At 74.2% G+C, this 115,343-nt stretch carries 54 protein-coding genes (1 of these 54 running past the window's edge); 38 read left to right on the top strand and 16 right to left on the bottom strand.

Features of this window, described 5'->3' with window-relative positions:
• From ACIP37_RS23750 to ACIP37_RS23765, 4 genes are all read right to left on the bottom strand, one after another.
• Positions 1 to 8,852 (bottom strand): amino acid adenylation domain-containing protein (locus ACIP37_RS23750; RefSeq protein WP_400810108.1); only part of this gene is annotated, 8,852 nt, incomplete at its 3' end.
• Between the two features lie 164 nt (positions 8,853 to 9,016).
• Positions 9,017 to 9,229, bottom strand: a complete 213-nt coding sequence (locus ACIP37_RS23755) for an MbtH family protein (RefSeq protein ID WP_363585184.1) — start codon at positions 9,227 to 9,229, stop codon at positions 9,017 to 9,019.
• A gap of 61 nt (positions 9,230 to 9,290) precedes the next feature.
• Positions 9,291 to 9,419, bottom strand: a complete 129-nt coding sequence (locus ACIP37_RS23760) for a hypothetical protein (RefSeq protein WP_363585182.1) — start codon at positions 9,417 to 9,419, stop codon at positions 9,291 to 9,293.
• Positions 9,420 to 9,777: 358 nt separating this feature from the next.
• Positions 9,778 to 11,010, bottom strand: a complete 1,233-nt coding sequence (locus tag ACIP37_RS23765) for an IS256 family transposase (protein WP_363585180.1) — start codon at positions 11,008 to 11,010, stop codon at positions 9,778 to 9,780.
• Positions 11,011 to 11,347: 337 nt separating this feature from the next.
• Between ACIP37_RS23765 and ACIP37_RS23770 the strand changes: the two genes are divergently transcribed.
• Positions 11,348 to 12,331: a helix-turn-helix transcriptional regulator gene (locus tag ACIP37_RS23770; RefSeq protein ID WP_363623297.1), complete on the top strand. Its 984-nt coding sequence runs from the start codon at positions 11,348 to 11,350 to the stop codon at positions 12,329 to 12,331.
• A gap of 60 nt (positions 12,332 to 12,391) precedes the next feature.
• Here ACIP37_RS23770 and ACIP37_RS23775 read toward each other — a convergent pair whose 3' ends face one another.
• The 4 genes from ACIP37_RS23775 to ACIP37_RS23790 all read right to left on the bottom strand — a co-directional run bounded on the left by ACIP37_RS23775 (position 12,392) and on the right by ACIP37_RS23790 (position 20,694).
• Complete coding sequence (locus ACIP37_RS23775; protein ID WP_400810105.1) at positions 12,392 to 14,884, bottom strand: ABC transporter permease; 2,493 nt, start codon at positions 14,882 to 14,884, stop codon at positions 12,392 to 12,394.
• Between the two features lie 56 nt (positions 14,885 to 14,940).
• Positions 14,941 to 15,621: an ABC transporter ATP-binding protein gene (locus tag ACIP37_RS23780; protein ID WP_363585174.1), complete on the bottom strand. Its 681-nt coding sequence runs from the start codon at positions 15,619 to 15,621 to the stop codon at positions 14,941 to 14,943.
• Positions 15,622 to 15,623: 2 nt separating this feature from the next.
• Positions 15,624 to 16,157 (bottom strand): PadR family transcriptional regulator, encoded by a 534-nt coding sequence (locus tag ACIP37_RS23785; protein WP_363374032.1) that lies wholly within the window; start codon positions 16,155 to 16,157, stop codon positions 15,624 to 15,626.
• Between the two features lie 157 nt (positions 16,158 to 16,314).
• The gene (locus ACIP37_RS23790; protein ID WP_400810103.1) at positions 16,315 to 20,694 is read right to left on the bottom strand and encodes a LamG-like jellyroll fold domain-containing protein; all 4,380 of its coding nucleotides are present in this window, start codon (positions 20,692 to 20,694) and stop codon (positions 16,315 to 16,317) included.
• A gap of 524 nt (positions 20,695 to 21,218) precedes the next feature.
• On the opposite strand from ACIP37_RS23790, the gene ACIP37_RS23795 reads away from it, so the two are divergent.
• The 5 genes from ACIP37_RS23795 to ACIP37_RS23815 all read left to right on the top strand — a co-directional run bounded on the left by ACIP37_RS23795 (position 21,219) and on the right by ACIP37_RS23815 (position 31,814).
• Positions 21,219 to 28,247, top strand: coding sequence for an RHS repeat-associated core domain-containing protein (locus ACIP37_RS23795; protein ID WP_400810101.1), 7,029 nt, complete (start codon positions 21,219 to 21,221; stop codon positions 28,245 to 28,247).
• Positions 28,248 to 29,238: 991 nt separating this feature from the next.
• Positions 29,239 to 29,436, top strand: coding sequence for a hypothetical protein (locus ACIP37_RS23800; RefSeq protein WP_400810099.1), 198 nt, complete (start codon positions 29,239 to 29,241; stop codon positions 29,434 to 29,436).
• Between the two features lie 149 nt (positions 29,437 to 29,585).
• The gene (locus ACIP37_RS23805) at positions 29,586 to 29,966 is read left to right on the top strand and encodes a hypothetical protein (protein ID WP_400810097.1); all 381 of its coding nucleotides are present in this window, start codon (positions 29,586 to 29,588) and stop codon (positions 29,964 to 29,966) included.
• 145 nt (positions 29,967 to 30,111) lie between these two features.
• Complete coding sequence (locus ACIP37_RS23810; RefSeq protein WP_400810095.1) at positions 30,112 to 30,534, top strand: type VII secretion target; 423 nt, start codon at positions 30,112 to 30,114, stop codon at positions 30,532 to 30,534.
• A complete protein-coding gene (locus ACIP37_RS23815; protein WP_400810093.1) occupies positions 30,534 to 31,814 on the top strand; it encodes a hypothetical protein in 1,281 nt (426 codons plus the stop codon). The genes ACIP37_RS23810 and ACIP37_RS23815 overlap by 1 nt, the downstream gene beginning before the upstream one ends.
• A gap of 53 nt (positions 31,815 to 31,867) precedes the next feature.
• Here the strand turns inward: ACIP37_RS23815 and ACIP37_RS23820 are convergent, their stop codons facing one another.
• Entirely contained in the window at positions 31,868 to 33,310 is a 1,443-nt protein-coding gene (locus ACIP37_RS23820) for a M1 family metallopeptidase (protein ID WP_400810092.1), read from the bottom strand.
• A gap of 23 nt (positions 33,311 to 33,333) precedes the next feature.
• Complete coding sequence (locus ACIP37_RS23825; RefSeq protein WP_400810091.1) at positions 33,334 to 34,314, bottom strand: M20/M25/M40 family metallo-hydrolase; 981 nt, start codon at positions 34,312 to 34,314, stop codon at positions 33,334 to 33,336.
• A 143-nt stretch (positions 34,315 to 34,457) separates the two neighbouring features.
• Between ACIP37_RS23825 and ACIP37_RS23830 the strand changes: the two genes are divergently transcribed.
• The 6 genes from ACIP37_RS23830 (at position 34,458) to ACIP37_RS23855 (ending at position 40,176) form a co-directional block, all read left to right on the top strand.
• Positions 34,458 to 35,219 (top strand): response regulator transcription factor, encoded by a 762-nt coding sequence (locus ACIP37_RS23830; RefSeq protein ID WP_363585162.1) that lies wholly within the window; start codon positions 34,458 to 34,460, stop codon positions 35,217 to 35,219.
• Positions 35,209 to 37,179, top strand: coding sequence for a sensor histidine kinase (locus ACIP37_RS23835; RefSeq protein WP_400810089.1), 1,971 nt, complete (start codon positions 35,209 to 35,211; stop codon positions 37,177 to 37,179). Before ACIP37_RS23830 ends, ACIP37_RS23835 begins: the two co-directional genes overlap by 11 nt.
• 44 nt (positions 37,180 to 37,223) lie before the next feature.
• Positions 37,224 to 37,589: a PadR family transcriptional regulator gene (locus tag ACIP37_RS23840; protein ID WP_400810087.1), complete on the top strand. Its 366-nt coding sequence runs from the start codon at positions 37,224 to 37,226 to the stop codon at positions 37,587 to 37,589.
• The gene (locus ACIP37_RS23845; protein WP_400810086.1) at positions 37,586 to 38,593 is read left to right on the top strand and encodes a hypothetical protein; all 1,008 of its coding nucleotides are present in this window, start codon (positions 37,586 to 37,588) and stop codon (positions 38,591 to 38,593) included. Before ACIP37_RS23840 ends, ACIP37_RS23845 begins: the two co-directional genes overlap by 4 nt.
• Positions 38,594 to 38,764: 171 nt before the next feature.
• Positions 38,765 to 39,418 (top strand): RNA polymerase sigma factor, encoded by a 654-nt coding sequence (locus tag ACIP37_RS23850; RefSeq protein WP_400810084.1) that lies wholly within the window; start codon positions 38,765 to 38,767, stop codon positions 39,416 to 39,418.
• A complete protein-coding gene (locus tag ACIP37_RS23855; RefSeq protein ID WP_400810082.1) occupies positions 39,415 to 40,176 on the top strand; it encodes a hypothetical protein in 762 nt (253 codons plus the stop codon). Before ACIP37_RS23850 ends, ACIP37_RS23855 begins: the two co-directional genes overlap by 4 nt.
• 313 nt (positions 40,177 to 40,489) lie before the next feature.
• On the opposite strand, the gene ACIP37_RS23860 is transcribed toward ACIP37_RS23855, so the two are convergent.
• From ACIP37_RS23860 to ACIP37_RS23875, 4 genes are all read right to left on the bottom strand, one after another.
• The gene (locus ACIP37_RS23860) at positions 40,490 to 41,260 is read right to left on the bottom strand and encodes an ATP-binding cassette domain-containing protein (RefSeq protein ID WP_363630409.1); all 771 of its coding nucleotides are present in this window, start codon (positions 41,258 to 41,260) and stop codon (positions 40,490 to 40,492) included.
• Between the two features lie 166 nt (positions 41,261 to 41,426).
• On the bottom strand, positions 41,427 to 41,990 hold the full coding sequence (locus ACIP37_RS23865; RefSeq protein WP_363585150.1) for a winged helix-turn-helix domain-containing protein: 564 nt from the start codon (positions 41,988 to 41,990) through the stop codon (positions 41,427 to 41,429).
• 359 nt (positions 41,991 to 42,349) lie between these two features.
• A complete protein-coding gene (locus ACIP37_RS23870; protein WP_400810080.1) occupies positions 42,350 to 42,874 on the bottom strand; it encodes a hypothetical protein in 525 nt (174 codons plus the stop codon).
• A gap of 819 nt (positions 42,875 to 43,693) precedes the next feature.
• On the bottom strand, positions 43,694 to 44,113 hold the full coding sequence (locus tag ACIP37_RS23875) for a hypothetical protein (protein WP_363585146.1): 420 nt from the start codon (positions 44,111 to 44,113) through the stop codon (positions 43,694 to 43,696).
• 329 nt (positions 44,114 to 44,442) lie between these two features.
• Between ACIP37_RS23875 and leuC the strand changes: the two genes are divergently transcribed.
• Genes leuC through ACIP37_RS23900 form a run of 5 tightly spaced genes read left to right on the top strand, consistent with a single transcriptional unit; the run spans position 44,443 to position 50,111 of the window.
• Positions 44,443 to 45,843, top strand: coding sequence for a 3-isopropylmalate dehydratase large subunit (gene leuC, locus ACIP37_RS23880; protein ID WP_363623338.1), 1,401 nt, complete (start codon positions 44,443 to 44,445; stop codon positions 45,841 to 45,843).
• Positions 45,844 to 45,878: 35 nt separating this feature from the next.
• Positions 45,879 to 46,562: a 3-isopropylmalate dehydratase small subunit gene (gene leuD, locus ACIP37_RS23885; protein WP_400810077.1), complete on the top strand. Its 684-nt coding sequence runs from the start codon at positions 45,879 to 45,881 to the stop codon at positions 46,560 to 46,562.
• Complete coding sequence (locus ACIP37_RS23890; RefSeq protein WP_363623340.1) at positions 46,559 to 47,758, top strand: pyridoxal phosphate-dependent aminotransferase; 1,200 nt, start codon at positions 46,559 to 46,561, stop codon at positions 47,756 to 47,758. Before leuD ends, ACIP37_RS23890 begins: the two co-directional genes overlap by 4 nt.
• Positions 47,755 to 48,783 carry a TauD/TfdA family dioxygenase gene (locus ACIP37_RS23895; RefSeq protein WP_363623342.1) on the top strand — a complete coding sequence of 343 codons (1,029 nt, stop codon included), beginning with the start codon at positions 47,755 to 47,757 and terminating at the stop codon, positions 48,781 to 48,783. Before ACIP37_RS23890 ends, ACIP37_RS23895 begins: the two co-directional genes overlap by 4 nt.
• Positions 48,784 to 48,812: 29 nt before the next feature.
• The gene (locus tag ACIP37_RS23900; RefSeq protein ID WP_363585136.1) at positions 48,813 to 50,111 is read left to right on the top strand and encodes an MFS transporter; all 1,299 of its coding nucleotides are present in this window, start codon (positions 48,813 to 48,815) and stop codon (positions 50,109 to 50,111) included.
• Between the two features lie 70 nt (positions 50,112 to 50,181).
• Here the strand turns inward: ACIP37_RS23900 and ACIP37_RS23905 are convergent, their stop codons facing one another.
• Entirely contained in the window at positions 50,182 to 50,826 is a 645-nt protein-coding gene (locus ACIP37_RS23905; protein ID WP_350880992.1) for a response regulator transcription factor, read from the bottom strand.
• Positions 50,814 to 52,082: a sensor domain-containing protein gene (locus ACIP37_RS23910; protein ID WP_363585134.1), complete on the bottom strand. Its 1,269-nt coding sequence runs from the start codon at positions 52,080 to 52,082 to the stop codon at positions 50,814 to 50,816. The genes ACIP37_RS23905 and ACIP37_RS23910 overlap by 13 nt, the downstream gene beginning before the upstream one ends.
• A 298-nt stretch (positions 52,083 to 52,380) precedes the next feature.
• Here ACIP37_RS23910 and ACIP37_RS23915 point away from each other — a divergent pair, with 298 nt between their 5' ends.
• The 21 genes from ACIP37_RS23915 to ACIP37_RS24015 all read left to right on the top strand — a co-directional run.
• Complete coding sequence (locus ACIP37_RS23915; protein ID WP_063351478.1) at positions 52,381 to 53,115, top strand: ABC transporter ATP-binding protein; 735 nt, start codon at positions 52,381 to 52,383, stop codon at positions 53,113 to 53,115.
• Between the two features lie 3 nt (positions 53,116 to 53,118).
• A complete protein-coding gene (locus tag ACIP37_RS23920) occupies positions 53,119 to 55,689 on the top strand; it encodes an FtsX-like permease family protein (RefSeq protein WP_363585132.1) in 2,571 nt (856 codons plus the stop codon).
• 298 nt (positions 55,690 to 55,987) lie between these two features.
• On the top strand, positions 55,988 to 57,202 hold the full coding sequence (locus ACIP37_RS23925) for a serine hydrolase domain-containing protein (RefSeq protein WP_400844463.1): 1,215 nt from the start codon (positions 55,988 to 55,990) through the stop codon (positions 57,200 to 57,202).
• Between the two features lie 18 nt (positions 57,203 to 57,220).
• Complete coding sequence (locus tag ACIP37_RS23930; RefSeq protein ID WP_400810072.1) at positions 57,221 to 63,565, top strand: amino acid adenylation domain-containing protein; 6,345 nt, start codon at positions 57,221 to 57,223, stop codon at positions 63,563 to 63,565.
• The gene (locus ACIP37_RS23935) at positions 63,562 to 76,032 is read left to right on the top strand and encodes an amino acid adenylation domain-containing protein (RefSeq protein WP_400810070.1); all 12,471 of its coding nucleotides are present in this window, start codon (positions 63,562 to 63,564) and stop codon (positions 76,030 to 76,032) included. The genes ACIP37_RS23930 and ACIP37_RS23935 overlap by 4 nt, the downstream gene beginning before the upstream one ends.
• An 11-nt stretch (positions 76,033 to 76,043) precedes the next feature.
• Entirely contained in the window at positions 76,044 to 80,654 is a 4,611-nt protein-coding gene (locus ACIP37_RS23940) for an amino acid adenylation domain-containing protein (RefSeq protein ID WP_400810068.1), read from the top strand.
• Positions 80,655 to 80,709: 55 nt separating this feature from the next.
• The gene (locus tag ACIP37_RS23945) at positions 80,710 to 81,483 is read left to right on the top strand and encodes a thioesterase II family protein (RefSeq protein ID WP_400810067.1); all 774 of its coding nucleotides are present in this window, start codon (positions 80,710 to 80,712) and stop codon (positions 81,481 to 81,483) included.
• A gap of 270 nt (positions 81,484 to 81,753) precedes the next feature.
• The gene (locus ACIP37_RS23950; RefSeq protein WP_363585120.1) at positions 81,754 to 83,298 is read left to right on the top strand and encodes a tryptophan halogenase family protein; all 1,545 of its coding nucleotides are present in this window, start codon (positions 81,754 to 81,756) and stop codon (positions 83,296 to 83,298) included.
• A gap of 29 nt (positions 83,299 to 83,327) precedes the next feature.
• Positions 83,328 to 84,590 carry a cation:proton antiporter gene (locus tag ACIP37_RS23955; protein WP_400810066.1) on the top strand — a complete coding sequence of 421 codons (1,263 nt, stop codon included), beginning with the start codon at positions 83,328 to 83,330 and terminating at the stop codon, positions 84,588 to 84,590.
• 47 nt (positions 84,591 to 84,637) lie between these two features.
• Positions 84,638 to 85,090, top strand: a complete 453-nt coding sequence (locus ACIP37_RS23960) for a flavin reductase family protein (protein WP_363585116.1) — start codon at positions 84,638 to 84,640, stop codon at positions 85,088 to 85,090.
• Between the two features lie 54 nt (positions 85,091 to 85,144).
• Positions 85,145 to 86,848 carry a 2-isopropylmalate synthase gene (locus ACIP37_RS23965; RefSeq protein WP_363623362.1) on the top strand — a complete coding sequence of 568 codons (1,704 nt, stop codon included), beginning with the start codon at positions 85,145 to 85,147 and terminating at the stop codon, positions 86,846 to 86,848.
• A gap of 96 nt (positions 86,849 to 86,944) precedes the next feature.
• Positions 86,945 to 88,366 (top strand): PLP-dependent aminotransferase family protein, encoded by a 1,422-nt coding sequence (locus ACIP37_RS23970; RefSeq protein WP_400810064.1) that lies wholly within the window; start codon positions 86,945 to 86,947, stop codon positions 88,364 to 88,366.
• 82 nt (positions 88,367 to 88,448) lie between these two features.
• On the top strand, positions 88,449 to 89,471 hold the full coding sequence (locus tag ACIP37_RS23975) for a 3-oxoacyl-ACP synthase (protein ID WP_400810062.1): 1,023 nt from the start codon (positions 88,449 to 88,451) through the stop codon (positions 89,469 to 89,471).
• Positions 89,468 to 89,749 (top strand): phosphopantetheine-binding protein, encoded by a 282-nt coding sequence (locus tag ACIP37_RS23980; RefSeq protein WP_363585108.1) that lies wholly within the window; start codon positions 89,468 to 89,470, stop codon positions 89,747 to 89,749. Before ACIP37_RS23975 ends, ACIP37_RS23980 begins: the two co-directional genes overlap by 4 nt.
• A complete protein-coding gene (locus tag ACIP37_RS23985) occupies positions 89,733 to 90,896 on the top strand; it encodes an acyl-CoA dehydrogenase family protein (RefSeq protein ID WP_400810060.1) in 1,164 nt (387 codons plus the stop codon). The genes ACIP37_RS23980 and ACIP37_RS23985 overlap by 17 nt, the downstream gene beginning before the upstream one ends.
• A complete protein-coding gene (locus ACIP37_RS23990; RefSeq protein ID WP_400810058.1) occupies positions 90,893 to 92,101 on the top strand; it encodes an HAD-IIIC family phosphatase in 1,209 nt (402 codons plus the stop codon). Before ACIP37_RS23985 ends, ACIP37_RS23990 begins: the two co-directional genes overlap by 4 nt.
• 128 nt (positions 92,102 to 92,229) lie before the next feature.
• Entirely contained in the window at positions 92,230 to 93,090 is an 861-nt protein-coding gene (locus ACIP37_RS23995) for a 3-hydroxyacyl-CoA dehydrogenase family protein (RefSeq protein ID WP_400326650.1), read from the top strand.
• Positions 93,087 to 95,024, top strand: a complete 1,938-nt coding sequence (locus ACIP37_RS24000; protein ID WP_400810056.1) for a non-ribosomal peptide synthetase — start codon at positions 93,087 to 93,089, stop codon at positions 95,022 to 95,024. The genes ACIP37_RS23995 and ACIP37_RS24000 overlap by 4 nt, the downstream gene beginning before the upstream one ends.
• 19 nt (positions 95,025 to 95,043) lie before the next feature.
• Complete coding sequence (locus ACIP37_RS24005; protein ID WP_400844467.1) at positions 95,044 to 99,645, top strand: condensation domain-containing protein; 4,602 nt, start codon at positions 95,044 to 95,046, stop codon at positions 99,643 to 99,645.
• Complete coding sequence (locus ACIP37_RS24010) at positions 99,642 to 105,023, top strand: amino acid adenylation domain-containing protein (RefSeq protein ID WP_400810053.1); 5,382 nt, start codon at positions 99,642 to 99,644, stop codon at positions 105,021 to 105,023. Before ACIP37_RS24005 ends, ACIP37_RS24010 begins: the two co-directional genes overlap by 4 nt.
• 4 nt (positions 105,024 to 105,027) lie before the next feature.
• On the top strand, positions 105,028 to 115,343 hold the 5' portion of the coding sequence (locus tag ACIP37_RS24015; RefSeq protein ID WP_400844470.1) for an amino acid adenylation domain-containing protein. Its footprint extends 688 nt past the window's final position; 10,316 of the gene's 11,004 nt are visible here — the first part of the coding sequence; the start codon lies at positions 105,028 to 105,030; the stop codon falls past the right edge of the window.

Below are 115,343 nucleotides of genomic sequence, written 5' to 3' on the forward strand. Positions count from 1 at the left end.
TCGGCGGTGAGGGAGGGGCGGCCGGTGTAGCCGCGGGCGAGTCCGGCGCCGGCGATGTAGAGCTCGCCTGCCACGCCGGCGGGTACGGGCTGTAGCGCGGTGTCGAGGACGTACGTCCGGGTGTTGGCCAGCGGGCGGCCGATCGGCACGACGTTCGGGACCGCCGAGGCGGTCGGCATCGGGAACTGGGTCGCGCACAGTGTCGTCTCGGTCGGCCCGTACAGTGCCCGCACCGCGATGCCCGGGACGGCCTCCAGCACCCGGCGGACGGCCGGGGCGGAGACGACGTCCCCACCGGTCAGCACCTCGCGCACACCGGTGAAGATGCCCGGGTCCTCCTCCGCGATGACGCGGAACAGCCCGGCGGTGACGTGCACGTGGGTGAGCCCGTGCGCCCGGACCAGCTCGCGGATGGCGGAGGCGTCCAGGTCGCCCTGCGGCGCGACGACCACCTGGCCGCCGGAGAGCAGCGGCGCCCACAGTTCGTAGGTCGAGGCGTCGAAGGCGTGCGGGGCGTGGAAGAGCACCCGCAGCCCGTCGGGGTGGTGCCAGCACGGGTCCGTCGCGAGCTGCACCACGTCCCGGTGGGTGATGGCGATGCCCTTGGGCACCCCGGTGGATCCGGAGGTGAACATCACGTACGCGAGCTGCTCCGGGTGGAGCCCGGCGGGCTGGGCGCGCCGCCTGCGCGGGCCGTCGAACCAGCCCTCGGTGAGTGGCAGGACGGGGCAGGGGGCGTCGGCGGCCAGCGGGTCGCCCTGGTGGGCGGGATCGACCAGGACGAGCGCCGCCCGCGTCTCGGCGGTGATCTGCCGCAGCCGCTCGGCCGGGTGCCGGTCGTCCAGCGGGACGTAGGTGCCGCCGGCCTTGGCCACCGCCAGGATCGCCGTCACCAGGTCGGCGGAGCGGTCCATCAGGAGGACCACCGGGGTGTCGGCGCCGACGCCCGACTCGGCGAGGTGGGCGGCCAAGTGTTCTGCCCGGGAGTCGAGTTCGGCGTAGCTGAGCTGTTCGGTGCCGGTGATCAGGGCGGGGGCGTCGGGGGTGGCGGCGGCCTGGGCCTCGAACAGCTGCGGCAGGGTGGCCTCGGGCACCGGTGTCGTCGGTCCGTTCCAGCCGGTGAGCAGGTGCTCGCGTTCGGCGGGGTCGAGGATCTCGATGCTGCCGATCGGGGCGTCGGGGTCGGCGGCGACGGTGCGCAGGACGCGTAGCAGCCGTTCGGCGAGGGCGGTGGCGGTGGCGTGGTCGAAGAGGTCGGCCGCGTACTCGACCGCCACCGACAGGCCCGCCTGGGAGCCCTGTTCGGTGAAGCGGAAGGACAGGTCGAACTTGGCCACGTCCAGCTCGAAGGGGTGGTCCGCGCAGGCCAGGTCGCCGAAGGCGGCGGGCACCGCCGGGTCGCTCTCCAGGGCGACGAGCGACTGGAAGAGGGGATGGCGGGTGGTGCGCGGGGGGTTGAGGTGTTCGACCAGGCGCTCGAAGGGGATGTCCTGGTGGTCGTAGGCGTCGAGGTCGGTGCGGCGGACGCGGTCCAGCAGTTCCCGGAAGGTGGGGTTGCCGGACGTGTCGGTGCGCAGCAGCAGGGTGTTGACGAAGAAGCCGACCAGGTCGTCGAGGGCTTCGTCGGTGCGGCCGGCGACGGGGGTGCCGAGCGGGAGGTCGGTGCCCGCGCCGAGGCGGGTGTAGAGGGTGGCGACGGCGGCTTGCAGGGCCATGAAGAGGCTGGCGTTCTGCGCGCCGGCCAACTCGGCCAGGGCGGTGTGCAGTTCGGCGCCGACCTCGAACTCGGCGGAGCCGCCCCGGTGGCTGGGCGCGGTCGGGCGTGGCCGGTCGTAGGGGAGCGCCAGCTCCTCCGGGAGGCCGGACAACGCCTGCTGCCAGTAGTCGAGTTGCTCGGTGAGCAGGGTGGTGGGTTGTTGCGGGGTGCCGAGGAGTTCGTGCTGCCAGAGGGCGTAGTCGGCGTACTGCACCGGCAGGGGCTCCCACTGCGGCTCGGCGCCGGCCAGCCGGGCCTGGTACGCGGTGGCGAGGTCGTGCAGGAGCGGGGCGACGGACCAGCCGTCGGTGGCGATGTGGTGCATCAGGACGAGCAGGACGTGTTCGTCGTGCGGGAGGGAGAACAGCGTGGCGCGGACGGGCAGGTCGTGGGCGAGGTCGAAGACCTCCCCGCCGGCCTCGGCCAGGGCGGCCCGGAGCGCCTCCTCGGTGGCCACGGGTATGGTCCGAAGGATCGACTCGGGGGCCTCGGCGACCAGTTGGTGCGGCTGGCCGTCGGTGGTCGGGAAGACGGTGCGCAGCACCTCGTGCCGGGCCACCACGTCCCGCAGCGCGCCTTCCAGCGCGGGGCGGTCGAGGGTGCCGGTCAGCCGGAGGGCGACGGGGGTGTTGTAGAGCGCGCTCGGTCCCTCGAACTGCTCGATGAACCACAGGCGTTGCTGCGCGGAGGACAGCGGGACGCGCTCCGGTCGGGTGGCGGGCCGCAGGGACGGGCGGGCCGCGCCGGAGGCGGGCAGGGCGGCGGCCAGGGCGGCCACCGTCGGGTGGTCGAAGAGCGCGCGGATCGGCAGCTCCGTGCCGAGGGCGGTGCGGACGCGGCTGACCAGCTTGGTGGCGAGCAGCGAGTGGCCGCCCAGGTCGAAGAAGCTGTCGTCGATGCCGACCGAGGCCAATCCGAGGACCTCGGCGAAGAGCGCGCAGAGCGCCTGCTCGGTGCCGGTGCGCGGGGCCCGGCCGGCGGCGGCGCCGCTGTAGTCGGGGGCGGGCAGGGCGCGGCGGTCGACTTTGCCGTTGGGGGTGACGGGCAGCGCGTCGAGGGCGACGATCGCGGCGGGCACCATGTAGCCGGGCAGGCGGTCGGTGGCGAAGGCGCGCAGTTCGTCGGGCCGGACGGGGCCCGTGACGTAGGCGACCAGGCGCTTGTCGCCCGGCTGGTCCTGGCGGACCATGGCGACGGCCTGGCCGACGGCCGGGTGGGCGGTGAACGCGGCCTCCACCTCGCCGAGTTCGATCCGGAAGCCGCGCAGCTTGACCTGGTCGTCGGCGCGGCCGACGAACTCCAGTTCGCCCGTGGTGGTCCAGCGCACCACGTCGCCGGTGCGGTACATCCGGCCGCCGGGCTCGCCGAAGGGGCAGGCCACGAAGCGCTCGGCGGTCAGGCCGGCGCGGCCGACGTAGCCCCGGGCCAGCCCGGCGCCCGCGACGTACAGCTCACCGGCGACGCCGACGGGGACCGGGCGCAGTCCGACGTCCAGCGCGTACACCCGGGTGTTGGGCAGTGGCCGCCCGATCGGTACGGCGGCCGGCACCTCGGCGGCGGCGGCCATCGGGTGGCGGGTCGCGAAGGTGGTCGTCTCCGTCGGCCCGTAGCCGTTCACCACCCGCAGGCCGGGGCAGTGCTCCAGCACCCGCCGGATGGCGGCCGGCGAGACGATGTCCCCGCCCGTCCACACCTCGCGCAGCCCGGCGAAGGTCTCCGGGGCCTCGGCGGCCAGCACGTTGAAGAGCCCGACCGTCATCCAGGCGGCGCCGACCCGCCCCCGGCCGATCGCGGTCGCCAGCTCGGCGACGCCGAGCCGCCCGGCCGGGGCGACCACCACGCGGCCGCCCGAGAGCAGCGGCACCCAGAGCTCGTAGGTGGAGGCGTCGAAGGCGACGGGGGAGTGCAGCAGGACGCGCTCGTGGCCGCCGCCCGCGAACGCCCCGCCGAGCGCGAGGTCGACCACGGACCGGTGGGTGACGCCGATGCCCTTGGGCACGCCGGTCGAGCCGGAGGTGTGCATCACGTACGCCAACTGGTCGGCGCTCAAGGGGAGTCCGAGGTTCCCGGCGGTCTCGTAACCCTCGGGGTCGAGTACGTCCGAGGGGTCGAGTACGTCCGAGGGGTCGAGCACGTCCAGCCCGGCCAGCGCGGGGTGCGCCCGGTGGGCGGTGTCGGCCAGAGCCAGCCGGGCCCCGGAGTCCGCGAGGACGGCCCGCAGGCGCTCGGCCGGCTGCGCGCCGTCCAGCGGCACGAAGGCGCCGCCGGCCTTGAGCACGGCCAGGATCGCCACCACCAGGGCGGCCGAGCGCTCCATCAGCAGTGCGACGGGGGTCTCCGGGCGGACCCCGGCCTCGACCAGTCGCACCGCCAACCCGTTGGCCCGTGCGTTGAGTTCGGCGTAGGTCAGCTCGACGTCGCCGGCCGTGAGTGCGACCGCGTCGGGCGCCGCGGCGGCCCGCGCCTCGAACAGCTCGGGCAGCGCGGCGTCCGGCAGCGGCGCGGTGGCGCCGGTCCCGCCGGTCAGCAGCCGTTCGCGCTCCTCCTCGGTCAACACCTGGACGGTGCCGACGAGTTCGGCCGGGTCGGCGACGATCCGGTCGAGCAGGGCGAGGAAGCGGTCCAGCAGGGTGCGCGCCTCGGCGGGGGTGAAGGCGTCGGGCCGGTGGTCCAGGCGCAGTTGGAGGCCGTCGCCCGGGGTGAGGGCCAGCAGCAGCGGGTAGTGCGCGCTGTCGACGTCCTCGACCAGGGTGACGTGGGTGGCGCCGCTCGGGTCGGCCTCGTCCAGGGCGGACGGGTCCGGGTAGTTGCCGTACACCGTGACGGTGTCGAACAGGCTTCCCATTCCGGCGAGTTGCTGGATCTCGGTGAGGCTGAGGTGCTGGTGGTCCAGCAGCGCGGACTGCTCGTGCTGGAGGCGCAGCAGCAGCTGCCCCCAGCTCTCGGCCGGGTCGAGGGTGACGCGCACCGGCACGGTGTTGATGAGCAGGCCCACCATCCGCTCCACGCCCGGCAGGTCGTGCGGCCGGCCGGAGACGGTGGTGCCGAAGAGCACGTCCTCGCGCCCGGTGAGCCGGGCCAGCAGCACGCCCCAGGCGGCCTGGACGAGGGTGTTGAGGGTGACGCCGTAGCGGCGGGCGGTGCGGGCCAGCGCCTCGGTGGCCGCCGGGGTGAGGCCGGTGTGCAGGCGCAGCGGCAGCTGCGGGGCGGCGGCCGAGCGGCCGGGGGCCAGCAGGGTGGGCTCGTCGGCGCCCGCCAGGGCCTGGGCCCAGGCGGCGCGGGCGGCGGCGCCGTCGCGCCGGGTGAGCCAGCGCAGGTACTCGCGGTAGGGGGCGGCCGGGGGCATCGGCTGCTGGAAGTACAGGCCCCACAGCTCCTCGGCGAACAGCGGGGTGGACCAGCCGTCGAGCAGGATGTGGTGCGCGGCGGCGATCAGCTGGTGGCGCCCGGGGGCGAGGGTGAGCAGGGTGTAGCGCAGCAGCGGCGGCCGGGCGAGGTCGAAGCGGCGGCCGTACTCGGCGGCGGCGATCCGCGCGGCCTCGGCCCGCGGGTCGGCGTGCGCCGTCAGGTCGAGGACGGTGAAGGGCAGTTCGACGCCGTCCGGCACGGCCTGCACGGGCGGGCCGTCGGGGCGCTGGTGGAAGCCCGCCTTGAGGTTCGGGTGGCGCAGCAACAGCGCCTCGGCGGCGGCGCGCAGCCGGTCGGCGTCCACCGGGCCGGTGAGGTCGAAGGTGCAGACGGAGGTGTAGACGTCGGCGCCGTCGGCGTCGTACGCCGCGTGGAAGGCCATGCCCTGCTGGAGCGGCGAGGTGGGCCAGACGTCCACCAGGCGGGCGGGGGCGTGGTGTTCGGCGAGCCGGTCCACCTCGGACTGGCCGAGCGTGACGAGCGGGAAGTCGGAGGGGGTGTGTCCGCCCGCGTCCGGCCGGTCGGCGTGCTCGGCGAGCGCGCGCAGCGCGGTGAACCACGCCTCGGCGAGCGCGGCCACGCGCTCCTCGGCGAGCAGCCCGGTGGCGTAGGACCACTGGGCGACCAGCAGCGGGCCCTGCGGGGTGTCGACGGTGGTGGCGTCCAGGCCGAGCACCCGGCCGAGCGCGAGGCCGGTCGCGGCACCCTCGCTCATCGCCTCGGTGCCGGCGAGCACGTCCTCGGCGGTGACGCCCTCCGGCGCGAAGCGGCCCAGGTAGTTGAACTCGACCTGCGGGTCGGCGTACCCCTCCAGCACGGCGGCGGTGGCCGGGTTGAGGTGGCGCAGCAGGCCGTAGCCGATGCCGTTGTCCGGGACGGCGCGCAGCTGCTCCTTGACCCGGCCGAGGGCCCGGCCGAGCCCGGGGCCGGCCGCGGTGACCTCGGACCAGGGCAGCGCCCCGGGGGCGAGCCGGACGGGGTAGAGGGAGGTGAACCAGCCGGCGGTGCGGTGCAGGTCGACACCGTCGACGATCTCCTCGCGGCCGTGGCCCTCCGCGGTCACCAGTACGGCGCCGTCCGGACCGGTGGTCGCCTCGCCGCGCCAGTGGCCGAGGGCGAGCGCCAGCGCGGTGAGCAGCACGTCGTTGACCTGCGCGTGGTAGGCGGCCGTGACCCGGGTCAGCAGCGCCTGGGTGGTCTCGGCGGGCAGCACGAGCCGCAGGACGCCCTCGGTGGCGTAGGTGTCCCGGGCCGGGTCGAGCGGGCGCGCGCCGAGCAGCGGGTCCGGGGTGGCCAGGGCGGCCTCCCAGAGCGGGAGTTCGGCGGCCCGGCGGTCGGTCCCGGCCTCGGCGGTGAGCCGCTGGGCCCAGCGGCGGAAGGAGGTGGGCACCGGCGCCAGCGCCACGGCCCGGCCCTCGCGGACGGCGGCGAGCGCGGCGAGCAGGTCCTCCTCGACGATGCGCCAGGTGACGCCGTCCACCGCCAGGTGGTGGATCACGAGCAGGAGCTGCGGGGGCAGGCCCGGCCCGGCCTCGAACCGGACGGCCTGGAGCATCCGGCCGTCCTCGGGCGAGAGGCGCTCGCGGGCGGCCTCGGTCTCGGCGCGCAGCGCCTCCTCGGTGGCCGGGCCCGCGACGTGCCGCAGCGCGGCCTCGGCGGGGACGGCGCCGGGGGCGGGGACGTGCAGCGTCCAGGGGCGCTCGGCGAGCGGGGAGGTGCGGGCGCGGAAGACGTCGTGGTGGTCGAGCAGCGCCTGGAGGGCCGTGGCCACGTGCTCGGGCCCGCTCCCGGCGGGGAGGGTGAGCAGGGTGGACTGGTAGAAGCTCTCGACGGCGCCGTGCTGCGCGGCCAGCCAGTGCACGATGGGCGTCGGCGGCACCTCGCCGAGGCCGGCCCCGGCGGGTTCGGCGACGACCGGCCCCTCCAGCGGTCGGGCGATCCGGGCCAGTGCCTCGACGGTCGGCGAGAGGAACACCTCGCGGGGGGTGAGCTGCAGCCCGGCGTGCCGGGCCCGGGAGACGAGCCGGATGGCCACGATGGAGTCCCCGCCGAGCTCGAAGAAGGAGTCCGTGACGCCCACCGCGGGCAGGCCCAGCACCTCGGCGAAGAGGCGGGCGAGGGCGTGCTCCAGCTCCCCGGCGGGGGCCCGGCCGCCCTCCTCGGCGGCGGCGAAGACCGGCGCGGGCAGGGCGCGCTTGTCCACCTTGCCGTTGGGCGTGAGCGGCAGCCGGTCGAGCACCACGACGGTGGGCACCATGTGGTCGGGCAGCCGCTCGGCGCAGTACGCGCGCAGCTCGGCCGGGTCGGCGGCGCCGACGGTGTAGCCGACCAGGCGGCGCTCGCCCGGGCGGTCCTCGCGGACCAGCACCACGGCCTGGCGCACCTCGGGGTGGGCGGAGAGGGCCTGCTCGACCTCGCCGAGCTCCACCCGGAAGCCGCGGATCTTCACCTGGTCGTCGGCCCGGCCGACGAAGTCCAGCTGTCCGTCCGGCCGGTGGCTGCCGAGGTCGCCGGTGCGGTACATCCGGTCGCCGGGCTCGCCGAAGGGGCAGGAGACGAAGCGCTCGGCGGTCAGGCCGGGGCGCCCGAGGTAGCCCCGGGCCAGGTGCGGGCCGGAGACGTACAGCTCGCCCACGGTGCCCGGCTCGACCGGGCGCAGCCGCTCGTCCAGTACGTGGATGCGCACGTCCTGGCAGGGGTGGCCGATCGGGGGCTGCTCCTCGCCGGTGAGCGGCTCGCTCATGGTGACGATGACGGTGGTCTCGGTCGGCCCGTAGCTGTTGAGCATCAGGCGGTCGCGGCCGCAGCGGGCGGCCAGTTCGCGCGGGATGGCCTCGCCGCCGCCGATCAGGGTGCGCAGGGAGGGCAGTGGCACGTCCGGCAGGGTGGCCGCCATCGCGGTGGCGATGTCGGCGTGGGTGACGCCGTACTGCTCGATCAGCGCGGCCAGCGGCTCGCCGACCAGCTGGCTCTGCTCGCGGGGGAGCACCAGGGCGGCGCCGGTGGAGAGCGCCACGGCCAGGTCGGAGACGGAGACGTCGAAGCTGAGCGAGGCGGCCTGGAGCACCCGGCTGCCGGGGCCGACCCCGGTGGCGGCGACCTGCGTGTCGATCATGCTGGGCAGCCCGGTGTGGGTGACGGCCACGCCCTTGGGCACTCCGGTGGAGCCGGAGGTGTAGATCACGTACGCGGTGTTCCCGGCGCTCAGCGGCCGTACCCGCTCGGCGGCGGTGAAGGGGGTGCCGGGCCGGGTGGCCAGCTCGGCGAGGTGCCCGGGGGAGTCGAGCAGCAGCCGGGGGGCGCCGGTCTCGGGCAGCTGGGCGGCGGCCTCGGCGGTGGTGAGCACCAGGGCGGCGCGGGAGTCGGTCAGCATGTGGCGCAGCCGCTCGGCGGGGTAGGCCGGGTCGGCAGGCAGCCAGGCGGCGCCGGTCTTGGCCACGGCGAGGATCGCGGCGACGGCCTCGGGGGACTTCGGCAGGGCGAGCGCGACGATGTCCTCGGTGCCCAGGCCGCGGGCCGTGAGCACCCGGGCCAGCCGGTTGGCGCGGGCGTCCAGCTCGGCGTACGTGAGGGTGGTGCCCTCGGCGTACAGGGCGGGGGCCTGCGGGGTGCGGGACGTCTGGGCGTCGACCAGCGCGGTCAGGGTCGGCCGCCGGTCGGCTCTGTGCGTCTGCTGGACCCCGGACATGTGACTCTCTCCCTCGTGCGGCTGGCCCCCGCGGTGGCGGGAACGGCTTGCTCGGCGACCTTCGGGGCGGTCGGCCCGGGCGGTCGATGGAGCGGCGGTGCGGTGGCGTGGTGGCGCGGTTCTGGTGGTTTTGGTGGTGCGGCTTCAGCGCTGGGCTGTCGCGGTCAGTGGCCGGACTGCTGGGCGAGCAGGCTCTTCGGCCGCAGGTCCTGCCAGTGCTGTTCGACGTAGTCGAGGCAGTCCTGCCGGCCGGCGGCGCCGAAGACCTGCTGCCAGCCGTCGGGCACCGGGCTGAAGACCGGCCACAGCGAGTGCTGGCCCTCGTCGTTCACCAGGACGAGGTAGCTGGCGTCGGGGTCCTCGAACGGGTTCGCCATCGTCGGTTTCCTCTTTGTTCGGAGAAATTTCGGGGAGGGGGGAATTACGCCGGAGCGCGGCTCACGGACCCCAGCCGGAGTCGGCGTTGGGCGCCGAGACGGGGGTGGCGGCGGCCAGGGGTGAGTACGGGTCGGCGCTGCTCTGGACGCCCAGTCCGGCGACCAGCAGAACGGCGAGAATCCCGAGCATATGGTGAATGCGAACGGCAAGATTCTTCATCGTTAATTCCTTTTTCCGAGGGGGCGGTCGGCCCTCTTCGCTCGGAAATTCATCCTGCCGAGGCTCAAACGGGGGTGGAAGCTCTGGCCATGATCGGGAACACGCATTGCGGGAACCGGAAGCTCGAACAGATCATGTCAAAAACAGACAGATCTGATCCAAAGAGTGCCTGGCACTGTCAGATCAGTGGTGGGAACAGGTCACTGGCGAGGGTTTCGGTCAACCGCGCCCCCGGCGCGTCGGCGAGGGCGGCCCCGGCCCCCGGAAGCCGCCGAAGCCGCCGCGGGGGCGGGGGTTACGGAGCGTCAGGACAAGGGTTCACGGAGCGTCAGAAGTGGGAGCCCCGGCGCAGTTCCTCGCGGACGGCGGGCCAGTCACCGGTCCACGTCCGCCCCGCCGAGGCGGGTGACTCCAGGGCGATCGTCGCCAGGTAGGCGCGCTTGAGCGCGGCCCGCTCGTCCTGCACCCGGCCCGAGGCCTGCTCGATCCGGCGCAGCCGGGCGTGCAGCCGCTCCAGCGCGCCCCCGCCCGCGAGCAGGCGCCGCGCCTCGGGGCCGAAGCGGAAGCCGGCGGCGAGCAGCGGCCAGGCCGACCGCCACACCCGGAACACCTCGCGGTGGCCCGGACCCCACTCCCGCTCGGCCCGGGACAGCCGCGCCATCGCCGCCCGCTCGGTGGGCGCGGCACAGATCTCGCGCAGCGTCCGTGCGAGCGCACCCCAGTCCTCGCCGGGCGCGTGCCGCAGCGCGGCGGGCAGCAGGTGGGCCATCGAGCCGTGCACCAGGGTGCGCGGCCACCGCGCCGCCACCGCCTCGGCCAGGCCCCCGCCGGTGTCGCCGACCAGCACCCAGACCTCGCGCACCCCGCGCTCGGTGAGCTCGGCCAGCACCTGCGGCCAGTGCTCCCCGTCCGTGGCCGGCCACAGGCCCAGGACCTCGCGCCCGCCGTCGGCGGAGATCCCGAGCGCCAGGTGCACCAGCGGGCCGCCCGAGCGGCCGCTGCGCACCGCGTCGAGGAAGACCACCGGGTAGACGGGGTCGAGCGGGCACCGGCGCCGCTCGTCGAGTTCGTCGAGCACCTGGTCGGTGATGGCGGAGACGGTCTCCCGGCTGAGCTCCACGCCGTACACCTCGGCCAGGTGCGCCACCAGCTCGCCGGAGCTGAGGCCGCGCGCGGTGAGCGAGATGACCAGCCGGTCGAGGCCGGGCAGCCGGCGGGCCCGGGGGCGGACGGCCCGGGGGGTGAAGCTGCCCTGGCGGTCCCGGGGCACCCGCACCTCGACCGGGCCGACCTCGGTGAGCAGCCGTCTGGCCCGGGCGCCGTTGCGGACGTTGGCGCCGGGTTCGGCCCCACGCAGGTGCTCCTGGAGTTCGAGCTCCAGGGCGTGCTCGATCAGCTGCTTGGCGAGCGTCTGGAACAGCCCGCCGTCGCCCAGCAGCCGGATCGCGCCGGAGCCGACCTGCTCGGCGGCGGCCTCCGCCAACTGCCGTACCAGCCGCTGGTCCACCAGCTCGGCCAGGTCCACGGGCGGGACCGCCGGGCCGGGATCAGCTCGCAACAAGGGGTGCCCTCCGTCTGTCGGCCGTTCGTCCGCCGGCCGTCCGCCCCGGCCGCCCTGACGGGGCGACAGTCACGAGACGGCGGCCGTCCGCCTGTCACCGCGGCCGGGTGCGCTCGGGTCCGCCACTGCCGCGGTCGGCTCCCCCGCCTCCGGGCGCGCTCGGCTTCGCCGTCGACCGCTGATTTCCGCGCCACTTGGGCGTACACTCACGGCAGTCAGAGCCCGGGGGGACGGCTTCCGAACGACAGGTGATTTCCATCCTGCCATTTCAGATGCCTTGCGGTGGCCGGTACGGGCATTCGTGAAACCGCAATGCCGAAGCCGGAAGGATGCCCAGATGTGCCTATCCCAGGACAACAGCGCGGGAATGGGGACACCGCAGCTCTGTGACCGGGGGATCGAGTTCTACCGGGTGGCGCTGGCCGAGGGCTGCGCCACCGGAGACGCCCCCGAGTGCCTGCTCGCGATGGGCCTGCTGCGCTCCGTACCCGGCTCCGGCGAGCGGCTGACCCCCGTCCCGCCCGACATCGCGGCCACCGGCCTGACCCGGCCGATCGAACTCGCCGTGCTGGGCCACCAGGAGCGGCTCGCCGAGCTGCGCACCGCCTTCACCGCCGCCGACCGCGCCTACCAGGACGTCATGCGCCGGGCCCAGCTGCCGGTCCGCCTCCTGACGGGCGAGGAGATCAACCCCGCGCTGGAGAAGGCCGTCGCCGCCTGCACCGAGGAACTGCGCACGGCCCAGCCCGGCGGCGGCCGCAGTCCCGAGCACCTCGCGGACGCCCTCCCGCGCGACCTCGCCCTCGCCGGGCGCGGCGTGCGCCAGCGCACCCTCTACCAGCACACCGTGCGCTCGCACGGCCCGACGCTCGCCTACATCGAGCAGGTCACGGCCCAGGGCGCCCGGATACGCACCCTGAACGAGGTGTTCGACCGGGTGATCATCTGCGACCGCTCCACGGCCTTCGTCCCGGCCGCGGCCGACCGCGAGGCCGCCGCGATGCTCATCCAGTTCCCACCGCTGGTCGAGTACCTGCTCAAGATCTACGAGTTGATGTGGGAACGCGCCGAGCCGGTCACCTACCTGGAGGGCCGGCACCGCCCCCAGCTGCTCACCGACCGCACCCGCCAGAACGTCCTGCGCCTGATGGTCAACGGCTACACCGACGAGGCCATCGCCTCCCGCCTCGGCATGAGCACCCGTACGGTCTCCAGCCACATCCAGAAGGCCAGCGAACTCCTCGGCAGCCGCAGCCGCGGCCACCTCGGCTACATCATCGCCCGGGAGGGCGTCCTGGACGAGCCCCTCGACGACCTGTGACCGGCACCGGCACCGGGGGCCGGCGCCGTCGCTCGGCGGGACGGCCCCCGGCGGCCGGTGCTACTCGTAGCGCAGTTCGGCCGGCCGCATCAGGCGCAGGAGCTGCGGCAGGCCGAGCGCGGTCGTGAGAAGGACGGCACCGGCGGCGATCGCGGACATGGCCAGCATGGAGCCCCAGTCGAGGGCGAAGGGCAGGCCCGCCGTGTACTGGAGGACGGCTCCCATCAGCAGGCCGCCGACGGTGGCCAGCAGCATGCCCAGGGCCATCGGGACGAGGGTCTGCCACAGCACCGACAGGCCCAGGATCCGGCGGCGGGTGCCGACGGCGCTCAGCACGCCGAGGATGCGGCGCTGCTCCCGGAAGCGCTCCAGCTGGCCGACCAGCAGGCTGAGGGCGACCAGCAGCAGGGTGACGGCGGAGCCGGCGGTGAGCAGGCGTTTGACGGCGAGGTAGGTCGGGTCGACGGCGCGGTCGAGCGGGGACCCGGCGAGGCCCTGCGGGTCGATCGCCATGACGTCGGTGGTGAGTTGCTCCTTCGGGTCCGGCAGCCCGGGGGCCATCGCGACCAGGACGGTCGCGGGCTGGCCGCGCAGTGCGGCGGCCGGGGCGGCGCCCGGGGTGAGAAGCAGCAGGCCGGAGCCGAGCCGCCCGTTGGGGTCGGCGCCCTCGACGGGCTCGACGGTGGCCGTCACGGCGGGCAGCGGCCAGGACGGCGGCTCGCCGTCACCGCGGAAGAAGGCGGCGTGGACGGTCGTGCCGGGCTTGGTTGCGGCGGCGGCGTCCGTGCCGGTGTTCGTGCCGGCACTCGCGCCGACGTCCGTGCCGACGTCCGTACCGCCGCTCGTGCCGGTGTTCGTTCCGGCGTCCGGTCGGGTGGTCCGGCCCTGGACGACGAAGGCGTCACCGTCCTTGCAGTCGGGCAGGGTGGCGAAGCCGCGCAGCACGGCGCAGCCGGCGATTCGGACGGCGGGCAGGTCCCAGAGCTTGGCGGTGGGGGTCTCCAGGGCGAACTCGGTGTAGGCGGCGGTGGCCCGCACCCCGGGGGAGTGCGCCAGCGAGTCGGCGAGCCGGTCGGCCTGCGGGCCGCCGCCGGGGAAGGACACCGACTGCTGGTACGGCCCGACCGCGGCGCGGGGGCCGGGGCGGTCCTCGTAGCTCGCGCTGACACCGAGGAAGAGCGTCTGCAGGGCGATCGCCCCGGCGACGGCGACGACCACGCCGCTGACCGCGGCCGAGGCGGGGCCCGAGCTCAACTGGAGCCTTCGGATGGCGAGTTGCCAGGACACGCCGCCGCCGGAGCGCCGGGTGGCGGCCTCCACCAGCCAGGGCAGCAGGGTGCAGACGCCCACCAGCATCAGCAGCACGCCGAACGCGACCAGAAGCGAACCACGGGTGTCCTGAACGGAGTTGAAGACGGCGGTGCGCCCCATCCCGGACGGGTTGTACTGCGTGGGCAGTGCCAGCGCGAGCGCCGTCAGGGCGAGGCCGGCCAGCGGCAGCGCCAGCCGCCATCCGATCCGGCGCCGGCCGGGGCCGGAGCGGCGGACCACGCCGAGCGGGTCGACGGTGACCCGGCGCATCGCGAGCAGGGTCACGCCGACGCCGAGGAGCGGCACGACCACGGCGATCGCGGCGGCGATGGCGGGGTGCGGCGCGATGTCCTCGGGGTAGAAGCTGAAGCCCGCGAGCCGCAGGTGGCCGGTCAGCCGCCGGCCGAGCAGGAACAGCGCCGCGCCCGCGACCAGGCCCAGCACCGCGCCGACCAGGGACTCCCCGGCGGCGAGCCGGGCGGTCATCCGGCGGTCCGCGCCGACCAGGCGCAGCGCGGCGAGCCTGCGGTCGCGCCGTTCGCCGCCGAAGCGGGCGGCGGCGGCGAGGAAGACGCCGACCGGGGCGAGCATCACGGTCAGGCCGACCGCGTTGAGCAGGATCAGCCGGGGGTCCATCGGCTTGGGCGGCGAGAAGTGGCCGTACGAGGTGATGCGGGCGGCTCCGGCGTCCCGCGAGAGCCGGTCGCTGCCGAGCAGGTAGCCGGCCTGGCCGGGGCCGAGCAGGCCGTCCGGGCCGATGCCGCCGACCACCGGGTAGGGGAGGCGGTCGCGCAGCAGCTGGTTGGCCGGGTCCTTCAGGAGCTCGGCCAGGGCGGGCGAGACGACCATCCGCCCCGGCGGCGGGTACGCGGCCACTCCGGGCGGGAGCGCCGCGTCCGGGCCCTCGGGCTGGACGACCCGTCCGCGGATCGCGGTGCCCCGGAAGGTGGTGTCGGCGGTGGCGATGAGGACCGTCCGGTCGCCGGGCGTGGGCAGGTCCTCGTCGCGGAAGGTGTCGTTCTGCACGTACAGGCGCTCGTTGCGGTGCTGGACGATGCCGGGGAAGGAGGCGGTGAACAGCAGCAGTGCCACCCCCAGGCCGACGCCGCAGGCGGTGAGCAGCAGGCGCCCCCAGCCGTCCCGTCCGTTGGTGAGGGCCAGGCGCACGCCGAGGCCGAGCTGGTCCAGGAACGGCGAGCGCACCCGGTCGGCGGCGGGGTCGCTCGTGGCGGGGCTGCTCACGCTGGGGCTACTGGTGTCGGGGCTGCTCACGCCGGGGCCGCTCACGCCGGTGCTGCTCATATCGCGCCCGCCAGGTCGCGGGTGCGGCCGTCGCGGACGACGATCTCGCGGTCGGCGTAGGCGGCGACCCTGACCTCGTGGGTGACCAGGACGACGGCGGCGCCGCTCTCCCGGGCGGCCTGGGTGAGCAGCTTCATCACCCGCTCGCCGTTGAGGGAGTCGAGCGCGCCGGTCGGCTCGTCGGCGAAGACCGCCTTGGGCCCGGTGATCAGGGCCCGGGCGGCGCCGACCCGCTGCCCCTGGCCGCCGGAGACCTCGCCGGGGCGCTTGGCGGCCACGTCGTCGACCTCCAGGCGCTCCAGCCATTCGCGGGCCCGGGCCTCGGCGGCCCGGCGGCGCAGTCCGTTGAGGCGCAGCGGGAGCGCGACGTTCTCCAGGCAGGAGAGTTCCGGGACGAGCTGGCCGAACTGGAACAGGAAGCCGAACTCGGTGCGCCGCAGGGCGCTCAGCTCGGCGTCGGAACAGGCGGTGAGGTCGCGATCCCGGTAGCGGAGGCGGCCGCTGTCGGGTCGGGTGATCCCGGCGAGGCAGTGCAGCAGGGTGGACTTGCCGGAGCCCGACGGGCCCATCACGGCGACGAGTTCGCCGGCCGCGACGGTGAGCGAGGCCCCGCCGAGCGCCGGGGTGAGCCCGAAGTTCTTGTGCAGGTCGTGGGCGGCGAGCAGGGGTTCGGACATGGTCAACGCTGGGACTCCGTGATGCGGGCGGCGAGTTCGTCCAGGCGGGCGGCGGTGAGCTCCAGCCAGCGCAGGTCGGCTTCCAGGTGGAACAGGGCGTGGTCGCAGATCAGCTGGTCGGTGAGGTCGCCGGTGAGCTTGCGGCGGGTCAGCTCCCGCATCTCCTTGAGGTGTTCGGCCCGCTGCGCGTCCAGGACGTCGGCGCCGGAGCGGCCGGTCAGGAGGGCGAGCACGACCTTCTGGTAGAGCGTGCTCTGCAGGTACGGCTGCGGGCTCTCCGGGTGCGCGAGCCAGTTGGCGAGGTCGGTGACCCCGGCGTCGGTGATCGCGTACCGCTTGCGCTCCGGGCCGTCGCCGGCCTCGACGCCGTCGACCACCACCAGCCCGTTCTTCAGCAGCCGGGAGAGCGTCGCGTACACCTGCCCGTAGTGCAGGCCGCGGTCGCGCCCGAAGTGCTCGTCATGGAGGCGTTTGATGTCGTATCCGTGGCGGGGCTGGGTCTCCAGCAGGCCGAGGAACAGCTGTCCGAGTGACATGCTCCGGGACTATACAGGCCATGTATACACACAGGTGTATAGCGGGCCCCCTCGGGTCCGGCCGCCGGCGCCGACACGGCCGCGGCCTCCCCGAGCAGGACTCGGGGAGGCCGGAGCGGTTCGGTGCCCGGGTCAGTTCAGACCGTGGGCCTGGCGGTCAGGACGCCTGGGCGCGCACCAGCCAACGCTGGTTGGCATTGGCGGTGCAGGACCAGACCCCGAGCGCGGTGCCGTTCGCGTCGGCCCAACCGGGCAGTTCGAGGCACTTGTCGGAGATCGGGTTGTAGAGCGTGCCGTCGTAGCGACGGACCCAGGTCTGCGCGTCATCGGCGGCGCAGGTCTGGAAGGACACCTTGGTGCCGTTGCCGGCCGGCTTGTCGTTGGTGGTGATGCACCGGTCGGTGCCGGAGACCTTGAACTTGTTGTCGGTGGTCAGGGTGAAGTGCTGGGCGTTGCCGTTGTAGCAGTTGTAGAAGGCGACCGCCGTGCCGACGGAACCGCCCCAACTGTCGATGCACCTGCCGGGGTTGTAGGCGCTCTGGATCTGGACGCTGGAGCCGGCCGTGGCGAGCGAGTTGGCCTGCTGGTCGGTGAACGCGTACGGGTAGATCCGGACGTCGCTGACCGCGCCGTTCACGCGGCCGTCAGGCCCGGGGTACCGGGCGGTGGTCTCCCCGCCGATGTTCAGACTGCCGTTGGCCTTCCAGCCCGCAGGGACCTTCGCGCTTCCGGCCGCTCGGCCGTTGACGTACAGCGTCGCGGTCTGGGTGTCCGAGTTGAACGTCCCGGCGAGGTGGGTCCAGACGCCGATCTGGGGTTGCTCGGAGTCGACGGCCGCGTAGTACGTGGTGGGGCGGAGCTGGTCCGACGAGGGCAGGTTGAAGGCCCACTTGCCGTACGTCGCCGAGTACTGCAGGTAGAACGGACTGCGCTCGTTGCCGGTCAGGGAGACGGCGGTCTGGTAACCGTTGGTGTTGTTGACCTTGACCCAGGCGGCGACGGTGTAGCTCTGGCCGGTGTCGATGTTGGCCTGGTTGGTGCTGCGGTAGAGGGTGTTGCCGTCGAGGACGGTCGCCTTGCCCGCGGCGCCGTTGTGGTCGGTGGTGCGGGCGAACGTGCTCGGGTAGAGCGCGTTGGCGGCGTTGCTGTCGACGGCGGAGGTGCCGTCGAGTGCCCACCAGAGCGGGTTCACGGAGGTGTCCGCGGCCTGGGTCGGTCCGGCCTGCCAGGTGAAGGCGGCGTTGGGGCTGCCGGGGTTGGTGGGCGCGCCCCACCAGATGTCGATCTGGCCGTTGCCGCGCTTGCCCCAGAGACCGGCCGCGCCGTTGCCGGTGAGGTCCCCGTCCGAGCCGAGCGTCGGCCAGGTGTCCGGGGAGACGGAGCCGATCGTGACCGGGCTGGAGATCTGGGTCAGCGTCGGGACGGTGGCGGTGTTCCCGCTGCTGTCCAGTACGGGCCTGCCGTTGCGGTCGGTGGACACCACTGTCCCGGTGGTGAAGGTGTAGGCGAGCAGAGTGCCCTTGCCGCCGTCTGCGGCTGCCTCCAGGTTCCGGGCCCACAGGCCTGGGTGGCCCTGCTTGGCCCAGTCGCCGGGGGCGATGAGCTCCTTGTCCTTCCACCCGGAGGCGGCGAGCCGGACGGGCTTGCCGAGGGTCTGGAGCCTGGTCGCGGGGTAGTACCAGAGGGCGGCGTCGGCGCCGTTGGCGGTGCTCTCGACGGTGAGCAGGCCGCTCTTGTTCTTGAACTGCAGCTTGTAGTCGAGGTCCGTGTTCGCCGGGTCGCCGAGTGCGGCCACGCGGAGGGTGTTGGACCAGTCGGTGGCGTTGTATCCGGTGGCGGTGAGCCAGGAGCAGTCCTCGCTGGCCGTCGTGACGCACTTCGGCTTCGGGAGGACCGACCTCGCGTCGACCCGGCCGTAGTAGCCGGTGTTGCCCGGATTCCCGTAGAGGTAGAGGTCCTTGTCACCGGGGGCGTGGGCGACGATGTCGTCGATGTTGTTGCCGCCGGTCAGCGTGCCGCGGTGGGCGAACTGGATGTCGGCCCAGCCCCGTCCGGTGGGTGAGTCGTCGCGCTTGGCGACGAGGGAGACGGCAGGGCTCTTGGCGAGCGGGTTGCCGGCCACGGCGTAGGCGCGCAGGTCGCCCGACTGGTCGGGGGTGACGATGTCGGGCGCACCGTCACCGGTGACGTCGCCGAAGACCGGCGGCGGGCCGTCCGGGTTCCACGGGACGTAGAACGCGTACTGGGCCACCGGCGAGACGTTGCGGGCGTTGTCCATCACCTGGAGGTACACGATGTTGGTGCCCCAGCGGCCCGGCAGGACGCTGACGCCGCCCTGCGGGAGGGCGGATCCGCACTGCCACTGGGCGCCGGAGAGCTGCGGGTCCCAGGACCACCGGGCGCACGTGACACCCGACGGCGTGCCGCCGTTGGGGGCGGTGTCGGCGGCGGTGAAGGGGACGATGCCCCACTCCCAGGCCTTCTTCCTGGTCACCTGTCCGTTGCCGGACGGCGGGAAGTGGTCGGCGAGCGAGCTCTCGGGAAGAGCGGTGTAGACGTCGGGGACGGACAGGCTCGGGGGAGTCAGGTCGACCCCGAAGCGGCATGCGGGGGCGTATCCCGACGAGGTGAAGTCGTCGGTGGCGAAGGAGCCCCAGCCGTAGACGTGCCCGTCCTTGATCACGTCGGAGCGCACCTGGAAGGCGGCGTTGCCTCCGTTGCCGACCAGACCCGATTTCCCGGAGTCGACCTCGGGCGCGCCCGGGAGGTTGTAGTCCCAGATCTTCGACCACGAGTAGAGCGAGTTCTGGACCGGGCTGTGCACGGTGGCGTTCAGGGACACCGCGCCGTTGAAGTTGCTGCCCGCGCCGAGCCAGCCGACCGAGGAACCGTCGCAGCCCTGGTTCTCGGCCCACGGCGACGCCGTGCCCGGCGGCGGCCAGACGTAGGTGTTGGTCGGGGTGTCCGGTGCGCGGTCGTACTCGACGACCACCACCGGGTTGTACGTCAGGCGCTTGAAGGCCATCTTGTTGGACTCGTCGCCGGCGAACACGCCGAAGGTCAGGTTGTCGTGGGTGGCGGCGCGTTCCCGGTAGACGGAGGTGACGTCGTACTGGAACTCGCGGTTGTCGTAGCAGCCGCTGCCGCCGGAGCCGGCGACGTCGGCGCGGCCGAGTCGGCCGCCCACCACGGCGGGCGGGTTGTTCCAGGTGGTCTGGTTGTCGATCGGCCCGGTGAAGTAGAGGTCCACCGGATAGGTGTTGGTGCAGGAGAAGTCCGAGGACTCGTACTCCCAGACCGACATGGTGGCCTTGTTGATGACCGTGCCGCCGAATCCGCGGGTGTCGATCTGGAAGTAGGACCGCTCGATTCCCTTGTCGACCTGGTATCCCTGGTACCCGACGCCGGGACGGGCGTACTGGCCGTCGGAGGCGGTGGTCTGCCCGTAGCGGGGCGTCTTCGGGTACGCCTGCTGGGTCCAGGTCCAGGCGTTGCCGCTGCGGGAGTCGTAGATCCACCCGGGATCGATGAACCAGGGGCCCTGACCCTTGCCGAGCACCGAGGCGTCGGTGGTCAGCTCGACGGCGTCGCCGGAGGCCGTGGTGGGCATGGTCGCGACCCTGGCGCCCGTGCCGGGCCCGTCCGCGCTACTGGGCTTGTCCGACTTGGCGGGAACACCGGCCTGGGCCGCGCCGTCGCCGTCGGCCGGGGCGGCCTGCGCGGCCGCGGCGGCCTTGCCGGCAGTGGCTGCGGGGACGGTGCCGGCCGCGCCGCCTGAGCTGTCCCACATCCGAGGGGCTGGGGCGTGCCAGCGGACCTTGCCGTCCTTGCCGGTGGCGGTGAGGTTGTTGGACCCGTCGTCCTTGACGGTGACGCCCTGACCGGTGGTACCGAAGCGGATCTTCTTCAGCTGCGGGTTGTTGGCGGCTTCGGCGGTCTTGACGATCAGGACGGTGCTGAGGCCGCCGAACTTGTCGGCGGTGGCCTTCAGGTCGATGCCGGGGGCGACGTCGGGGTAGACCAGGCCGTCGCCGTCGTCGTCGAGGGCCGGCTTGGTCAGCGGGAACGGCGAGTCGATGACGAGCTTCTCGCCGTCCGGGCTGGTCAGCGTGCCGAGGGGGCCGCTGCCGCCACCGGACAGGTGGACTCCGGAGGAGGCGGTCCGAGGGCGGTAGCCGCCCGCCGGGTCGGCGACGAGCTTGGCGTCCAGCGCGGCCCAGACGCCGTCCTGCCGCCTGACGCGTTGCTGGTCGGCGTGCTGGGAACGGGAGAGGTGGCCCGCGGGAGTGGCGACCGTTTCGCTGTACTCGTCCGTCAGTTCGGGTACGGGGACGGGCTTGCCGGTGGACTTGGCCTGGGCGATCGCCCGGTCGGCGGCCGCAGCCGGAGGCTTCTCCTTGGTCTGCCTGGCGTCTGCGGCGGCCATGGCCGTCAGCACGTCCGGGGGAAGCGTTCCGGGTGTGGTGGTGGGCGTGGTGGGCACCGGGGCGGCGAACGCGACGGGTGCCACCGAGGTCAGGGCCAGGACGAGGCCCACGGCCGCGGCGGATGCGCGCGCGGACGGGGTCCGTGGACGAAGGCGTGTGCAGGAGCGGGCGCCGGGCGGAGCAGCGGGCATGTGGTGAGGTTCCCCCCTCGGTACGACAATCGGGTCCGCCCCCTGGCCGATGGGTAAAGGCGCGGGCAGGGGGCGCCAGCAAGATCGCGCAATGGCAAACTGATGGTCAACTCATTTAGGTGTTCGACTGTCTGGTTTGGGGGTGGGCGAACCGCTTTGGTTCCCCTGTGACATGAATCACCACACGTCTTGATCGGTCGACTCCTCGACCCGGGGCCGCATTACCCCCTACTGTCCGCCACAGTCGTCTGTCCACGCCCTAGCTGAGGCGTGGCTACCTATGGGGGGTAACGGTGTCTGTTCGTCGTGTCCGTTTGCCGTGGTCGGCGGGGAGGGGAGCGCCGCCACCAGGGCGGCGTCGAAGCTCTCGTGTCGCTTTTGTGAGCGCTTTGACCGTGCTGAGTGCTCTTGTGTCACCTGTCGTCCCGGCGTTGGCTGCGCCGGTGGCGGACAAGGACAAGATCTGGTCGCCGCCGGGTACTCCGCTGCCGAAGACGGCTTCCGTACCGGGCTCACCAGAGCAGCCGAAGTCGGTGTCGGCGAAGAAGGGCTCACCGGACTGGGTGCCGCCGAAGGGCGCTCCGAAGAGTGCCTCGGGCTCGGCCGTCGCCCTGCTGGATCCCGCGCCGGCGCCCGGTGCGAAGGCCGTTCGCAAGGGTCCGGACGGCGCCGAGGTGTGGGAGCCGGCGGCCGGCGCCTCGAAGCGGGCCGGTGAACTGCCGGTGTGGCTGGCGCCCGTCGCGCCGGATACCGCGTCGAAGGCCTCGGGTGCTGCGCCGGGCGCGGACGCCGGTCCGGCCAACCCGCCGGTCAAGGTGAGTGTCGCCGACGCGAAGGCCACCGGTGCCGCCGGTGTGCAGGGAGCCCTGGTCACGCTGGAGCGCGCCGAGCAGACGGACGCGACGAAGGTGCGGCTGGGTCTGGACCTGTCCGGTGCCGGATTCGGTGGTGGCTTCGCCGAGCGGGCACAGCTGGTGTCGCTGCCCGCGTGTTCGCTGACCACGCCCGAGGTGGCCGGCTGCCTGGCGCGCACGCCGGTGCCCTCGCACTACGACGCGGAGGCGAAGAAGCTCGTCGCCGACATCGACCTGCCCGCCGTCGAAGCCGCTCTGACGAAGGGACAGCGAGCCGAGTCGAAGTCCGGGGACCAGGCGCCGTCCTCCGGCCCTGTGCCCGCAGCCCCGGCGCGGATGGTGCTGGCGGCCGAGGGTACCCCGTCCAGCGGCCTCGGCACCTACAGCGCGACCTCGCTCTCCCCGAGCCAGGCGTGGACGGCCGGCAGCTCGTCGGGCTCGTTCACGTACAGCTACCCGGTCCAGTCCCCGCCGTCGCTCGGCGGCACGGCGCCCCAGGTGGCACTGGGATACGACTCGGCGGCGGTCGACGGGAGGACCTCGTCGACCAACTCCCAGGCGTCCTGGATCGGTGACGGCTGGGACTTCAGCTCGGGCTTCGTCGAGCGCTCCTACAAGGCGTGCGACAAGGCCGGGATTGCCGGATCCGGCGACCAGTGCTGGGGCGGGGCGAACCTGACCCTGTCGTTGGGCGGCCACTCGGGCGAACTCGTGCCCAACGACCCCTGCGCGTCCGGTGACGCCAAGTCCGAGCAGTCCACGTGCACCTGGCGGTTGAGGAACGACGACGGGACCAAGGTCGAGTTCCTCACCGGCGCCGACAACGGCACCTGGAACGGGTCGTACCTCAAGGTCACCGACAGCTCCGGCACGGTCTACTACTTCGGCCTCAACCACCTGCCCTCCGCGTCCGGTGCGCCGACCAGCACCGGCCCGGAGAGCAAGTCGGCCTGGACGGTGCCGGTGTACTCGCCGAACGCGGGTGACCCGTGCTATGACGCTGCCAAGGGCAAGGGATCGTGGTGCCAGACGGCATGGCGCTGGAACCTCGACTACGTCGTCGACGCCCACAACAACCTGACCACCTACACCTACGCGCCGGAGGCCAACTGGTACGCCCGCGGTGGCGGCCAGAACCGCGGCAGTGGTGTGAACTCCTCGTACACCCGCGGCGGCACGCTCGCCTCGATCGGCTACGGGCAGCTGCTCTCCGACCAGCTCGGTGCGAACGGCGCGCACCAGCCCGCCGCGAAGATCGACTTCGAGACGGACGAGCGCTGCGTCTCGGGCGCGGCGGCCTGCGACCCCGCGCAGCGGACCTCGGCCAACGCGGCCAACTGGCCGGACGTGCCGCTCGACAAGCAGTGCGCCGAGCAGGGCACCTGCTCCAGCTACGGGCCGACCTACTGGTCGACCAGGTGGCTGAACGCCGTCACCACCTCGATCCGCTCCGGCGGCTCGTACCGCCCGGTGGACCGCTACGAGCTCACGCACACGTTCAAGAAACCGGCCAACTCCGATGAGAACACGCAGATCCCGTGGCTCCAGGCGGTCAAGCGGATCGGCAAGGACACCTTCAACGGGCAGACCGACCAGGCCTTGCCGGAGGTCACCTTCGCGGACCTGATGCTGCCCAACCGGGTGGACGGCCTCGTCCCGGCCCGCCCCCGCTACTATCGGCCGCGGATCGAGGTGATCACCCTTGAGACCGGCGGCACGATCGCGGTGGACTACAACCGCGAATCGTGCATGCGCACCACGGGCAAGATGCCGTCCTCGGCGGACGGCAACACCATGAGCTGCTACAACGTGAAGTGGTACGACACGGGTGTGGCCGCGATGGTGGACGACTGGTTCCTGCGCTACCCGGTCGCCTCGGTGACCGTCGACCCGAACTCCAACCTCGTCGCCGGCTCGGTCACCAAGGTCACCGCCTACGAGTACGGGCCGGCCGCCTGGCACCGCAACGACGGCGCCCTGGTGGACGACAAGTCCCGCACCTGGGACCAGTTCCGCGGCTACGCCAAGGTGACCGCCGTGACCGGCTCGGGCAAGGACGGCGCGAAGTCCAAGACGTCGACCAGCTACCACCAGGGAATGGACGGTGACCTGAAGGCGGACGGATCGGCCCGGTCGGCGACGGTGTCCGGGCCGACGAGCGGCGCCCGCCGCGACGACGACTGGCTGTCCGGCCGGGTGCTGGAGAGCGACGTCTACGTCGATGCCGACGCGGCCGCACCCGAGGCGTCCACCGTGAACACCAGCAGTGGCCCGGTGACCACCGCGACCCACAAGCGGCCCGGTCTGCCGGACCTCGTCGCCCGGTACGCGGCCACCACCTCGACCAGCACCTCGACCAGCCGGACCACCACCGGAACCCGGGCCACCTCGACGGTGACCGCCAGTGACCCGGCGAACGGCAACCGGATCAAGACCAGCCTCAGCACCGCCGACGGCACACCCGACGTCTGTGTCCGCAACTCCTACGCCACCGGCGCGAATCCGAGCATGACCGGGCTGGTGTCCGAGGCGCTGACCGTCTCCGGAGCGAACGCCTGCACGGCGACGCCGACCGCAGCGAACACCGTCTCCGGCGCCCGCACCCTGTACGACGGTGCGGCGTTCGGCGCGGCGGGAGCCAAGGGGGAACCGACCGGTGCGCAGGTGCTGGACCGCTACGACGCTTCCGGCGCAGCTCAGTTCGTGACCACCGGCACCTCCGCCTACGACGTCTACGGCCGCGCCACCACCGCCACCGACGTGACGGCCACCGACAGCGCCAATCCGAACGGCGCCACCGTGACCACGACTTACGGCTCGGCGAACCCGGGCGAGCTGCCCAACCGGACCGTGACCGGCACCCCGGCCCCGGCGGGAGCGTCCGACGCCGGAGCCAAGCGCAACACCACCACCACGCTGAACCCGGCCCGCGCGCTGCCGATCACCACCACCGACCCCAACGCCCGTACCGTCACCCAGTCGTACGACTCCCTCGGTCGACTCAAGGCGGTCTGGACCCCGGGCCGGGCGACCAGCGCGAGAGCCAACTTCACCTTCGACTACACGGTGGACGGCACAGCCCGGCCGTCCACCGTCACCAGCCGGACGCTGCGCTCCAACGAGAGCTACGCGGTCTCCACCCAGATCGTGGACGGCCTGGCCCGGACCATCCAGACCCAGACCAACCCGGCCATCTCCGCCTACCACGGCCGACTGCTGACGGACACCTTCTACGACTCGCAGGGCCGCACCAACCGGACCTTCAACACCCACTACGACGACACCGCCGGTCCGAACACGGTCCGATTCAACGCGATCCCCGCCGAGGTCCCCGGCCAGACCTCCACCGCCTTCGACGGCATGGGCCGACCGGTGAGCACACAGTTCATCGCCCTCGGCGTGCTGCAGAACACCACGACCACCGCCTACCCGGGCGCCGACCGGGTCGACGTGTCGCCGCCGGCCGGTGCCACCGCGACCAGCACCCTTTCCGACGCCCGCGGCCGCACCAGCCAGCTGTGGCAGTACAGGACGCCGTCCGCTACCGGCAAGCAGGCCGACGCCGACGTCACCACGTACACCTACACCCCGAGCGGCCAGCCCGCGACGCGAGTCGACGCCGCCGGGAACAGCTGGAGCTACGGCTACGACCAGCGCGGCCGTCAGGTGAAGGCCGACGACCCGGACACCGGCGTCTCGATCCGCACCTACGACAGTGCGGGCCGCCTGGCCACCACCACGGACGCGCGCGGTCAGTCGATGGCGCTCACCTACGACCTGCTCGGCCGCAAGACCGGCACCTACAACGGCACGGTCAACCCGGCCAACCAGCTCACCGGCTACACCTACGACACCGTCGCCAAGGGCCAGGCCGCCAGCTCCACCCGGTACGTCGGGGGCGCCGGCGGAGCGGCCTACACCAAGGCCGTCACAGAGCTGGACCCGGCATACCGGCCGACCAAGTCCACCGTGTCGATCCCCGGCAGCGAGATCGGCAAGACCGGGCAGGCGACCTACGAGTACGAGACCGTCTACGACCCGATCACCGGCGCCGTGACCACCGAGTACCGGGCCGCCGTCGGCAACCTCGCCTACGAGTCGATCGGCTACAACTACGAGATCTACGGCCTGCTGCACGACATGGGCGGGGCCGACGACACCTACCTCCGTCAGTCCGACTGGGACGCCTACGGGCGCAACATCCGCTCCACCGTCAACCCGTTCGGCTGGCAGATCGTCGCCACCAACACCTACGACGTGTCCACCGGGCGTCCGCTGACGCAGTACGTCGACAAGCAGACCTCCACCGACGGCACGGTCCAGAACACGACCTACGCCTACAACCAGGCCGGCCGGATCACGGCGATCCGGAGCATCCCGAACAACACCCCGGCCGCCACCGACCTGCAGTGCTTCTCCTACGACTACCTGGGCCGGCTCACCACCGCGTGGAGCGACACCGGGCGGCTCGACCAGCCCACCCCGTCCCTGGCAGGCCAGGGGGCGTGCGCCAACTCCACTCCCACCAGCGGGGCTTCGGCGCCTTCGAAGACGACGGTGGGCGGCAACGCCGCCTACTGGCAGGACTACACCTACGACCTGACCGGCAACCGCACCAAGCTCGTCGACCACAACCCGGCCGGTGACCAGTCCAAGGACGTGAAGGTCGACCAGACCTTCCCGACCCCCGGCACCCGCAACACGCCGACCACCGCGGCCGGCACGGGCGGCGGCACCGGCGGCCCGCACGCACTCGCCGGCGGCACGTACACCTACGGCTCGGCCACCGCCCCCCAGGGCACCGACGAGTACGACGCGGCCGGCAACACCACGAAGATCAACAACCCCAACGGCATCAAGATCCTCAACGCCGGGTCCGTCCTCAAGTCCGGTGAGAGCGTGCGCTCCAACAGCGTCCGACTCGCCATGCAGGACGACGGCAACCTGGTGCTCAGCTCGCTGCGCACCGGCCAGGTCCTCTGGTCCACCAACACCCAGAACCACCCGGGAGCCTGGGCCACCATGCAGGACGACGGCAACTTCGTCGTCTATGACCCGCAGCGCGTCCCGCTCTGGTCCTCGCAGACCTGGGCGGGTAACGCCAGCGGCTACTTCGCGACCGTCCAGGACGACGGCAAGTTCATCGTCTACGCGCCCGGTTGGAATTCCAAGTGGGGCACCTCCACCTGGAATGCCGCCGACTCGGCCAACGCCTCCACGCTGACCTGGGACGTCGAGGGCAAGCTCGCCTCACTCGCTCAGGGTTCGGCCGTCACGACGTACGTCTACGACGCCGACGGCAACCAGCTGATCCGCCGCAACCCCGGCAAGGTCACCGTCAACCTCGGTGGCGGCGACGAACTCACCTACGACACCGGTACCAAGACCAGCACCGGTACCCGCTACTACAGCATCCCCGGCGGCATCACCCTGGTCCGCGAGAGCCCGACCAAGCTCACCTACCAGTTCGCCGACCACCACGGCACCAACACCCTGTCCATCGGCCGCGACAGCCTCGCCGAGACCCGCCGCCCCACCGACCCCTTCGGCGCCCCGCGCGGCACCACCTCCAGCACCACCGCCTGGGCCGGCGACAAGGGCTACGTGGGAGGCCTCAAGGACGACGCCACCGGCTTCACCAACCTCGGCGCGCGCCAGTACCAGCCCACCACCGGCCGCTTCCTCAGCCCGGACCCGCTGCTCCTGCCCGACGACCCGCAGCAGTGGGACGCCTACGGGTACAGCAACAACGACCCGGTCAACAAGACCGACCCCACCGGCATGGCCCTGGAGGAGTGCGCCAGTGGGATGGCCAAGTGCTCCAACATGGGCACCAAGGTGGAGAGCGAGGGGCCGAACTACCAGAAGATCGTTGAACAGAACAACCGCGACTACTACGACACTGCTCGCGAGGTGGGGTTTGGGCCGACGCCCGCATATTCACAGAGGTTCGCTAAGTCGGGTCCCAGCAATGGCGGTGGTAACGGTATCATCATGGCGAGGTTCTTCATTCATATGAAGAATGCCGCCTTTGGGAGTTTGCTGGGTGATAATCGATCTTGGTCGAATTCGCCAGCCGATAGCGCGCGCATGACCGTTTTCTGGGATACCGATACCGGTGGCGCAACGTTTACCGTGATGCCGTCAACTGTGGCGGGGCATCACGATACGGTAATTGGCGGTACGTCGCGCCATCCGACTACGAGGAATGTCTGGGTGCCGCCGCAGATAGTTCCAGCGAAGGAGATCGAAGAGGGCGACAGTGGCTGGGGCACGTCATGGAGCCACAAGAGTTCAGTTAAGTTCATGCAGCTGGACGATAAGGGCCTTCATGCCAGAATTCATGGCATCAACAGCAAGATGAGGATATTTGGCGCCGACAATTCCCTGGATATAGATCTTGGGCCGTCCGGAGTTTCTGTTACTCGACGAGGTGATCACTATCCCGATCTAGAGGTGGTTCAGTATCGTCGAGGAGAGAGTCCCCACGTGATTGCCAGGGATGAGATGGGCCAATTTCAGGGAGATCCTGGTCTGCTTGCAGTTCCGTTTGCGTCATCCCTCTTCTCACCTTCGGACCGTACCTACCAGAATGGCGGGTGTGTATCAGGGTGCTGATTAACAGATTTAATCGAGTCGGCCGGTGGTTCAGTCGGGCGCTGCTGAGATATCTTGCGGTGTGCGTGGCTCCCGTGTGCGTTTTTATGCTCGTTCTTTCAGCATTTGCGCCCGGAGGGCATGACGCCAATGGATTCTCTCGAGCCGACTCCCTGGATAGCCTCAAGCTGCTGGCGCTTATCTCGCTCACAATAACTGTCCCCACACTGTTCTTTCTCTTCCTGGTCTCTTTTTGGGCGGCCAGGGGGAGGAATGTTCGGGGGGCGGCTGCCGTGTTGTTTGCTCTGCCCCCACTGCTCTATCTCCTTGCAGGTGCTTGGCCCTTCCTGCTGATGAGCGCACTCGGTGTGATCTACGCAATGGTAGTGATGCCCGCGCCTTCGCCTAGATCCTGATTTTGCGACATCTGGGTCCCCGGGCGCGTGATGCGCATCGGGGACCCAGATGTTTATTCTGGGCACTTAAGGTAACTTCCCGTTCAATCCTGGTGGGGCTCATCGAGTAATCGCTCGGCGAGGCAAGTCTGCTCCCCGCCATGTGTCGTGGAGAGAAGTCTCCGACCGTGGTGAAGTTCACCGGCACCTGGAAGTACGGGACGCTTGACGACGCCGGACCTGGCGCAGTCGCCCAGCTGGTATCCGTCGACGGCGATCTGAAGTGCGAGAGGTTCTTCCAGTATTCCAAGCGGCAGGACGGGTGGCTGACGATGGCTGGCGTGGACGCTGGTCAAGAGCCATTCGCCCGGGCAGTAGCCCGTTGGCGTGGATAGCCGGTAGGTCTGTGACATGAGCGCCCCATCCGGTTGCCGGATGGGGTGCTCAGCTGTTGAGGGGGTAGCTTGTGGATTTGTTGCGTGGAGGATGATAAGTGGGCGGGGAGGGCTTTCGCTGCGGGGTAGGAAGGCTAGGGTCCAGGCGAACCGATGGATTGTCAGTTCTGACTGGGCGGTGCTACCATATGCGATCCTTGTCCTGTGAGGTCGGGAGTTTTGATGGTCGTCCTTGGAATGCTGATACCGATTGTCCTGGGATTGGCCTTGGTCACGAATTTTCGTGGAACCCGCGACTTCTTCGTGGAGGGTGCTGAGAAGAAGTCGATCCCGGTGATCGCGCTGATTGTCGGCTGGTTCTTCATCGTGGTTCCTGGGGCGGCTGTCCTGGGTATGGCTGTGAAGGCACTCCTGCACTGACCTGTTCGGACTGCCGCAGACGGTGGCGCACGACTTCTGTGGCGGCGGGGCGGTCTTCGAGACGGCCCCGCCGCCGGTCGTTTCAGAGATCCTTTGATGGAGGGCGCGTGAAGGGGCGGCGAATTGTCCTGTGAAGTGTGCTCGGTGGGTTGCTGGGTGTCCTCGGGGTGGGCTGGGCCGTGTGGATGATGGTCCGACTTCCGGGCCCTGACGTGCCGGATCCGGTCGGACGGTGGAGCGGTGGAACGGCGGCTGTCGAGCTTCTCCCGGAAGGGCGGGTCGGATCGGCGCAAGTGCCGGCCCGCGTGTGCGGCGTTGCCTCGGCGGATCGCGAACGGCCGACGGAGATCGAGGGGCGCTGGAAGAAGGCGATCCTCGATGACGTGGGGCCGGGGGTCTACGTGGACGCGACCCGGAAGGACGGGAGCGGTAGTTGTCGGTTCTGGCTGACGGCTGAGGAGAACGGGAAGGACCTGTGGGTCCTGGTCCGCCAGGGGTTCGTCATGAAGAAGGGCTTCTCCGGGGTGTAGGGGCTCGGAGGGTGCCGGCTTCGGTGCCGGGTGTCAGGGGGGTGTCAGGAGTGGGGCGGTGATCGTTGGGATGTCGTCAAGAGTGGTCGAGGTCCGGGGTGGGATCGGGTGAGGTGGGTGGGTGCCGACTCCTCCGTTGCCTGATGTGCCTGGTCCCACTGGTGGTTACCGCAATGCGCCCACCGGGGTGCCGCCGTACGGCGGGCCGGCGGTGCCGCAGCTGCCGACTCTGGACGGGACGCTGGTGGTCGACTTCGCGTTGGTGGGCAAGGCCGGGGCGGATGCGGGCAAGGCGGCCGAGGGCATGGCTGCCGCCTGGACGGCGCTCAGCTCGGCGGCCCTGTTCGGTGCGGCGCCCTGGGGGGATGATCCGGCGCTCGGGCAGGGCTTCGACCAGGCCTTCGCCCAGCCGCGGGACGATCTGCTGAAGGCGGTGCAGGCGCTGCCGGACACCCTGCGCAAGCTGGCCGACGCCCTCGGTGCCACGCGTAGCACGTTCGAGAGGGCCGACGAGCACGCCACGGAACTCGCCTGGACGTTCCCGGTGCCCGGTAGCGGCGGCGCGTGATGGCGGTCGACGCCCCCAACGCCTCGCTGCCGGACGGGTTGCAGAACCTGCTGATGATCCTGGTGGGCAACAAGTGGCCCACCGGGAACGAGAGCGCGCTGCGGGCCGAGGCGGATGCCTGGACCGAGGCGGCGAAGTCGATCCGTGCCTGCGTCCTGGACCTGGCGGACGCCAAGTCCCAGCTCGACCAGGGTCTGAGCGGTGCCAGCAAGGACGCGTTCGACGCCTATCTGGCCAGGCTCGCCGTCGCCGACGACGCCGCGCTGCCGCTCATCGCCCAGTGCTGCGACGCCGCCGCCGACGCGCTGCACAACCTGGCGAACCAGATCGAGACCCTGCGCATCGAGATCATCGGTGCGCTGGTGGTCCTGGCCGTTCAACTGGCCATCGACGCCGTGTTTTTCCTTTTCGGCGGGGCCGAGGCGGCGCCTGCGGAGATCGCCTTCACCAGGGCCCTGGTGTGGGCCTTCCTGCGCAAGGCGCTGATCAGCGCGGTGACCCGGGTCGCCGAGTCGGTGCTGGCCCAGGTGGGCTTCGACCTGCTGGCCCAGGTGATCGAGCTGGGCCAGGGCCACCGCACGTCGATCGACGGCGGTGAGCTGGGCACGGCCGCCATCAACGGGGCGGTGGGCGGCGCGGTCGGTGTCGGTGCCGGGTGGCTCGGCAAGGGTCTGGGCAAGGGCCTGGGAAAGGGGCTCGGGAAGGGCTTCACCTCGCTGACCGGCAAGGAGGCCGGCGCGTTCGCCAAGGGCGCGGCCGGGTTGGTCTGGAACACCGGCTACGGGGCGCTGACCGGGATGGCCGAAGGCGCGGCGCAGGACGCGGTGTTCGGGCTGTCGGGTGACTACGTCTCCGGCGCGGCCAACGGCGCGTTCGCCGGGGCGTGGGGGTGGCGGCACGGGGCGATGAATCCCGGGAACAAGTTCTCCATCTCGCCGGGCGACCACATCGAGGGCTGGCTGAACGGCAGGCTGGAGGGCCCGCGCCCACCGCGCGGCGGTACGACGGGGGGCGGTACGACGGGGGACGGTACGCCAGGGGGCGGCCCGTCGGAGATCGAGCTCGTCCCGGTGGGGGACCTGCCCCATGAGCTGCCGCCGCTGCCGCCGCAGGACACGGACCTCTCGGGCCTGTTCCACGAGATGGGCCACTTCCCGGCCCCCGTCGGCGACTTCAGATCGACGCACGGCGGCACCCCGGCTCCGCAGCGCCCGCTGCCGCGGACTGTCTCCGACGCCATCCTGGAGGAGCTCAATCCGGGCGTGCACCAGCCCTCCTGATGGAGCGTCAGGAGGGTTGGCGTCGGCGCGGGGGAGGGGGCTGGGGGGGGGTGTTACTGGCTGCCCGCCGGGGCGAGGGGGGCCAGGGTGCCGGGGTAGAGGTACTCCTTCGCGGGGAGTGTGGTGCCGTGGGCCCAGGCGTCGAAGAAGCCCTTGAGGTCCTTGCCCGAGACCTTGGCGGCGAGGGTCTCGAACTGGGGGAAGGAGGCGTTGCCGTAGGCGTGGTCCGCGGTCCAGCGCTTGAGGGTGGCGAAGAACGCGTCGTCGCCGACGGTGCGCCGCAGGGCGTGCATCATCAGGGAGCCCTTGAAGTAGAGGGCTGAGGCCAGTTCCTGGCCCTGCCCGGGGTCGTACAGCTTGGTGGACCAGAACTCCGGCTTGTTCCGGTTCTCCTCGACGGTGGGGGTGTAGAAGCCGGTGTCGAGGTTGCTGCCCTGGTGCTCGTCCCACAGCTGGTTGGCGTACTGGGCGACGCATTCGGCGATGCAGCCGTCGCGCCAGTCGGTGAACGAGACGCTGTCGCCGAACCACTGGTGGGTGATCTCGTGGACGGCCGCGGAGTCCCAGAAGTAGTTGGTGTAGGTGGGCCGGCTCTGGGTCTCCAGGTCCGGCGCGCCGGTGCCCGTCTCCTTGGTCCAGCTGCGGACGATGGCGCCCGCGGAGGAGAACGGGTACGGGCCGAACTTGGAGGCCAGGAAGGCGATGATCTCCGGCTGCTGGGCCTCGGTCGCCTTGGCCATGTCGTCGATCGGCACGTCCGGGCCGTAGGCCGTGATGACCGGCGTCCCGTCGGGCAGCGCCGAGCGGTGGACGGTGAACTTGTCGATGGCGACGGTGCTGAGGTAGGTCGCCATCGGCTTGTCCTCGCGCCAGCGGAAGGTCGTCGAGCCGTCCTTGCTGGTGGTCTGGCCGGGCCGGCCGTTGCCGATGGCGGTCCAGCCGTCGGGGACGGTCGCGGCGAGCGAGAAGGTGGCCTTGTCGGACGGGTGGTCGTTGGACGGGAACCAGGAGGTCGCCGAGTGCGGCTCGCCCATCGCGTTGACGCCGCCGGACACCAGCTGGTGCCAGCCCTCGGGGTCGGGCTTGCCCGCGTACACCACCCGCACCGCGAAGGTGGCGCCGCCGGCCACCCGGCGGGCGGGCACGATGTCCAGCTTGTGCGTGCCGGAGCGGGAGAACGACTTGGCCGGGGTGCCGTTCACGGTGACGGAGGCGACCTGGAAGCCCTTGAGGTCCAGGGAGAGGCGGTCGAGCGACTGCAGGGCCCGGGCGGTGACGGTCGTGTCGCCGTTCAACTGGTCGGGGTGAGCCGGGTCGTAGGCGATCCGGACGTCGTAGTTCGCCACGTCGTAGCCGACGTTGCCGTCCTCGGGGAAGTACGGGTCCCCGATCCCGGTCGCTCCCGCGGGGGCGGCGGTCAGGGCGACTCCGAGGGCGGTGGCGGCGGCCACCAGGGTGACGGCCTTGCGGCGGTGGCGACTCGGCGGTGTGCGCATCTGTGGCTCCTGGGGACGGGCGGTCAGGACCGGGGGGCGGCGGGGACGGTGGCCGGGGCGGTGGTGGCCGGAACGGCGGGGGCGGCGGGCTTGGCGGCTGCGGGCTTGGCGGTGGCGAACTGCCACACCACGCCGATCATGGCGTTGGTGCTGGTCGCCTGCGTCGCGGGGTCGACGTTGGCGAGGTTGTCGCACGCGCTGTGGAGGCAGTCCGAGACGCCGCTGCTGAAGCCGGACGACGGGATGCCCGCGTCCCCGAACGGCTGGCTGTCGGAGCTGTCCAGCGGGATGTCGAAGGTGGCCAGGCCCCGGTCGGTGAACCACTTCTCGAAGGCCTGGAAGGCCGCGGTCTCGTTGTTCTTCGCGTCCTTCACCAGGAGGTACTGCTGGAGGTTCTTGCTGCCCGCCTGGTCGAGGTTGAGGTACAGGTCGATGGCCTTGCGGTCGCCGGCGGACAGGTTCTTGACGTAGTCCGCCGAGCCGACCATCCCCAGCTCCTCCGCCCCCCACCAGGCGAAGCGCAGGTGCCGCTCGGGCTTCAGCTTGGCCTTGGCCACCTGGAGGGCGGTGGTCAGGACGGCCGCCGAGCCGGAGCCGTTGTCATTGATCCCCGGGCCCATCGGGACGCTGTCCAGGTGGGCGCCGGTGAGCAGCACGTGGTCGGGGTCGCCGCCCTGCCAGTCGGCGATCAGGTTGTAGCCGTCCTTGCCGTCGTGGGAGAAGCGGCGCAGCTGCGTCTGGAAGCCGGCCCGGTCCAGCGCGTGCTTCACGTACGCCACCGACTCCGCGTACCCCTTGGTGCCGTGCGCGCGGTTGCCGCCGTTGCGGTCCGCGATCCGCTGCAGGGCCTGGAGGTGCGGCATCACCTCGGCCGCCTCGACGGTGGGCGCGGCCGGGGCGGGCCTGTGCTCGGCGGCCGTGGCCGCGGCGGCGGGGACGGTGGACAGCAGCAGGGCGGTCCCGATGACGTGGGCGGCGAGGGACACCAGGCGGCGGGAGGGCATCACACGGGAGCCTTTCGGAGGCGGGGCCGGGGGGCTTCCCCCGGCGGACTCCGTCCACCCTGGTCCGTCGATGTCAGGAACTTGTCGAGAGGCTGTCGGGAACCGGTAGGGGTGCTTCCGGAGGGCGACTTACGATCATCCTCATGTGCGCACATGTCGTGGTCGCCGAGGACGATCCCAAGCAGGCCGACCTGGCCCGCCTGTACCTGGAGCGGGAAGGGCATCGCGTGGTCGTCGTCCACGACGGCCGGGCCGCGCTGGAGCAGGCCCGGCGCGGCCCGGCGGACCTCCTGGTCCTCGACGTGATGATGCCCGTCATGGACGGGCTCGACGTCTGCCGTGCCCTGCGTGCCGAATCCGCCCTGCCGGTGCTGATGCTGACGGCCCGCACCGCCGAGGAGGACCTGCTGCTCGGACTCGACCTCGGCGCCGACGACTACCTCACCAAGCCGTACAGCCCGCGCGAGCTCGTGGCCCGGGTCCGGGCCCTGCTGCGCCGCGGGTCCCGGCCGCTGACCCCGGGTGCTCCCGCGCCGCCGGCCGCGCCCACCCTGTCGCCGACCGCGCCGCCCGCCGCCGCGCCCCCGGCCGTACTGACCGCCGGGGCCCTCACCGTCGACCCCCTGCGCCACGAGGTCACCGCCGACGGACGGCCCGTCAGCTGCACGCCCGGCGAGTTCCGGCTGCTCCAGGTGCTGGCCGCCCAGCCCGGCCGGGTCTTCACCCGGGCCCAGCTGCTGGAGCACCTGCACGGCATCGACCGGTACATCACCACCCGGACCGTCGACACCCACGTGATGAACCTGCGCCGCAAGATCGAGCCCCAACCGCGCCGCCCCACCCGCCTGCTGACGGTCTACGGCATCGGCTACAAGCTCGCGGAGGGGCCGCGCGGTGCGTCGTGACGCCCCGCCGCGCCGCAGCCTGCTGATCCGGCTGCTCGCCCTCTCCGCCCTGGTCTCGCTCTGTTCGATCGCCGCGACGGCCTGGCTGACCGCCCGCACCACGACGGGCGCGATCAGGCAGGAGCAGCGCCAGGTCCTCGCGGACCAGGCCCGGATCTACCACGAACTGCTCGGCTACGCCGCGACCCACCCCGACTGGACGGGTGCGGAGAGCACCGTGCGGCGGCTCGCCGCCGACACCGGGCAGCGCATCCTGCTGACCACTCCGCGCTTCGAGCCGGTCGTCGACTCCGCGGCCACCGCACCCGGGTCACCGGCCGCCACCTCCGGGACCCCCGCCACCGCCCCCGGGTCACCGCCCCCGGCCGCCACGCCGTCGGCACCGCCCCCGGGCGCCGCCGACCGGACGGTGCTGCCCCGGACGCCCACCACCACGGTCGACCCGCTCTCCGTCGACCTCGCCATGCTGCCCGACGCCCCGGCCGACCGGATCGACGCCCGTGCCGTGGGCCCGTTCCGGCTGACGACCGCCGAGCGCGCGGCCATGGAGGAGGCCGCGCGGAACCGGGCCGGCTGCCTGCGGTCGGAACTGGGCGTCGAGGCGACCGTCACCGACGACGCCGCCGGCCGCCCCGTGGTGAGCGTCCCCGGCGGCCGGCCGCTCGGCGTGCGCTGCGCGCCCCCGCTGGTGCTGGACGCCCCGACCCGCACCGAGAGCGCCGCCCTCGCCGACCTCACCGCGCTCGTCAACGCCTGCCTGGAGCGCCAGCAGATCCGGCCCGTGACGCTGTCCCTGGGGTTGCAGTGGGCCCCGGCCCGCGACCGGGAGCAGGAGCAGGTGATCTCCGCCTGCCTCGCCAACTCCCGCCGGCAGCAGCTCGTCCGGTACGTGGCGCCGCCCGTGCTGCTGTTCGTCGGCGCGCCCGCCGGCGCGGCGGACCAGGCCCCCGTGCTGTCCGCCCCGCACCGCGGGCGGGTCGCCGAGGTCGCCGCGCTGGTGCTGGCGGTCACCGTGGCGATCACCACAATCGTCGGCCTGCGGCTCTCCCGGCCGCTGAACGCGCTCACCCGCGCCGCCCGGCGGATGACCGACGGGGACCTCTCCGCCCGGGTGACCGCGACCGGTCGCGACGAGATCGCCGGACTCGCCGCCGCCTTCAACGCCATGGCGCAGCGCCGCGAACAGCTGGAGGAGATGCGCCGGGCGATGGTCGGCGACATCGCGCACGAGCTGCGCACCCCGCTCAGCAACATCCGCGGCTGGCTGGAGGCCGTCGAGGACGGCGTCGTCACCGCCGACGGCGCCTTGACGAGTTCGCTGCTGGAGGAGGCCCTGCAACTCCAGCACCTGGTCGACGACCTGCGGGACCTCGCCGCCGCCGACGCCGGTGAACTGGCCCTGCACCGCGAGCCCGTGGACGTCGAGGACCTGTTGGCCCAGGTCGCCACCGCGCACGGCGCCCGGGCGCAGGCGTCGGGCGTGGCCCTGGTCGTCGAGGCGGTCGCGGACCGGACGGGGCCCGAGACGGCCGGCGCCCCGGCCGGGTACGAGATGGCCGGGTACGAGATGGCCGGGTGCGAGGTGTTTGCCGACCCGGTGCGCCTGCGCCAGCTGGTGGGCAACCTGGTCGCCAACGCCGTCCGGCACACCCCGGCGGGCGGCACGGTCACCCTGCGGACCCGGACGGAGCCCGACGCCCTGCTCATCGAGGTCGCCGACACCGGCGGCGGCATCGCCGAGGCGGACCTGTCGTTGGTGTTCGAGCGCTTCTGGCGGGCCGACAAGTCCCGCAACCGGCAGAGCGGCGGCAGCGGTCTGGGCCTCGCCATCGTCCGCAAGCTCGCCGAGCTCCACGGCGGCGGCGTCCACGCGGCCAGCAGCCCCGGCGCGGGTTCGGTGTTCACCGTGCGCCTTCCCGCCCCGGCGCCCGCCGGGTACGGAGGTGGAGCGGGCCGATAGCTAAATCATCGACATATGTTTGCCATTGATCTATGCTCACGGCCATGGCTAACCGTCAACTACAGGAGCCGACCCGGCTCGTGCTCACCGCGCTCGCCGATGCCCCGCGGCACGGCTACGCGATCGTCCAGGAAGTCCTGGCCATCTCCGACGGCCGGACCAAGCTGCTCACCGGCACCCTCTACACCGCGCTGGACCGGCTCCTCCAGCAGGGGCTGATCCGGATCGACCACGAGGAGGTCGTCGGTGGCCGGATGCGGCGCACCTTCGCCCTCACCGAGGACGGCCGGGACGTCCTGGGCGCGGAGGCGGAACGGCTGCGGGCCGGAGTCGTCGAGGCCGAGCGCAGGCTCGCGCTCGGGCGGGGGCCGCGCCTCGGGGCGCTCCGGCTGAGCGGCGGTGCGGCATGACCGCGCAGCAGGCCGGGGCGCTGCCTGGCAGGCTCCCGCTGATCGGCATCTACCCCGCCGCCTACCGGGCCTCGCACGGCGAGGAGATCGCCGCCGTCTTCGCCGAGTCCGTCGAGGGCGCCGACCGGCGCACCGTGCTGCGCGAGTGGGTCACCCTGGCCGCGCACGCCGCCCGGCTGCGGACCCGGCTCAGCTCCGGAGACCCCGCGGGCCGGGCGCTCGCCGGCGCCGCGCCGTTCCTGCTGGCCGGAGGGGCGGCGCTGGCCTTCGTCCAGCTGGTGATGACCTTCTTCGTCGCGGACACGCGCTTCGACCTGATGGGCCTGCACACCACGGCCGCGACCGCGGTGGGCGCGGTGCAGGCCGCCCCCTGGGTCCTCGCGCTGCTCGGCGCCGGCCTCGGGCACTGGGGCGCCGCCCGCCTCCTGGTGCTGGTCGGCGTCCTCGCCCGGATCGGCGCCGCGGTCGGCTACGCCGTCCACCCGGCCGGGGTGCTCTTCCTGTCCCTCCACCAGCTGCCCCTCTGGCTCCTGCTCGGGGTGCCGCTGCTCATCGCCCCGCCCGACGGCGTCGACCAGCGCGTCCGCGCCCGGGTCGGGACGGTCGTCGCGGCGGCCGTCATCGCGCTGCCGATGAGCGCGCTCGTCCTCGCCTGGCCCTGGCGCGACCTGGAGGACTACTCCGAGGTCATCTTCCCGCGCAGCACCCAGATGCTGCTCGACGCGTCGTCGGCCTGGCCCGCCGTGGTGATGGCGATCGCCTTCTTCGTCCACTTCGCCGCCCGCCGGCCCGACCGGCCGCGCGCCGCCGGTGTGGCGCTGGCCGCCCTCCCCTGGGCGGTCATGCTCCCCGCGCCCTACTACTGGGCGCTGCCGCGCGACCTCGCCGACCTCGGGCGCAACCTCGCGGTCGTGGTCGGCCTGCTGGCCGTCGCCGCCGTCCTCGCCGCGTTCGGCCGCACCCTGGCCGCCTCCCGGGACCCGGAGCCGGTCGAGCCGGCCTGACCGCGGAGGCGGCGCCCCGAACCGACCGCCGGTGTCGGGCCGGCCGGTCCGAGGATCCCCGAGTCCCTTCTTCCGGAAGGGGCTCGGGGATCCTTCGTCGATGGCGTGGCGGCCCGGCGCGGTGTGGCGTGGATCACGGCAACGGGTGGCGGCGGCGGGACAGGAGCTGGTGTGGAGAATTCGATACGCGCCCGGGTGCGCGCTGGGGACGCGGCGGCGTTCGGGCTGGTCTTCGAGGACCACGCCCAGGCGGTGTACCGGCACGCCGTGCGGATGACCGGGGACTGGGCCGTCGCCGAGGACGTGGTCTCGCTGACGTTCCTGGAGGCGTGGCGGCTGCGCGCGCGGGTCGATCCCGAGGGGGAGAGCCTGCGGCCGTGGCTGCTGGGGATCGCGGGCAACGTCATCCGCAACACCCGTCGGGCCGCGCGGCGCCACCAGCGGGCGCTGGCCAAGCTGCCGCCGCGCGAGGCGATGCCGGACTTCGCCGGGGAGCTGGCGGGTCGGATCGCCGACGCCGAGGAGCTGGCCGCCGCGAAGGCCGCGCTGGAACGGCTGCGGCCGGCGGAGCGCGAGGTGTTCGCGCTGTGCGTGTGGGAGGGCCTGGACCACGCGGCCGTCGCCGAGGCGCTGGGCCGGCCGGTGGGGACGGTCCGCTCGCGGTTGTCGCGGGCCCGGGCCCGGCTGCGGGAGTTGACGGCGAAGGAGCTCGCCGCGTCACGGTCCGTGCGCTCGGGAAGAGGTGGGCAACGCCCGGGCGCCGGCGGACAGGTAGCAGGTGACCGCGACCTCGCGGTCCGGCCGTACAAGGAGACGACCCGATGAACGCCACCCCCCGGGACCGGTCCGAGCAGGCCGAGCGGGAGGAACTGGTCCGGCTGCTGCCGGCCCCGGCGGCCCCGGAGCTCCCCCCGGGCCGCCACCTCCTGCTGAAGGAACACCTGATGGACACCGTCACCGACAACTCCCGGCGCACGGCCCGGCGGCGCAGCCTGGCGCTGCGCCTGGCCCTCCCGACGGGCCTGGCCGCCGCCCTGGTCGGCGCCCTCCTCGCCACGGGCCCCGGCCGCCCCGCCCCGGACACCGGGCACCAGGACGCCCAGCACCAGGACGCCCAGCACCCGGCCGACGGCACCGGCCACGCGCTGGGCCGCGTCGACAACGCCGCGTACACCCTCGAAGGCGGTGACGACCTCGTCAAACTCACCATCCTGGAGCAGTACAAGCCGGTGGACCCGGACCAACTGCAGCGCGACCTGGACCGGTTCGGGATCCCCGCCCGGGTCTACGCCGGCCAGCCCGGCTGCCGCGCCTCCGAGCCGGAGACCCCGGACAACCAGGAGGGCCAGGACAGTTGGGACATGCATACGGAGGGCGCCGGCCCGCTCGTCCTCACCGTCCGCCCCCGCGCCGTCCCGGCCGGTCTCAAGCTCTTCATCTACCTGCCCTTCGCCGGGACCGACCCCGCCCACAGCTCGCGCGAGATGCACACCGGCCTCATGCGGAGCCCGGGCCCGGCCTGCATGCCGTCCAAGGTCTACTTCAACCCCCTGGCGAGCCTGATCCCGACCCCGCCGCACTGAGCGGCTGACGGCTGACGACCGGCGGCTGACGACCGACGGGTGCGCGGCGGCAGCGGTAGCCGGCCGAGGCAGGCGATGGCAGGGGTGTCCGCCCGGGGCCTGCCGGGGGGTGTCGCCGGGCGGGCCGGCGGGTGCGGGGCTGCGGTCCGGGATGCGCCGGCGCGGTGCGCCGGAGGACGCACGGGGCGCGGGGGCCGCGGCTGGGGAAGCGCTGTGCACCGCTTGACCGGGGGGCGCCGGGGAGGGCGAGGGGCGCCGGGGAAGGGGCGCCGGGGGCGCCCTGGGAGAGGGGCGCCGGGGAAGACGGGGCGGATCAGGTGGTCGAGCCTCTTCGGAGGTGCTGGAGGCAGTCGGCGATCTCGGCGGGGGTGGAGGGACCGAGGGCGTCGGCGAGGCGGCCGTGGTGGAGGAAGACGACGCTGTCCGCGTACGCGGCGGCTTCCGGGTCGGTGGTGACGAGGACCGCCGTGAGGTCGAGGGCGCGGACCGCGCGGCGGAGTGAGGCGCCGATGGCGCGGGCGAGTTCGGGCGAGTCGTCGTGGCCGGGGGTGTCGACCAGCAGCAGGCGCGGGGAGCCGGCCAGCAGCCGGGCCAGCATGGCGTTGTGCTGCTGGACCCGGCCCAGCCTCCGGAGCGGCCGCCGCCAGAGCCACAGTCGGGTGATCCGACTGATCTGCCAGGCCTGGCGGCGGCCGAGTGCGGAAACGCCCGGATCGACGAATTCACGAACCGTCACATTCGGGTGGACGGGCTCGTGTTGGCCCCAGAGTGCGCCGACGGAACCCCGTTCACCGTCGGCCCAGTGGACCGTTCCGGTGGACGGGGTGGTGACGCCGGCCATGCACTCCAGGAGTGCCGTGGTGCTGGCGCGTTCGTCTCCCATGACGGCACAGAAGCGGCCTTTTCGTACGCCGAGTGAGAACTCGCGCAGGACCGCTGTGGGACCGTTCGTGCCCGGGTGGATTTTCGACACGTTTTCCAGCGTGACGGCACAGTCTGGAGCGGCTTCCCGCTCAGCTGGTCCACCTCCCATCATGAATCCGCTCCCAGGCTTCCGTAAATGATGCGTGCGGCGACAAGGCATCGTGCTTGCATGCCCAGAACCTACTCGCTCGTAATGGGTTTAGGCCATGCTGCCCGCATCCGTATGTATGGTGCACTTTCCTAGACCATCCGTGTCAGATCGAGATCGCTCCTCGGGGTGTGTTGCGGGTGCGTTACTTCGGGAATCGTCGGTATAGGGCGAATTGTCAGACCAGTGGATCCCCACGAAGAAGAGCCCCGCCCAGGGGGGTCAGGGTGTGGTGCACTTTGTTGAGCGAGCGCAGGGTGGTGATAAGTCCGGCCGCCCGCAGGACGGCGGTGTGCTGGCTCGCGGCGGCGGTGGAGATGCCCACCAGCTCGCCGACCTCGGTGGTGGTGCAGGTGGTCGTCAACACCTGGAGGACGGCCGCCCGGGTGCGCCCCAGCAGGGCCCCCAGGGCCTGGTCGCCGTCGGGCGCCGGGTCCCACAGGTTCTCCCGGTCGCGCGGGACGGGGATCGGGTAGAGCAGCAGCAGGGGCCGGTCGCCCTGCTGTTCGACCAGGATCGGCGATCGGGAGAACAGGAACAGCGACGGCGCTATCTCCAGGCCGGTCGACTCCAGTTTGATGTCGTGCCCCGTCCCGGGGACCTCCAGCACCGGGGGACGCCAGCGGATCGCCGGGTGCAGGGTGCTGAGCAACTGGTCGACGCCGCCGCTCATCATGATCTGGGCCCGGGCGTTCCGGTCGACTTCGAGCAGGGTCGACACCTGGCTCCAGTAGGGCTCCACGGCGATCCGGTGGAATGTCTCCAGATCGCGCAGAACCCGCGGTCGGAATTCGTTCCCGGATCCGGCCGCGGAGGAGTTTTCGAGAATTCGGTAGAGATCCGGGAAAGGTCGTACGGTGCGGGCGAGTTCGGCCAGTGCCCGGCCGTCCCGTTCACCCGCGACCCGTCGTCGCCAGGAATGGAAGACGGGGCCTCCGCCGCCCGTCGCGAAGGTTTCGAGGGCGCACAGCGCCTCTCGCATCGGATCCAGATGAGCGGCCGACGATACTTTGGCCAGGCTCGCCGGACTGAAGAATATGCGTCGCATTGCTGTTTTCCCCCTTGAAGTTCCGATGCTGTCGCGATCGGAGGTCATCGGTCTCAGGCCGGCATCGCTGCCGCTTCGATCACGCCCTCGGTCGCACAGTTCGGTCCGTCGGGGAGAATGGGGTAGAAGAGCGTCGGTCCGTCGGCAATGGTGTGGTCGTCCACCAGGACCGGGGAATCGGGTGCCAGGAAGTAGGACGGCGCAATGGTCAGCCCGACCTCCTCCAGTTGCACGTCCTCGTTCTGTCCGGGTATCTCCAGCGAGCAGGTGGAGAGCCGGACGGTCGGGTGAAGGGTGCTCAGCAGGCTGCGCGCGCCGCAGTCCTGGAGGATTTCCAGTCGCTTCTTCCGGTCGCTCTGGACGGTGAGGGAGATCACGTCCCAGTGCGGGGCGACCATGATGCGGTAGAAGGACTCCAGGTCCCGGAGCAGGCGCAGGTCGGCGCCGTTCCCGGAGTGCCGGGCGCGCCGGACCATGGTGTCCATGTCGGGGAACGGGCGGATGGTCCGGGCGAGTTCGACGAGCCGCTGGGTGGACCCGAGCTGGTGGGTGGGACCCAGCCGGCGGGCCGGCCCCACGGGGCGGGTTTTATGCCATCGGAGCCGGCGTTTCGCCTGGCGGTGCCGGGAAGAGAGCAGGTCCAGGGCGAAGAGTGATTCGCTGACCCAGTCCGGGGTCGGCATGATACGCGTTCTCAACAGGCTTGCCGACGTGAAGTGCAGACGTGGCACGAGTCCCCCATGAATGCCGTTGATGTAGGCGGGTCGGGAGCCGGGATCCACGGTGAGGTGGATGGTCGATCGTGCGTGACCGCATCTTCGACATGGCCATGCCCGTTCCCGTACCGACTACGCTACGTGGCGCTTTAGGGGGGTGACAGTCGAGTCTTCGCCAGTTCGAAGGTGCAGTTCTCTGCACCTGATCCGGATAGCGGACTCGACTCGGTTCGACCGCCCCCTGAGGGGTCATGTGACCCGTGGGGCGGTTGGGGAGAGAGGGGTCTGTGGGGCCGGAGTCGCGCCGGACGTGGGTCCGCGCTCTCGGCCTACCTGCCAAGAGCGCGGAAGTTCCTCAGGCGCGGATTCGATCTGCTCGTCAGATCGTGATAAGCACGTTGATCAGAACGCCAACGGCGACCACCGCGAGGACGACCCAGGGCCACATCGGGCGTTCCTTAGTGGGCTTCCAGCCGGTCGAATCGGGCATGACTGCTCCTGGCTTGTATTGGTACGGGGAGATTTACGGCCGGGCCCCCCGGAAGACGGGGGACCCAACGAGGGGCCCGGCCAAGGGAATCGGCGGGGGAACTGTTAGTGCCCTGTTCACCGATTCCGGTCTGTGGTCACCGTGTGCGCTCTGGGAGGCTCAACGGTGACGCTGGTTCGGAAGCCCAGTCATCACGGGTAGTCGTGGTGGTCGAGGCAGGTCTGGCGCAGTTCCTTGATGCGGTCGTTCTGCTCACCGATGTAACCGACCACGGTGCGCACCGCACCCTTCTCGCGGATGTCGGCGTTGCGCATCTTGTCGGCGGTCGACTGGATCGCATTGCGGAGCTTGTCGTCCCCGGCCTGCTTGGCCAGCCCGTCGAGCTCGTCGGCCCGGTCGCGCATCTTCTTGCGGGCCTCCTCCACGTTGTCCGGGAACGGATCGGTGAAGGTCTTGCCGAAGATCTTCGCGCACAGCTCGATCCGGTCGGCGGCCTTGGTACTGACCTGGCAGGCGGATGTTCCGGCGCCGACCAGGAGGACGGCGGCCAGGGTCAGCACGACCGTCCTGCTCCGCCGGCGTCCGGGTTCGGCCCCGTGGCTCCTGCGCATCGGGTACATGCTTCCTCCCTGGGTCCCGTGGGATCCGATGATCTTCTGCCCGTCGTCCCGGCGTTGGTTCCGCCTTCGATGACTCCATCCTGAACCCGGGCGCCGCCGATTTCATGGGGGCTTACTTCCGATCCGAGGTGCAGTTCTCTGCACCTTTCTTCGTGCACGTGATCGCCTGTGCTGGGCGTTTTCGCACCGGCTTAAAGACGTGGTGGGCGGTGGGTGGCGCCATGGAGGCTGAGGTCCGTACGGCCGGGACGGCATGCGGTGGCCGGGGTTCCGCCCCAGGGCCGTGGCGCACGGACAGCGCAGGGGAGAGAGGGACGACGATGGGCCCAGCACGGACACTCGCGGAGAAGCTGTGGGAGCGCCACGTCGTGGCGTCCCGGCCCGGCGGACCGGACCTCCTCTACATCGACCTCCACCTCACCCACGAGGCCACCTCCCCGCAGGCATTCGACGGGCTGCGGCTGGCCGGCCGCGGCGTCCGGCGGCCGGGGCTGACCCTGGCGCTGGAGGACCACAACGTCGCCACCACGGCGACCGCGGTGCTCGACCCGGTCAGCCTGGTCCAGTTGGACACGCTGCGCCGCAACTGCGCCGAACAGGGCGTCGAGCTCTACTCGGTCGGCCACCGGCGGCAGGGGATCGTGCACGTCGTCGGACCCGAACTCGGCTTGGTGCAGCCCGGCATGACGATCGTCTGCGGGGACAGCCACACCGCCACGCACGGCGCGTTCGGCGCGCTCGCCTTCGGCATCGGCACCAGCGACGTGGAGCACGTCCTGGCCACCCAGTGCCTGGAGATCGGCCGGCCGCGCACCCTGGCCGTCGAGTTCACCGGCCAACTCCCCCCGGAGGTCGGGGCGAAGGAGATGATCCTCGCGCTGATCGCCCGGATCGGGGCCAACGGGGCGCAGGGCCACCTCATCGAGTACCGGGGCGACGCGGTGCGCGGGCTCTCCATGGAGGCCCGGATGACGCTCTGCAACATGAGCATCGAGGCCGGCGCCCGGGCCGGGATCGTCGCACCCGACGAGACCACCCTGGAGTACCTGCGCGGCCGTCCGCACGCCCCCGCCGGGGCGGACTGGGACGCCGCCGTCGCCGACTGGTCCACCCTGGCCACCGACCCCGGCGCCGTGTTCGACCGGACGGTCGTGCTCGACGTGGGCGGGCTCACCCCGCTCGTCACCTGGGGCACCAACCCCGCGCAGACCGTGCCGCTCGCCGCCGCCGTGCCCGACCCGCAGACCTTCACCGACCCGCTCGAACGCGCCTCGGCGCAGAAGGCGCTGGCCTACATGGGCCTGCGGCCCGGGACCTCGATGCGGGACCTCGCGATCGACGTCGTCTTCGTCGGCTCCTGCACCAACGGCCGGATCGAGGACCTCCGCTCCGCGGCCGGGGTGCTGCGCGGGCGCACCGTCGCCGGCGGCACCCGGATGCTGGTCGTCCCCGGCTCGATGCAGGTGCGGGCCGAGGCCGAGGCGGAGGGGCTGCACGAGGTCTTCCTGGCCGCCGGCGCCGAGTGGCGGCTGCCCGGTTGCTCGATGTGTCTGGGGATGAACACCGACCGTCTCGAGGGTGTCGAGCGCTGCGCCTCCACCTCGAACCGTAACTTCGAAGGCCGCCAAGGGGCGCGGGCCCGCACCCACCTGGTGTCGCCCGCGGTCGCCGCCGCGACGGCGGTGGCCGGGCGGCTCGCGGCCCCCGCCGACCTGGCCTGACAGCGCCGGCCCGGCCGGAGAGAGGACAGCTGAGTATGGAACCCTTCGTCGAACACCACGGTCGCGCGGTCGCCCTGCGCCGCGACGACGTCGACACCGACCAGATCCTGCCCGCGGAGTACTGCAAGCGGGTCACCAAGAGCGGCTACGAGGACGCGCTGTTCGCCCGCTGGCGCGCCGAGGACGGCTTCGTCCTGGAGCAGCCGCGCCACGCGGGCGCGACGGTCCTGCTGACCGGCCGGGACTTCGGCATCGGCAGCTCCCGCGAGCACGCCGTCTGGGCGCTGCGCGACTGGGGGTTCCGCGCCGTCGTCGCCACCGGCTTCGGCGACATCTTCCGCCGCAACGCCCTCAACAACGGCCTCGTCCCGGTCGACCTGCCGACCCCCGTGGTCGAGGAGCTGATGGACCTCGCGGAGTCCGCCGAGGGCCTGCGGCTCACCGTGGACCTGCGGGCCGGCCTGCTGCGCCGGCCGGGCGGCGAGCACCCGTTCACGGTCGACGCGCGGGCCCGGGCCCGGCTGCTCGAAGGGCAGGACGTGATCGCGGAGACCCTGCTCAGGAGCGGGGAGATCGAGGCGTACGAGGCGGGCCGCCCGTCCTGGCTGCCCGAGATCCCGCGCGGCGCCTTCGACCGGGCCGAACAGCGGCTCCGGGGCGAAGCGCCGCTCCAGACCGAACAGCGGCTCCGGACCGACGCCGCGGGAGTGAGCCGATGAGCGCCACCACGCACCATGACACCCCGGCCCGCCGCGCCCTGGGCGCCGAGCGGGTGGCCGGGCTGCCCGGCGGGGGGCTGGCCGCGCTGCTGCTGGAGGGGCTGCCGCCGGACACCGTCGACCTGGCGGTCGGCACCCCGGCCTACCCCGACACGCCGCCCGGGCTGGTCGAGGCGGCGGTGGCCGCGCTGCGCGCCGGCGTCCACCAGTACCAGGACCCGGCCGGGTTGGCGCTGCTGCGCGAGCGGATCGCCGCGGCCCTGCCCGGCGCCCCGGACCCGGGCTCCGAGATCACCGTCACCGTCGGCGGCAGCGAGGGGCTGGCCGTCGCCCTGCTCTCGTTCGTCGACCCCGGCGACGAGGTGATCGTGTTCGAGCCCTTCTACGAGAACTTCCTCAGCGCCATCGCCCTCACCGGCGCCCGCCCGCGCCCGGTCCGGCTGCGGGAGCCCGACTGGAGCGTCGACCCGGACGAGCTGGCCGCGGCCTTCGGACCGCGCACCCGCGCCGTCATCGTGAACAGCCCGGCCAACCCGACCGGCGTCGTCCTGGAGCGCGGCACCCTCGACCTGCTCGCCGAGCTGTGCCGGCGCTGGGGCGCCGTGGTGATCTCGGACGAGGTGTACGCCGGGTACGTCTACGAGTCGGCCGGCTACCGCTCGGTCGCCGAGATCGAGGGCTTGGCAGACCGCTCCGTGGTGGTCGGCAGCCTCTCCAAGAGCCATGCGATCAGCGGCTGGCGGCTCGGCTTCCTGCGCGCGGCGCCGGAGCTCACCGCCCTGCTGCGCAAGGTGCACGTGGCCACCACCGGCGGCGCGGCGGCCGCGCTCCAGCACGCCGCGGCCAACGCGGACCTGCTGCTGCCGGAGCGCTGGGACCACGCGGCGGGGATGCGTGAGCGGCGCGACCGGACGGTGACCCTGCTGCGGGACGCCGGATTCGACTTCACGCCCCCGGCCGGCGGCTGCTACGTGCTGGCCCGGATCGACGGGCTGACCGACGAGCCCAGCCCGCGCTTCGTCCGCACGCTGCTCGCCGAGACCGGTGTGCTGGTGGCGCCGGGCACCTCGTTCTTCGTCGATCCGGCCGATGGCGAGCGCTACGTCCGGATCGCCTTCAACCGTCCACTCCAGACCCTCGACACCGCTGCCGAGCGGCTTCGCGCCCGCAGCCCGCAGAAGGGAGTCACTCCGTGACAACCGCCATCAGCATCTCGACCGAAGCGCGGCACGACGGACTGGTCCTCGGGATCACCGCCGAGACCGCGGGCAACCGGCTGGTCGACCTCGGCAAGGAGCAGGGGGAGTTCATCCGCCAGCGGATCACCGAGCACGGCGCGGTCGTGCTCAGCGGCTTCGACTGGCAGGAGTGGCCGGAGCTGGACACCTTCGTCAACGCCGTCGTCGGCCGGCCGCTCGACTACACCGAGCGCTCCTCGCCGCGCACCGAGCTGCACCCCGGGGTGTTCACGGCCACCGACCACCCGGCGACCGAGGAGATCTTCCTCCACACCGAGCAGTCGTACAACCTGAACGTCCCGCGCTACCTGTTCTTCTTCTGCCGCCAGGAGTCGCCCGACGGCGGCGCCAGCCTGCTGGCCGACTGCCGCGCCCTGCACGCCGGGCTGCCCCGGGAGACCGCCGAGCGGTTCGAGCGCGAGGGCTACCTGCTCGTCCGCAACTTCCGCCCCGGCCTGGGCCTCTCCTGGCAGGAGGCGTTCGGCACCAGCGACCCGGACGAGGTCAAGGCCTACTGCGACGCCAACAGCATCGAGCTGGAGTGGCTGGAGCGCAACCACCTGAGGACCCGTCAGCTCCGCTGGGCCGTCTCCACCCACCCGGAGACCGGCGTCCGCTCCTGGTTCAACCACCTGACCTTCTTCCACGCCCGCACCCTGCGCGAGGACGTCGCCGACTTCCTGCTGGAGGAGTACGGCCCGTGGGGGATGCCCACCAACACCTTCTACGCGGACGGCAGCGAGATCCCGGACGAGGTCGTCCGGCAGCTCCAGGCCGCCTACCGGGCGCAGCAGATCGACGTCAACGTGCACACCGGTGAGGTCCTGATCGTGGACAACATCAGCGTGGCGCACGGGCGGGCCCCCTTCGTGCCGCCGCGCGACCTGTTCGTCAGCATGGCCGGGGCGCACGCGTGGTCCGAACTCCGCCCGGTGGAGCGGACGTCGGCGCCCGCGGTGGCGCTGCCGACCCCGCCGCAGTGACCTCGGGCAGTACGACGGCCGATGCCGCCGTGGCAGCCGAGCCGGGCCCGCCGCCGCTGTCCCGCAACCGCGAGTACAACGTGCTGTGGACCGCGAACATGGTCTCCCAGCTGGGGGCGCAGGGCACGCTGATCGCGTACCCGCTGCTGGTGCTCGGGCTCGGCGGCTCCGCCTTCGAGGCCTCGCTGGCCGAGTTCGCGATCGCCGGGTCGCGGGCGCTCTCGGCGCTTCCCTCGGGGGCGCTGGCGGACCGGGTCAGCCGCAAGACGCTGATGCTGGTCTCGGAGTTCGGGCGGGCCGTGGCGCTGGGCCTGCTCGCGCTGCTGGTGGCGATCGGGCACGCGCCGCTGGCGGCCATCGTGGTGGTGGCGGTGGTCGAAGGGGTGTGCACCTCGCTGTTCGGCACCGCCGACCAGGCGCTGCTGCCGAGCGTCGTGCCGTCCTCGCAACTCGCCGACGCCGTCACCCGCAACACCGCCCGCTACTACCTCGCGACCATCGTGGGTCCGGGGATCGGTGGATTCCTGTACGGCGTCCAGCGGTTGCTGCCGTTCGTCGCCCAGGCGGTGACCTCGGCGATCGCCTTCGTCACGCTGCTGTTCCTGCGGCTGCCCGCGCCCGCGCCGGTGCCGGTGCCGGCGCCGGCGCCGTCGCCCGAGGGCAAGGGCGAGGGCGGGGACGCGGAGCGGACCGAGGGGGCGTTGCAGGCGATGGCGTCGGGGCTGCGCTGGCTGCGCGGCAACCCGGCTGTGCGGGCCACCGTGCTGTTCGGCACCGCCTTCAACCTGGTGTTCAGCGGCCTGTTGATCGCCGTGGTGGTGATGGCCCAGCAGGACGGGCGGTCCGGTGCCGAGGTCGGCGCCATCGGCGCCCTGGTCGGCGCGGGCGGCGTGTCGGGTGCGCTGGCGGCCGGGCGGCTGCGCCGCTCGCTCTCGCCGTTCACGGCGCTCATGGTGCTGACCTGGGCCTCCGCGGTGCTGGTGCCGCTGCTCGCGGTGGTGCCGACCGGCTGGCCGGCCGGGCTGGTGCTGGGGGCCACCGCGTTCCTCGCGCCCACCGCCACCGCCCTGGTGGCCGGTCATCAGATGATGGTCACCCCCGATGAGATGCGCGGCCGGCTGGCCGGCCTGATCGGGGTCTCGATGGGCGCGGGCGCGGCGCTCGGCCCGCTGCTGTGCGGGCTGCTGCTGGAGACCGTGCACGCCGTGCCCACCGTCCTGAGCTGTGCGGCGGCGTTCCTGCTGATCGCACTCGGCGTGGCCGTCACCCCCGCGGTCCGTGCCTTCCCCGCCCTGCCCGACAACCGGGAGCACCCGTCCGGGAGTTGAGGAGGGGGACACGCAGGAGGGGCGGCGCCCGACCGGCGCCGCCCCTCTCCGCGTGTCCTCCTTCGGCCGTTCAGGCCCGCAGGTAGGTGAGCACGGCGAGCACCCGGCGGTGGCCGCTGTCCGGCGTGGGCATGTTCAGCTTGGCGAAGATGTTGCCGATGTGCTTGTTCACCGAACTCTCCGCGATGAACAGCATCTCGGCGATGGTGCCGTTGTTGCGCCCCTCCGCCATCAGCGCCAGGACCTCGCGCTCGCGCTGGGTCAGCGAGGACAGCGGGTCGTCGCCGGCCCGGCGGACCATCAGCTGCGAGATGACCTCCGGGTCCATCGCGGTGCCGCCGTCGGCGACCCGCTCCAGCGCGAGCAGGAACTCCTCGGCACGCCCCACCCGGTCCTTCAGCAGGTAGCCGACCCCGGAGGCGCTCTGCGCCAGCAGCTCCGTCGCGTACGCCCGTTCGACGTACTGCGAGAGCACCAGGACGGGCAGGTTGGGCAGTTGCTTGCGCGCCTCGACGACGGCGCGCAGGCCCTCGTCCCGGAACGTCGGCGGCAGCCGGACGTCCACCACGGCGACGTCCGGGCGGTGTGCGAGCAACGCGGGCAGCAGGTCGTCCCCGTTGTCCACGGTGGCGCACACCTCGTGCCCCTCGCTGTTCAGTAACAGGACCAGCCCCTCACGGAGCAGGGCGTTGTCCTCGGCGATCAGGATCCGCATGGAATCTCCACCTTCAGTACGGTCGGGCCCCCGGGCGGGCTGAACAGGTCGGTGGTGCCGTCGAAGGCGGCGACCCGGCGCCGGAGTCCGAGGATCCCGCTCCCCGTGCCCTCGGTGGCGCCGCCCTTGCCGTCGTCCTCGACCCTGATCGAGATGGCGTCCGACGCGATCCGCAGCCACACCAGCGCGCTGCGCGCCCCGCTGTGCTTCGTGATGTTGGTGAGCGCCTCGGAGATCACGAAGTAGGCCGCGGCCTCGGCGGCGGCGGGCGCGCGGGGCGCCGCGCCGGCCGACTCGTCGATGTCTATCCGGGTCGGGACCCCGCACAGCGCGGTGAGCGCCCGGACGGCGTCGGTCAGCCCGCGGTCGGCGAGCACCGGCGGGTAGATGCCGCGGACGAGGTGGCGCAGCGACTCCAACGCCTGCTCGGCGAGGTTCTGGGCCGCGTCCACCATCTCCGGGACCTGCTCGGGCCGTTGGCCGAGCGCGCGCTTGATCATGCCGAGGCGCAGCGAGACGGCGACGATGCCGGCCTGCGCCCCGTCGTGCAGGTCGCGTTCGATCCGGCGCAGTTCGGCGTCGTGCGCGTCGAGCGCCTCGGCGCGGGTCACCGAGAGTTCGCGGACCCGCTGCGCGAGCGCGACCCGGGGGCGGGCGGTCAGCAGCCGGCGGGACATCCGGGCGTGCACGAGGGCCAGCCCGCGCATCGCGGCCATCGCCACCACGGCGTAGCCGATGCCGATGAACACCGCGACGAAGGACTTCAGCCACGAGTCGACGTTCATCAGGATGATCGAGTTGCGCTCGCCCGACGCGAGCTTCCACCACACCGGTGCGGACAGCCAGTTGAAGGCGTTGCCGCAGATGCTCAGGGCGAAGATGCACAGGGCCGAGCCGACGACGCCGTGGGTGATCACCCAGAGCAGGTCCTTGCGGACGGCCGGGTCGCGCAGGGAGGGCTTGCGGGGGCCGGTGCGGCCGGGCTCCAGGTCGCGGTAGGGCGTGCGGACCTCGGTCTCCAGCAGCCGGCCGACCCACCGGCGGTGGACCTCGGCGTACCTGCGCAGCACCCGCAGTGTCCTGGGCAGCAGCAGGAAGCCCGTTCCGACCAGGCAGAGCGCGAAGATGATGGCGATCAGGTAGAACAGCAGCAGCCCGGCGAGTCCGGTCATCAGGCAGAGCAGGACGTAGCCCGCGGCCGGAGGGAAACGGATCACCGTCTGGCGGACCCACTGCTCGGGCTGTAAGCGTCGCAACTCGGCAATGCTGGGGGCGCGCACGGCTCCTAAAACCCTCCGAGTCGTCATCCCGATCACCCTACCACCGTCCCAAATGCGGCGGTGGGTGGCACTTTTCTGCACCATCGACTCTCCAGTTCGTGCCCTGGTTCCGTACCTGCTCCAGGACTTACCTTCGTGAACGTCAAGTAGTGCGTGCGAGTGGTGGAGGCCGGAAGTGAGCAGAAAGGGACGCGGAGCGCGGACGGAGGAGTTCCAGGGCGCGGCCGCGGAGGAGGAGTACGCGGCGCCGCCGCGACCGGACGGCAGTGCCGCGCTGGACGCTCACTGGGTCGTCCGCCTCGACGGGGTCCGGAAGACGTACGGCAAGGGCGCCGGGGCCGTGCACGCGCTGCGCGATCTGTCCCTCGCCTTCGCCCGGGGCACCTTCACCGCGGTGATGGGCCCGTCCGGGGCGGGCAAGAGCACCTTCCTGCACTGCGCCGCCGGGCTGGACCGCCCGGACGCCGGCTCGGTGGTGCTCGGCGGTACCGAACTGGCGCAGCTCAGCGAGGTCGATCTGACCATCATGCGCCGGGAGCGGGTCGGCTTCATCTTCCAGGCGTACAACCTGATGGCGGCGTTGACCGTCGCGGACAACATCACCCTGCCGCTGATGCTGGCCGGCCGCCAGCCGGACCACCAGTGGTTGCAGCAGGTCGTGACGCAGGTGGGTCTCGCCGACCGGATGAGCCACCGGCCCTCGGAGCTGTCCGGCGGCCAGCAGCAGCGGGTGGCCATCGCCCGGGCGCTGGCGGCGCGGCCCGAGGTGGTCTTCGCGGACGAGCCGACCGGCGCGCTGGACACCCGCACCGCCAAGCAGGTGCTGACGCTGCTGCGCGAGGTCGTGGACAGCCTCGGACAGACGGTGATCATGGTGACCCACGACCCGATCGCCGCCTCCTACGCGCACCGCGTGGTGTTCCTCGCGGACGGGAGCTACGCGGAGGAGATGACGCATCCCACGCCGGACCGGGTGGCCGAGCGCATGACCCGGCTGGGGGAGTGGTGAGGCGTGTTCAGGCTCGTCGTACAGACCGTCAAGGAGCGTAAGGCCGGGTTCGTCGGGGCGTTCGTCGCCCTGTTCGGCGCGTCCGTGCTCGTCACGGCCTTCGGAATCATCCTGCAGTCCGGCATCGGCAACGGGGTGCCGGTCCAGCGCTACTCCGGCGCTGCGGTCGTGGTCGGCGGTCAGAAGCACTTCACGGTCCACGAGGCCAAGAAGAGCAAGTCCAAGGACCTCAAGGACGCCGTCGGCGTCCCGATCGACCTGGTCGACAAGGTCGCCAGGACCGAGGGCGTCGACAAGGCCGTCCCGGTGCTCACCTTCCCCGCGCAGGTCGTCTCCAACGACGGCGAGGAGCTGGTCAAGGGCGCCGACGACCGGACGTCCAACGGCACCAACTGGGGCGCGGCCGCGCTCGGCCCGTACGACCGCAACGGCGACGAGCCGAAGCGGGCCGGCGAGGTGGTGCTGGAGAAGTCCGTCGCCGACCACCGCAAGGTGAAGGTGGGCGACAGCGTCAAGATCGCCTCCACCCGGGACGCCAGCTCGTACAAGGTCGTCGGCATCGTCACCTACAAGGGCGGCGGCGGTGCGCTGCGCACCCCGCCGGTGTTCTTCTCCGACGACGAGGCGCGCACCCTGTTCGGCCGCACCGACCAGGTCAGCGCCATCGGCGTGCTGGCGCCCAAGGACACCAACGCCGGCAAGCTCGGCGACCGGATCGACAAGGCGCTCAAGGGCTCCGCGATCGACGTCTACACCGGTGACGGGCGCAGCAGCGTCGAGAACCCGGACGTCGCCTCGGCCCGGGGCAGCCTGAAGGAGCTGGCGGGCTCGCTCGGCGGCACCGTCGTGCTGATCACCATGATGGTGGTGGGCAGCACCCTGGCGCTCAGCGTGCACCAGCGCCGGCGCGAGCTGGCGCTGTTGCGCGCGGTCGGCGCGACGCCCAAGCAGATCCACAAGATGATCTCGGGCGAGGCCCTGGTGATCTCGCTGGTGGCCTCGATCCTGGGCTGCTTCCCCGGCATGCTGGCCGCCGGGGTGCTGCGCGGGGCGCTCGGCGCGATCGGCATCCTGCCGGACGACTTCGAGTTCTCCTACGGCCCGATCCCGGCGATCGCCGCGGTCGGCATCGGCGTGATCGCCGCGCAGGTGGCGGCGTTCGCGGTGGCCCGCCGGGTGGTGTCGATCCGGCCGGTGGAGGCGCTCAGCGAGGCCCAGACCGAGCAGCCGGGCATCGGCGGCGCCCGGGTGGCCATCGGGATCCTGCTGTTCGTCCTCGGCTTCTGCGCGTCGCTGTTGCCGCTGTTCTTCGGCAGCATCTTCGCGGTGGCCGCGGCCGGCAGCGGCGGCCTGATCATGGTGATCGCGATCCTCATGCTGGCCCCGCCGGTGGTGGCGAAGGCGACCAGGCTGATGGCCGCGCCGTTCCAGCGCCGGTTCGGGACCCTCGGGTTCCTGGCCGTGGCCAACACCCGGGCCAACGCCCGGCGGCTGGCGGCCGGCATCGGCCCGCTGATCCTGGCGATCGGCTTCGCCTCGGTGCAGCTGTTCATCCCGACCACCACGTCGGGTGCGGCCGAGGCGCAGGCCCAGGCGGGCGTCGTCGCCGACTACACGGTGACCAGCGAGTCCGGCGGCCTGCCGGTCACCGCGCCGAAGTTCATCGCCGGCCTGGACGGGGTGGACGCCGCGGCCGGGACGGTGCGGGTGGACCTGTTCGCCTCGACGAAGATGCTCGGCTCGCCGGAGATCTTCGACTACAAGGCGCAGGGGCTGACCCCGGGCAACCTGAGCCGGGTCGTCGACCTGGACGTCTCCGAGGGCTCCCTGGACAACCTGTCCACGGACACGGTGGCGATCAGCAGCGGGGCTTCGGCCACGCTCGGCGCCAACGTCGGCGGCCAGATCAAGGTGCACATGCCCGACGGGCAGACGCTGGAGCCGAAGGTGATCGCCGTGTACAAGCGCGGCCTGGGCTTCGGCGACATCACCCTGTCCTACGACACCGTGCTCCAGCACAGTTCGCGCCGGATGTACGACTCGGTGCTGGTGCGGGCCAAGGACGGCGCCGACAAGAAGAAGGTGATCGGGGAGCTCACCGGGCTCAACGACCGCTACCCCGGGGTGCACGTCCAGGACAAGGGCGGCCTGTCCGCCGCCCAGGAGAAGGCCGGCACGGCCAACCTGTTCGGCAGCGCGCTGCCGCTGGTCCTGGTCTTCGGGTACATCGCGGTGGCCGTCGCCAACACCCTGGTGATGACCACGCTGTCCAGAGCACGGGAGTTCGCGCTGCTGCGGCTGGTGGGCGCGACCCCCGAACAGGTCATGCGGATGATGCGCACCGAGACGCTGATGCTGATCCTGATCGCGGTGGTGGTCGGCAGTCTGGTGCCCATCGTGCCGTTGATGACGGTGAGCATGGGCCTGACCGGGTCCCTGGTTCCGCACATTCCTCCGCTGCTCTACCTGGCGATCGTGGCGGCGACCTCGGCCCTGGCCGCGGCGGCCGTTCTGGTGCCGACCAAGCTCGCCCTGCGCGCCCGCCCGGTGGAGGCCATCGGACTGCGCGAGTAGCTCCGTCCGCACCATTGCCACACCGACCCGCCGATGGGGTCCGCGACTGCGGACCCCATCGGCGTTTTCGGGTTTCCGGGCAGGTCGAACGGCGTTTCGCAGTGCGGCAACCAGGGTCATTCGGCTGCCGCTTAACGACCCTGACCGGCCCCGCCGCCCGGTGTTAGCCTGCATTCACCAGAGCGAATTCCCCTTTTGCGTAATCCCCGTACCGACGAGCCGTGGACGGAACACGGCCGAACGGGGCTGTTGTGCTGCGCCTTTTTCGGATTCCGGTGAATGCGGTGGGTGGGTTTTAGTGAATTCACAGTCATGGCGTGAAAAGGCCGGACGGCTCGCGCGCGAACACGGTGTGCGCTCCCTCCGGTGCGCCTTCTACGACGCCGGCGAACTCCACGTCGCCGAGGCGGGTGCGGAGCCCGGGCCGGCGCCCGCCGCGCCGTTCGCCTCGCTCACCAAGCTCTTCACCGCGACGCTGGCCATGCAGCTGGCCTTCGACGGCGACCTCGACCTGGACCTGCCGGTCGGCGAGTACCTGACCGAACCACCCTTCGCCGAGCTGAGACTGACGACTCGTCACTTGCTCAGCCACTCCTCCGGGATGGTCTGCGACGGCCCCGGCGACGGCGGGCTGCGGGCCGCCGTCGCGGCCGGCCCGCTGTTCGCCCCCGGCACCGCGTTCTCGTACTCCAACGCCGGGTTCGCCCTGGCCGGAAAGGTCATCGAGGCCGCCGCCGGGGTGAGTTGGCGCAACGCCGTGACGGACTTCCTGCTCCGGCCGCTGGACATCGAGCCGGCCTTCCTGGCGGTCGGCGAGATCCCCCGCGACCTCGCCCCCGCCGCCGCGATCGCCGGCACCGTCACCGACCTGGTCGCGTTCGCCCGGCTTCACCTGGACGACCGCGACGCCTCGCACGCCGCCCTGCTCGACCAGGAGGCCGTCCGGGAACTGGCCGAACCGCCCTTCGACACCCTGCCGTTCGGCCTGGCCGACGGCTGGGGCCACGGCTGGGCCCGGTACGGCAACGGCGCCGACCGCTGGCTCGGCCTCGACGGCGTGGGCGCGGGCGCCACCTGCCACCTGCGGATCCAGCCGGAACGCGGCACCGTGATCGCCCTCCAGGCCGACTCCGCGGCCGGCCTCGGCGCCTGGCAGGACCTGCTGGCCCAGCTCCGGGCCGAGGGCGTGGACGTCGCCGGCTACGCGCCGGGCCCCGCCGCCGGCGCCGCGCAGGACCTGTCGGACCGCGTCGGGCAGTGGGCCAACGGCGAGACCGTGTACCGGATCCGCCCCGGCGCCGACGCGGCGGACGGCGCGCACCCCGGCGCCACCGTCCTGGTCGACGACGACGGGACGGAGTACGACCTGACCGGCCGAGGCGAGCGCTTCTTCGCCGCCCGGCACCCGCGGCTGCCCGAGGTGGAACACCTCGGCCGCTTCCTGCTCGACCCGGAGACCGGGCGCGCGGACCACATGCAGTTCGGCGGGCGCGTCCTGCGACGCGTCGCCTGAACAGGCTGGAGAGCGAACGTGACGATCACCAACGACAGTGTCCTGTCGCCGGCGCAGCAGCGCCTGTGGTTCCTGAACCGCTTCCAGGAGGGCGCCGCCGGCCACACCCACACGGTGGCGCTGCGGCTGGCCGGCGGCCTGGGTCCGGAGCAGCTGCGCGCCGCGCTGGACGCCCTGGTCCGGCGGCATCCGCTGCTGGGCACCGTGCACCGCGAGGCCGAGGGCCGCTGCCGCCCCGAACCCGCCCCCGACGGCGGGGCGTTCGCCGGGCTGCGGCCCGAGCCGGTCGCCCCCGACGAGCTCGACGAGGCGCTGACCCGGGCGGCCGGCCAGGGCCTGGACCTCACCCGGGAGCCCCCGCTGCGGGCCCGGCTGCTCGCCACCGGGCCGGACGCCCACGTGCTGGTCCTGACGGTGCACGAGATCGCGGCCGACGAGCGCTCGCTCGCCGTGATCGTCGACGACCTGGCCCGGGCGTACGCGGCGGCCACCGCCCCGGCCGCCCCCGGCGCGCCCGAGCCCGCCCCGCAGTACGCCGCGGCCGCCGCCGCCGACCGGGAGCTGAACGGCGCCCCCGAGCGGCCCACCGAGTACGCCGCGGCCGAACTCGCCCACTGGCGCGCCACTTTGGACGGCGCACCGGCGCAGCTCGACCTGCCCGTCGACCGGCCGCGCCCGGCCGTCACCCGCTACGCCGCCGACGAGTACCGCAACGAGCTGGACGGCCCGCTGACCGCGGCCCTCGCCGACCTGGCCGCCGACTGCGGCGCAGGCGTCGAGGCGGTGCTGCACGCCGCCGTCGTGGCGCTGCTCGGCCACTTCGGCGCCGGCGCCGACGTCCCGCTGATCGGCAGCCTGCCCGGCCGCGACGGCGGGCGGCGCGCCGCCGTGGTCGGCCCGCTGGCCAACCCGGTGGTGCTGCGGGTCGTCCGCCGCCCCGGCGCCTCCTTCCGCGAGCTGGTCGGCGACTGCGCGGCGGTCGCCGCCACGGCCCGGCGCCACGGTGGCGTCCCGTTCGAGACCGTGGTCGGCGAGCTGCGGCCCGAGCGCGCGCTCAACCGCCACCCGCTGGCCCAGGTGGCCTTCGACCTCGCCGAGGACCTGCCCGCCCGGCTCGGCTTCGGCCCGCTCGACGCCCAGGTGGCCCAACTGCCGCGCCAGCACTCCCCGTTCGACCTCCAGCTGCGCTTCCGCAGCGCGCCCGACGGCTCCGGGCTGCGGCTGGCCGCGACCTTCAGTACCGAGCTGTTCGACCCGGAGACCGTCCGGCGGCTCACCGACGCGCTGCCGCGCCTGCTGGCCGCCGCCGTCGCCGCGCCGGACGCCGACCCGGACGGTTACGAGGTGCTGGACCCGGCCGAGCGGCACGCCCTGCTGACCGCGTGGAACGCCACCGACCGGCCGGTGCCCGACTCCGACGTCTCCGCGCTGTTCCGGGCCCGGGCCGCCGCCCAGCCCGCGCGGACCGCCCTGATCGCCGGCGACACCGTGCTCAGCTACGCCGAACTCGACGACCGGGCCGAGCGGCTGGCCGGCGAGCTGCGCCGCCACGGCGCCGCCCCGGGCCGGCTCGTCGCCCTGGCGCTGCCGCGCTCCGCCGACCTCGTCGTCGCCCTGCTCGCGGTGGCCCGCACCGGCGCCGCCTACGTGCCGCTCGACCCCGACTACCCGGCCGACCGGATCGGCTACATCCTCGACCACGCCGCCCCCTCGGCGCTGGTCACCGACAGCGCGACGGCCGGGCGGCTGCCCGCCACCGCCGCCCACCGGGTGCTGCTGGACGACGAGCAGGTGCGCGCCAGGCTGGCGACGGAGCCCGCCGGGCCGCAGGGCCCCGCCGCGACCGCCGCCGACCCGGCCTACGTCATCTACACCTCCGGCTCCACCGGCCGGCCCAAGGGCGTCGTCATCAGCCGCCACGCGCTGACCAACTTCCTGGTCTCGATGGCCGACCTCTTCCCGCTCACGGCCGAGGACGTCTGGACCTCCGTCACCACGATCGCCTTCGACATCGCCGCCCTGGAGCTCTACCTGCCGCTGGTCGGCGGCGCCACCGTGGTCCTCGCCGACCGCGCGACCGTCACCGACCCCGCCGGGCTGGGCACCCTGGTCGGCCGCACCGGCACCACGATCATGCAGGCCACCCCCAGCCTCTGGCAGGCCCTGTGCGACGAAGTCCCGCAGGCGCTGCGCGGCCTGCGGATGCTGGTCGGCGGGGAGGCCCTGCCGGCCGCCCTCGCCGAGCGGATGCGCGCGCTCGGCAGCGAGGTCACCAACCTGTACGGGCCCACCGAGACCACCATCTGGTCCACCGCCGCCCGCCTGGACGACCGCCCCGGCGCGCCGACCATCGGCCGGCCGATCGGCAACACCCGGGTCCGGGTCCTCGACGAGGCGCTGCGCCTGGTGCCGATCGGCGCCGCCGGCGAGCTGTACATCGCCGGGGACGGCGTCGGCACCGGCTACCTGCACCGCGAGGACCTCACCCGGGACCGCTTCCTGCCCGACCCGTACGGCGCCGAGGGCGAGCGCATGTACCGCACCGGCGACATCGTCCGCTGGGCCGCCGACGGCAACCTGGAGTACGTCGGCCGCGCCGACTTCCAGCTGAAGGTCCGCGGCTTCCGGATCGAGCCCGGCGAGATCGACGCCGTCCTGGAGCAGCACCCCGCGGTGGCCCGCGCCGTCACCGTCGCCCGCGAGTACGCGGCCGGTGACACCCGGCTGGTCTCCTACGTGGTGCCGGCCGGCGAGGGCGGCGCCGACCCGGCCGAACTGCGCGCGCACGCCGCCGCCACGCTGCCCGGCTACATGGTCCCGGCCGTGGTGGTGCCGATCCCCGGGATCCCGCTGACCCCCAACGGCAAGACCGACCGGGCCGCGCTCCCGGACCCGGGCACCGCAGCGACCGGCAGCGGGCACGGGCCGCGCAGCGCCCGCGAGGAGCAGCTCTGCGACCTGTTCTGCGAGGTGCTCGGCGTCGCCTCGATCGGCGTCGACGACAGCTTCTTCGACCTCGGCGGCCACTCCCTGCTCGCCACCCGGCTGATCGGGCGCATCCGCTCGGTGCTGGACGTCGAGGTGCCGATCCGCACCCTGTTCGAGTCGCCCACCGTCGCCGGGCTGGCCGGCCGGCTGGGCAGCGAGCCCGCCCGCCGGGCCGGGCTGGTGCCGGTCGACCGCGACCGGCCGCTGCCGCTCTCCTACGGCCAGCAGCGGCTCTGGTTCCTGTACGACTACGAGTCCCAGGGCACCGAGTACAACTCGCCGCTCGGCCTGCGGCTGACCGGGCCGCTCGACCGGGACGCCCTCGGGCGCGCCGTCGACGCGCTGGTGGCCCGGCACGAGGCGCTGCGCACCACCTTCGCCACCGAGGGCGGCCAGGGCGTGCAGGTCGTCCACGCCCCCGCCCACCGGCCGGTGCGCTTCACCGACCTCGCGGCCGAGGGGCGCGTCGACGACCTCGACCAGCTGCTGCGCACCGAGCTGAGCCGCTCCTTCGACCTGCGCGGCGGCCCGCTGCTGCGCCCCTGGCTGATCCGGCTGGCCGACGCCGAACACCTGCTCGTCCTCGACATGCACCACGTCGTCACCGACGGCTGGTCCAAGGAGGTGATGGCCCGCGAGCTCGTCGCCCTGCTCGGCCAGGAGGCCACCGGCCGACCCGCCGCGTTGAGCGAACTTCCCCTTCAGTACGCCGACTTCGCCGTGCACCAGCACGGCGAGCGGGGCGCGCGGGAGGCCGCCGACCTCGCCTACTGGAAGCGCCGGCTGGACGGCGTGGTGCCGCTGGAGCTGCCGACCGACCGGCCCCGGCCCGCCACCCGCGCCACCCGGGGCGCCGGCCACTCCTTCGAGCTGAGCCCCGAGCTGGTGGCCGCCCTCACCCGGCTCTGCCGCCGGGAGGGCGTCACCCTGTTCACCGTCCTCACGGCGGGCGTCCAGCTGCTGCTGTCCCGGTACGCGCGCCAGCGCGACGTCGCCGTGGGCACCATCGTCTCCGGCCGCGAGCACAGCGAACTGGAGGACGTGCTCGGCTTCTTCGTCAACACGCTGGTGCTGCGCGCCCGGACCACCCCCGACACGACCGTCGGGGCCTTCCTGGCCGACGTCCGGCAGGGCGTGCTGGAGGCCTTCACCCACCAGCACCTGCCGTACGACCGGCTGATCGACGAGCTCAAGCCGGACCGCGACCCCAGCCGCACCCCGCTGATCCAGGCCGCGCTGATGCTCAAGCGGGCCCAGGACGCGCTGCCCGGCCCGGACGGCCTGCGGGTCGAGGAGAGCGCCCTGCCGCGGATGCACGCGCTGTTCGACATCGGCTTCGAGTTCGAGGAGCGCGACGGGCGGCTCGGCGGCCTGGTCGAGTACAGCACGGCGCTCTTCGACCCGGAGACCGTCGCCCGGATCGCCCGCCACCTCACCGTGCTGCTGGAGGGCATGGCGGCGGCCGACCCGGACCGGCTCGTCGACGAGCTGCCGCTGATGGACGAGCAGGAACGCCGGCTGGTCACCACCGGCTGGAACGCCACCGCGACCGGCGCCCGGTTCCACACGGCGACCATCCACGGGCTGGTCGCCGACCAGGCCCGGCGCACCCCGGACGCCGCGGCCGTCACCACCGAGGACCGCAGCCTGACCTTCGCCGAACTCGACGCGCTGACGGACGCGCTGGCCCACCGGCTGGCCGACCGCGGCGTCGGCCCGGGCACCGTCGTCGGCGTCCGCACCCGGCGCGCCGCCGAGATGACGATCGCCCAGCTCGCCGTGCTCAAGGCCGGCGGCGCCTACCTGCCGCTCGACCCCGAACTGCCCGACGACCGGACGGTCTACGTGCTCCAGGACGCCGGGGTGCCGGTGCTCCTCACCCAGCGCGACCTGCCCGGGCCCGAGGCGCCGGACGGCGTCGAGGTGCTGTACGTCGAGGACACCGGGCCCGGCACGCACGACGGGCCGCCCGAGGTCGCCGTCGGCCCGTCCGACCTCGCGTACGTGATCTACACCTCGGGCTCCACCGGCAAGGCCAAGGGCGTGCTGATCGAGCACCGCGGCGTGGTCAACCTGTGCGACTGGTACCGGGACTTCTTCGACGCCGGGCCCGGCGACCGGGCCACCCAGATGGTGCCGCCCGGCTTCGACCCGACGGTGCTGGAGCAGTGGGGCGCCCTCGCCTGCGGCGTGGAGGTCCGCTTCGCCTCCGACCGCGTCCTGGAGGACCCGCACCTGCTCGCCGGCTGGATCGTCGAGCAGGGGATCACCCTCATCCTTATCCCGGCGCCGCGCCTGGAGGCCCTGCTCGACCAGCCCGCACTGCACCAGGGCCGGGTGCGCCACATCCTCACCGGCGCCGACGTGGTGCGCCGCCGGCTGCCGCGCGGCTCGACGATGGCGCTGTCCAACCTGTACGGCCCGACCGAGACCACCGTGCTCACCACCGGCACGGTGCTGGAGGCGGAGGAGGACGCCCCGGTCGGGCGGCTGCCCTCGATCGGCCGGCCCATCGCCAACACCACCGGCTACGTGCTCGACGAGCACCGCGAGCCCGTCCCGGTGGGCGTGCCCGGCGAACTGTACGTCGGCGGCGCCGGGGTGGCCCGCGGCTACCTGGGCCGCCCGGAGCTCACCGAGGAGCGGTTCGTCCCGGACCACCTCGCCGCCACCGCCGGCGCGAGGCTCTACCGCACCGGCGACCTGGTCCGCTGGCTGCCCGACGGCACGCTCGAATTCCTCGGGCGGATCGACAACCAGGTCAAGGTGCGCGGCTACCGGATCGAGCTGGGCGAGATCGAGACCGCGCTGCTCGACGACGAGGGCGTCGAGCAGACCGCGGTGGTCGCCCGGACCCAGCCGTCCGGGCAGACCGTGCTGACCGGCTACGTGGTGCCCGCGGACGGCACCGCCGACCCGGAGAAGATCCGGGCCCGGCTCGCCGAGCGGCTGCCCGGCTACATGGTCCCGCCGGTCGTCATCGTCCTGGACGCGTTCCCGATGACCACGAGCGGCAAGATCGACCGGCGGGCCCTGCCGGAGCCGGAGGAGCAGCGGCCGGCCGCCGAGCCCACCGCGCCCCGGGACGAGACCGAGGCGGCGCTGGCCGGGATCTGGGCCGAGGTGCTGGGCGTGCCCGTCGTGGGAGCCGAGGACAACGTCTTCGACCACGGCGCCAACTCGGTGCTCACCCTCCAGGTCACCGCCCGGATCCGGGAGGTGTTCGGCGTCGGGGTCTCGGCCCGGCACGTGTTCGCCGCCCGCACCGTGGCGGCCCTCGCGGACCAGGTCCGCAAGCAAGTACTCGAAGACGTGCGCCGGACACCGGCGGACCGGACGACGACGCGCGGTGGCGCGCGGGGGAGCAACCGATGACAGACCAGCGACACAGCGAGGGCCAGGACGCCGACGAGATCCTGCGGCAGCGACTGGCGGCCGGCGGCGGCGGCGACCGCGACGCGATCCGGCCCGGCGGCGACGGCCCGGCCCCGCTCTCCTTCGGCCAGGAACGGCTCTGGTTCCTCCAGGAGTTCGAGACCGACGCGGTCGAGTACACCACCTCCTTCGGCCTCCGGCTGCGCGGCGGCCTCGACCTGGCCGCGCTGCGCACCGCGCTGACCGGCCTGGTCGAGCGGCACGAGCCGCTGCGCACCGTCTTCACCACCGAGGACGGCGTGGCCCGCCAGGAGGTCCGGCCCGCCTACGCCCCGGACACCGAGCCGGTGGACCTGAGCGCGCTGGGCGCCGAGGAGCGGGAGGCCGAGTTCGCCGCGCTGCTGCGCCGCGAACTCGCCACCCCCTTCGACCTCGCCAGCGGCCCGCTGCTGCGCTCCACGGTCGTGCGGCACGGCCCGGACGACCACGCGCTCTTCCTCAACCTGCACCACATCGCCGCCGACGGCTGGTCCAAGGGCCTGCTGACCGGCGAGCTCGGCGAGCTCTACCGGGCCGCCGTCGAGGGCCGACCGCACACCCTCGCCCCGCTGCCGGTCAGCTACCGCGACTACTCCCGCTGGCAGCGCGAGCGCTGCACCGAAGACCGCCTGTCCGGGCAACTGGACTACTGGCGTGACGAGTTGGCGGACATCCAGCCGCTGGAGCTGCCCACCGACCGGCCCCGCCCGGCGGTGCGCACCACCGTCGGCGCCCTGCACGCCTTCCAGGTCGACGCCGAGGTCGCCGCCGGGCTCGACACGCTCGGCGCCGAACGCGGCACCACGCTCTTCGCCGTGCTCGCCGCCGCCACCCAGGTGCTGCTGGCCCGGCACACCGGCCAGCGCACCGTGGGCCTGGGCACCGTGTCGGTCGGCCGCGACCGCACCGAACTGGAGCCGCTGGTCGGCTTCTTCGTCAACACCCTGGTCCTGCACGGCCGGATCGACCTGGACGAGGCCTTCGGCGACCTGCTGGAGCGCACCACCGACCAGCTCTGGGACGCCCTCAGCAACCAGGACGTCCCCTTCCACCGCCTGGTGGACGAGATCCAGCCCGAGCGCGACCCGAGCCGCACCCCGCTGGTGCAGGCCGCCCTCGTGCTCCAGAACGACCCCGGCGCCCTGCCCGACTTCGGCGGCCCGGCCGTCGAGGAGTTCCGCGCGCCCTCGGTGTCCTCCATCTTCGACCTGACGCTGGAGTTCACCCCGGCCGCCGACGGCACGCTGGGCGGGACGGTGGAGTACAACACCGACCTGTTCGACGCCTCGACCATCGACGCGCTCTGCACCCGGCTGCTGCTCCTGCTGGCGGGCGTCGCCGCCGACGCCGACCGCCCGGTCGGCGACCTGCCGCTGCTCACCGCCGCCGAACTCGACACCGTCACCCGCGACTGGGCCGAGAACCGGGTGCCCTACCCGGCCGACCGGACCGTCCACTCGCTGGTCGCCGAGCAGGCCGCGGCCACCCCCGACGCCGTCGCCGTCACCGCCGCCGAAGGTGAGCTGACCTACCGTCAGCTCGACGAGCGGGCCGACCGGTTGGCCCGGCTGCTGCTCGACCACGGCGCCCGCCCCGGCCAGCACGTCGCGGTCTGCCTGCCCCGCGGCACCGGCCTGGTCGTCGCCCTGCTGGCCGTGCTCAAGGCCGGCTGCGCCTACGTGCCGCTGGACCCGGACTACCCGGCCGACCGGCTGGAGTTCATGCTCGCGGACACCGGGGCCGCTCTCTGCGTCACCGACCGGGAGCTGCTCGAACGGCTGCCCGACCTGGCCGTCCCGGCCCTGCTGCCCGCCGAGCGCACCGCCGAGCTGGCCGCCCTCCCGGCCGGTCCGCCGGCCACCGACGCGGGGCCGCGGAGCGCCGCCTACGTCATCTACACCTCCGGCTCCACCGGCCGACCCAAGGGCGTCGTGGTCGAGCACCGCTCCATCGTCCGGCTGGTCCGCGGCGCCGACTACGCCCCGCTGGCGGCCGACGACGTGGTGGCTCAGGTCGCCGACGCCACCTTCGACGCGGCGACCTTCGAGTTCTGGGGCCCGCTGGTGGCCGGGGCGCGGATCGCCGTCATCACCAAGGACGTCCTGCTCGACCCGCCGGCCTTCGCGGCCGCACTGCGCTCGACCGGCGCCACCGCGATGTTCCTCACCGCCGGCGTCTTCAACCAGGTCGTCGGCCTGGAGCCCACCGCCTTCGGCGGCATGCGCCACCTGCTGGTCGGCGGCGAGGCGCTCAACCCGCGCCGGATCGCCGAACTGCTGGCCGGCGGCGCCCCGCCGCAGCGGCTGGTCAACGGCTACGGCCCGACCGAGACCACCACCTTCGCCGTCTCCCACCTGATCCGCGAGACCGACGGCGTGCGCGCCATCCCGATCGGACGCCCGATCTCCAACACGGCGGTGTACGTCCTCGACGAGCGCCGCCGCCCCGTCCCGCCCGGCACGCCCGGCGAGCTCTGGATCGCCGGCCCCGGCGTCGCCCGCGGCTACCTGGGCCGCCCGGAACTGACCGAGGAGCGCTTCCAGCCCTCGCCGTTCGCGGCGGAGCCCGGCGAGCGGATGTACCGCACCGGGGACGTGGTGCGCTGGGCCGACGGCCTGGTCGAGTACCTCGGCCGCGCCGACACCCAGGTCAAGGTCCGCGGCTACCGGATCGAGCCCGGCGAGGTCGAAGCCGTCCTGGAGGCCCACCCCGCGGTGGCCGAGGCCCTGGTGGTCGCCCTCGCGGACGGCGACCACAAGCGGCTGGTCGGCTACCTGCGCGCCGAGCCCGGCGCCGTCATCGCGCCGCAGGACCTGCGGGCCTTCGCCGAGCAGCGGCTGCCCTCCTACAGCGTTCCGACCGCCTTCGCCACCCTCGACACCTTCCCGCTCACGCCCAACGGCAAGGTCGACGTCCGGGCCCTGCCGGCGCCGGACGCCCCCCTGGAGCGGGAGGACTACCGGGCCCCCGAGGACCCGGCCGAGCAGGCGCTCGCCGAGGTCTGGTCGGAGGTGCTCGGCATCGGCAAGGTCGGCGTCGACGACAACTTCTTCGAACTCGGCGGCGACTCCATCCTGAGCATCCAGGTGGTCGCCCGGGCCCGCCGGGCCGGACTCGTCATCACCTCGAAGGACATCTTCTCCCGGCAGTCGCTCGCCGACCTCGCCCGCGCCGCCCGCCCGGTGGAGGAGGCCCCGGTCGTCCAGGCCGACGCCGACGACCACGAGCCGGCCCCGCTCGGCCCCGTCCAGGAGTGGTTCTTCGCCCACCACACCCGCGGCGCCCACCACTTCAACCAGTCCGTGCTGATCACCCTGGACGGCGCGGTCGACGAGCCCGCGCTGGCCCGCGCCCTGGCCGGCCTCGTCCGCCGGCACGAGGCCCTGCGCACCCGCTTCGCCACCGGCCCCGACGGCCGGCGGGTCCAGACCGTCAGCGCGCCGGACGCCGACGCCGTGCCGGCCGAGGCCCGGATCGAGCGGATCACCCTCGACCAGGCCGCCCCCGGGGAGCGCGCCGCCGCCATGCGCACCCTCGCCGAGGCCGCGCAGGCCTCGCTGGACCCGGCCGAAGGGCCGCTGGTGCGCACCCTGCTGTTCGACCACGGCGTCGGCGAGCCCGCGCGGCTGCTGCTCACCGTGCACCACCTGGCCGTGGACGGCGTCTCCTGGCGGATCCTCCTGGAGGACCTGGAGAGCGCCTACCGGCAGGCCGTCCGCGGCGAGGACGTCGACCTCGGCCCGGCCGGCACCTCGTACCGCGGCTGGGCGCGCCGCCTCGCCGCCTTCACCCAGGACGGCGGCCTGGACGACGAGCTGGCGCACTGGGCCCGCCCGGTGCCGGCCGGCTCCGCCGACCTGCCCACCGACCGGGAGGGCCGCAACAGCGTCGGCGACACCCTCGCCGTCAGCGCCGGCCTCGACGCCGAGCGCACCCGGCAACTGCTCCAGGACGTGCCCGCCGTCTACCGCACCCAGGTCAACGACGTCCTGCTGACCGCGCTCGGCCGCGCGCTCGCCCGCTTCACCGGCCGGGCCCGCACCCTGATCACCCTGGAGGGCCACGGCCGCGAGGAGATCCTGGACGGCACCGACGTCTCCCGGACGGTCGGCTGGTTCACCTCGATCTTCCCGGTGCTGCTGGAGTCCCCGGCCGACCGCCCGCTCGGCCGGCTCATCCGCGACACCAAGGAACTGCTGCGCGCCGTGCCCGGCCGCGGCGCCGGCTACGGTCCGCTGCGCTACCTGCGCGGCGACCAGCCGCAGGCCGCCGCCCTGGCCGCGGCGCCGCAGCCCCAGGTCAGCTTCAACTACCTCGGCCAGTGGAGCGACGCCGCGGCCGGGAGCGAGCTGTTCCGCGCCGTCGAACCCGACTACGGCCTGGACCACCACCCGGACGAGGAGCGGCCGCACCTGCTGGACATCGTCGGCGAGGTCCGGCACGGCGTGCTGACCTTCGACTTCCACTACGCGCCGCAGCGCCACGACCAGGCCACCGTGCAGCGGCTCGCCGACGACTTCGCGGCGGCCCTGACCGAACTCGTCGAGCACTGCCTGACCCCCGGCGCCGGCGGCGCCACCCCCGGCGACTTCCCGCTGCTCACCCTCGACCAGGCGACCGTCGACCGGCTGGTGCCGGCCGGCTCCACCGTCGAGGACATCCACCCGCTGACCCCGATGCAGAGCGGGATGCTCTTCCACACCCTCAACCAGGACGGCGTCGGTGCCTACTCCGACCACGTCGCCTTCCGGCTGGAGGGCGTCCGCGACGTCGACGCGCTGGCCGCCGCCTGGCAGCACGTGGTCGACCGCACCCCCGCGCTGCGCACCCGGCTGGTCTGGGACGGCGTCCCCGAGCCCGTCCAGGTGGTCGAGCGCTCCGCCCGGCTGACGGTGCGCCGCCTCGACTGGACCGGCCTGCCCGCCGCCGAACTGGACCGCCGGCTCAAGGCGCTGATCGACGAGGAGCGCGCCACCGGGATCGAGCTGTCCCGGGCGCCGCTGATGCGCCTCGCCCTCGCCCGCGAGGACGAGCGGACCGTCCGCGTCGTGTGGACCTTCCACCACGCCGTCCTGGACGGCTGGAGCACCTCGCACCTGTTCGCCGACCTCTTCGCCGCCTACCAGGCGCTCACCGACGGCAGGGGCAAGGCCCCGGCGCTGCCCGAGCGCCGGCCGTTCCGCGACTACGTCGCCTGGCTGGCCCGGCAGGACAAGGACGCGGCCGCCGCCCACTGGAGCGCCCTGCTGGGCGACCTGGACGCGCCGACCCAGCTGCCCTTCGGCCGCTCGGTGCCCCAGGGCCACGAGTCCCAGTCCGCCGGGCAGGTCCGGGTGGGCCTGTCCGGCGCCGAGACCGACGCGCTGGTCGCGATGGTCCGCCGCCACCGGCTCACCCTCAACACCGCCGTCCAGGGCGCCTGGGCGATCCTGCTGGCCCGCCACTCCGGGCAGCGCGACGTCTGCTTCGGCACCACCGTGGCCGGCCGCCCGACCGAGCTGCCCGGCGCCGACACCATGGTCGGCAACCTGCTCAACACCCTGCCGCTGCGCACCGAGGTCGACCAGGACGCCCCGCTGGTGGAGTGGCTGGCGGCCCTCCAGGCCGAGCAGGCCGAATCCCGGCGCTTCGAGTACTCCTCGATCGCCGAGATCCAGCGCAGCAGCAAGGTCCCGCGCGGCAGCGCGCTGTTCCAGACCCTGGTGGTGTTCGAGAACTACCCGGGCAACGGGGCCGCCGCCGAACGCCACGGACTGCGGCTCAGCGACGTCCGCGCCGTCGACACCACCAGCTTCACGCTGGACCTCACCGCCTACGACGACGACGGCTCGCTGACCCTGCTGCTCTCCTACGACCCGGCGCTCTACGACCGCGCCCAGGCCGAGGTGCTGGCCGACCAGCTCGCCGTCCTGCTCGGCAGCATGCCCACCGCCCCCGGCCAGCGGGTCGGCGACGTCCCGATGCTGTCGCTGCGCGCCCGCGACCGCGTCCTGTACGAGTGGAACGACACCGGCACCCCGGGCGCCGACGCCTGCCTGCACGAGCTGATCGCCGAGCAGGCGCAGCAGACCCCGGACGCCGAGGCGGTGGTCTTCGAGGAGACCGTGCTGACCTACGCGGACCTGGAAGCCCGGGCCAACCGGCTGGCCCAGCACCTCGTCGGCCAGGGCATCGGCCCGGAGACCGTCGTCGCCATCTGCCTGGACCGAGGCCCGGACACCGTCGTCGCCGCCCTCGGCGTCCTCAAGGCCGGCGCCGCCTACCTGCCGCTGGACCCCACCCACCCCGCCGAGCGGCTGAGCCTGGTGCTGGACGACAGCGCCGCCGCGATGCTCGTCACCCAGCGGGACCTCGCCGAGCGGCTCCCGCTGTGCGACGCGACCGTGCTCTGCCTGGACGCCGACCGCGAGGAGATCGACAGCTGGCCCGCCGAGGCGCCCAGCACCGAGGTGACCCCGGACAACCTCGCCTACGTCATCTACACCTCCGGCTCCACCGGCAAGCCCAAGGGCGTCACGGTCGAGCACCGCAGCGTCGCCCGGGCCGCCGCCGCCTGGCGCGAGGCCTACCGGCTCGACCGCGGCCCCGTCCGCCAGATCAACCTCGCCAGCATGGCCTTCGACGTCTTCGTCTCCGACCTGACGCACGCGCTGACCACCGGCGGCGCCCTGGTGCTCTGCCCGAAGGACGCCACCACCGACCCGGTGCGCCTGCTCGACCTGATGGAGCGCCAGCGCGTCACCCACGTCGAGACGGTGCCCTCGCTGGCCAACGCGCTGGCCGACGAGGCCGCCCGCAGCGGCCGGGCCTTCCCGCCGCTGCGCTACCTGGCCGTCGGCTCGGACAACTGGCGCACCGACGACTGCCGGCGGCTGCTGAAGAGCGTCGCCCCCGGCACCGTCGTGCTCAACTCCTACGGCGTCACCGAGGCCACCGTCGAGTCCTCCTACTTCACCGTCACCCCGCAGAGCCTGCCGGACGTCGCGTCCGTGCCGATCGGCCGGCCCATCCCGGGCACCCGGATGTACGTCCTGGACGCGGACCTGGAGCCGCTGCCGGTCGGCGTCGTCGGCGAGCTCTTCCTCGGCGGCACCGGCGTCACCCGGGGCTACCTGGGCCGCCCCGACCTCACCGAGGAGCGCTTCTCCGCCGACCCGTTCACGCCCCACCCCGACGGCCGGCTCTACCGCACCGGCGACCAGGCCCGCTTCCTGCCCACCGGCGACGTCGAGTTCCTCGGCCGCGGCGACGACCAGGTCAAGATCCGCGGGTTCCGGGTGGAACTCGCCGAGATCGAGGCCGTCCTGCGCCGCCACCCCGACGTCCTGGAGGCCGTCGCGGCGCTGCGCTCCGAGCCGGGCGCCGTCCTGACCGGGTACGTCGTGCCCCGGCCCGGCACCGCACCGGAGAGCGCCGAACTGCGCCGCTACCTGGAGGGCTCGCTGCCCCGCCACATGGTGCCGCAGGCCTTCGTCCGGCTCGACCGGCTGCCGCTGAACGCCAACGGCAAGGTGGACCGGCGGGCGCTGCCGGCCGCGGCCGCCGACGACCGCCCGGTCACCACCAGGACGGCCCCCCGCAACCCCGCCGAGCAGGCGCTCGCCGGGCTCTGGGCGGAGGTCTTCCGGGTGCCCGAGGTCGGCGTCGACGACAACTTCTTCGACCTGGGCGGTGACTCGATCCTGAGCATCCAGGTCGTCTCCCGGGCGCGGCAGTTGGGACTGCGCCTCAGCTCGCAGGACATCTTCAGCCACCAGACCATCGCCGGGATCGCCGCGGCGATCTCGACCCACGAACCCGAGGAGCCGGCCGGCGTGAACACCGAACCCGTCACCGGAAGGGCGCCGCTGACCCCGATCCAGCGCGCCTTCTTCCACCACCACACCGAGGCCCCCCAGCACAGCACCATGTCCGTGCTGGCCGAGCTGCGCGAACTCCCCGACGAGGCGCACCTGCGCACCGCGCTCGACGCCCTCCTCACCCACCACGACGCCCTGCGCACCCGCTTCCGCACCGTCTACGGCCGCTGGCAGCAGGAGATCGCCGCCCCCGGCGACGGCTGGCCGCTGGAGCGGCTGGACCTCACCCTGGAGGCCGACCCGGAGGGCGCGCTGCTGGCCGCCGCCACCGCCGCCCAGTCCGGCTTCGACCTGGCCGAGGGCCCGCTGGTGCGGGCCGTGCTGGCCGACCTCGGCGGCACCGCCGGCGCCCGGCTCTTCCTCACCGCCCACCACCTGGTGGTCGACGCGGTCTCCTGGCAGACCCTGCTGGGCGACCTGGAGACGGCCTACCGGCAGGCCGCCGAGGGCCGGCCGGTCGACCTCGGCTCGCGCGGCACCTCCTTCCTCGACTGGTCCCGCCGGCTCTCCGAGCACACCGCGGTCGGCGGCTTCGACGAGGAGCTGGACCACTGGTTCGCGGCCGGCCGCGCCGGCGGCGAGCCGCTGCCCGCCGACCTCACCGGCACCCCGACCGTCGCCACCGCCGCCGCCGTCCGGGTCGGCCTGGACGCGGAGAGCACCGACGCGCTGCTGCGCGAGGTCCCCGCGGTCTACCGCACCCAGGTCAACGACGTCCTGCTGACCGCGCTCGCCCGGGTGCTCGCCGACTGGACCGGCCGCTCCGCCGTCCTGGTGGACCTGGAGGGCCACGGCCGCGAGGAGATCTTCGACGACGTCGACCTGAGCCGCACCACCGGCTGGTTCACCACCTCCTTCCCGGTCGCCCTGGACACCGCCGACGGCGCCGACTGGGGCGCCCGGCTCCGCTCCGTCAAGGAGCAGCTGCGGGCCGTCCCCCAGCGCGGCATCGGCTACGGCGCGCTGCGCCACCTCAGCCCGGCCGGGGCGCCCGGCGAGCTGCTCGCCGAAGGCCCCCGCGCCCAGGTCGGCTTCAACTACCTCGGCCGGGTCGTCGACGGCCACGACGGCGGCCTGCTGCACGACGTGCGGCTCGGCTACGGCACCGAGCAGGCGCCCGGGGAACTGCTGGAGTACCCGCTCGACATCGTGGCGTACGTGCGCGACGGCAAGCTCGGCTTCGAGCTGTTCCACTCCACCGCGACCCACACCACCGAGACCGTCCAGCGGGTCGGCGACCAGCTCGTCGAGGCCCTGCGCGGGATCGTCGCGCACTGCCGCGAGGCCGGCGCCGCCGCCTCCGGGGCCACCCCCTCGGACTTCCCGCTCGCCCGGGTCGACCAGCCGCTGCTGGACGAGCTGACCGCCCTGGGCCGGATCGCCGACCTCTACCCGGCCACGCCGATGCAGCACGGCCTGCTGTTCCACAGCCTCACCGAGGAGGGCGAGGGCGTCTACCTCGGCCAGCTGTCCTTCCTGCTGGAGGGCGGCGTGGACGCGGACGCCTTCGCCGAGGCCTGGCAGCGCCTCGCCGACCGGACCCCGATGCTGCGCACCGCCTTCGCCCGGGTCGACACCGACCAGCCGCTCCAGGTGGTCCGCGAGCACGTCACCGTGCCCGTCGAGCGGCTGGACTGGAGCGCCCTGCCGGCGGCCGAGCGCGAGCAGCGGTTCGCCGCGTACCTCGCCGAGGACCGCACCCGCGGCATCGACCTGGCCGTGGCGCCGCTGATGCGCCTGGCCCTGATCGACGAGCCGGACGGCGCCCTGCGGGTCGTCTGGACCTCGCACCACCTGCTCCTGGACGGCTGGAGCAGCGCCGAACTGGTCTCCGAGGTGGTCGACGACTACCTCCGGCTCACCGGCCACGACCGGCCCGGCCCGGCCGCCCGCCGCCCGTTCCGCGACTACGTCGCCTGGCTCGGCGAGCAGGACCTGGCCGACGCCGAGCGCTACTGGCGCGAACTGCTCGACGGCTTCACCGCCCCGACCGCGCTGCCGGCCGACCGGGCCGGCGAGGAGGCGGCCCGCCAGGGCAGCGAGGCGACCAGCGTCTTCCAGCTGGAGCCCGAGGTCACCGAGCGGCTCGCCGAGGTCGCCCGGCGCCACCGGCTCACCACCAACACGCTCGCCCAGGGCGCCTGGGCGCTGACGCTCTCGCGCTACGCGGGGGAGCGGGAGGTCTGCTTCGGCTCGGCCGTCTCCGGCCGCCCCGCCGACCTGCCCGACGTCGAGTCGATGATCGGCCTGTTCATCAACAACCTGCCGGTGCGGGTCGAGGTCCGCCCCGAGCAGCCCGTCCTCGACTGGCTGGGCGACCTCCAGCGCGACCAGGTCCAGGCCCGCAGCTACGAGTACGTCTCGCTGGCCCAGATCCGCGGCTGGACCGGGCTGCCCGCCGGGGTCGACCTGTTCGACAGCTACGTGGTCGTCGAGAACTACCCCTTCGACGGCGAACTGGGCTCCGACCAGGGCATCCGGATCCGCGACGTGCGCTCCCAGGAGCCCACCAGCTACGCCATGGTGCTCGCGGTCTTCGCCGGCGAGCAGCTCTCCTTCCGGCTCGCCTACGACCCCGGGCTCTTCGACGCCGACACCGCCGACCGGGTCACCGGCGACCTGCGCGCCCTGCTGGAGGAGATCGCGGCCGAGCCCGAGCGCACCCTCGCCGAGCTGCGCGCGCTGGCCCCCGCCCACCGGGAGCGGCTGCTCACCGGCCACAACGAGACCGCCACCGCGCTCACCACCGACGCCCTGGTGCCCGAGCGGTTCGCCCGCCAGGCCGCCGCCACCCCGCAGGCCGTCGCCCTGGTCCACGGCGGCGAGCGGATCACCTTCGCCGAGCTGGACGAGCGGGCCAACCGGCTCGCCCACCACCTCGCCGACCAGGGTGTCGGCCCCGAGGTGCCGGTCGCGGTCTGCCTGCGGCGCGGCCCCGGCCTGATCACCGCGCTGCTCGCGGTGCTCAAGGCGGGCGGCGTCTACACCCCGCTGGACCCGGCCGCCCCGGCCGAGCGCCTGCGGCTGCTGGTCGAGGACGTCAAGCCCCGGGTGGTGATCGCCGACGAGGCCGCGAGCACCACACTGGCGCTGCCCGCCGACGTCGCCCTGGTCGTCCCGGAGCGCGAGCGGGACGCGATCGCGGCCCGGCCCGCCACCGCCCCCGACCCGGACCTCGCCCCGGAGCACGCCGCCTACGTCATCCACACCTCCGGCTCCACCGGCAAGCCCAAGGGCGTGCTGGTCGAGCACGGCAGCCTGGCGAACCTGCTCGACAGCCACCTGCGGACGGTCTTCGAGCCGCTGCGCGAGGCCTGCGGCGACCGCCAGGTCCGGGTCGCCCACCTGGCGCCCGCGTCCTTCGACGCCTCCTGGAACCCGGTGCTGTGGATGGTCGCCGGCCACGAGCTGCACCTGGTCGACGACGAGGTGCGGCGCGACGCGCACGCCCTGGTCGCCTACCGCGCCGAGCAGCGGATCGACTTCCTGCAGACCACCCCGTCCTGGTTCCGCCAGCTCGACGACGCCGGACTGCTCGCCCCCGGCACCCACCCGCTGCGCGGCGCGGCGCTCGGCGGCGAGGCGATCGGCCAGGCCCAGTGGGACCGGCTGCGCGCCCAGTCCGACCTGATCGCCTACAACTTCTACGGGCCCACCGAGGCCACCGTGGACGCGCTGGTCTGCCGGGTCGCCGACAGCCCCCGGCCCGTCCTCGGCCTGCCCGTCCAGAACGTCCGGGCCTACGTCCTGGACCCGGAGCGCAACCTCGCCCCGGTCGGCGCGCCCGGCGAGCTGTACCTGGCCGGCGACGGCCTCGCCCGCGGCTACCTGGGCCGCCCCGACCTGACCGAACAGGCCTTCCTGGCCGCGCCGTTCGACCCCAAGGAGCGGCTGTACCGCACCGGCGACCGGGTCCGCCGGCTGTCCGACGGCCGGCTGGAGTTCCTCGGCCGGCTCGACGACCAGGTCAAGCTGCGCGGCTACCGGATCGAGCCGGGCGAGATCACCGCGGCCCTGGACGCCCACCCGGGCGTCGCCGAGTCCGTCGTCCTGGTCCGCGGCGAGGCCGAGCACGCCCGCCTGGTCGCCTACCTGCGGCCGGCCGCGGGCGGCGTCCCCGGCGCCGCCGAGCTCGCCGGCTACCTCGCCGAGCGGCTCCCGGCCCACCTGGTGCCGGCCGCCTTCGTCGAGGTGGAGTCCTTCCCGCTCACCCGGCACGGCAAGATCGACCGGGCCGCGCTGCCCGACCCCGCCGAGACGGTCGTCGAGGCCGCCGAGGAGTGGGTGGAGCCGCGCGACGAGACCGAGAAGCTGATCGCCGGGATCTGGTCCGAGACCCTGCACGTGGAGCGGGTCGGCGCGCACGACAGCTTCTTCGCCCTCGGCGGGCAGTCCCTGACCAGCGTGCAGGCGATCACCAGGATCAAGCAGACCTTCGGCATCCGGATCGCCTTCCGCAGCCTCCTGGAGAACCCCACCGTGGCGGGGGTGGCGCGACTCGTCGAGGACGCGCTGCTGGAGGAACTGGAGCGAGAGGCCGCGCGCCAGTCGGCGCCGGCGGCGGAGTAGGGGCAACCGACATGAGTGAGACCCAGACGTCCACGTCCCGCGAGGACCGCATCGCGGCCCTGCCCGAGCACCTGCGGGCCCTGCTGCGGGACCGCCTGGCGGGCGCCGAGGCGCCCGCCCCCGAGGCCGCCGCGAGCACCGCGCTGCGCCCCGCCGACCGTTCCCGCCCGCTGCCGATGTCCTTCGCCCAGCAGCGGATGTGGTTCCTGTACGAGTTCGACCCGGAGTCGGTCGGCTACAACTCCTCCTTCGCGCTGCGGCTGCGCGGCGACCTCGACCGCGCGGCGCTGCACGGCGCGCTGGCCGCCGTCGTCGACCGGCACGAGGCGCTGCGCACCACCTACGACCAGGTGGACGGCGTCCCGGTGCAGGTCCCGCACCCGAGCGTGGACATCCCGCTGCCGGTCGTGGAGGCCGGCGGCGGGACGCCCGAGGAGCGGGAGGAGGAACTGCTGCGGCTGGTCCGCGAGGAGGCCGGCCGGCCCTTCGACCTGCGCACCGGCCCGGTGCTGCGGACCCTCCTCGTCCGGCTCTCCGACCGCGAGCACGTGCTCGTCCTGAGCATCCACCACATCGCGCACGACGGCTGGTCGCTGTCGATCGTCACCCGCGAGCTGGGCCAGTACTACGCGGCCGCGCTCCAGGGGCGCGAACCCGACCTGCCCGCGCCGGGGCCGCAGTACGCGGACTACTCGGTGTGGCAGCGCGAGCGGGCCTCCGGCGGGCGGCTCGACGAGCAGCTCGACTACTGGCGCGAGCAGCTCGACGGCGTCCCCGTGCTGGAGCTGCCGACCGACCGGCAGCGCCCCGCCGTGCCCACCGGGGCGGGCGCCTTCCACGAGTTCAGCGTCCCGGCGGAGACCGTCGCCGGGCTGCGCGAGCTCACCGAGTCCGCCGCGGCGACGCTGTTCATGACGCTCACCGCGGCCACCCAGCTGCTGCTGGCCCGGCTCTCCCGGCAGGAGGACGTCGCGATCGGCACCCCGGTGGCCGGCCGCGACGAGCCCGAACTCGCCGACCTGGTCGGCCTGTTCCTCAACACCCTGGTGCTGCGCGCCCGGACCGAGCCGGGCCTGGGCTTCCGGGACTTCCTGGGCCAGGTCCGCGACACCGTGCTGGCCGGCTTCGACCACGCGGAGGTCCCGTTCGAGCGGGTGGTGGACGCCGTCCAGCCCGAGCGCGACCCCAGCCGGATGCCGCTCGCCCAGGTGCTCATCGTCCTGCAGAACGCCCCCGAGGCGGTCCTCGACCTGCCCGGGCTGACCATGGAGCAGCTGGCCCTGCCGCAGGCGAGCACCGGCTTCGACCTCGTGGTGGCCTTCGAGGAGCGCCCCGACGGCAGCCTCTGGTCCGCCCTGGAGTACAGCACCGACCTGTACGACGAGGCCACGGTGCGCCGCTTCGCCGGCCACCTGACCACCCTGCTCGGCTCGATCGCCGCCGACCCCGACCAGGAGCTGGGCCGGCTCGACCTGCTCGACCCGAAGCAGCACAACCGGCTCACCGTGGACTGGGCCCGCAACCCGGTGGCCTTCCCCGAACAGGACCCGGTGCACCTGCTGGTGGCCAAGCGGGCCGCCGAACGCCCCGACGGCCTCGCGGTGGTGCGCGGCGACGAGCGGCTCAGCTACGCCGAACTCGACCGCCGGGCCGGGCTGTTGGCCGAGGTGCTGCGCTCCCGCGGCACCCGCCCCGGTGACGTCGTCGGCGTCTGCTGCGAGCGCGGTCCCGACCAGGTGGCCGCCACCCTCGCGGTGCTCAAGGCCGGCGCCGCCTTCCTGCCGCTGAACCCGCGCTTCCCGGCCGCCCGCCGGGAGCTGATGCTGGCCGAGACCGGCGCCGGGTTCGTCTTCACCGAACGCGCGCTGGCCGCCGACGCGGGCGAGTCCGCCGCCGAGCCGCTGATCCTGGAGGACCTGCGCCCGCAGCTCGACGCGCACACCGGACCGGTGCCCGAGGGCGACCGGGTGGGGCCGGACGCGCTCGCCTACATCGTCTACACCTCCGGCTCCACCGGGACGCCCAAGGGCGTGCTGCTGGGCCACGGCGGCCTGACCAACGTGGTCAACGCCTCCCGGCTGATCGTCGGCACCGGCCCCGAGAACACGGTGACCCAGCTCTCCTCGCCCAGCTTCGACGGCGCGGTCTGGGAGACCTTCCTCGCCCTCGTCTCCGGCGCGGCGCTCGCCCTCCCGGCGAACGAGTCCGAGGCGCTGGGCAGCGAGCAACTGCGCGCCATGGCGGGAGGCCGGCCCACCGTCCTCGCGCTGCCGCCCGCGGCCCTCGCGGCGGTCGAGCCCGAGGCACTGCCCGCCGGCTCGGTGGTGCTCGCCGTCGGCGACCGCTGCCCGGTCGGCCTGGCCCGCAGGTGGTCGCGGGTCCACCGCTTCATCAACGGCTACGGCCCGACCGAGAACACCGTCGGCGCCACCATGTTCGAGGTCCAGGACGAGGAGGCCGGCAGCCGGCTGTCGATCGGCCGGCCGCTGCCCAACACCGAGGTCTACCTGCTGGACCCGCACGGCAACCCGGTGCCGCCCGCCGTCACCGGCGAGATCCACCTCGGCGGCCGCGGCGTCGCCCAGGGCTACCTGGGCCGCCCGGAGCTGACCGAGCAGCGGTTCGTCCCGCACCCCTTCGCGGACGACCCCGGGGCCCGGCTCTACCGCACCGGCGACCTCGGCGCCTGGCTGCCTGACGGGCGGATCGACTTCCGCGGCCGCGCCGACGACCAGGTCAAGATCCGCGGCTTCCGGGTCGAGCCCGGCGAGATCGAGTCGGCGATGCAGCGCCACCCCGCGGTCGACCAGGCCGCCGTGGTGGTCCGCGAGAGCGACCGCGGCAAGCAGCTCGTCGGCTACCTGGTCGCCGCGCCCGGCCGCGACCGGGGCGAGGCGGTCCGCGAGGTCCGCGAGGCCCTGACCGAGGAACTGCCCGCCTTCATGGTGCCGGCCGCGCTGATCCCGATGGACGCGATGCCGCTCACCACCAACGGCAAGGTCGACCGGGACGCCCTGCCGGACGCCCGGGAGGCCCTGACCAGGGTCTCCACCCCGCCGACCGGCCCGGTGGAGACCGCGCTGGCCGAGGTGTTCCGCTCGGTGCTGGGCATCGAGGACGTCGGCGCCGAGGACGACTTCTTCCTGCTCGGCGGCGACTCCATCCTCTCCACCCAGGTGGTCGCCCGGGCTCGCCAGGAGGGCCTGCACTTCACCGCCCGGGACCTCTTCCAGCACAAGACCGTCGCCGCGCTCGCCAAGGCCGCCGGGACGGGGGAGAGCGGGCCGGCCGAGGAGGACCCGTACCGCACCGGGCCCGTGCCGCTGACCGCCGTGCAGCAGTGGTTCTTCGAGCACCACACCGTCAACCCGGGCCACTTCAACCAGTCGCTGCTGTTCGAACTCGTCCCGGGCACCGACGCCGAGGCCCTGCGTGCCGCCCTGGCCGCGCTGGTCGGGCAGCACGACATGCTGCGCGCCCGCTACACCCGCGACGCCGGGGGCGCCTGGTCCCAGGAGGTGGCGGCCGAGGCCGACGGCTGCTGGGACTTCCAGCGGCTCGACCTCGCCGGGGCGCAGGACGCCGAGGAGCGCGCCACCGAGGCGTTCCGGCAGGCCCAGAGCGGCCTGCGGCTGGCCGACGGGCCGTTGCTGTGCGCCGTCCTGGCCGACCTGGGACCGGACCGCCCGGCCCGGCTGTTCCTCACCGCGCACCACCTGGTGGTCGACGGCGTCTCCTGGCGCATCCTGCTCGACGACCTGCGCTCCGCCTACGCCGACCTGGCGGCCGGCCGGCCCGTGCGGCCCGCCCCGCGCTCCACCTCCTTCGGCCAGTGGTCCCGCCGACTGCGCGAGCACGCCCTGACCGGCGGCTTCGACGACGAGCTGGCGCACTGGCGGTCGCTGCCCGAGCCCGCCGGGGAGCACCTGGACACCGGCCGGTTCGGTGACCGCCGCACCGCGCGGCACACCCTGACCGGGGACGAGACGGAGGCGCTGTTGCGCCGGGTGCCCGGCGTGCTGCGCGCGCAGGTCCACGAGGTGCTGCTGACCGCCCTCGCCCAGGCGCTCGCCGCCCAGGGCCACGCCGGCGACGGCGGCACCGTGATCGACCTGGAGGGGCACGGCCGCGAGGAGATCCTGGACGGCGTCGACCTGTCCCGCACCGTCGGCTGGTTCACCACGATCTACCCGGTGCTGCTCGACGTGCCCGCGGACCTGGCGCCGACCGCCGCCGTCCGGGTGGCCAAGCGCCGGCTGCGGGCCGTCCCGCGCCGCGGCATCGGCCACGGCGTCCTGCGGCTGGCGGCGGCCGTCGAGGCCCGGGAGGACCTGCTGGTCCCGGTGCCCAGGGCCCGGATCGGCTTCAACTACCTCGGCCAGTGGGACAACCAGCTGCCCGAGGGGGACCGGCTGATCCTGCGCCACCTGGACCACGGCGGCGGCGACCACGAGCCGGGCGAGACCCGCACCTACGAGCTGGACGTCGCCGCCGCGGTCGAGGGCGGCCGGATGGAGCTGTCCTGCGTGTACGCGGGCGGCCGGTTCGACGAGGCGGCGGCCACCGCCCTGCTCCAGCGCATGCACGAGGCCCTGCGCGAGATCGTCCGGGCCTGCGGATGACCGGCCGGGCCGGTACGGACACGGCCCCGCGGGGCCGACGGAAGGAAGTGACCGTTTGAACGACGACCAACCCTGGCTGGTGATCCCCCGGCCGCGCCCGGAGGCGACCCGTCGGCTGGTCTGCCTGCCGCACGCCGGCGGCAGCGCGGGCTTCTACCGGCCCTGGGCCAACCACCTCTCGGCGGCCGTCGAACTCCAGCTCGTCCAGTACCCGGGGCGGGAGGAGCGGATCGAGGACCCCTTCGTCCAGGACGCCGCGACCCTGGTGGCCCAGCTGACGCGGGCGCTGCTGGAGACCGACCGCCCCGGCGTCGAGACGGTCGTCTTCGGCCACAGCATGGGCGCGCTGCTCGCGTACGAGACCGTGCAGTCGCTGCACGCGCAGGGCCTGCCGGTGGCCCGGCTGGTGCTCTCCGGCTACCCGCCGCCGCAGGCGCCGGCCGGCTCCGGCGACGGACCGGCCGGGCGGGCGCCGGCCCTGCCCCGTGGCGACGACGAGCTCCTCGCCACGGTCGCGGGCCACGGCGGGACCCAGATGTCGATCTTCGACGACCCGGACATCCGGGAGATGGTGCTGCCGATCCTGCGCAACGACTACCTGCTGATCGACTCCTACCGGCCCACCGCGCTGCGCCCGGTGGACTGCGGGGTCGTGGTGCTCACCGGGGACTCCGACGTCACGGTGAGCGTCGAGCGGGCCCGCGGCTGGGAGGCGCTGGCCGGCAAGGAGTTCGCGTTCCACGTGCTGCCCGGCGGGCACTTCTACCTGACCGCGCAGCGGGCCCGGGTCATCTCCTTGCTGCACGACTACCTGCTGGACGGGGACTGAGCCGGCCCGGCCGGGCCGCGAACCCCCGCCGAACGCCCGTCGAACCCCCGCCGAATTCCGGCGAGTTCCGCCGAACAGATGGCACCCCCAACCATCGGGTGCCATCTGTTCGGCATGTCGGAAAACCCCCGGCGAACGCCGGGACGCGCTGGAGTGCGTGTTTCCGCTGAGGCTTAAAAGCCTGTTTTCCGGAGGCTCCGCTGCCGCAGGATTTCGAGCCATGGGACAGCCCGGGGCTCCGGGTTGAACGACCGGCTGAGAGGGTCAGGAATGCTGGGCAACGTCGTCATCGTCGGTGGTGGGACATCCGGTTGGATGGCCGCCTCGTACCTGCGCGCCGCATTCGGCGATCGCATTTCCGTCACGCTGGTGGAATCCAAGCGAATCAAGTCCATCGGGGTCGGCGAGGCGACCTTCAGCACCGTCCGGCATTTCTTCAACTACCTGGGCCTGCCGGAGCACGTCTGGATGCCCAAGTGCAATGCCACCTACAAGCTCGGCATCCGATTCGAGAACTGGCGGCGCAAGGGCCACTACTTCTACCACCCCTTCGAGCGCCTCCGGGTCGTCGACGGCCTGCCGCTCACCGACTGGTGGCTGAACAGCCGCTCCGGCGACCGCTTCGACCAGGACGTGTTCCTGATGGCCGCGATCTGCGACGCCGAGAAGTCCCCGCGCTACCTCGACGGCACCCTCTTCGAGCAGGACTTCAAGGAGGGCGGCAACACGACCGAGCGCGACACCCTCACGGAGCAGGACACCCAGTTCCCGTACGCCTACCAGTTCGACGCCTCGCTGCTGGCCGACTTCCTCTCCGGGTACGCCACCGAGCGCGGCGCCAAGCACATCGAGGACGACGTCGTCGAGGTCGTCCAGGACGAGCGCGGCTGGATCAGCGGCGTGCGCACCAAGGAACACGGCCTGATCGAGGGCGACCTCTTCATCGACTGCACCGGCTTCCGCGGCCTGCTGATCAACCAGACCCTGGAGGAGCCGTTCACCTCCTTCCAGGACACCCTGCCCAACAACCGCGCGGTGGCGCTGCGCGTCCCGGTCGACATGGAGAAGCGCGGCCTGCGCCCCTGCACCACCGCCACCGCCTCGGACGCCGGCTGGATCTGGACCATCCCGCTGTTCGGCCGCATCGGCACCGGCTACGTCTACTCCGACGAGTACGCGACGCCCGAGGAGGCCGAGGCCACGCTGCGGGCCAAGGTCGGCCCGGAGGCGGAGGGCCTGGAGGCCAACCACATCAGGATGCGGATCGGCCGCACCCGCAACGCCTGGGTCAACAACTGTGTCGCCATCGGCCTGTCCAGCGGCTTCGTCGAGCCCCTCGAGTCGACCGGCATCTTCTTCATCCAGCAGGGCATCGAGGAACTGGTCAAGCACTTCCCGGACGCCGACTGGGACCCGGGGCTGCGCCGCTCCTACAACCGCATCGTCGGCAACACCATCGACGGCGTACGGGAGTTCCTCGTCCTGCACTACAAGGCCGCGGCCCGCGAGGACAACGCCTACTGGCGGGACGCCAAGACCCGGGTGATGCCCGACGGCCTGGCCGAGCGGATCGAGCTGTGGAAGGCCAAGCCTCCGACGGAGGCCACCATCTTCCCGCACTTCCACGGGTTCGAGTCCTACTCCTACCTGGCCATGCTGCTCGGCCTCGGCGGCATCGAGCTCAAGGCCCCGCCCGCGCTCGCCCTTCAGGACGGCAGCCGCGCGGAGAAGGAGTTCCAGCTGCTGAGCGACCAGTCCGCCGAGCTCCTGAAGCGCCTGCCCAGCCAGTACGAGTACCTCGCCCAGATGCACTGACCCTTCGGCGCCCCGAGAAAGGAGGCACCATGGACAGTCTTCCGTACGTACCGGCCGCGGTGACGCTCGCTCTGCTCGTCCCCGTGGCACTGCTCGGACGCCGGCTGGCGAAGCTGCTGCGGCAGCCGGAGATCGTCGGCGAGATCATGGCCTGCCTCCTGCTCGGTGCGCTGCTGGCGAGCCAGTGGCACTGGAAGCCGGCCACCATGGACGGCGGGGCCGTCCTGGAGAAGGCGGGCCACCTCGGCCTCGCGCTCTTCCTGGTGGGCGCCGTCCACGAGATCCGGGCCGGCGGCAGCCGGCTGGGCGGGCGCACCATCGCGATGACCGCCACCGGTTCGCTGCTGCTGCCGCTCGGCTGCGGCGTCGCGTTCGCCGCGTGGGTGCTGGCCGACGGCTCCCCGGCCCTGCGCGGCGGCGCCCCGGCCGGGGTGCTGGTCCTGATGCTGGCGATCGCGCTGGCGGTCACCGCCGTACCGGTGCTGGCCGGCATCCTGGACGACCGCGGCATGCTCAACACCGCGATCGGCCGGCTCTGCATGGCGGTCGCGGTCTCCATCGACGCCGTCACCTGGTCGCTGCTGGCGATCGCGGTCGGCCTGGCGCACGGCGGCGGGAAGATCACCCCGTACCTGGTGTTCGTCGTCGGCCTGCTGGGAGCCTGGCTGATCCGTCGGGCCGGAGCCCTGCCCGGGCCCCGGGCCTGGGCCGAGCGGATCCCGGTGGCGGTGCCGATCGGGCTGACCGCCGCCGCGGCCGTGGCCGCCGCCCTGACCACCTCGCGGCTGGGCCTCACCGACGTGCTCGGCGCCGTCCTGGTCGCCCTGGCGCTGCCGGGCGACGACGGCGCCGGCCCCTGGACCAGGGCCGCCCACACCGTCGGCGGCTGGGGCCGGATCGTGCTGCCGCTGCTGTTCACGGTGACCGGCATGGGCCTCGCCTCGGCGCCGCTCAGCGTGTTCTCCTGGCAGGCCGTCGTCCTGTCCGTGGTGCTCGCGATCTTCGGCAAGCTGGTCGGCAGCTACTACGGCGCCCGGGCGGCCGGCCGGCCTCCGGTCGAGTCCATGCGGATCGCGGTGTTCCTCAACGCCCGCGGCCTGACGGAGCTCGCCGTCCTCCAGACGGGTTACCAGGCCGGGATCCTCACCCCGGCGCTCTTCCTCGCCCTCGTCGTGATGGCCCTGTTCACGACGGTGCTCAGCGGTCCGCTGCTGTGGGTCATCGACCGGCGCACGGCGAGCGTGGACGCGCCCCGGACCGCGGAGCCGGTCCCCTACCCAGTCGAGCGGTGAATCACGTGGAACTCGTCACCTCAACCCCCTCCGATTTCCGGACCTTCATGTCCGGCTTCCCGAGCGGCGTCGCCATCGTCACCTCGCTGGACGACGCGGGCCGGCCCTGGGGCATGACCTGCTCCGCCCTGTGCAGTGTCACCGTCGAACCGCCCACCCTGCTGGTCGGCATGCGGGCGGAGAGCCCGACCCTGAAGGCCGTGCTGCGCAGCGGCCAGTTCGCGGTGAACCTGCTGCACGCCGAGGGCCGCGGCACCGCCGAACTGTTCGCCTCCGGCGACCCGGACCGGTTCGACGCGACCACCTGGCGGCTGCCCCCCGGCGCCGGCGGACCCCACCTCGTCCACGACGCCCACGCGGTGGCCGACTGCCGGGTCAGCCAGCTGGTCCCCGTCGGCGGCCAGCGGATGGTCTTCGGCGAGGTCATCCGGATCACCGAGCTCAGCGACGCGTCGCCGCTGCTCTACGGGAGGAGACAGTTCAGCACCTGGCCCGCCTAGCAGAGCTAGCAGAGCGTCCCCACAAGACGCCCAGACCACCGTTGTGGAGGAGAGATGACCGCTCAACCCACCGACGCGGACACGCCGCAGGGCACACCCGCCCGCGACCAGGGCATCCAGCGCCACAGCGCGATGCCGGTCCGGAAGTACCAGCCGTACCAGGCGGTCGGGCTGCCCGACCGCGGCTGGCCGGGCCGCCGCGCGGAGCAGGCCCCGCTGTGGTGCAGCGTCGACCTGAGGGACGGCAACCAGGCCCTGACCGACCCCATGGACATCACCCGCAAGCGGCGGATGTTCGACCTGCTGGTCGCCATGGGGTTCAAGGAGATCGAGGTCGGCTTCCCCACCTCCTCGCAGGACGACCACGCCTTCCTCCGCCACCTCGTCGACACCGGCGCGATCCCGGACGACGTCGTCGTCCAGGTCATGACGCCGATCCGCGGCGACTTCATCGAACGCACCGTCAAGGCCCTGGAGGGCGTGCCGCGCGCCGTCCTCCAGATCTTCAACCCGACCTCGGAGGTCCAGCGCCGCCTGGTCTTCCGCAAGGACCGCCGGCAGACCACCGCCATGGCGCTCGACGGGGCCGAACAGGCCCTCAAACTCCAGGACTCGATCCCCGGCACGGAGATCTACCTCCAGTACGCGCCGGAGTCCTACACCCAGACCGAGCCGGACTACGCGCTCGAACTCTGCAACGCCGTCCTCGACTTCTGGGCCCCGCGGGCCGCGCACACGCTGCGGATCAACCTGCCCTCCACCGTCGAGGTGTTCCCGCCGCAGGAGTTCGCCGACCGGATCGAGTACACCCACCGCAACCTGCTCCACCGCGAGCGCACCATCCTCGGCGTGCACCCGCACAACGACCGCGGCAGCGGCGTCGCCGCCGCCGAACTCGCCGTCCTCGCCGGGGCGGACCGGGTCGAGGGCACCCTGTTCGGCAACGGCGAGCGCTCCGGCAACGTCTGTCTGGTCACCCTGGCCATGAACCTGTTCTCCCAGGGCGTCGACCCGATGCTGGACCTGAGCGACATCGACGGCATCCGCCGCATCGTCGAGAGCTGCAACCAGATGCCCGTCCACGCCCGCCATCCGTGGGCCGGCGACTTCGTCTACACCTCCTTCGCAGGCTCCCACCAGGACGCCATCGCCAAGGGCCTGCGCGCCCGCGAGGAGTCCGGGCAGGAGGTCTGGGACGTGCCGTACCTGCCGATCGACCCGCGCGACATCGGCCGCGACTACCAGGCGCTGATCCGGATCAACACCCAGTCCGGCAAGGGCGGCATCGCCCACCTGCTGCGCACCGAGTACGGCATCGAGCTGCCGCGCCGCCTCCAGATCGACTTCGCCGCCGAGATGCAGGCGGTCTGCGAGGAGATCGGCGGCGAGATCACCGGCGACCAGCTGTGGGAGCACTTCGTCGAGCGGTACGTGGCGCTGGGCACCGAGACCGTGCCCGGCCTGCCGGCGCCGGAGCCGCTCGTGGCGGAGCCCGGCGACACCCGCTGGAGCGGGGCCACCGCCGAGGCGGTGGCCGGCTACGGGCTCGACGCCGTCGTCCAGGGCCTCGTCGTGGAGCGGGCCGGCGCACCGCTGAACGCGGTCACCGCCGCCTTCGAGATCGTCGTGGACTCCCACTCCTACTGGGGAGTCGGCATCGCCGAGGAGGAGGGCGAGGCCGTCGGCCGGGCCGTCCGGGCCGCGTCCCTGCGGGCGCTGCTGGACACCGAGCGGTCCGGTCTGTCCGAGGCCCGCTAGGGCCACCGGGTTGACGGGCAGGGCCGGGCCGACGGGCTGAACAGGTCCGGAGGGCTTAGACAGGGCCGCCGTGGGCGGGGGAGGGAGGAACCAAGCATGCCCTGGAACACCTTGATCGACGTGGCCCGGGAGGACGTGCTCCCGCTGACCGCCCAGATCCGGGACGGCATCAAGCGGGAGATCGCCGAGGGGGCGCTGCACCCCGGCACCCGGCTGCCGTCGAGCCGTCAGCTCGCCGAGGACCTCCGGGTGTCCCGCAGCGTCGTCGTCGAGGCCTACGGGCAACTCGTCGCCGGCGGCTACCTGGAGGCGACCCGGGGGTCGGGCACCCGGGTCGCCACCCACCTGGACCGGGGCACCCGGCTGCCGACCCTGCTCGGCGACGCCCGCCCCGCCCCGGTGATCCGCTGGGACCTGCGGGCCGGCGGCGCCGACGCCTCCGCCTTCCCCCAGCGCGAGTGGCTGGCCGCCTACCAGCGGGCCGCGCGCCGGCTCGGCCCGCGCGACCTCGGGTACCCGCCGGTGTCCGGCGTCCCGGCACTGCGCGCCGAACTCGCCCGCTACCTCGGGCGGGCGCGCGGCGTGCACACCACCCCCGAGCACGTCATGGTGGTGTCCGGGTTCGCCCAGACGCTCGGCCTGGTCTGCGCCACGCTGCCCCGCACCGGCCTCGGCGCGCTCGCCGTCGAGGACCCGTGCCACCCGCAACAGCGCCAGTTCATCGTCGAGTCGGGCCTGGACTGCCCGTCCGTCCCGGTCGACGAGCAGGGCATCGACGTGGCCGCGCTGGCCCGCACCGGCGCCCGCGCGGTGCTGGTCACCCCCGCCCACCAGTTCCCCACCGGCGCCGTGCTCAGCGCCGAGCGGCGGGCCGCCCTGGTCCGCTGGGCGGAGGACGTGGACGGCTGGATCATCGAGGACGACTACGACGGCGACCTCTGGCTGGACCACGGCCGCCGGCCCACCGCGCTGCAACGGCTGTCCCCCTCCCGGGTGCTCTACGCGGGCACCGCGAGCAAGTCGCTGGCCTCCGGGATGCGGCTGGGCTGGCTGGTCGCCCCGCCCCGGCTGCGCCGCCGCCTGGAGGAGGTCCGCTCCCAACGGGACCTCGGCTGCGACGTGTTCACCCAGCACGCGTTCGCCGAACTGCTGGACGGCGGCGAACTCGACCGCCACCTGCGGCGCCAGCGCGAACGGCTGCGGGCCCGCCGCGAGGTCTTCCACGAGGCCGTGCGGCGCCGGCTGCCGGGGGCCCGGATCGTGGGCGCCTTCGCCGGGCTGCACGCCTACGTCCAGCTCCCGCACCGGGTGGACGAGGCCGCGCTGGTCGCCCGGGCGCTGCGCCGCTCGGTGCTGGTGCGCGGCGGCCGCTCGTACCACCACCGGTCCTGGCAGTCCGGGCCGGCCCTGGTGGTGGGGTACGCCGGGGTGCCCCGCAGCGGCGTCGCCGAGGCGGTGCGGGAACTGGGCGAGGCCTACGCCGAGTCGGCGGCGGACGGCTGCCTGCGCAGTGCCTGAGCCGCGCCCCGGCTCGGCCCGGAACGCGACCGTACGACACCGAGAGACGCCCGGACGGACAGTGGAGAGTCGAGGACACGGCATGGTGACGACGAGGACGGGCGGCGCCCCCGCGCCGCTCGCGGTGCGCGAGGCGGCCTGGCATCTGCCGGAGCAGCGGGTGCCGGTCGGCGAACTGCCCGAACTGGCGGGCCTGGACGGCGAGCGCCGAACCACGCTGGCCGGCCTGGGGATCGACACCGTGGCCGTCGACCGCGAACTCGGCCCGACCGGGCTGGCCGAGCGGGCGGCCCGCAGCGCGCTCGCCGGCGCCGGGCTCGCCGCCCAGGACCTGGACGCCCTGATCGTCGTCGACTCCCGGGCCCCCGAGACCCTGCTCAGCTCCGAGGCGACCAGGCTCCAGGCCCGGCTCGGCGCCGACCAGGCCGTCACCTTCGGCGTCGGCGGCCTCGGCTGCGTCTCGCTCGGCCCGGCCCTGCTCGCCGCCCGCGGACTGCTCGCCGCAGACCCGGACGTCCGGCACGTCCTGGTCGCGCACGCCTCCACCCCGGCCACTCCCGGCCGCTACCGGCACCCCGTCACCGTCAACGGGGACGCCGGGCAGGCCCTGCTGCTCGCCCGCACCGGCCCGGTGCGGGTGCTCGACCTGGTCCAGGAGACCAACGGCGCGTACTGGGACCTCTTCCGGGTGGACTACCGGGACCGCCCCTGGGAGCGCTGGCAGGAGGAGTGCCGGGACCTGCCCGGCTACTCCTTCCGGCTCGCGGTGGAGACCAGGAACCGGCTCACCGCGCTCCTGGAGCGGCTGCTCAAGCGGCACGGCCTCGACCGCGCCGACGTCGCCGGCTACGCCAGCCAGAACCTCTCGGCGGGCGGACTGCGCTTCCTGGCGGAGTCGCTGGGTGTCGAACTCCTGCCGGAGTGCCGGGAGAACCTGGCCCGGTACGGCCACCTGGGGCCGAACGACGTCTTCCTCAACCTCTGGACGGCGCTGGCGAACGGGCGGCTGGCCGAGGGCGACCGGGTCGTCCTGGTCAACGTCAGCCCGGTGGCGGCCTGGAACCTGCTGCTGGTGGAAATCGGACCCTGGGAGAGCACCGCGTGACCGACACGGCAATCGAGATACGGGAGTTCCTGACCGTCGCACTGCGCCGGCCGGTGGCGCCGGACGAGGACTACTTCGCACTGGGGCTCGCGGACTCGCTGTTCGCGCTGGAGCTGGTGGTCTTCGTCGAGGAGCGGTTCGACATCCGGATCGAGGTGGACGACCTCGACCTGGACTCCTTCCGCACCGCCGAGCGGATCGCCGCGCTGGTCGAGCGCAAGCGGGCCGGCCTGGGCGCGGGCGGGGAGACGGGGGCCGGCTGTGCCGCCCACGGCTAGCGAGACCCGTCCGTCCGCCCCGTCCGACCTGGGGGCTTCGGTGGTCGACGCCGCCGCCGAGCTGGCCGCCGCCGTCCGCGACGATGCCGCCCGCTGGGACGAGCAGGGCGCGCTGCCCGACGAGGCCGTCCGCGCGGTGGCCGCCGCCGGGCTGCTCGGCCTCGACCTGCCCGCCCGCCACGGCGGCGCCGGCGCCACCCCGGCCCAGCTGGGCGAGGCCGTCGCGCACCTGGGCGGCGTCTGTGGCGCCCTGCGCGCGCTGCTCACCGTCCAGGGCATGACGGCCGCGGCGCTGCTGCGCTGGGGCGGCGAGGAGCAGCGCGCGCGGTGGCTGCCCGCACTGGCCTCCGGCGAACGCCTCGCCGGCTTCGCCGCCACCGAACGGGAGGCCGGCAGCGCGCTCGCCGAGGTCGGGACGCGGATCGAGGACGACGGCGAACGGCTGGTCGTCACCGGCGCCAAGCGCTGGGTGACCTTCGGGCAGAGCGCCGACGTGTTCCTGGTGCTGGGGCGCACCGACGCCGGCCCGACGGCCGTCCTGGTGGAGGCCGACCGGCCCGGGATCGTCCGCGAGCCCGTCAGCGGCCAACTCGGCCTGCGCGCCGCGCGGATCGCCCACCTCACCTTCGACCGGGTGCGGGTGCCCCGGGAGAACCTGGTGGCGCCGCCCGGGCTGGGCCTGACCCACACCGCCGCCGTGGCGCTGGACCACGGCCGGTTCACGGTGGCCTGGGGCTGCGTCGGCATGGCGGAGGCCTGCCTGGCCGACGCCGCCGAGCACGCCGCGCGCCGGGTCCAGGGCGGCGTGCCGCTGGCCGGGCACCAGCTGGTGCGCTCGCTGCTCGCCCGCTCCGCCGTCGACACGGCGGCCGCCCGGGCGCTGGCCGAGCGGGCCGCCGAGGCCCGGGCCGGCTCGCCGCTGGGCGCCGCCACCGAGACCGTGGTCGCCAAGTACGCGGCGGCCGGGGCGGCGAAGGCGGTCGCCGACCGGGCCGTCCAGATCCTCGGCTCGGCGGGCTGCGAGCCCGGTGTCCGGGCCGGCCGGTTCTACCGGGACGCCAAGGTGATGGAGATCATCGAGGGCAGCCCGCAGGTCGCCGAACTGCACATCGCCGACCGCCTGCTGCGCCAGGGGGTGCGCCGATGACCGGGCCGCAGCAGAGCGGGGCGGAGCAGGGCGGGGCGGGGCAGCGCGGGGCGGGGCAGAGCAGGGCGGAGCCGACCGTCAAGGTCCTGGTCTGGGACCTCGACGACACCCTCTGGGACGGCACCGTGCTGGAGGGCGACGATCCGGTGCCGTTCCCCGCCGCGACTGCCGCCCTGCGGGCGCTGGACGAGCGCGGCGTCCTGCACGCCGTCGCCAGCCGGAGCGACCGGGCCGTCGCCACCGCGCACCTGGAACGGCTCGGACTGCACGAGCTGTTCACGGTGCTGGAGATCGGCTGGGGGCCCAAGTCGGGCGCGGTGCGCCGGATCGCCGAGACCATCGGCATCGGGCTGGACACCGTGGCCTTCGTCGACAACGACCCGGTCGAGCGCGCCGAAGTGGCCGCCGCCCACTCGGTGGTGCGCTGCTACCCGGCCGAGCAGGTCGCCGCACTGGCCGAACTGCCGGAGTTCCGGCCCGAGTTCGTCACCTCCGACGCCCGTGAACGCCGGTTGCGTTACCGCGGCGAGGCGCTCCGCACCCAGGCCCGGGAGGATCACCAGGGCACCCCCGAGGAGTTCCTCGCCTCACTGGGGCTCGAACTGGTGATTCGTCAGGCCGGGCCGGACGACCTCGCCCGCGCCCACGAACTCACCGTCCGCACCCACCAGCTCAACACCACCGGCCGGACCTACGGCCTGCCGGAGCTGCGCGCGCTGTGCGACTCGCCCGACCACCGGGTGCTGGTCGCCGAACTGACCGACCGGTTCGGCGACTACGGCACCATCGGCCTCGCGCTGAGCGAGCGGACCGGGCACCGGGAGGGCGACGGCCCGGCCGGGCCGGCCGAGGTGCTGCGGCTGCTCCTGCTGTCCTGCCGGGTGATGTCCCGGGGCATCGGGCCGGCGCTGATCGGGCACGTCGTGCGCGCGGCCCTCGTCGAAGGGCGCCGCCCGCTGGCCGAGTTCGTGCCCACCGACGTCAACCGGGTGATGCTGGTGAACCTCCGGTTCGCCGGGTTCACCGTGGTGGGCCAGGAGGGGGAGGGCCGGCTGCTGCTCGGCTACCCGCCCGCCGCTCCGCCGCCCCCGCCGCCGGGCCACCTGCGGCTGATCACCCCGGAAGCGGCCGAGGCACCCGAGGCCCCCGAGGCGCCCAACGCCCCTGTCGCCCTTGAGGCCCCCGACGCCCGGAACCGGCCGTGACCGGGCCGGAATCCGTCGTGACCAGGAAGGACACCGTGCACCCGCAAGACACCCAGAACCGCGAGGCAGGCGAGGCCCGGGCGGCCCGCACCGACCGGATCCCGGTCGGGATCGTCGGCGCCGGCACGATGGGCACCGCCGTCGCCCAGGTCTTCGCCGCGGCCGGGCACCCCGTGGTGGTGGTCGACCGGCAGCGGGCCGCCCTCGACGCCGGCCCCGGCCGGCTGCGGGACGGCCTGCGCGCCGCGCGGCTGCTCGGCCGCCGCCCGGCCCCCGGGGAGGCTCGTGCCGAGACCCCCGGCGAGGCCCGCCCCTCGGCGGCGGAGACCGTCGAACTGGTCGACTGGACGGACGAGTTCGGACGGCTCGCGGTGGCCGGCTTCGTGGTGGAGTGCGCCTCCGAGCGGCTGGCCGTCAAGGAGCGGGTCCTCCGGGAGCTCGACCGGGTCTGCGCCCCCGCCACGGTGTTCGCCTCCTGCACCTCGGCGATCCCGGTCGAGCGGCTCGCCTCCTACACCGACCGGGCCGACCGGGTGCTCGCCACGCACTTCATGAACCCCGCGTACCTCAAGGAGACGGTCGAGGTGGTGCGCGGCCCGGCCACCACCGCCCGGACGCTGGAGACCACCCTCGCCCTGCTCGCCGGGGTCGGCCGCCGCGCCCACGTCGTCCGCGACTCGCCGGGTTTCGTCTCCAACCGGGTGCTGATGCCGATGGTCAACGACGCGGCCGCCCGGGTGCAGGAGGGCGTGGCCGACGCGGAGACCGTCGACCTGATCTTCCAGGAGTGCTTCGGCCACGCCATGGGCCCGCTGCGCACGGCGGACCTGATCGGGCTCGACACCATCGTCGACACCCTCGACGTCCTGCTGGAGACCACCGGCGACGAGCGGTTCCGGCCCTGCGACCTGCTGCTCGACCTGGTGCGGCGAGGACACTTCGGCCGCAAGACCGGGCTGGGCTTCTACGCCTACGGGACCCGCCCGTGACCGCCGGCCGCCCTGCCCCCGACGTGCTCGACCTGATGCGCGAGCGGTTCCGTACGCTGCCCGACCGGACCGCCGTGACGGTCGGCGAGCAGAGCCTGACGTATCGTCAACTCGATCTCGAAGCAAGCGTGTTGGCCGATCGGCTGGCCGCCGTCGGGGTCGCCCCCGGTCGGCTCGTCCTGATCCACCGCCGCCAGGGCGTGCGCACCGTCGTCGGCATGCTGGCCGCGCTGCGGCTGGGCGCCGCCTGGTGCGTCCTGGAACCCGAGCGCCCCGCCGCGATGGTGCGCGCCCTGCTGCGCGACAGCGGCTGCGCCGTCCTGGTGTACGACGACGGCGACCCGGCCACCCCGCCCGCCGCCGTACGGGAGTTGACGGCCGGCTGCGGGCAGCCCGTCACGGTGGTGGCCGAGAGCGGACCGGCCCCGGCCCCGGCCGTGTCTCCGGACGCAGGCCGGTCGGACGCCGTGGTGCCCCCGACCGCACCGGCCTACGCCGTCACCACCTCCGGGACCACCGGGGAGCCCAAGGCCGTCCTGGTCTCCCGCGGCGCGCTCGCCCACCTGGTCGCCTCCCGCGCCGAGGGCCCCGCCGCGACCACCTTCACCGCCTCCCGGCTCTCCTGGGACGCGCCGCTGCTGATGCTGTTCCACACGCTCTGCGGCGGCGGCACGGCGGTGCTGCCCGACGAACGGGCCCTGCCCGACCCGGAGGCCGCCGCCGCGCTGATCCGCCGCCACCGGGTCGAGGTGGCGGTCAGCCCGCCCTCGTTCCACGTGCTGGTGCTGCCCCACCTGGCCGGCGCCGACGCCCACCTGCGGCAGTGGATCGTCGGCGGGGAGGCGCTGTCGGCCGCGCAGGCCGAGCGGCACCGGGCCGTCCTGCCCGGCACCCGGCTGGTCAACGAGTACGGCGCCACCGAGACCACCGTCACCGTGCTCGCCCAGCCGGTCGCGTCCGCGCCGCTCGACCCCGTCCCGATCGGGCGGTCCACCCCGGGCAACCGGATCCACCTGCTGGACGAACGGCTCGCCCCGGTCGGGCCCGGGCGGACCGGCGAGCTGTACGTGGCCGGGCCGCAGGTCGCCGAGGGCTACGCCGGGCGCCCGGCCGAGACCGCGCTGCGCTTCCTCCCCGACCCCTTCGCCACCACCCCCGGCGCCCGGATGTACCGCACCGGGGACCTCGCCTCCGCCGACCCCACCGGGGCGCTGGTGTTCCGCGGCCGGGCCGACGGGCAGCTCAAGGTGCGCGGCGTCCGGGTCGAACGCGAGGCCGTCGAAGCGGCGCTGGAACGCCACCCCGCCGTCCGGCAGGCCGCCGTCCTCGCCGTGACCGGCCCCGACGGCACCACCGCGCTGGCCGCGTGCTGGCTCCCCGCCGACCCCGCCGCCCCCGCGCCGGACACCGCCGAACTCCTGGCGCACTGCACCGCCCTGCTCGGCGGCCAGGCCCGGCCGGAGCGCTTCGTCCGGGTGGCCGGCTTCCCGCTCGCGCCGTCCGGCAAGACCGACCTCCAGGTGCTGCGCGCCCTACTCGCCGAAGACCACGGCGAGACCGGCGACCCCGGCGAGACCGGCGGGCCGGACGGTCTCGGCGGACGCGACGAGCCCGCCGAGGCGGACGGCGCCCCGCGGCTCGTGACGCGTTACTGGACCGAGGTCCTCGGGCACGGCGACTTCGGACCGGACGACGACTTCTTCGCCGTCGGCGGCAACTCGCACCGGATCGTCGAACTCCACCTGCGCCTCGAAGGCCGCTGGCCCGGCGCCGTCCGCGTCGGCCGGCTCTTCGACCTGCGCACCGTCGCCGAGCAGGCCGCGGCCGTCGCCCCGGAGCCCGTCGCCCCGGAGCCCGCCACCCCGGAGCCCGTCGCCCCGGCGGCCGGAGCGCCCACGGGCGGCGCCCGGCCCGACGCCGCGTACGAAGTCTGACGAACGGGAGAGAGCAGCAGTGACCAGGACCCCAGCGACGGCCCCCGCCGACACCGACATCGCCGTCGTCGGCATCGGCGCCCGCTTCCCCGACGCCGACGACCTGGCGGCCTTCCGGGCCAACCTCGCCGCCGGCCGGGACTCCGTCGGGGACATGCCCGCCGCCCGGGCCGCTGCCACCGGACTCGACCCGGACGCGGGCTACCTGCCGATGGGCCACCTCGCCGACGTCCACACCTTCGACCACGCCTTCTTCGGCCTCTCCCGGCGCGAGGCCGCCCTGATGGACCCCCAGCAGCGGATCGCGCTGGTCCTCGCCCACCAGGCCGTCGAGGACGCCGGCTACGCCGCGAGCGCCCTGCGCGGACGCCAGGTCGCCGTGGTGCTCAGCGCCGCCGCCTCCGGCTACCTCGGCGCCGCCACCGAGCCCGGCCCGCTCAGCGCCCTCGGCAACGTGCCCTTCGCGCTGCCCGCCCGGATCGCCCACGTGCTCGGCTTCGAAGGCCCCTGCTACGCCGTCGACACCGGCTGCAACGGCTCGCTCGTCGCCGTCCACCAGGCCTGCCGCGAACTGCGCGACGGCGAGGCCGAGTACGCGCTCGCCGGCGGCTTCAGCCTGCGCCCCGGCGGCCTGCCCGCCCGGCAGACCGAAGGCATGACCGAACTCGTCTCCCCGAGCGGCCGCTGCCGGGCCTTCGACGCCGACGCCGACGGCACCGCCAGCGGCGAGGGCGGCGCCGTCCTGCTGCTCACCACCCTCGGCCGGGCCCGCGCCGACGGCACGCCCGTCCACGCCGTGATCCGCGGCAGCGCCGTCCGGCACAACGGCCGCGCGGCCGCCACCATCAGCACCCCGAGCGCACCCGCGCACGCGGCGGTGATCGGCGCGGCCTGGCGCGCCGCCGGGCTCGACCCCGCCCTGGCCGGCTACCTGGAGGCGCACGGCTCCGGCACCCGGCTCGGCGACGCCGTCGAACTGGAGGGCCTGGCCCAGGTGTTCGGGCCGCGCGGGTTCGGGGCGCGGGGCCGGCGGCTGCCGATCGGCTCGGTGAAGACCAACGTCGGCCACCTCGACCACGCGGCCGGGATCGCCGGCCTGGTCAAGGCCGTCCTCGCGGTCGGCCACGGCGAGCTGTACCCGTCCCTGCACTTCCGCCGGCCCGTCGACGAGGCCGCCCTCGAACCCGTCGAGGTGGTCACCGCGCTGCGCCCCTGGGAGGGCGAGGAGCGGATCGCCGGCGTCAGCTCGTACAGCCTCGGCGGCATCAACGCCCACTGCGTGGTCCAGCGGCCGCCCGTGCCCCCGCGCGCCGACCGGCCGGGCACCCCCCGGCTCGTCGGTGTCTCCGCGCGCAGCCGCACCGCGCTCGCCCGGCTCTGCGCCGACCTCGGCGCCGCGCTGACCGGCCCGGCCGCCCGCGACACCGACCTCGACGACGTCGCCCTCACCCTCAACTCCGGGCGCACCCACTACGGACACCGGGTGGCGGTGCGGGCCCGCGACACCGCCGAGCTCGGCCGGGCCCTGCTCGAACGGGCGGCCCGGCTCGACGCCTCGGCACCGGCCGGCGGCGCCCCGCGCGGCGGCCGGACCAGGCCGCCCGCCGTCTGCCTGCTGCTCTCCCCGGACGCCGCGCCCGACGCCCCCGGCCCGGCGGAGCTGCCCGACACGCTGCCCGACACGCTGCCCGCCACCGGCCCGGCGGCCCGGCTGCTCGCCGGCCAACTCGCCCTCCACCGCGAGCTGTCGCGCTGCGGCGTGCCCGTGGAGACCGTGCTGAGCAGCGGCGTCTCCCGGTACGCCGCCCGGTACCTGCTCGGCACCCTCACCGCCGAGGACACCCGCGAACTCGCCACCGCCACCGCCACCGGCACCGGTGCCGAGGCCGCGCCGCCCGACCGGGACCGGCTCGTCGCGGCGGCCGAACGGCTCGCCGCCGCCGGACCGGTGGTGTTCCTCGACCCCGGCCCCGGCGGGGTCCTCGGCCGGCTGCTCGCCGAGCGGTTCGGCCCGGAGGGGCAGGACGGCGCCCGGCTGGTCACGGCCGCCGACGACGGGTTCGCCGCGCTGCTCGGCCGGCTGTACGAATGCGGCCTGGACCTGGACTGGACGGCGCTCGGCCCCGAGCCCGGCACCGCCCGCCGGCTGCGCCTGCCCGGACACCCGCTGGCCGCCACCCCCTGCTGGATCCGGCCCGCACCGGCGGCCCCCGCGCTGCCCGCCGTGCCCACCGCGCCCGTCGCGTCCGCGGCACCCGCCGTCGAGCGCACCGGGACCGGCCCCGCCGAGGACCCCGAACGCTGGCTCGCCGAAGTCCTGGGAGAACTCCTGCACAGCGAGCAGCCGCCCGGCCCGGAGGCCGACTACTTCGAACTCGGCGGCAACTCGATCATCGCCCTCCAGCTCGCCGACCGGATCCAGACCCGCTTCGGCTTCCGCCCCCGGCTGCTCGACGTCTACGAACACCCCGCCGTCGGAGCGTTCGCCGACCTCATCCGCCGCCGGGCCGGCGCCCCCGCGGCCCCCGCCCTGCCGCCGATCACCCCGCGCGACACGCCCCCGGTCACCTCCTTCGGCCAGGACCGGATCTGGTTCCACCACCAGCTCGACCCCGGCACCACGCTCTACAACCTCCCGATGGTCAGCCTGATCAGCGGCCCGCTCGACGTCGACGCCGTCCGCGGCATGTGGCACGACCTGATGCTGCGCCACGAGGTGCTGCGCTCCAACTTCGCCGAGGAGGACGACGAGCCGGTGCTGCGCATCCGCCCGGAGCCCGGCGACTTCTTCACCTTCCATGACGTCTCCGCGGATCCGGACCCGCTCGCCGCCGCCCGCGAACTCGTCCGGCAGGCCGCCGAGCACCGCTTCGACCTCGCCCACGACCCCCTGGTGCGGGTGCTCGTGGTCCGGACGGCCCCCGAGCAGCACGTGCTCCAGGTGACCATGCACCACGCCGTCAACGACGGCGCCTCACCGCGGATCTTCGAACGCGAGCTGCCCGAGCTGTACGCCGCCCGCCGCGAGGGCCGCCCGCACCGGCTCGCACCGCTGCCGGTCCAGTTCGCCGACTACGCGGCCTGGCAGCGCGAACTGGTGGCCGGCCCGGCCCTGGACCGCGAACTCGCCTACTGGTGCGAGACCCTGCGGGACGCGCCGGTGCTGCGGCTGCCCACCGACCACCCGCGCCCGGCCCGCAAGGACCACGCCGGCGACCTCGCGGTGTTCACCGTGGACGCCGCCCTGATGCGGGAGCTGCGGCGGCTCGCGGCCGACCGCTCCGTCACCCTCTTCGTGGTCCTGCTCGCCGGCCTCTACCTGCTGCTGGCCCGCCGCAGCGAGCAGGACGACCTGGTCGTCGGCATCCCGACCACCGGGCGCAACCGGCCCGAACTCGAAGGCCTGATCGGCTTCTTCAACAGCACCGTGGCGCTGCGCGCCGACCTGTCCGGCGCCCCGTCGGTGACCGCCTTCCTGCACCGGGTGCGCGCCGTGGTGCTGGAGGCCCTGGAGCACCAGGAGATCCCCTTCGACCGGGTCGTCCAGGCGCTGACGGACGAGCGCGATCCGGGCCGGAGCCCGCTGTTCGACGTGTTCTACGTGCACCAGGAGCTGCCGCCGATCCAGCAGATCGAGGGCACCTCGACCGGGTACTTCGACATCGGCCACAGCGCCGGCAACCTGTTCGGCGGCCTGCCAGCGGGCACCGCCAAGTTCGACCTCACCCTGATCACCTCCGACCGGGTCGGCGACGACGCCATGACCGCCTGCCTGGAGTTCAGCACCCAGTTGTTCACGAGCGAGACGGCGGCCGCGTTCGTCGAGGAGTACACCGAGCTGCTCCGTGAACTCGCCGCCGCCGATGGCGAGTTGCCGATCTCCCGGCTGTGGGCCGGGGCGCCGGCGGCCGTCTCCGCCGCCGCGGTCCCGACCGCCCCCGCCGAGGTGCCGGCGGCCGGCCCGCCCGGGCCCGTCCGGCTCGACGTCCCCACCGACCGCCCCCGCCCGGGCCGCCCCGACTACACCGAGCGCAGCGTCACCGTCCCGGTCGACGAGTCGCTGCGCGGCGCGATCGCCAGGTCCGGCCCGCACCCCGACCGGGTGCTGCGGGCCGGCTGGCTGGTGCTGCTCTCGTGGATCTCCGGCCAGGACGAGGTGGCGGTCGGCCTGCCCGGCGGCGCCCTGCTGCGGGCCGACCTCGCCGACGAACCCGCCTTCACCGACCTGCTCGGACGGACCACCCCCGACGGGACGGCCGGCCCCGGAGCCGAGCCCCCGGTCCGCTCCCGGGGCGACAGCGACGGCGGTGGCGGTGGCGGTGGCGGTGGCCACGGCGTCGGCCCGCGCGGGGCCGAACTCGACCTGGGGTGGCGGGCGGAGAACGGCGCCGCCCCCACGGCGCTGACCGTGCACTACGCCCCCGAACTCTTCGATCCGCCGACCGCGACCGGCTTCGCCACCGGCCTGCGCGAGCTGCTGCGCGGCCTGCTCGCCGAGCCCGACCGCCCGGTCCACGACGTGGCGGCCGACTACGCCGACTACGCGGACCACGCCGACCACGGCGACGCGCCCGAGACCGTGACCCCGCACTCCGACGACGACACCGTGAGGGCCCTGTGAGCAGCTTCACCGCCACCCCGCTCGACGCCGCCCGGCGTGCCGTCCTGCGGGACACCCCGTCCCTGCCCGCCGACTGCGTGGCGCGCCTGGTCCGCTTCGAGGGCCCGGTCGGGTCGGACCGGCTGCGCCGCGCCGTGGCCCGGGCCCTGGCCGAGCGCCCGGACCTGCACACCGGCTACCGCGCCGCCGCCGGGGGCGGCCCCGGCTTGCTCCGCCCGGCCGACCCGGCCCAGCCGCCCGCCGTCGCGGTGATCGACCTCGACCCGGAGGAACTGGACGGCTGGCTCGCCGCCGAGCTCGTCCGCCCGCTCGACCTGCTCGGCGGGCCGCTGCTGCGCCACGTGCTGATCCGCCGCTCCGACGGCGGGCTCAGCTGGTTCCTGCGCCACCACCGGCTGGTCGACGACGACGCCGGGCTGGCCGCGCTCGTCCGCCGGGCCGGCGCGCTGTACGCCGAGGACGGCGGGACGGCCCCCGCCTCCCTCGGCACCCCGGCCCCCGCCCCGGACCCGGACGCCGACCGGCCCGCCGACCGGGCGTACTGGCGGGAGGTCCTGGGGGCCGCCGGCCCCGAGCCCGCCGCCGCCCGCCCGGCCGGTGCCGTCGTGCCGCCGGCCGAACTGCCCTGGTTGCCGGTGGCCGACCCGGCCGCACTGGCCCGGGTCGCCCGGGCCGGCGGCGCGGGCCCCGCCGCGGTGCTGCTCGCCGCCGCCGCCGTCCACGCGCACCGGCTGACCGGCACCCGGGAGCTGCTGCTCGGGCACTGGCGCCCCGCGCCCGGCCCGGGCGGCCGCGGCCTGGTCGTCCCGGTGCGCCTCGCCCCGGCCCCCGGGCTCAGCTTCACCGCCGTCCTCCGGCAGGCGGGCCGCGCCCTGCGCGCGGCCCGCCGCCACGGCCACCGGCCGGACCTCGACCTGCCCTGGGGCCCGTCCTCCGGGTACGGCCTGGTCACCGGGATCGCCGACAGCGCCGAGCGGGTGGCGTACGGCCCCGGTACGGTCGCCGTCCTGGCCCGCGCCTGGGGCGAGCCGCTGCCCGGCCTGTTCCTGCGCGCCGACCCCACCCCCGGCCCGGCGGACCCGGACGGGGCGTGGCGGGTCGCCGCCGGCGGCCACGGCGCCGACCCGGCGGCCCACCGCCGACTGGTCCGGCTGCTGGCGCGGCTGGCGGCCCGGCCCGACGAGCCCATCCACTCCTTCGACCTCGCCGGCGAGGAGGAGCTCGCCCTGCTGCGGAAGGCCAACGCCACCGGACACGCGGTGCCCGAGACCACCGTGCCCGCGGCGTTCGCCGCCCAGCTGGCGCGGACCCCGTCCGCCGTCGCGGTGCGCGGCGGGGGCGAGGTGCTGGACTACGCCGAACTGGACGGGCGCTCCGAGCGGATCGCCCGGTTGCTCGCCGGTCTCGGCGTCGGCCGCGAGGACGTCGTCGCGGTGCTGCTGCCCCGCACGCCCGCCCTGGTCGCGGCCGTGCTGGGCGTGCTGAAGGCCGGCGCCGCCTACCTCCCGGTCGACCCGGGCCACCCGCGCGGCCGGGTGGAGTTCGTGCTGGCGGACGCCCGTCCCCGGGTGGTCCTGACCACGGCGCAGCTGGCCGCCGCCGTGCTTCCGGAGCCGGCCGCCGACGGCCCGTCCGTCGTCCTGCTGGACGAGCCCGCCGCCGTCGAGCCCGCTCCCGTCGAGCCCGCCGGCACCGCTCCCGCCGAGGCGAAGCCCACCGGCCCGCTGCCCGGCAACGCGGCGTACGTCATCCACACCTCCGGCTCCACCGGGACGCCGAAGGGCGTGGTGGTCACCCACCGGGCCGTGGCCAACCTCGCCGCCTGGGCGGCGGCCGAGCTCGGCCCCCAGGCCCTCTCCCGGGTGCTCGGCTCCACCTCGCTCTCCTTCGACCTGTCGGTCTTCGAGCTCCTGGTGCCGCTGTTCGTCGGCGGCAGCGTCGACCTGGTGGACAACCTGCTCACGCTGCTGGAACGCCCGGACTGGTCCGGCAGCCTGGTCAACACCGTCCCGTCGGTGTACCAGCAGGTCGCCCGGGCCGAGTGGGTGCGCGAGCGGGCGACGACCTACGTGTTCTGCGGCGAGCCGCTGCCCGCCGCGCTGGTCCGCCAGGTGCACGCCCGCAACCCGGACGCCCGGGTGTTCAACCTCTACGGCCCCACCGAGGCCATCGTGTACGCCACGGCCGGGGCGTGCCCGCCCGGCGCGGACGGGGAACCGTCGATCGGCGTGCCGATCGGCAACGTGCGCGCCCACGTCCTCGACCCGGCCCTGCGGCCCGCGCCGGTCGGCGTCACCGGCGAGCTCTACCTGGCCGGCGACTACCTGGCCCGGGGCTACGCCCACCGGCCGGGGGCCACCGCCGAGCGCTTCCTGCCCGACCCGTTCGGCCCGCCCGGCGCCCGGATGTACCGCACCGGGGACCTCGCCCGCTGGACCGCCGCCGGGGAGCTGGAGTACGCCGGCCGCACCGACCACCAGGTGAAGATCCGCGGCCACCGGATCGAACTCGGCGAGATCGAGGCCCGGTTGACGGAGCTGGACGGCGTCCGGCGGGCAGTGGTGGTCGCCACCGACGACGGCGAGGGCGACCGCCGCACGACGGCCTTCCTGGTCGCCGCCGAGGGCCGCCCGGCCGATCCGGAGGCCGTCCGGGCGGCGCTGCGCGAGGTGCTGCCCGCACCGGTCGTCCCGGCCGCCCTGGTCTTCCTCGACGACCTCCCGACCAACGCCAACGGCAAGACCGACCGCGGCGCGCTCGCCGCCCTGGCCGCCGGAGCCGCGCCGGGGACCACGCCCGAGCCCCCCGCCGTCCCGGCCGCCGGCCCCGTCGAGGTGCTGCGCGAGCTCTTCGCCGGCGTTCTCGGCCTGCCCGAAGTCGGCCCGGACGACAGCTTCTTCGCCCTCGGCGGCGACAGCATCCGCTCCATCAAGCTGCTCCGCCGGGCCCGGCGGGCCGGGCTGGCGCTCGCCCCGGAGGACGTGTTCGCGCACCCGACCCCGGCCGGACTCGCGGCCGTCGCCACCGTGCTCGACCCCGCCGACCAAGGCGCCGGCCGGCCCGCCGACGGCGAACTGCTCCCGCTGGACGCCGCCGAACGCGCCTGGTTGCGGGCCCGGTTCCCGGGCCACCGGGACGTGCTGCCGCTGACACCGCTCCAGGAGCGGCTGCTCTTCCCCACCCAGCACAGCCAGGGCGGCGGCGGGGCCTACGTGATGCGGCTGTGGATGCTCTTCGACGGGCGGCTCGACCCGGTGGCGCTGCGCCGCGCCGTCGAGGCGCTCTGCCGCCGCCACCCGAACCTGGCGGCCGGGTTCGTCCGCCTCCCCGACGGCCGACCCGTCCAGGTCGTCCCGGACCGCCTGCCGCCGTTCACGGAGCTGGACCTCAGCGGCCTCACGGCGGCCGAACAGGAGGCGGAGACCGAGCGGTTGGCCGCCGAGGCCAGGACCACCCGGTTCGACCCGGCCGACCCGCCGCTGATCCGCTTCACCCTGCTCCGGCTGGGCCCCGGAGAGGGCGTGGGAGCGCAGCGGTACCGGCTGGAGGTGGTCGCCCACCACACCCTGATCGACGGCTGGTCCAACCAGCTCCTCCTGCCGGAGCTGTTCGCCCTGTACCGCGACCCGGCCGGACTGCCCGAGCCGGTGCCGCTGCGCGCCCACCTGGCCTGGCTGGCCGGCCGGGACCACGAGGCCGCCCGCCGGGCGTGGCGCGAGGCACTGGCCGCGCCGATCGAACCCACCCTGGTGACGCCGCCCGGGCTGCCGCCCGCCGACGGGTGGCCGGGCCGCCGCTACCGGCCCCTGGGCGAGGAGCGCACCGAACGGCTCGGCGCCCTCGCCGCCGGGCTGGGCATCACGCTCAACACCGTGCTCCAGGCCACCTGGGCGCTGCTGCTGGCCGAGCGGACCGGCCGCCCCGACACCGTGTTCGGGATCATCGTCAACGGCCGCTCGCCGGAGCTGCCGGGCTCCGAGTCCGTCATGGGCTTCCTGATCAACACCCTGCCGCTGCGGATCACCCTGCGGCCGGAGGAGCCGCTGGCCGGGCTGCTGACCCGGGTCCAGCGCGAGCAGGTCCGGATGATCGCCCACCAGCACCTGGGAATCCCCGCGATCCAGCGGGCGACCGGCCTCGGCGAACTCTTCGACACCGTCATGGTGTACGAGAACTTCCCGCAGTCCGGCGACCAGGGCGACGCGCTCCCGGGGGTGCGGATCACCGGCTCGGGCAGCGAGACGGCCGCGCACTACCCGCTGTCGCTGATGGCCATCCCGAGGGAGGGCGGGCTGGAACTCGACATCCTGCACCGGGAGGACGCCGTCGACGCCGAGGCCGCTGACGCCCTGCTCGCCCGGCTGCTGGGGCTGCTCGACACCCTCGTCGCCGAGCCGGACACCACCGTCGGCGCCCTCGGCCTGCTCGACTCCTGGCCCGCGACCGCCGGGCCCGCCCGCACCCCGCTCCCCGCCGACGCCACCGCCGACGCCGCCGAGCCCGCCCCGCCCGCGGACGGCCTGGAGCCCATGCTGGCCACCCTGCTGCCGCTGCGCTCGACCGGCACCGGCGCGCCGCTGTTCTGCGTGCACCCGGCCGCCGGGATCGGCTGGACGTACGCGGCGCTGCTGGGGCCGCTCGGCGACCGGCCGCTCTACGTCCTGCAGTCCCGCGGCCTCGACGGCCGGGGGCCGCTGCCGGTCAGCCTGGAGGAGGTGGCCGAGGACTGCGTGCGGGAGATCCGCGCCGTCCAGCCCGACGGGCCCTACCACCTGCTCGGCTGGTCGTTCGGCGGCCTGGTCGCCTACGCCGTGGCCGCCCGGTTGCAGGAGCAGGGCGCCGAGGTGGGCCTGCTCGCGATGCTCGACAGCTACGTGCTCGCCGACCTGCCCGCCCGCTCGGAGGCCGAGGTGCTCGCCGAGCAGGGCCACGTCCGCAACGCCCTGCTGCGGCTGACCGGCGTCGACCGCCCCGCCGACGCGCCCGCGCCGACCGCCGAGGAGTTCCTCGCCCTCGCCAAGGACTCCGACTCGCCGCTCTCCGTCTTCTCCGAACACCACCTGACCGCGCTCGCCGAGGTCTACGACAACAACGTCCGGCTCGGCCGGGCCTTCCGCCCCGGCGGGTACCGCGGCGACCTGCTCCTCATCGAGGCCGTCCCCGAGACCAGCGGGCCCGTCCAGGACCCGGAGAGCTGGCTGCCCCACCTCGACGGCGGCCGGCTGCTGCGGCACCGGACCGACCACGGCCACCAGGAACTCGGCGGCCCGGCCGCCCTCGTCGACCTCGCCCCGGCGCTGCTCGACCGGCTCGGCGACCCGACCGGGCCACAGGGTCCGCAGGGGCCGCACCAGCCGCACGAGCCGGAGAGGAGCTGACCGGATGTCCGCCACGCCCGCCACGCCCGCCCGACGACGGCCGCTCACGGCCCCGCAGTCGGGAATCTGGTTCGGCCACGAGGCCGACCCCACCCGGCGGCGGTTCACCGCCGGCCAGTACGTCCAGTTCCACGGCGCGATCGACGAGGAGCTGTTCGAACGCGCGCTGCGGGGCGTGGTGGCCGGCAGCGAGAGCCTGCGGGCGCGCTTCGAGCCGACCGCCGACGGCGCCGTCCAGATCATCGAGGACGCCGCCGACTGGCCGCTGCACCGGCAGGACCTGCGCCACCACGAAGACCCGGCCGCCGCCGCCCGCGCCTTCCTCGCCGCCGAACTCGCCCACCCCTACGACCTGACCGCCCGCCCGCCCTTCGACCACTTCCTGCTGCGGACCGGCGAGGCCGAGTACCTCTGGTACCTCCGGATCCACCACATCCTGTGCGACGGCGTGGGCGGGGCCGGGCTGATGCGCCGGGTGGCGGCCGAGTACACGGCGCTGCACGCGGGCGAGCCGCCCTCCACCGGCGTGCACGACCCGCTCCAGGCCCTGCTGGACGACGACGCCGCCTACCGCGCCTCCGCCCGGTTCCGCACCGACGCCGCGTTCTGGGCCGAGGAGTCGGCCGGCCTCGGCGACCCGCCCCGCCTCGCGGGCGGGCGCAGCGCCCCGACCGGCTCGGGCCCGCGCCCGCCGGTCGCCGTCCGGGCGGAGCTGTCCGCCGAACGCTGGGCCGCTGTCCGCGAGCGCGTCGGCGCGGGCTGGACGGCGCTGTTCCCGGCGGCGCTCGCCGTCGCGCTGCACGCCGACACCGGCGAGGGCACGGCGGTGATCGGCCTCGGCGTCCGCGGCCGGGACGCCGCGCTGGCCCGGCGGGCCCTCGGCATGACGGCGAACGTCGTCCCGCTGCGGCTCGCCGTCGACCCGGCCGCCACCGTCGGCGGCCTGGTGGCGGCCACGGCGGACCGGGTCCGGGCCGCGCTGCGCCGCCAGCGGTACCGCTTCGAGGACCTGCTCCGCGACACCGCCGCCGCCCGGGGCGACCGGCCGCTGATCGGCCCCACCCTGAACCTGCTGCCGCTCGACCTGGGCCTGCGGTTCGGCGGGATCCCGGCCACCGTGCACGAGGTCTCGCCGGGCCTGCCCGAGGACTTCGCGCTCGGCGTCTACGACAACGGCCGCGCCACCCTGCCGGTGTTCGCCGACGCGGTCGGCGACTACCCCGAGGACACCGTCCGGGCCCACCTGGACCGGGTGCTCGACCTCGTGACGGCGCTGGCCGAAGCCCCCGAGGGGCTCCCGGTCGGCCGGCTGCGCACCGGCAGCGCCGTCGCCCTGCCCGCGCCGCGGCCCGCCCCCGCGCCGGCACCGGACCGGACCGGCCAGGACGGCGACACCCTGGTCTCGCTGTTCGAGCAGCAGGCCGCCACCCGCCCGCGGGCACCGGCCGTGGTGCTGGGGGAAACCGTCCTCACCTACCGCGAACTCGACCTGCGCGCCGACCGGTTGGCCCGCCGGCTCGCCGCCCGGGGCGTGCGCCGCGGCGACCTGGTGGGCGTCGCCCTGCCCCGCTCGCCGGACCTGGTGGTCGCGCTGCTCGGCGTCCAGAAGGCCGGCGCCGGCTACCTGCCGCTGGATCCGGACTACCCGGTCGAGCGGCTGCGCGCGACCATCGAGGACGCCGCGCCCCGGCTCGTGGTGACGGACGACTCCGCCCGGGCGGCGCTGCCCGACGGCGTCGAGACCCTGCCCGTCGACGGCGCGGACGAGCCCGCCGACCGGACGCGGCCGCAGCGCCCCGGCCCGGACGGTGTCGCCTACGTCATCCACACCTCCGGTTCCACCGGCCGCCCCAAGGGCGTCCTGGTCACCCACCGCAACGTCACCCGGCTGCTCGCCACCACCGCCGACCGGTTCGGCTTCGGACCGGACGACACCTGGACCCTGTTCCACTCCTACGCCTTCGACTTCTCGGTCTGGGAGCTGTGGGGAGCCCTGCTGCACGGCGGCCGCCTGGTCGTCGTCCCCCGGGACACCGCCCGCTCGCCCGAGGAGTTCCTGCGCCTGCTCGCCGACGAGCGCGTCACGGTGCTCAACCAGACCCCCTCGGCGTTCACCCAGCTGGCCGCCGCCGACGCCGCCCACCCCGGCCCGAGCGCCCGGCTCGCCCTGCGGTACGTCATCTTCGGCGGTGAGCAGCTCGAACCCTGGCGGCTCGCGGACTGGTACCTGCGGCACCCGCAGGACGCGCCCCGGCTCGTCAACATGTACGGCATCACCGAGACCACCGTGCACGTCACGGCCGGCGACCTCGACGCCGCCGCCGTGGCCTCGGGCGCCGCCACCATCGGCCGCCCGCTGCCCGACCTGCGGGCGTACCTGCTGGACGCCGCCCTGCGGCCGGTGCCCGACGGCCTGCCCGGCGAGCTGTACGTGGCCGGCCCCGGCCTCGCCCGCGGCTACCTCGGCCGCCCCGCGCTGACCGCCGCCCGCTTCACCGCCGACCCGTACGGCCCGCCCGGCAGCCGGATGTACCGCAGCGGGGACCGCGCCCGCCGCCGCCCCGACGGCGAACTCGAACACCTCGGCCGCACCGACCGGCAGGTGAAGATCCGCGGCTACCGCATCGAGCCGGGGGAGATCGAGGCCGTGCTCGCCGCGCTGCCCGGCATCTCCGGCGCCGCCGTCCTCGCCACCGAACGGGAGCCCGGGCACAAGGCGCTGACCGCCTACCTGCTCGGCACCGAGGAGGCCGTCCGCGCGGCCGCCGACCACGCCCGCGCGTCGCTCCCGGACCACCTGGTGCCCGCGGCCTTCGTCGCCGTCGAGGCCTTCCCGCTGACCGCCAACGGCAAGCTCGACGAGCACCGGCTGCGGGCCCTGGAGGCCAGGGCGGCGGACGGCCGGGGCCGGGCGCCCAGCGGCGAGCACGAGACCCGGCTGCACCGGCTGTTCGGCGAACTCCTCGGGGCCGAGGGCTTCGGCGCGGACGAGAGCTTCTTCGCCCTCGGCGGCGACTCCCTCTCGGCGAACCGGCTGGTGGTCCGTGCCCGGGCCGAGCTGCCCGCCGAGCTGTCCGCCGGACTGACCATCCGGGACGTCTTCGCGGCCCCCACCGTGGCCGGCCTGGCCGCCCGGATCGGCGCCCGTGGCGCCGCCCGCAGGGGGGAGGCGGCGGCCGGCCGGGAACTCCCGCAGCGCCCGCAGGCCGGTCCCCGGCCGGAGCGCATCCCGCTCTCCCACGCCCAGCGCGGCCTGTGGTTCCTGCACCGGCTCGGCGAGCAGGCGTCGACCTACCACATCCCGCTCGCCGCCCGGCTGACCGGGCCGCTCGACCTGGCCGCGCTACGGGCCGCCGCCGGCGACGTCCAGCAGCGGCACGAGAGCCTGCGCACCGTGTTCCCGGCCACCGACGGGCAGCCGTACCAGCGGATCCTCGACGACCCGCCCCTCCCGCTGACCGTCCGGCACCTGGACCCCGCCGGCCTGGACGCGGCGGTGCACGAGGAGGTCCACCGGCCCTTCGACCTCGAACAGGGCCTGCCCTGGCGGCTGGTGGTGTTCACCGCCGGGCCCGGCACCCACCTGCTGCTGATCGTCCTGCACCACATCACCGCCGACGAGCAGTCGCTGGGCCCGCTGACCCGCGACCTCGCCGTCGGCTACGCCGCCCGGGCCCGCGGCCGGGCCCCCGAGTGGCCCCGACTGCCGCTCCAGTACGCCGACTTCACTCTCTGGCAGGGTCGGGAACTCGGCCCGGCCGACGAGCCCGACAGCCCGCTGGCCACCGAACTGGCGCACTGGCGTCAGACCTTGCACGGCGCGCCGGAGCGCACCGCGCTGCCGGTGGACCATGAGCCGCCGCCCGGCGCGGCCCTGCGCGGGGCCGCCGCCGAGTTCCAGTGGGACGCCGAACTGGTCGCCGCAGCGGCCGAATTGGCGGCCGGCCGGGGAGCCACCCTGTTCATGGTGCTGCACGCGGCCGTCGCCTGCCTGCTGGCCCGCTCCGGAGCGGGCACCGACCTCGTCCTCGGCACGGTCACCGCCGGCCGCGCCGACCCGGCCCTGGACGACCTGGTCGGCTACTTCGCCCAGCCGCTCGCCCTGCGCACCGACCTCTCGGGCCGCCCGGGCTTCGCGGAGCTCGTCGACCGCGTCCGGCACGCCGACCTCACCGCCTTCGCCCACGACCAGGCGCCCTTCGACCGGGTGGTGGACGCCCTCGCACCCGACCGGGAACTCGGCCGCCACCCGCTGTTCCAGGTGATGATCACCCTGCACGGCGGACGCCGACCCGCGCTCACCCTGCCCGGACTGTCCGGCGCACCGCACCGATTCGAGCGGGTGATGGCCAAGTTCCCGCTGCTCTTCGAGTTCGCCGAACAGCCGGACGGCACGGTGCGCGGCGTCCTGGAGTACAGCACCGGCCACTTCCGTCCCGAGACCGCCGACCGCCTGGCGCAGGGCCTCGGCCGCCTGCTGGCGGCCGCCCTGGCCGACCCGGCGGCACCCGTCGACACCCTTGGCAGCCTCGACCTGCCCGGCACCCTCGACCTGCCCGGCACCCTCGACCTGTCCGACACCCCGGGCCCGGCCGGCCGCCCGCTCCCGGCGTCCGCCGCCGCCCGCCCGCAGCCTGTCACCCGCCCGGAGGGCGGCTCGCCCGCCGAGGAGCAGCTGCGGACCCTGTTCGGCAGCGTCCTCGGCCGGGCGCGGCCCGGGCCGTCGGAGGGGTTCTTCCGGCTCGGCGGGGACAGCATCCTGGCCATCCAACTGGCCACCCGGGCCCGGTCGGCGGGCGTGCTGATCACGCCGAAGGACGTGTTCACCCACCAGACCCCGCGCGCCCTCGCGGCCGCCGCGGCCGTCGTCCCGGACGGTGTCCGCGCCCCGGCCGCCCGCCCGGCGGTGCCCGCGCCCCCGGGCGGGGTGCTGCCGCCCACCCCGATCGCGGACTGGCTGGCGGCCCGCGGCGGACCGATCCACGGCTACGCCCAGTCCCTGCTGTGCGAGGTGCCGCCCGGCGCCACCGAACACACCCTGAGCGCCGCCCTCCAGCAGCTCGTCGACCACCACGACGCGCTGCGGACCCGCCTGACCGGGGCCCCGGGCGAGCCGCTCGCCTTCGAGATCCGGTCCGCCGGGACCGTCCCGGCGGCCCCGCTGCTGCACCGGATCGACCTCGCCCGCGAGGGCCTGGCCACCGCCCCCGGCCGCGACCCGGCGCCCGCCCTGCTGGAACTCGTCGCGGAACAGCGGCACGACGCCCGCCGCCGCCTCGACCCCTACCGGGGCGAACTGCTGCGGGCGGTCTGGTTCGACGGCGACCAGGGCGGCCTGCTGCTGATGGTGATCCACCACCTCGCCGTCGACGGCGTCTCCTGGCGGATCCTGCTCGACGACCTCGCCCGGGCCCACCGGGCCGCCGCCGACGGCCACCCGGCCGACCTCGCCGCCGTCCCCGTCACGGCCGCCGACTGGGCCCGCGCGCTGCGGGCCGCCGAGGCCGACCCGGCGGTCGCCGCCGACCGCGACCACTGGCACGGCCTGCTGACCGCCGGCACCGGGACCATCGGCACCCGGCCGCTGGACCGCACCCGGGACACCGTGGCCGGGGCCGCGACCCTGCGCACCACCCTGGGCGGCGGCCCGACCGCGGCCCTGCTGACCGACCTGCCCGACCGACTCGGCGCCGCCGTACCGGAGATCCTCCTCGGTGCGCTCGCCGCCGCCCTGCGCGGCTGGCGCGCCCGCGGCGCCGACGGTCCGCTCCTGGTGGACGTCGAGGGCCACGGCCGCGACCCGGAACTCGCGGCCCTCGACGGCCTTGACCTCTCCCGGACGCTGGGCTGGTTCACGGTCATCCACCCCGTCCTGCTGGACACCGGCCCGGCCGGACCCGACACCGGGGGAGCGGCCCGCGCCGACGACCCGGCCCCCGCCGACGAACTGGCCCGCGCCGTCGCGGCCGCGCGGCGGCGCCTGCGCGCCACCCCCCACCGGGGCCTGACGTACGGGCTGCTCCAGCGGTCCGGCACGCTGCCCCACCGCCCGGCCCCGATCGCCTTCAACTACCTGGGCCGCTTCGACACCACCCGACGCGGCCCCTGGCAGCCCGTCCCCGGCACCCTGCGGGGCGAGGCCGACCCCACCCTGCCGCTCGCCCACACCCTCTCGGTCGACGCCTTCGTGGAGACCGGCCCGGACGGCCCGCGGCTGCGGGTCGAATGGGCCTGGCCGGCCGGCGTGCTGGCCGCCGACGCGGTGGCCGAACTCGCCGCCCGCTGGGAGCAGGCCCTCACCACCCTGTCGTCCGCCGGCCCGCCCCGGGCCGGGGGGCCCGCAGCCGACGCCCAGCCCGAGGCGCCCGCCGAGGTGCCCGTCGAAGCGCCCGCCGAGGCCGCCGTCCTGCTGCCCGCCACGCCGCTCCAGGCCGGCCTGCTGTTCCACTCCCGTTACGCCGCCCACGACGGCCGCCGCGACCCGTACCTCGTGCAGCTCGTCCTCGACCTCACCGGCGCGATCGACCCGGAGCGGCTCCAGGACGCCGCCCGGCGGCTGCTCGCGCGCCATCCGCAGCTCGCCGGGGCCTTCACCAGCGGCGAGTCCGGCCCGCCGCGGCAGGTCTTGCCGGTCGAGGTGACGCTGCCCTGGCGCACCGTGGACCTCACCGGACGGGCGGAGGGGGAGCAGTCCGCCGACGCCCGGCGGCTCGTGGCGGAGGACCGCCGGCCGTTCGCGGTCGACACCCCGCCGCTGATCCGGTTCACCCTGCTGCGGCTGGCCGCCGACCGGTGGCGGCTCGTCTTCACCCACCACCACCTGCTGCTGGACGGCTGGTCGGTGCCGATCGTGCTGCGCGAGCTGCTCGCGCTGCACCAGGGCGTCGACCTGCCCCCGGCGCCGTCCTACCGCCGCTACCTCGACTGGCTGGCCGGGCGCGACGACGCGGCCGCGCGCGGCGCCTGGCGCGTCGCCCTCGCCGGGGCCGAGCCCACCCGGATCGGCCGGCCCGCGCCGGCCGGCGGCGAGGGCGCCGACGACGGCCCGTCGACGAGCGTCTTCACCCTGCCCGCCGGGCTCACCGCCGGGCTGCGGGCGCGCGCCGCGCAGTGGGAGGTGACCCTCGGCTCCCTGGTGACGACGGCGTGGGCGCTGGTGCTCTCCCACCTCACCGGCCGCGACGACGTCCTGTTCGGCACCACCGTCGCCCAGCGCCCGGCCGAACTGCCGGAGGCGGACCGGCTCGTGGGCCTGCTGATCAACACCGTGCCGGTCCGGGCCCGGCTGCACCCGGGCGAGCCGCTGCGCGAGCTCGCCGCCCGGCTCCAGCGGGAGCGCACCGCGTTGCTGGACCACGAGCACCTGGGCCTCACCGAGGTGGAGGAGGCCGCCGGTGCCGGGCGGCTCTTCGACAGCTCACTGGTGTTCGAGAACTACCCGCTGGACGAGGCCGGGTTCGTCGAGCCCGCGCCGGGCCTGCGGATCGGTGCCGTCGAACCGTTCGACGGCACCCACTACCCGCTCTCGCTGGTGGTGCTGCCGCGCCGGGGCGGCCTGGACGTGCGGCTCCAGCTGCGGCCCGCCGAACTGGACCGGTACCTCGACGCGGACCGGCTGCGCACCTTGCTGACGGCCGCCTGCGCCGCCCTGGCCGGCTCTGGCGCGGACGCGCTGACCACCGGCCGGGTCGACCTGCTGCCGCCCGTCCAGCGGGCGGGGCTGCGGGCCTGGGGCACCGGCCCGGCGGCCGACGCCGAACCGGTGTCGGTGGGCGCGCGGTTCGAGCGGCTGGCGGCCGACCACCCGGAGCGGATCGCCCTGCGCCACGTCGACGGCGCCACCGCGAACGCCACGGGTACCGCCACCACCACGTACGGCGCGCTCAACGCCGACGCCAACCGGCTGGCCCACCACCTGGCCGGCCTCGGGGTGCGGCCCGGCACCCGGGTCGCCGTACGGCTGCCGCGCAGCCCGGAGGTGCCGGTGGCGATGCTGGCGCTGGCCAAGCTCGGCGCCGTCTGCGTCCCGCTGCACCCGGGGTTCCCGGCCGAGCGGCTGCGCGCGCTCGCCGCCGAGGCGGGCACCGAACTGCTGCTGGACGCCCAGGTGTTGGCGGCGGTCCGGCGGGCGGGCGGGAGCGCGGGCAACCCCGGCGTGGAGGTGCCGCCCGGGCAGGTCGCCCAGTTGCTGTACACCTCGGGCTCGACCGGCCGCCCCAAGGGCGTGGCGGTCACCCACCGCAACATCCTCGCCCTGGCCGACGACCCGCTGTGGCACGGCCCCGACCACGACCGGGTGCTGTTCCACTCGCCGCACGCCTGGGACGCCATGGTGTACGAGCTGCTCATGCCGCTGCTGACCGGCCGTCAGGTGGTGGTGGCCCCGCCGGGAGAGCTGACCCCGGCGGACTACGCCCGGGCCGTCGAGCGCGGCGGTGCCACCGCGGCCTGGCTGACGGCGGGCCTGTTCGACCTGCTGACCGAGCAGATCCCGGCGGCCCTGGCCCGGTTGCGCCTGATCTGCACCGGCGGCGACGTCGTCCCCCCGGCGGCGCTCGCCCGGGCCCGGCGGGCCGCGCCCGGGCAGCGGCTGCTGGACCTGTACGGGCCGGTGGAGAGCACGACCTTCGCCCTGGGCCACGAAGTCCCGGCGGGCCCGGTCCGCGAGGGCGAGGCCGTCCCGATCGGCCGCCCGCTCGCGGGGACGAGGGTGCTGCTGCTGGACGCCGCGCTGCGCCCGGTGCCGCCGGGCGTCCCCGGCGAGATCCACCTGGGCGGCGAGGGCCTGGCCGCGGGCTACCACGGCGCCCCGGCCCGGACGGCCGAGCGCTTCGTCGCCGACCCGTACGGCCCGCCGGGCGGCCGGCTGTACCGCACCGGGGACCTGGGCCGGTGGGACACCGAGGGCCGGCTGCACTTCCTGGGGCGCGCGGACCGGCAGGTGAAGATCAACGGGTTCCGGATCGAGCCGGGCGAGATCGAGGCCGCGCTGTGCGCCGAGCCGGAGGTCACCGCCGCCCGGGTGGTGCCGCACGGGGCGGGCCCGGCGGGCCGCTCGCTGGTCGGGTACGTGGTCGCCGACCGGCCGGTGGCCGCCGGCGAACTGCGCCGCCGGCTCGCCGGGCGGCTGCCGCGCCACCTGGTGCCCGCCGTGCTCGTCCCGGTCGACGCGCTGCCGCTGGACGCCAACGGCAAGGTCGACACGACCGCCCTGGGCCCGCCGCAGCGGTCGGCCCCGGGGCCGACCCGCTCGCCCCGCCGGGAGGTCCTGGCGGCGCTGTTCGCGGAGGTGCTGCGGGTGCCGGCGGTCGCGCCGGAGGACGACTTCTTCGCGCTCGGCGGCAACTCGATCGCCGCGATGCGGCTGGCCGGGCGGATCCGGTCCACCCTGGGGGTCGACGTGCCGCTCGGCGAGCTGTTCGACGCGCCCACGGTGGCCGGGCTGGACCACCGGCTCGACCGCGCCGCCCGTACCGGCGGCAGCGGCGGCAGCGCCCCGGCGCTCGGCGACCGGACGGCCCGGCCCGACCGGCTGCCGCTCGCCCCCGCCCAACTGCGCCTGTGGACGGCCAACTACCTGGGCGAGCACCGCCCGGACTACCTCACCACCCTGGCCCTCGACCTCACCGGCGGGCTCGACCCCGCCGCGCTGCGGGCCGCCCTCGGCGACCTGGTGGCCCGGCACGAGGCCCTGCGGACCGTCCTGCCGTACGGCCCGGACGGCCCCGAGCAGCGCATCCTCGCGCCCGCCGATGCCCCGCCCGGCGCCCCGCCCGCCGACGCCGACCTCGCCGAGGCCTTCCTCGTCGCCGTCCCGTCCGCCGCGCCCCGCTTCCTCGACGTCCCGCCGGAGCGGCTGGACGCCTGGATCGCCGCCGAACTCGACCGCGGCTTCGACCTGTTGACCGAACCGCCGCTGCGCACCGCCCTGCTGCGCAGCGGCCCCGACCGGCACACCCTGCTGCTGGTGCTGCACCACGCGACGGTGGACGGGCACGCGCTCGAACCGCTGCTGGCCGACCTGCGGTCCGCCTACCGGGCCCGGGCGGCCGGCGGGGCGCCGCGCTGGCCGTCGCCCGCCGTCCAGTACGCCGACCACGCCCTGTGGCTGCGGCGGCGGCTCGGCGACGAGGACCGCCCGGAGAGCCCGGCCGCCCGGCAGGCCGCCTACTGGAAGGGCGCGTTGGCCGCCCTGCCGCCGTGGCGGGGCCTGCCGGACGCCACCGGCGCCCCGGGCGCCGGGCCGGGCGCGGCCGGCACCGTCCGCTTCGCCCTGGACCTGCGGGAGCACCGCCGGCTGGCGGCCGCCGCCCGGGCCTG

This window comes from Kitasatospora sp. NPDC088861 (genome assembly GCF_044750105.1).
GTDB lineage: Bacteria > Actinomycetota > Actinomycetes > Streptomycetales > Streptomycetaceae > Kitasatospora.

Coding starts and splice junctions, on each gene's coding strand:
- ACIP37_RS23940 (WP_400810068.1), top strand. CDS start 76,044: ATGAGTGAGACCCAGACGTCCACGTCCCGCGAGGACCGCATCGCGGCC.
- ACIP37_RS23855 (WP_400810082.1), top strand. CDS start 39,415: ATGAACGCCACCCCCCGGGACCGGTCCGAGCAGGCCGAGCGGGAGGAA.
- ACIP37_RS23890 (WP_363623340.1), top strand. CDS start 46,559: ATGAGCGCCACCACGCACCATGACACCCCGGCCCGCCGCGCCCTGGGC.
- ACIP37_RS23815 (WP_400810093.1), top strand. CDS start 30,534: ATGGCGGTCGACGCCCCCAACGCCTCGCTGCCGGACGGGTTGCAGAAC.
- ACIP37_RS23860 (WP_363630409.1), bottom strand. CDS start 41,260: ATGCCTTGTCGCCGCACGCATCATTTACGGAAGCCTGGGAGCGGATTC.
- ACIP37_RS23955 (WP_400810066.1), top strand. CDS start 83,328: ATGGACAGTCTTCCGTACGTACCGGCCGCGGTGACGCTCGCTCTGCTC.
- ACIP37_RS23970 (WP_400810064.1), top strand. CDS start 86,945: ATGCCCTGGAACACCTTGATCGACGTGGCCCGGGAGGACGTGCTCCCG.
- ACIP37_RS23840 (WP_400810087.1), top strand. CDS start 37,224: ATGGCTAACCGTCAACTACAGGAGCCGACCCGGCTCGTGCTCACCGCG.
- ACIP37_RS23755 (WP_363585184.1), bottom strand. CDS start 9,229: ATGGCGAACCCGTTCGAGGACCCCGACGCCAGCTACCTCGTCCTGGTG.
- ACIP37_RS23935 (WP_400810070.1), top strand. CDS start 63,562: ATGACAGACCAGCGACACAGCGAGGGCCAGGACGCCGACGAGATCCTG.
- ACIP37_RS23780 (WP_363585174.1), bottom strand. CDS start 15,621: ATGTCCGAACCCCTGCTCGCCGCCCACGACCTGCACAAGAACTTCGGG.
- ACIP37_RS23950 (WP_363585120.1), top strand. CDS start 81,754: ATGCTGGGCAACGTCGTCATCGTCGGTGGTGGGACATCCGGTTGGATG.
- ACIP37_RS23800 (WP_400810099.1), top strand. CDS start 29,239: ATGGTCGTCCTTGGAATGCTGATACCGATTGTCCTGGGATTGGCCTTG.
- ACIP37_RS23875 (WP_363585146.1), bottom strand. CDS start 44,113: ATGCGCAGGAGCCACGGGGCCGAACCCGGACGCCGGCGGAGCAGGACG.
- ACIP37_RS23965 (WP_363623362.1), top strand. CDS start 85,145: ATGACCGCTCAACCCACCGACGCGGACACGCCGCAGGGCACACCCGCC.
- ACIP37_RS23845 (WP_400810086.1), top strand. CDS start 37,586: ATGACCGCGCAGCAGGCCGGGGCGCTGCCTGGCAGGCTCCCGCTGATC.
- ACIP37_RS23905 (WP_350880992.1), bottom strand. CDS start 50,826: ATGCGGATCCTGATCGCCGAGGACAACGCCCTGCTCCGTGAGGGGCTG.
- ACIP37_RS23830 (WP_363585162.1), top strand. CDS start 34,458: ATGTGCGCACATGTCGTGGTCGCCGAGGACGATCCCAAGCAGGCCGAC.
- ACIP37_RS23975 (WP_400810062.1), top strand. CDS start 88,449: ATGGTGACGACGAGGACGGGCGGCGCCCCCGCGCCGCTCGCGGTGCGC.
- leuD (WP_400810077.1), top strand. CDS start 45,879: ATGGAACCCTTCGTCGAACACCACGGTCGCGCGGTCGCCCTGCGCCGC.
- leuC (WP_363623338.1), top strand. CDS start 44,443: ATGGGCCCAGCACGGACACTCGCGGAGAAGCTGTGGGAGCGCCACGTC.
- ACIP37_RS23820 (WP_400810092.1), bottom strand. CDS start 33,310: ATGCGCACACCGCCGAGTCGCCACCGCCGCAAGGCCGTCACCCTGGTG.
- ACIP37_RS23995 (WP_400326650.1), top strand. CDS start 92,230: ATGGGCACCGCCGTCGCCCAGGTCTTCGCCGCGGCCGGGCACCCCGTG.
- ACIP37_RS23990 (WP_400810058.1), top strand. CDS start 90,893: ATGACCGGGCCGCAGCAGAGCGGGGCGGAGCAGGGCGGGGCGGGGCAG.
- ACIP37_RS23785 (WP_363374032.1), bottom strand. CDS start 16,157: ATGTCACTCGGACAGCTGTTCCTCGGCCTGCTGGAGACCCAGCCCCGC.
- ACIP37_RS23760 (WP_363585182.1), bottom strand. CDS start 9,419: ATGCTCGGGATTCTCGCCGTTCTGCTGGTCGCCGGACTGGGCGTCCAG.
- ACIP37_RS23825 (WP_400810091.1), bottom strand. CDS start 34,314: ATGCCCTCCCGCCGCCTGGTGTCCCTCGCCGCCCACGTCATCGGGACC.
- ACIP37_RS23960 (WP_363585116.1), top strand. CDS start 84,638: ATGTCCGGCTTCCCGAGCGGCGTCGCCATCGTCACCTCGCTGGACGAC.
- ACIP37_RS23770 (WP_363623297.1), top strand. CDS start 11,348: ATGTGCCTATCCCAGGACAACAGCGCGGGAATGGGGACACCGCAGCTC.